The sequence below is a fragment of the Mitsuokella apri genome (assembly GCF_047974105.1).
In the GTDB taxonomy this organism is placed as follows: Bacteria; Bacillota; Negativicutes; order Selenomonadales; family Selenomonadaceae; genus Mitsuokella.
The window spans coordinates 537510-652852 of sequence record NZ_JBHYRS010000001.1; the positions used below are offsets into that span (position 1 = coordinate 537510).

General features: G+C 52.7%; 106 protein-coding genes and 4 tRNA genes (2 of these 110 cut by a window edge). 19 read left to right on the plus strand and 91 right to left on the minus strand.

The window, feature by feature from the left end; translation table 11 throughout:
- The 7 genes from ACE419_RS02505 to yqeB all read right to left on the minus strand — a co-directional run.
- On the minus strand, positions 1–206 hold the 5' portion of the coding sequence (locus ACE419_RS02505; RefSeq protein WP_432646871.1) for an HMA2 domain-containing protein. 454 nt of this gene lie to the left of the window's left edge; 206 of the gene's 660 nt are visible here — the first part of the coding sequence; it begins with the start codon at positions 204–206; the stop codon falls past the left edge of the window.
- 3 nt (positions 207–209) lie between these two features.
- On the minus strand, positions 210–500 hold the full coding sequence (locus ACE419_RS02510) for an HMA2 domain-containing protein (RefSeq protein ID WP_432646872.1): 291 nt from the start codon (positions 498–500) through the stop codon (positions 210–212).
- Positions 501–624: 124 nt separating this feature from the next.
- Positions 625–831: a hypothetical protein gene (locus tag ACE419_RS02515; protein ID WP_320834859.1), complete on the minus strand. Its 207-nt coding sequence runs from the start codon at positions 829–831 to the stop codon at positions 625–627.
- Between the two features lie 179 nt (positions 832–1010).
- On the minus strand, positions 1011–1511 hold the full coding sequence (gene ilvN / locus ACE419_RS02520) for an acetolactate synthase small subunit (protein ID WP_432646873.1): 501 nt from the start codon (positions 1509–1511) through the stop codon (positions 1011–1013).
- Positions 1512–1535: 24 nt separating this feature from the next.
- The gene (gene ilvB / locus ACE419_RS02525; protein ID WP_432646881.1) at positions 1536–3224 is read right to left on the minus strand and encodes a biosynthetic-type acetolactate synthase large subunit; all 1689 of its coding nucleotides are present in this window, start codon (positions 3222–3224) and stop codon (positions 1536–1538) included.
- A gap of 169 nt (positions 3225–3393) precedes the next feature.
- Positions 3394–4050 (minus strand): ComF family protein, encoded by a 657-nt coding sequence (locus ACE419_RS02530; protein ID WP_435720897.1) that lies wholly within the window; start codon positions 4048–4050, stop codon positions 3394–3396.
- Between the two features lie 57 nt (positions 4051–4107).
- Positions 4108–4959 (minus strand): selenium-dependent molybdenum cofactor biosynthesis protein YqeB, encoded by an 852-nt coding sequence (gene yqeB / locus ACE419_RS02535; RefSeq protein WP_435720898.1) that lies wholly within the window; start codon positions 4957–4959, stop codon positions 4108–4110.
- Between the two features lie 319 nt (positions 4960–5278).
- Between yqeB and ACE419_RS02540 the strand changes: the two genes are divergently transcribed.
- A complete protein-coding gene (locus ACE419_RS02540; protein ID WP_432646875.1) occupies positions 5279–5416 on the plus strand; it encodes a hypothetical protein in 138 nt (45 codons plus the stop codon).
- Between the two features lie 337 nt (positions 5417–5753).
- On the opposite strand, the gene ACE419_RS02545 is transcribed toward ACE419_RS02540, so the two are convergent.
- The 15 genes from ACE419_RS02545 to murI all read right to left on the minus strand — a co-directional run bounded on the left by ACE419_RS02545 (position 5754) and on the right by murI (position 17796).
- Positions 5754–6416, minus strand: coding sequence for a TatD family nuclease-associated radical SAM protein (locus tag ACE419_RS02545; protein ID WP_435720978.1), 663 nt, complete (start codon positions 6414–6416; stop codon positions 5754–5756).
- A gap of 45 nt (positions 6417–6461) precedes the next feature.
- The gene (locus ACE419_RS02550) at positions 6462–7286 is read right to left on the minus strand and encodes a pyridoxamine kinase (RefSeq protein WP_435720899.1); all 825 of its coding nucleotides are present in this window, start codon (positions 7284–7286) and stop codon (positions 6462–6464) included.
- 25 nt (positions 7287–7311) lie between these two features.
- Complete coding sequence (gene queF / locus ACE419_RS02555) at positions 7312–7806, minus strand: preQ(1) synthase (RefSeq protein WP_036374105.1); 495 nt, start codon at positions 7804–7806, stop codon at positions 7312–7314.
- Positions 7807–7940: 134 nt separating this feature from the next.
- Positions 7941–8693, minus strand: a complete 753-nt coding sequence (gene sdhB / locus ACE419_RS02560; protein ID WP_295631361.1) for a succinate dehydrogenase iron-sulfur subunit — start codon at positions 8691–8693, stop codon at positions 7941–7943.
- Between the two features lie 18 nt (positions 8694–8711).
- On the minus strand, positions 8712–10619 hold the full coding sequence (sdhA, locus tag ACE419_RS02565) for a succinate dehydrogenase flavoprotein subunit (protein WP_435720900.1): 1908 nt from the start codon (positions 10617–10619) through the stop codon (positions 8712–8714).
- A 35-nt stretch (positions 10620–10654) separates the two neighbouring features.
- Positions 10655–11281, minus strand: coding sequence for a succinate dehydrogenase/fumarate reductase transmembrane subunit (locus tag ACE419_RS02570; RefSeq protein WP_432646190.1), 627 nt, complete (start codon positions 11279–11281; stop codon positions 10655–10657).
- A gap of 81 nt (positions 11282–11362) precedes the next feature.
- Complete coding sequence (locus ACE419_RS02575; protein ID WP_432646189.1) at positions 11363–11929, minus strand: Fe-S-containing hydro-lyase; 567 nt, start codon at positions 11927–11929, stop codon at positions 11363–11365.
- Between the two features lie 53 nt (positions 11930–11982).
- A complete protein-coding gene (locus ACE419_RS02580; protein ID WP_432646188.1) occupies positions 11983–12825 on the minus strand; it encodes a fumarate hydratase in 843 nt (280 codons plus the stop codon).
- A 282-nt stretch (positions 12826–13107) separates the two neighbouring features.
- Entirely contained in the window at positions 13108–13599 is a 492-nt protein-coding gene (locus ACE419_RS02585; RefSeq protein ID WP_432646187.1) for a YfcE family phosphodiesterase, read from the minus strand.
- Entirely contained in the window at positions 13596–14195 is a 600-nt protein-coding gene (gene rdgB, locus ACE419_RS02590; protein WP_435720901.1) for an RdgB/HAM1 family non-canonical purine NTP pyrophosphatase, read from the minus strand. The genes ACE419_RS02585 and rdgB overlap by 4 nt, the downstream gene beginning before the upstream one ends.
- A 14-nt stretch (positions 14196–14209) precedes the next feature.
- Positions 14210–14992, minus strand: coding sequence for a ribonuclease PH (gene rph / locus ACE419_RS02595; protein WP_432646186.1), 783 nt, complete (start codon positions 14990–14992; stop codon positions 14210–14212).
- A 116-nt stretch (positions 14993–15108) separates the two neighbouring features.
- Positions 15109–15774, minus strand: a complete 666-nt coding sequence (locus tag ACE419_RS02600; RefSeq protein WP_432646185.1) for a F420-0:Gamma-glutamyl ligase — start codon at positions 15772–15774, stop codon at positions 15109–15111.
- A 13-nt stretch (positions 15775–15787) separates the two neighbouring features.
- Complete coding sequence (locus ACE419_RS02605) at positions 15788–16339, minus strand: hypothetical protein (RefSeq protein WP_432646184.1); 552 nt, start codon at positions 16337–16339, stop codon at positions 15788–15790.
- Positions 16340–16413: 74 nt separating this feature from the next.
- Positions 16414–16878, minus strand: a complete 465-nt coding sequence (locus tag ACE419_RS02610) for an acyl-CoA thioesterase (protein ID WP_432646183.1) — start codon at positions 16876–16878, stop codon at positions 16414–16416.
- Between the two features lie 135 nt (positions 16879–17013).
- Positions 17014–17796, minus strand: coding sequence for a glutamate racemase (gene murI, locus ACE419_RS02615; protein ID WP_435720902.1), 783 nt, complete (start codon positions 17794–17796; stop codon positions 17014–17016).
- A 144-nt stretch (positions 17797–17940) separates the two neighbouring features.
- Between murI and ACE419_RS02620 the strand changes: the two genes are divergently transcribed.
- A tRNA-Ser gene (locus ACE419_RS02620) sits at positions 17941–18029 on the plus strand.
- Positions 18030–18033: 4 nt separating this feature from the next.
- Positions 18034–18124: transfer RNA gene (locus tag ACE419_RS02625), tRNA-Ser, on the plus strand.
- A gap of 81 nt (positions 18125–18205) precedes the next feature.
- Here the strand turns inward: ACE419_RS02625 and uxaC are convergent.
- The gene (gene uxaC, locus ACE419_RS02630; RefSeq protein WP_432646181.1) at positions 18206–19606 is read right to left on the minus strand and encodes a glucuronate isomerase; all 1401 of its coding nucleotides are present in this window, start codon (positions 19604–19606) and stop codon (positions 18206–18208) included.
- A 245-nt stretch (positions 19607–19851) separates the two neighbouring features.
- Here uxaC and ACE419_RS02635 point away from each other — a divergent pair, with 245 nt between their 5' ends.
- Positions 19852–20643 (plus strand): sulfite exporter TauE/SafE family protein, encoded by a 792-nt coding sequence (locus ACE419_RS02635; RefSeq protein WP_432646180.1) that lies wholly within the window; start codon positions 19852–19854, stop codon positions 20641–20643.
- A 75-nt stretch (positions 20644–20718) separates the two neighbouring features.
- Here the strand turns inward: ACE419_RS02635 and ACE419_RS02640 are convergent, their stop codons facing one another.
- From ACE419_RS02640 to ACE419_RS02670, 7 genes are all read right to left on the minus strand, one after another.
- Positions 20719–21507 carry a gluconate 5-dehydrogenase gene (locus ACE419_RS02640; RefSeq protein ID WP_432646179.1) on the minus strand — a complete coding sequence of 263 codons (789 nt, stop codon included), beginning with the start codon at positions 21505–21507 and terminating at the stop codon, positions 20719–20721.
- A 105-nt stretch (positions 21508–21612) separates the two neighbouring features.
- Positions 21613–22551 (minus strand): hypothetical protein, encoded by a 939-nt coding sequence (locus tag ACE419_RS02645; protein ID WP_435720903.1) that lies wholly within the window; start codon positions 22549–22551, stop codon positions 21613–21615.
- Between the two features lie 14 nt (positions 22552–22565).
- Positions 22566–23864 (minus strand): zinc ribbon domain-containing protein, encoded by a 1299-nt coding sequence (locus ACE419_RS02650; RefSeq protein WP_435720904.1) that lies wholly within the window; start codon positions 23862–23864, stop codon positions 22566–22568.
- 59 nt (positions 23865–23923) lie between these two features.
- The gene (locus ACE419_RS02655; RefSeq protein WP_435720905.1) at positions 23924–24826 is read right to left on the minus strand and encodes a zinc ribbon domain-containing protein; all 903 of its coding nucleotides are present in this window, start codon (positions 24824–24826) and stop codon (positions 23924–23926) included.
- A gap of 144 nt (positions 24827–24970) precedes the next feature.
- Positions 24971–25486, minus strand: coding sequence for a cysteine hydrolase family protein (locus ACE419_RS02660; protein WP_432646175.1), 516 nt, complete (start codon positions 25484–25486; stop codon positions 24971–24973).
- A 116-nt stretch (positions 25487–25602) separates the two neighbouring features.
- Positions 25603–26736, minus strand: a complete 1134-nt coding sequence (locus ACE419_RS02665) for a metallophosphoesterase (RefSeq protein ID WP_432646174.1) — start codon at positions 26734–26736, stop codon at positions 25603–25605.
- 114 nt (positions 26737–26850) lie between these two features.
- Positions 26851–27090 (minus strand): hypothetical protein, encoded by a 240-nt coding sequence (locus ACE419_RS02670; protein ID WP_432646173.1) that lies wholly within the window; start codon positions 27088–27090, stop codon positions 26851–26853.
- Positions 27091–27273: 183 nt separating this feature from the next.
- Here ACE419_RS02670 and ACE419_RS02675 point away from each other — a divergent pair, with 183 nt between their 5' ends.
- From ACE419_RS02675 to ACE419_RS02685, 3 genes are read left to right on the plus strand one after another with little or no spacing between them, the layout of a single operon-like run.
- The gene (locus ACE419_RS02675; RefSeq protein ID WP_432646172.1) at positions 27274–27780 is read left to right on the plus strand and encodes an NADH-quinone oxidoreductase subunit NuoE family protein; all 507 of its coding nucleotides are present in this window, start codon (positions 27274–27276) and stop codon (positions 27778–27780) included.
- Between the two features lie 16 nt (positions 27781–27796).
- Positions 27797–29050 carry a complex I 51 kDa subunit family protein gene (locus ACE419_RS02680; protein ID WP_432646171.1) on the plus strand — a complete coding sequence of 418 codons (1254 nt, stop codon included), beginning with the start codon at positions 27797–27799 and terminating at the stop codon, positions 29048–29050.
- Positions 29047–30804, plus strand: coding sequence for an NADH-dependent [FeFe] hydrogenase, group A6 (locus ACE419_RS02685; protein WP_432646170.1), 1758 nt, complete (start codon positions 29047–29049; stop codon positions 30802–30804). Before ACE419_RS02680 ends, ACE419_RS02685 begins: the two co-directional genes overlap by 4 nt.
- Here ACE419_RS02685 and ACE419_RS02690 read toward each other — a convergent pair whose 3' ends face one another.
- A complete protein-coding gene (locus ACE419_RS02690) occupies positions 30805–31233 on the minus strand; it encodes an EamA family transporter (protein ID WP_432646169.1) in 429 nt (142 codons plus the stop codon).
- A 499-nt stretch (positions 31234–31732) separates the two neighbouring features.
- On the opposite strand from ACE419_RS02690, the gene trpS reads away from it, so the two are divergent.
- On the plus strand, positions 31733–32740 hold the full coding sequence (gene trpS, locus ACE419_RS02695) for a tryptophan--tRNA ligase (protein WP_432646168.1): 1008 nt from the start codon (positions 31733–31735) through the stop codon (positions 32738–32740).
- A gap of 94 nt (positions 32741–32834) precedes the next feature.
- On the opposite strand, the gene ACE419_RS02700 is transcribed toward trpS, so the two are convergent.
- The 6 genes from ACE419_RS02700 to ACE419_RS02725 all read right to left on the minus strand — a co-directional run bounded on the left by ACE419_RS02700 (position 32835) and on the right by ACE419_RS02725 (position 39815).
- On the minus strand, positions 32835–33707 hold the full coding sequence (locus ACE419_RS02700; RefSeq protein ID WP_432646167.1) for a CoB--CoM heterodisulfide reductase iron-sulfur subunit B family protein: 873 nt from the start codon (positions 33705–33707) through the stop codon (positions 32835–32837).
- A gap of 3 nt (positions 33708–33710) precedes the next feature.
- Entirely contained in the window at positions 33711–34658 is a 948-nt protein-coding gene (locus tag ACE419_RS02705) for a succinate dehydrogenase/fumarate reductase iron-sulfur subunit (protein ID WP_432646166.1), read from the minus strand.
- 2 nt (positions 34659–34660) lie between these two features.
- On the minus strand, positions 34661–36511 hold the full coding sequence (locus ACE419_RS02710; protein ID WP_435720906.1) for an FAD-dependent oxidoreductase: 1851 nt from the start codon (positions 36509–36511) through the stop codon (positions 34661–34663).
- A 165-nt stretch (positions 36512–36676) separates the two neighbouring features.
- Positions 36677–37582, minus strand: a complete 906-nt coding sequence (locus tag ACE419_RS02715; protein ID WP_435720907.1) for a LysR family transcriptional regulator — start codon at positions 37580–37582, stop codon at positions 36677–36679.
- A gap of 17 nt (positions 37583–37599) precedes the next feature.
- Entirely contained in the window at positions 37600–38592 is a 993-nt protein-coding gene (locus ACE419_RS02720) for an asparaginase (RefSeq protein WP_435720908.1), read from the minus strand.
- A gap of 257 nt (positions 38593–38849) precedes the next feature.
- Positions 38850–39815: a bile acid:sodium symporter family protein gene (locus ACE419_RS02725; protein WP_432646162.1), complete on the minus strand. Its 966-nt coding sequence runs from the start codon at positions 39813–39815 to the stop codon at positions 38850–38852.
- 199 nt (positions 39816–40014) lie between these two features.
- On the opposite strand from ACE419_RS02725, the gene ACE419_RS02730 reads away from it, so the two are divergent.
- The gene (locus ACE419_RS02730) at positions 40015–40860 is read left to right on the plus strand and encodes a helix-turn-helix domain-containing protein (protein WP_435720909.1); all 846 of its coding nucleotides are present in this window, start codon (positions 40015–40017) and stop codon (positions 40858–40860) included.
- Positions 40861–40866: 6 nt separating this feature from the next.
- Here ACE419_RS02730 and ACE419_RS02735 read toward each other — a convergent pair whose 3' ends face one another.
- The 5 genes from ACE419_RS02735 to brnQ form a co-directional block, all read right to left on the minus strand.
- Positions 40867–41511, minus strand: coding sequence for a YczE/YyaS/YitT family protein (locus tag ACE419_RS02735; protein ID WP_432646160.1), 645 nt, complete (start codon positions 41509–41511; stop codon positions 40867–40869).
- A gap of 176 nt (positions 41512–41687) precedes the next feature.
- A complete protein-coding gene (locus ACE419_RS02740) occupies positions 41688–43937 on the minus strand; it encodes an alpha-galactosidase (protein WP_435720910.1) in 2250 nt (749 codons plus the stop codon).
- A gap of 119 nt (positions 43938–44056) precedes the next feature.
- Positions 44057–44917 carry an HAD hydrolase family protein gene (locus ACE419_RS02745; protein ID WP_435720911.1) on the minus strand — a complete coding sequence of 287 codons (861 nt, stop codon included), beginning with the start codon at positions 44915–44917 and terminating at the stop codon, positions 44057–44059.
- Between the two features lie 48 nt (positions 44918–44965).
- Positions 44966–45322, minus strand: a complete 357-nt coding sequence (locus ACE419_RS02750; protein WP_435720912.1) for a nitrous oxide-stimulated promoter family protein — start codon at positions 45320–45322, stop codon at positions 44966–44968.
- A gap of 241 nt (positions 45323–45563) precedes the next feature.
- A complete protein-coding gene (gene brnQ, locus ACE419_RS02755; protein ID WP_432646156.1) occupies positions 45564–46910 on the minus strand; it encodes a branched-chain amino acid transport system II carrier protein in 1347 nt (448 codons plus the stop codon).
- A gap of 273 nt (positions 46911–47183) precedes the next feature.
- On the opposite strand from brnQ, the gene ACE419_RS02760 reads away from it, so the two are divergent.
- Positions 47184–47633, plus strand: a complete 450-nt coding sequence (locus ACE419_RS02760) for a hypothetical protein (RefSeq protein ID WP_435720913.1) — start codon at positions 47184–47186, stop codon at positions 47631–47633.
- 103 nt (positions 47634–47736) lie between these two features.
- Here ACE419_RS02760 and ACE419_RS02765 read toward each other — a convergent pair whose 3' ends face one another.
- From ACE419_RS02765 to rsmH, 16 genes are all read right to left on the minus strand, one after another.
- Positions 47737–48549 (minus strand): G5 and 3D domain-containing protein, encoded by an 813-nt coding sequence (locus ACE419_RS02765; RefSeq protein ID WP_432646154.1) that lies wholly within the window; start codon positions 48547–48549, stop codon positions 47737–47739.
- A 194-nt stretch (positions 48550–48743) separates the two neighbouring features.
- Positions 48744–49520 carry a TatD family hydrolase gene (locus ACE419_RS02770; protein WP_432646153.1) on the minus strand — a complete coding sequence of 259 codons (777 nt, stop codon included), beginning with the start codon at positions 49518–49520 and terminating at the stop codon, positions 48744–48746.
- Positions 49520–51481, minus strand: coding sequence for a methionine--tRNA ligase (metG, locus tag ACE419_RS02775; protein ID WP_435720914.1), 1962 nt, complete (start codon positions 51479–51481; stop codon positions 49520–49522). Before metG ends, ACE419_RS02770 begins: the two co-directional genes overlap by 1 nt.
- 120 nt (positions 51482–51601) lie before the next feature.
- Entirely contained in the window at positions 51602–52915 is a 1314-nt protein-coding gene (locus ACE419_RS02780) for a tetratricopeptide repeat protein (RefSeq protein ID WP_435720915.1), read from the minus strand.
- Between the two features lie 142 nt (positions 52916–53057).
- Positions 53058–54089, minus strand: a complete 1032-nt coding sequence (locus ACE419_RS02785; RefSeq protein WP_435720916.1) for a LacI family DNA-binding transcriptional regulator — start codon at positions 54087–54089, stop codon at positions 53058–53060.
- A gap of 38 nt (positions 54090–54127) precedes the next feature.
- Positions 54128–55633: a UDP-glucose--hexose-1-phosphate uridylyltransferase gene (gene galT, locus ACE419_RS02790; RefSeq protein ID WP_432646149.1), complete on the minus strand. Its 1506-nt coding sequence runs from the start codon at positions 55631–55633 to the stop codon at positions 54128–54130.
- A gap of 62 nt (positions 55634–55695) precedes the next feature.
- Positions 55696–56685 (minus strand): UDP-glucose 4-epimerase GalE, encoded by a 990-nt coding sequence (galE, locus tag ACE419_RS02795; RefSeq protein WP_435720917.1) that lies wholly within the window; start codon positions 56683–56685, stop codon positions 55696–55698.
- 98 nt (positions 56686–56783) lie between these two features.
- On the minus strand, positions 56784–57959 hold the full coding sequence (locus ACE419_RS02800) for a galactokinase (protein ID WP_435720918.1): 1176 nt from the start codon (positions 57957–57959) through the stop codon (positions 56784–56786).
- Between the two features lie 270 nt (positions 57960–58229).
- Positions 58230–59117 (minus strand): 16S rRNA (cytidine(1402)-2'-O)-methyltransferase, encoded by an 888-nt coding sequence (gene rsmI, locus ACE419_RS02805; RefSeq protein WP_435720919.1) that lies wholly within the window; start codon positions 59115–59117, stop codon positions 58230–58232.
- A gap of 14 nt (positions 59118–59131) precedes the next feature.
- Positions 59132–59899, minus strand: coding sequence for a tRNA1(Val) (adenine(37)-N6)-methyltransferase (locus ACE419_RS02810; RefSeq protein ID WP_435720920.1), 768 nt, complete (start codon positions 59897–59899; stop codon positions 59132–59134).
- The gene (locus ACE419_RS02815; protein WP_435720921.1) at positions 59896–61032 is read right to left on the minus strand and encodes a PSP1 domain-containing protein; all 1137 of its coding nucleotides are present in this window, start codon (positions 61030–61032) and stop codon (positions 59896–59898) included. The genes ACE419_RS02810 and ACE419_RS02815 overlap by 4 nt, the downstream gene beginning before the upstream one ends.
- 21 nt (positions 61033–61053) lie before the next feature.
- On the minus strand, positions 61054–62064 hold the full coding sequence (gene holB, locus ACE419_RS02820; RefSeq protein ID WP_435720922.1) for a DNA polymerase III subunit delta': 1011 nt from the start codon (positions 62062–62064) through the stop codon (positions 61054–61056).
- 131 nt (positions 62065–62195) lie between these two features.
- Entirely contained in the window at positions 62196–63461 is a 1266-nt protein-coding gene (locus ACE419_RS02825) for a PucR family transcriptional regulator (protein ID WP_435720923.1), read from the minus strand.
- A gap of 123 nt (positions 63462–63584) precedes the next feature.
- A complete protein-coding gene (locus ACE419_RS02830; RefSeq protein ID WP_435720924.1) occupies positions 63585–64298 on the minus strand; it encodes a phosphatase PAP2 family protein in 714 nt (237 codons plus the stop codon).
- A 76-nt stretch (positions 64299–64374) separates the two neighbouring features.
- Positions 64375–65274 (minus strand): NAD(P)/FAD-dependent oxidoreductase, encoded by a 900-nt coding sequence (locus tag ACE419_RS02835; protein ID WP_435720925.1) that lies wholly within the window; start codon positions 65272–65274, stop codon positions 64375–64377.
- 109 nt (positions 65275–65383) lie between these two features.
- Positions 65384–66478, minus strand: coding sequence for a 16S rRNA (cytosine(1402)-N(4))-methyltransferase RsmH (rsmH, locus tag ACE419_RS02840; RefSeq protein WP_503128867.1), 1095 nt, complete (start codon positions 66476–66478; stop codon positions 65384–65386).
- A 209-nt stretch (positions 66479–66687) separates the two neighbouring features.
- Between rsmH and ACE419_RS02845 the strand changes: the two genes are divergently transcribed.
- A complete protein-coding gene (locus tag ACE419_RS02845; protein WP_435720926.1) occupies positions 66688–67995 on the plus strand; it encodes a dicarboxylate/amino acid:cation symporter in 1308 nt (435 codons plus the stop codon).
- A 95-nt stretch (positions 67996–68090) separates the two neighbouring features.
- Here the strand turns inward: ACE419_RS02845 and smpB are convergent, their stop codons facing one another.
- From smpB to ACE419_RS02880, 7 genes are all read right to left on the minus strand, one after another.
- Positions 68091–68564: an SsrA-binding protein SmpB gene (gene smpB, locus ACE419_RS02850; RefSeq protein ID WP_432646138.1), complete on the minus strand. Its 474-nt coding sequence runs from the start codon at positions 68562–68564 to the stop codon at positions 68091–68093.
- Positions 68565–68587: 23 nt separating this feature from the next.
- A complete protein-coding gene (rnr, locus tag ACE419_RS02855; protein ID WP_432646137.1) occupies positions 68588–71299 on the minus strand; it encodes a ribonuclease R in 2712 nt (903 codons plus the stop codon).
- 68 nt (positions 71300–71367) lie between these two features.
- On the minus strand, positions 71368–72135 hold the full coding sequence (locus ACE419_RS02860) for an alpha/beta hydrolase (RefSeq protein WP_435720927.1): 768 nt from the start codon (positions 72133–72135) through the stop codon (positions 71368–71370).
- Positions 72136–72194: 59 nt separating this feature from the next.
- On the minus strand, positions 72195–72407 hold the full coding sequence (gene secG, locus ACE419_RS02865) for a preprotein translocase subunit SecG (RefSeq protein WP_295631409.1): 213 nt from the start codon (positions 72405–72407) through the stop codon (positions 72195–72197).
- A 189-nt stretch (positions 72408–72596) separates the two neighbouring features.
- Positions 72597–72809, minus strand: coding sequence for a hypothetical protein (locus ACE419_RS02870; RefSeq protein ID WP_432646135.1), 213 nt, complete (start codon positions 72807–72809; stop codon positions 72597–72599).
- Between the two features lie 220 nt (positions 72810–73029).
- Positions 73030–74457, minus strand: a complete 1428-nt coding sequence (gene pyk / locus ACE419_RS02875) for a pyruvate kinase (RefSeq protein WP_432646134.1) — start codon at positions 74455–74457, stop codon at positions 73030–73032.
- A 318-nt stretch (positions 74458–74775) separates the two neighbouring features.
- On the minus strand, positions 74776–75372 hold the full coding sequence (locus tag ACE419_RS02880; protein ID WP_435720928.1) for a cytidylate kinase-like family protein: 597 nt from the start codon (positions 75370–75372) through the stop codon (positions 74776–74778).
- 265 nt (positions 75373–75637) lie between these two features.
- On the opposite strand from ACE419_RS02880, the gene ACE419_RS02885 reads away from it, so the two are divergent.
- Complete coding sequence (locus tag ACE419_RS02885) at positions 75638–76483, plus strand: AraC family transcriptional regulator (protein ID WP_435720929.1); 846 nt, start codon at positions 75638–75640, stop codon at positions 76481–76483.
- Between the two features lie 92 nt (positions 76484–76575).
- Here ACE419_RS02885 and ACE419_RS02890 read toward each other — a convergent pair whose 3' ends face one another.
- Together ACE419_RS02890 and ACE419_RS02895 are read right to left on the minus strand one after the other, a co-directional pair.
- On the minus strand, positions 76576–77739 hold the full coding sequence (locus tag ACE419_RS02890) for a Gfo/Idh/MocA family protein (RefSeq protein ID WP_432646247.1): 1164 nt from the start codon (positions 77737–77739) through the stop codon (positions 76576–76578).
- Positions 77740–77826: 87 nt separating this feature from the next.
- Positions 77827–78753, minus strand: coding sequence for a TIM barrel protein (locus ACE419_RS02895; protein WP_435720931.1), 927 nt, complete (start codon positions 78751–78753; stop codon positions 77827–77829).
- A gap of 479 nt (positions 78754–79232) precedes the next feature.
- On the opposite strand from ACE419_RS02895, the gene ACE419_RS02900 reads away from it, so the two are divergent.
- On the plus strand, positions 79233–80153 hold the full coding sequence (locus ACE419_RS02900) for a sugar phosphate isomerase/epimerase family protein (RefSeq protein ID WP_295631236.1): 921 nt from the start codon (positions 79233–79235) through the stop codon (positions 80151–80153).
- 133 nt (positions 80154–80286) lie between these two features.
- Here the strand turns inward: ACE419_RS02900 and ACE419_RS02905 are convergent, their stop codons facing one another.
- The 6 genes from ACE419_RS02905 to ACE419_RS02930 all read right to left on the minus strand — a co-directional run bounded on the left by ACE419_RS02905 (position 80287) and on the right by ACE419_RS02930 (position 88928).
- Positions 80287–81639: an amino acid permease gene (locus tag ACE419_RS02905; protein WP_432646249.1), complete on the minus strand. Its 1353-nt coding sequence runs from the start codon at positions 81637–81639 to the stop codon at positions 80287–80289.
- A gap of 135 nt (positions 81640–81774) precedes the next feature.
- Positions 81775–82440, minus strand: coding sequence for a respiratory nitrate reductase subunit gamma (narI, locus tag ACE419_RS02910; protein WP_432646250.1), 666 nt, complete (start codon positions 82438–82440; stop codon positions 81775–81777).
- Positions 82433–82981 (minus strand): nitrate reductase molybdenum cofactor assembly chaperone, encoded by a 549-nt coding sequence (gene narJ, locus ACE419_RS02915; RefSeq protein WP_432646251.1) that lies wholly within the window; start codon positions 82979–82981, stop codon positions 82433–82435. The genes narI and narJ overlap by 8 nt, the downstream gene beginning before the upstream one ends.
- A 1-nt stretch (position 82982) precedes the next feature.
- Positions 82983–84407, minus strand: a complete 1425-nt coding sequence (gene narH / locus ACE419_RS02920; RefSeq protein ID WP_435720932.1) for a nitrate reductase subunit beta — start codon at positions 84405–84407, stop codon at positions 82983–82985.
- Positions 84397–88080 (minus strand): nitrate reductase subunit alpha, encoded by a 3684-nt coding sequence (locus tag ACE419_RS02925; RefSeq protein ID WP_435720933.1) that lies wholly within the window; start codon positions 88078–88080, stop codon positions 84397–84399. The genes narH and ACE419_RS02925 overlap by 11 nt, the downstream gene beginning before the upstream one ends.
- 140 nt (positions 88081–88220) lie before the next feature.
- A complete protein-coding gene (locus ACE419_RS02930; RefSeq protein ID WP_435720934.1) occupies positions 88221–88928 on the minus strand; it encodes a Crp/Fnr family transcriptional regulator in 708 nt (235 codons plus the stop codon).
- 301 nt (positions 88929–89229) lie between these two features.
- On the opposite strand from ACE419_RS02930, the gene ACE419_RS02935 reads away from it, so the two are divergent.
- Both ACE419_RS02935 and moaC read left to right on the plus strand, forming a co-directional pair.
- Positions 89230–90558 carry an MFS transporter gene (locus tag ACE419_RS02935; protein ID WP_432646255.1) on the plus strand — a complete coding sequence of 443 codons (1329 nt, stop codon included), beginning with the start codon at positions 89230–89232 and terminating at the stop codon, positions 90556–90558.
- A gap of 96 nt (positions 90559–90654) precedes the next feature.
- Positions 90655–91158, plus strand: coding sequence for a cyclic pyranopterin monophosphate synthase MoaC (gene moaC / locus ACE419_RS02940; protein ID WP_432646256.1), 504 nt, complete (start codon positions 90655–90657; stop codon positions 91156–91158).
- Positions 91159–91339: 181 nt separating this feature from the next.
- On the opposite strand, the gene ACE419_RS02945 is transcribed toward moaC, so the two are convergent.
- The 14 genes from ACE419_RS02945 to ACE419_RS03010 form a co-directional block, all read right to left on the minus strand.
- Complete coding sequence (locus tag ACE419_RS02945) at positions 91340–92197, minus strand: AraC family transcriptional regulator (RefSeq protein ID WP_435720935.1); 858 nt, start codon at positions 92195–92197, stop codon at positions 91340–91342.
- Between the two features lie 250 nt (positions 92198–92447).
- Positions 92448–93740 carry an ammonia-forming cytochrome c nitrite reductase subunit c552 gene (locus ACE419_RS02950; protein WP_295631217.1) on the minus strand — a complete coding sequence of 431 codons (1293 nt, stop codon included), beginning with the start codon at positions 93738–93740 and terminating at the stop codon, positions 92448–92450.
- The gene (locus ACE419_RS02955; RefSeq protein ID WP_432646259.1) at positions 93733–94221 is read right to left on the minus strand and encodes a cytochrome c3 family protein; all 489 of its coding nucleotides are present in this window, start codon (positions 94219–94221) and stop codon (positions 93733–93735) included. Before ACE419_RS02955 ends, ACE419_RS02950 begins: the two co-directional genes overlap by 8 nt.
- Before the next feature lie 109 nt (positions 94222–94330).
- Positions 94331–96466, minus strand: a complete 2136-nt coding sequence (ccsA, locus tag ACE419_RS02960) for a cytochrome c biogenesis protein CcsA (RefSeq protein WP_432646260.1) — start codon at positions 96464–96466, stop codon at positions 94331–94333.
- Between the two features lie 32 nt (positions 96467–96498).
- Positions 96499–96867 (minus strand): cytochrome c maturation protein CcmE domain-containing protein, encoded by a 369-nt coding sequence (locus ACE419_RS02965; protein WP_432646261.1) that lies wholly within the window; start codon positions 96865–96867, stop codon positions 96499–96501.
- Positions 96857–97510: a cytochrome c biogenesis protein gene (locus ACE419_RS02970; RefSeq protein ID WP_435720936.1), complete on the minus strand. Its 654-nt coding sequence runs from the start codon at positions 97508–97510 to the stop codon at positions 96857–96859. The genes ACE419_RS02965 and ACE419_RS02970 overlap by 11 nt, the downstream gene beginning before the upstream one ends.
- Positions 97511–97573: 63 nt before the next feature.
- Positions 97574–98245 carry a heme exporter protein CcmB gene (locus ACE419_RS02975; RefSeq protein WP_432646263.1) on the minus strand — a complete coding sequence of 224 codons (672 nt, stop codon included), beginning with the start codon at positions 98243–98245 and terminating at the stop codon, positions 97574–97576.
- Positions 98217–98849 (minus strand): ABC transporter ATP-binding protein, encoded by a 633-nt coding sequence (locus ACE419_RS02980; RefSeq protein ID WP_432646264.1) that lies wholly within the window; start codon positions 98847–98849, stop codon positions 98217–98219. Before ACE419_RS02980 ends, ACE419_RS02975 begins: the two co-directional genes overlap by 29 nt.
- Positions 98850–98853: 4 nt before the next feature.
- A complete protein-coding gene (locus ACE419_RS02985; protein ID WP_435720937.1) occupies positions 98854–99534 on the minus strand; it encodes a Crp/Fnr family transcriptional regulator in 681 nt (226 codons plus the stop codon).
- A gap of 234 nt (positions 99535–99768) precedes the next feature.
- The gene (gene hcp / locus ACE419_RS02990; RefSeq protein ID WP_435720938.1) at positions 99769–101409 is read right to left on the minus strand and encodes a hydroxylamine reductase; all 1641 of its coding nucleotides are present in this window, start codon (positions 101407–101409) and stop codon (positions 99769–99771) included.
- A 186-nt stretch (positions 101410–101595) separates the two neighbouring features.
- A tRNA-Arg gene (locus tag ACE419_RS02995) sits at positions 101596–101672 on the minus strand.
- A 61-nt stretch (positions 101673–101733) separates the two neighbouring features.
- The gene (locus ACE419_RS03000) at positions 101734–104658 is read right to left on the minus strand and encodes an EAL domain-containing protein (protein WP_435720939.1); all 2925 of its coding nucleotides are present in this window, start codon (positions 104656–104658) and stop codon (positions 101734–101736) included.
- Between the two features lie 119 nt (positions 104659–104777).
- Positions 104778–105551: an acetolactate decarboxylase gene (gene budA / locus ACE419_RS03005; RefSeq protein WP_435720940.1), complete on the minus strand. Its 774-nt coding sequence runs from the start codon at positions 105549–105551 to the stop codon at positions 104778–104780.
- A 199-nt stretch (positions 105552–105750) separates the two neighbouring features.
- Positions 105751–106635, minus strand: a complete 885-nt coding sequence (locus tag ACE419_RS03010; protein ID WP_435720941.1) for a fructosamine kinase family protein — start codon at positions 106633–106635, stop codon at positions 105751–105753.
- Positions 106636–106780: 145 nt separating this feature from the next.
- Between ACE419_RS03010 and ACE419_RS03015 the strand changes: the two genes are divergently transcribed.
- Together ACE419_RS03015 and ACE419_RS03020 are read left to right on the plus strand one after the other, a co-directional pair.
- On the plus strand, positions 106781–107374 hold the full coding sequence (locus ACE419_RS03015) for a hypothetical protein (protein ID WP_435720942.1): 594 nt from the start codon (positions 106781–106783) through the stop codon (positions 107372–107374).
- 139 nt (positions 107375–107513) lie between these two features.
- Positions 107514–110159: an EAL domain-containing protein gene (locus ACE419_RS03020; RefSeq protein ID WP_435720943.1), complete on the plus strand. Its 2646-nt coding sequence runs from the start codon at positions 107514–107516 to the stop codon at positions 110157–110159.
- A 104-nt stretch (positions 110160–110263) separates the two neighbouring features.
- On the opposite strand, the gene ACE419_RS03025 is transcribed toward ACE419_RS03020, so the two are convergent.
- A complete protein-coding gene (locus ACE419_RS03025) occupies positions 110264–111523 on the minus strand; it encodes a DAK2 domain-containing protein (RefSeq protein ID WP_435720944.1) in 1260 nt (419 codons plus the stop codon).
- A 338-nt stretch (positions 111524–111861) separates the two neighbouring features.
- Here ACE419_RS03025 and rpmF point away from each other — a divergent pair, with 338 nt between their 5' ends.
- Complete coding sequence (gene rpmF, locus ACE419_RS03030) at positions 111862–112041, plus strand: 50S ribosomal protein L32 (protein ID WP_005842638.1); 180 nt, start codon at positions 111862–111864, stop codon at positions 112039–112041.
- Between the two features lie 115 nt (positions 112042–112156).
- Here the strand turns inward: rpmF and ACE419_RS03035 are convergent.
- Positions 112157–112245: transfer RNA gene (locus tag ACE419_RS03035), tRNA-Ser, on the minus strand.
- Positions 112246–112457: 212 nt separating this feature from the next.
- Between ACE419_RS03035 and perR the strand changes: the two genes are divergently transcribed.
- Positions 112458–112898: a transcriptional regulator PerR gene (perR, locus tag ACE419_RS03040; RefSeq protein ID WP_432646272.1), complete on the plus strand. Its 441-nt coding sequence runs from the start codon at positions 112458–112460 to the stop codon at positions 112896–112898.
- A gap of 93 nt (positions 112899–112991) precedes the next feature.
- Here perR and ACE419_RS03045 read toward each other — a convergent pair whose 3' ends face one another.
- Entirely contained in the window at positions 112992–114929 is a 1938-nt protein-coding gene (locus tag ACE419_RS03045; RefSeq protein WP_435720945.1) for a TRAP transporter permease, read from the minus strand.
- A gap of 63 nt (positions 114930–114992) precedes the next feature.
- Positions 114993–115343, minus strand: the 3' portion of a protein-coding gene (locus tag ACE419_RS03050; protein WP_435720946.1) for a DUF1850 domain-containing protein. 135 nt of this gene lie beyond the right edge of the window; only the last 351 of its 486 coding nucleotides appear in the window; its start codon lies off the right edge, out of view; its stop codon occupies positions 114993–114995.

Consider the following 115343-nt stretch of genomic DNA (forward strand, 5'->3'; position numbering starts at 1 on the left):
TAACGGCGGCGTCCCGGCAGCGCAGAAACCAGGGCAAAAGTCGGCAGCGTTTTCTGCCCTTTGGCCGTGCTGACTGCTCTGTTCATTTTTCCTGCAGTGCGCCTTGCTGCCTGCATATTCCGGCCTTGTGCAGGACTGCCGCTAAAGAACTGGCGGATGCCCTTGCCGATTGCGGCGCCCATCATGAATCCCGATACGTATGACATAGGTTATTTCCTCCTTGCATGCGTCATGATATATTCCTCTACTTTGCGCAGATCGTGATTTCTGCGGAGTTTTTCCGGCTCATAATGAATCAGGATCGACCCTGTTACGATACTCGTCTCCACGCGTTCAATCTCCGCAAAGGCATTGAGCTGCTGCTGTACCTGACGTTCCAGCTCCAGATTGCCAAGCAATTTTTTGCTGCGCAGGCGGATACGTCCTGGTAAATACGATGAAATCTCAACGGAGCGGATGAACAGGTCCAATTTATTTGTAGGGATCTGCAAACTTCCCATAAGGTTCAAAATACTTCCTCCTAGTTACACGCGATGAATGCGCAATCCATCCCTATCCCTCAAAACTGCTCTTACAGAAAGAGACTGCCAAACGAACTGGCAGTCTCCCCCTTTCGCAAGAAAATTAGTTTTTCTTGGCTTCCTGAGCCGCAATGAGATCTTCGAGCTCTTCCTTCTGGCGCTGAAGTTCAGCGAGAGGAATTTCACCAGCCGGAGCAGCCGGCTGCAGAGCTGCCATCTGCTGCTCACGCTCCTGCATGAAGCGGTAGCCGAAGATGCCTGCAACAGCACCTACTGCAAGGCCAATCCAAAAATCAGTCTTCTGGAACATCCTAATCCATCCTCCTTCATTTCAAACAAGCGGAGCTTCACTCCTGACTCATCGTAATAGCAAAGGGACCATCCCCTTGACTCCTTTAAATTCTATCACTAATGGTTATCATTGTCAAAATATAAAAATGCCTGTTTCCTAAAAACAAACAAGGAAACAGGCACATATCATTTCATGTCTTACATATTCTTGACCGGCACCGGGCCGCGGGAAAGTGCAATGGCACCCGTCCTTGCGATCTCGATGATTCCGTACTCCGCAAGGATCTGACAGAGACCGTCAATCTTGCTCTGCGAACCCGTCAGTTCGATGACGACATCCTCCGGATTTACATCAACGATATTGGCGCGGAAGATATTGACGACATTGATGATATCGCTGCGCGTTTCACGGGTAGCTTTTACCTTGATGAGCACGAGTTCCCGCTCAATCGAATCTTCCTGTGTCAGATTGACAATCTTGATGACGTCGATGAGTTTGTTGAGCTGCTGAATGACCTGGTCAAGTTCAGCTTCCGACTCAACAGAAACCACAATATTGATGCGCGTGACGTCCGGCTCTTCCGTGTAGCCGGCAGAAATACTCTCAATATTAAAAGCACGGCGGCTGATAAGACCCGATACGTGCGTCAGGACGCCTGGTTTATTATCCACGAGTACAGCAAGCAGATATTTTTTCATCTCGTTTTCCTCCTCATGCCTCTATCAAAGATTGCCCAGCACCATCTGGTCAAGGCGTTTGCCGCCCGGAACCATCGGCAGGACATCCTCTTCTTCCGGAATGACGACATCGATGAGGGCTGCACCTTTTTCCGCCATGATAGCCGGCAGTTTTGTCTCAAGTTCCTCCTTCTTTGTCAGGCGATAGCCTTTCACGCCCATGGCCTCGGCCAGTTTGACAAGATCCGTCTTGCCCTTGAGCTCGGACTGCGAATAATGATGATTGTAGAACAAGCGCTGCCACTGGCCGACCATGCCGAGAATCTCATTGCGGATGACTACGACTTTTACATCAATATCGTTGTCTGCAATGGTTGCAAATTCCTGACAGTTCATCATGATACTGCCATCACCCGTGAACAGGATGACGGGGGAATCCGGGCAGCCGACTTTGGCGCCGAGAGCAGCAGGCAGGCCATAGCCCATCGTACCCTGACCGCCTGAGGTCAGGAAATGGCGCGGCTTATAAACCTTGAAGAACTGCGCCGCCCACATCTGATGCTGTCCGACATCCGTAACGCCAATCGCATCACGGCTCGAGAGCCCACTGATCTTGCTGATGAGCGCACCCGGCTTAATCGCGTCGCCCTCTTCCTGATAGCCAAATGGATGTTTTGCAGCCGTTTCCAGGGCATGTTCCAGCCACGGAGCAAATGCCTTCTGAAAATCATCCGGGCAGGCTGCGAGTTTATCGCGCAGAATGGGAAGGGACCAGCTGAGATCGCCGAGAACGCGGTAATCCGCCTTGACATTCTTATTGACTTCGGCGCGGTCAATCTCAAAATGAACCACCTTAGCGTGCGGGGCAAATTCGGAGACTTTGCCGGTGACGCGGTCGCTGAAGCGCATGCCAATACAGAGCAGCAGGTCGCATTCCTGGATGGCCATATTGGCGCCATAGGAACCATGCATGCCGGCAAAACTCAAAAATCCCTTTTCATCCGCAGGGATTGCGCCGAGACCAAGCAGCGTTGCCGTACTCGGCACACCGAGGCGTCTGACGATATCACAGAGCACAGACGAGGTTTCCGAAATGATGACGCCGCCGCCGGCAAAAATCAGTGGCTTCTTGGCTGCACGAATGGCCTCGACTACTGCGTCAATTTCCTTTTCATCGCCGATATTCTCGCCGCTGTAGCCGCGCAGATGAACCGAATCCGGATAAACGTAGTCAAATTTTGTGTCAAATACATCCTTAGCTACATCTATAACCACAGGCCCCGGACGTCCCGTTCTCGCAATATAGAAAGCTTCCTTGAGGACGCGCGGCAGGTCTTTGACGTTCTTGACGAGATAATTGTGTTTCGTGATTGGCGTCGTGATGCCGCAGACATCAGCTTCCTGGAAAGAATCCTTGCCAATGTACGGATTTGCCACCTGCCCCGTGATACAGACCAAAGGAACAGAATCCGTATAAGCTGTGGAAATGCCCGTGACCAGATTCGTCGCACCAGGACCGGACGTGGCAAAGACGACACCGACTTTGCCTGTAGCCCGCGCATAGCCGTCAGCCGCATGCACAGCTCCCTGCTCATGGCGCGTCAGCACATGCGGGAATTTCATTCTGTAAACAGCATCATACAGCGTAAGCACAGCACCGCCAGGATAGCCAAAAACAACGTCCACACCTTCATTTTTAAGACTGGTAAGCACAGCCTCTGCACCATTCATCATCAAGTGAAAGCCCCCTTATATCGTGGATTAATACCATAATGTACGGAAATGTACGAAATGCATAAAAAAACATGTACAGAAAAGCGGATTCTTATATTATACAACATATGTATACAATGTTACAACTGAAAGGTACAAAAATATACATTAAAGATACACTTTAACTTGTTCAGCGGTGATCACTGGCAAAAACAAGAACGTCAACGCGCGCAGCACCAGCACGTTTCAAAACAGCAGCACAGGCAAAAAGTGTCGCACCTGTCGTCAGGATATCGTCGAGCAGCAGAATATTCCTGCCTGCCACGGCGGCATCATCCGACAGGGCAAAGGCCTGACTCAGGATCTCGCGCCGTTCCTGCGGCGTATGGTCATAAAGCGGCGCTGTTTTTTTCGTTCGTACGAGGGCACGCCTGAGAGGAATGCCCTTGGCGGCCAGCCAGCTGCGGAAAATAACCTCGACCTGATTGAACCCGCGCCATTTTTCTCTCTGCCTGTGAAGCGGCACAGGTACGGCAAAATCATAATCATCCGCAAGGACCAGCCCTGTCTGCTGCAAGAAGGTCTCAATATATGGCAGCGTGCTGCGCTGTTTCTTGTATTTCAGTGCATGAATAAGACTGCGCAGTCCGCCCCGATATACACCAAGCGCCCATGCCGTTCCAATTAAAGAGCGCATGGGCACAGGCAGCAATATCATATGAGGCTTCTGCGCATCCTGCAGACAGGATGCGCACCATTCTCCACTTCGCGGGACATACGCATGGCAGACAGGGCAGTGCGGCGGGAATAGAAAATCAAGCAACGCCTGCCATCCCTCCTGAAACATCGTCTGCCCCTCCTTTTATAAAGCGTGCCTGCATAAGTCACGGATTATGAAACGTCATTAAGAACGGCCAAAAAGACGGTGCTTTGGTCGTTTGCTCTCCCAGGCCATGACAGCTTCGAGAACGGAGCCGCCAATGCAGCGCGCCTTATCGGATATCGTATAGCACTCTTCCTGCCCCATCGTCGGATGGATGTCCGCGATTTTCTGTCCTGCCGACACCTTGATGCCGTCGTAAATCGCGCCGCGCAGAACGCCGTCAATCGTCGCCTTGATTTCAATGGCCCCTTCTTGTTCCTCACCTTTCGTATGGAGATGACCGATCACTTCTCCCTTGCGGACCATCAGGGAAATCGTCCGCAGCATCTCAACGCGCCCATCGGCGGGGGCAAAGACAAGGTGTTCAATATTCGGAGATTCCCCAACTGTGCCATTGCCGTGATCCGCATCCTTTGATGAATATCCCTCATAGATGAGACGGCCCAGATTATGCCCGCGGCCCGTTTCCACGACTACATCGACATCGCGTCCCGCACAAAAACCAGGGCCAAGGGCAATTGTATGTTCCGCCATGTCCTTCTTCATGCCGTGGTTCTCATGTGCTACAATGGCATCAACAACGACATCCGGTTTCAATTCCGCCACACATTGCGCATCTGGATCCGCGATCATCATGACATCACCCTTTTTCAGGCGTTTCTGCGCATCGGAAAGGTTCTTTGCCTTGTGACAGATGACGCGCTCTACTTCTGTCTCACCACGGTACATGGCATCTGAAAAAGAAACTTTGCGCCGTGTTGCTGTCGGCTTTTTCTGCTCTAAAATCAGCACACGGAAGCCTGCACGGTGCAGACAATGCGCAATGCCGCTGCCCAGTTCGCCGCCGCCACGGACAATAATCAGATGTTTCATAAAAGAACCCTCTTTCCTTTTCCGATATCGAATATTCTTCTTTTTATTATACTATAAATTGACACAATGTAGCAGAAATAATTTATTTTTGTCAGTTTTATGTAAAGCATTGCAATTATCTGACAGTCATGTTATAATATAAATGTAAAGAGGAGATGGACATACAAACCACCACCGAGTAGTCCTGGAGGTCGAAAAGTTGCAGGTGTCTGTCCTGCCGAAAAAGGCACTCTTCAAAACCCTACACGAAAGGATGTGGATGGTTATTGAAGATTATGATGAGCAAAACTTCTTTCCATCCTGACTAGCAAGCGCATTGGTGAAGTACAATAATATCCAGCAGGCGGGGAATGCACGTGATGATGGCCAGGGGCCGCCAGTCGTGCTCGATGCCATTGGAAGTCTGGAGCGCAGCGTCAGTAATTGGATTGAAGCGAAGCAGCCCTGGGTTAAGTAAAGTCATCTAGTATCCATCGAGAAGTAGTCGGTATCTCCTATGTTATCGGTAACGTACCAAGATGAACCGGATGTGCACAAAGTGGTTTTGAGATCACAATTGTTTCAGCTGAGCATGAGATATTTGCAAAGTTCCTGGTCGCGAGGGAAATTTGCCTACTGACAACAGAATATTGAAGAAGGATCACATTATTTATGGTTAACTACATATAAAGCGGCTTACATTACGAGAGAATGTAAGCCGCTTTTATTATACCCTTTATGCGGCAAGGCTTTCAGGCCCTGCCTTTTTTTATTTTGCTACACATTTGATAACAGAGTTTCTGCTTGAAGAATCTTTATGAATCTTCATAAGGACGGACGCGCAGTGTAAGTCCCCTGTCCTCGCAGATTTTCCGGCACTTTTCGATTTCCTCAGGGCCTTCGACATGGTCGACGATTGTCAGGACGACATGAGGCACATACGGTTTGCAGTGCTGGGCAAAGGTCAGCATGGCCTCGTACGAACCGATGCCGAATTTTGCACGCGTGAGTTTCAGGTAGCGCTCCGCGTTTGAAGCGTTGAGGCTGATGGAAACCGTGTCGAGAATGCCTTTAAAGTCCTTGGCAAATTCCCTGCCGTTCTCCAGTTCACCGAGGCCGTTCGTATTGAGGCGCGTCGGCATACCCGGATGCTGTTTCTTGACATAGCGAAGCAGCGTCAAAAGGTCATCGAGACGCATGGTCGGCTCACCAAAGCCGCAGAAAACAACTTCCTTAATATAGTCCCAAGGAACTTGGTCAAGGGCGGCTTCGATTTCTGCCACGGTCGGTTCCTTTCCCTTATACCAGAGAGAGGATTGTTCTGCCATGTGTTTCATCGTGCGCAGGCAGAACGTACAGGCGCAGTTGCAGTGATTGGTGAGATTGACATAGAGGTTGCGCTTGCCCTCCGGCTGTACGCGCAGGGACTCATCAAGCGGCAGATATTTGCCGCCGGCATGTGTTGCATAGACAATCATCATGATACCCCCTAAGATATAAAATACAAGTTGACAACGTCATATTCAGCGAAGTTCGGTAAGATACTCCTCAAACGGCAGACCGTAATTCCATGGCAGTTCCAGCTTTTCTGCATAAGCCAGGCACTTGCTGATAAAAGAAGATGCTTTTTTCACGGCATCTTCCAGATGCTCACCGCGTATCAGGCTGGCAGCGACAATAGCCGCAAAGGCATCTCCGCTGCCGCTGCGGTCCCCGCCGATTTTCGGCACGCGCACCAGCGAGACCTTCCCCTTTTCGTAAAGGAAATTTTTGATGGTCTCATTTTCATGAAGTCCCGTAATGACAACCTGCTCCGGGCCGCGCTTTGAGAGTTCCTCAGCCATGTGGCCGAGTTCTTCATCGGCAATGATGCCATCCTCCGGATAAGGAATATCCAAAAGCTGGCAGGCCTCCGTAAGATTTGGCGTCACAATATCGGCCACGGTCAGCAGACTGCGCATTTTATCACACATTTCCTGTGTATAAGATGGATAAAGTTTGCCATAATCCCCCATGACAGGGTCTACCATCACCTTCGTCCCAGGCTTCTTGAAACGATGGATAAAATTCAGTACGATGGCAATCTGCTCAGCCGAGCCTAAAAAGCCCGTGCAGATGCCGTCAAAAATAAGTTCATTCTTTTCCCAGCTCTTGATATACGGCATCATGCGCGATGTGTAGTCATCGAGATAGTGGTCTGGGAAACCCGTATGAACCGAAAGAATCGCCGTCGGCAGCGGACAGGCCTGTATCTTCATCGCGGAGATCAGCGGCAGCTCCACCGTGACCGAGCAGCGCCCAAAGCCCGTGATGTCATTGACCAGGGCAATTCGCTTTTGTCGTTTCATTTCTACTCCTGCTGCTCCCCTCTGCTCAGCGGTTGTCGACTTTGTCCATCGCTACGAGGTCGTGCTCCATGAAACGATGTTCTGCCAGACGCTCATATTTCGTATCCGGACGTCCGTAATTGGCGTACGGGTCAATCGAGATGCCGCCGCGCGGCAGGAATTTGCCCCAGACCTCGATATACTTCGGGTCCATAAGGCGGATGAGGTCCTTCATGATGACATTGACCACATCTTCATGGAAGTCCCCATGATTGCGGAAGCTGACAAGATAAAGCTTCAAAGACTTGCTCTCCACCATGCGGCGGCCTGGGATATAGGAAATGTAGATGGTCGCATAATCCGGCTGTCCCGTAATCGGGCAGAGTGCCGTAAACTCCGGGCAGTTGAACTTAACCCAGTAATCGTTGTCCGGATGACGGTTCTCAAAAGTCTCGAGAATCTCCGGACAATAATCGTAATGATATTTGACATTTTTCTTGCCCAAAAGGGTGATATCTTCCTGGGATTTATCGCGTGACAATAGCGTTCCCTCCATTTATTTATCATCGTATTTATAGATACTGTTTCTATCATAGCGAATCCTGTAAAAATAATCAAGCAGACAAAAATCCCGCATCAATAGATGATGCGGGATTTTATTACCATCAACAGGAATTAGTGGTTGAAGATATTCTTCAGGGCCTGCTTGTTGACATCGCGGTTCAGCTGTGCGAGATACGTCGTCAGCTTGATGTTCTTCGGGCAAGCTTCGACACAGTTCTGGCTGTTGCCGCAGCTCGTGATGCCGCCCTTCTCCATCAGTGCGTTCAGGCGCTTCGGAGCGTCGAACTTTCCGAGCGGATGAAGGTTGAAGAGGTAAGCCTGTACCGTCGGAGCCGGTCCGATGAAGTCGGACTGCGGGCCAACGTTCGGGCAGGCCTCAAGGCAGCAGCCGCAGGTCATGCAGTGCGAAATCTCGTAAGCCGTCTGAGCCGTGTACGGGTTCTGGATTGGAGCATCCTTGACTTCCCACGTACCATCGACTTCAACCCAGCCATGAATGCGTTTGAGGCTTTCGAACATGACGGAGCGGTCGATGAGCAGGTCGCGGATGACCGGGAACGTGCGTGCCGGCTGCAGGTGAATCGGCTGCTTGAGCGTATCAACCAGCGTGCAGCAAGCCTGACGAGCCTTGCCGTTGATGACCATCATGCAGGCACCGCAGACTTTCTCGAGGCAGTTGCATTCCCACGTTACTGGCGGGACTTTCTTGCCGTCAACAGTGACCGGATTCTTCTGGATTTCCATCAGGGCAGCAACGATGTTGAGGCCCGGACGATAGTCAACTTCGAACTCCTGATTATACGGCTTCTCTTTCGGGCCGTCCTGGCGCTCGACGATGATTCTGACTTTTTTCTGTTCTGCCATTTCTATTTGTCCTCCCTCTTACTCTTTCTTAGCTACGGCATAGTTACGCAGACGCGGCTTGATAAGAGAGTGCTCGAATTCACGGTAGGAAACAACCGGCTCTTCGTTCTCCTGGTCGAATTTGACAATGGTCGTGCGCATGAACTGCTTATCGTTGCGCTCGAAGAATACGAGGTCGTCGTTGCCATCATCCGTCGTGCCACGGCCCGTCTTCTCGTCGAAGTGGAATTTGCCGTATTTCTTATGGAGGGCCTCCTGAAGGTCCGGCGTCATCTTGTCATAGTCGGACTTGAGGACGATCTTAGCATGGGCACCGCGGCTCTCGTCACGCTGCAGAGCGGACTGCGTGATGGCCATTGCATAGATGATCATGTTGCGCAGCTGGCGGACGAACATAGCTTCCTGGTTTGCCCAAGTGCCATGGTCCGTAACACCGATGTTGTCCCAACGCTTGAGGATTTCCTTGAGTTCCTTGACGCACTCTTTGAGGCCATCGTTATCACGCTCAATCGAGACGTATTTGTACATGATGTCGCCGAGCTCATGATGGAGCTTATGCGCATTTTCCGTACCATTCATGTTGCGGATCTTGTCGAACTCTGCTACGCACTCCTGACGGGCAGCCTCGAGCTCCTCTGCCGTAAGCGGAGAACCGAGCTTGCCGCTGCGTGCAAGGCGCAGGGACTCTGGGCCCGAAATCGTGCCCGAATACGTTGCAGACAGCAGCGAGTTTGCACCGAGGCGGTTTGCACCATGGTACTGGTAATCGCACTCGCCGGAAGCCAGCAGGCCCGGGATGTTCGTATGATGCTCGCGGTCGACCCAGATGCCGCCCATCGAATAGTGGATCGACGGGAAGATCTCCATCGGGACCTTGCGCGGATCCTGACCCATGAAGTCGCTGTACATCTCGAGGATGCCGCCGAGCTTGCGCTCGAGGTAATCAGCCGGGATGTGCGAGAGGTCGAGGTAAACGCGGTTCGGGTTGTGCATGCCGAGGCCCATGTGGACAACGACTTTATAGATGGCACGCGATGCAACGTCACGCGGAACGAGGTTGCCGTATGCCGGATACATATCTTCGAGGAAGTACCAGCGCTCTTTTTCGCCCGTCTGCGGGTTCTTGCGGTAAACCCAGACGCGGCCGCCTTCACCGCGGCAGGCCTCGGACATCAGGCGGTTCTTATCGGAACCCGGGATAGCCGTCGGATGAATCTGGAGGAATTCCGGATTGCCGAGTTCAGCACCCTGCTGGTAAACAGCGGAAACAGCCGAGCCATTGCAGATCGTCGAAGCCGTGCAGCGGCCGTATACCTGGCCAGGGCCGCCCGTTGCGAGGATGACGACATCAGCCGGGAACGAAACGATTTCGTTCGAGTTCATGTTCTGTGCAACGATACCGCGGCAGATACCCTCTTTGTTCTTGATGATCTTGATGAATTCCCAGAACTCATACTTCTTGACGCCGCCCTTGACTTCCCAACGGCGAACCTGCTCATCGAGAGCATAGAGGAGCTGCTGGCCCGTCGTGGAACCAGCGAAGACCGTGCGCTTGTTTTTCTGACCGCCGAAGTTGCGGAGGTCAAGAACGCCTTCAGCCGTACGCGTGAACGGAACGCCCATGCGGTCGAACATCTTGATGAGTTTCGGTGCAGCTTCAACCATGCCCTTTACAGCGAGCTGGTCAGCGAGGAAATCGCCGCCGTAAACCGTATCATCGAAATGCTCGTAAATCGAATCATGCTCGCCCTTCGTGTCCATGCAGGCATTGATGCCGCCCTGGGCGCAGAGGGAATGCGAACGCTTAACCGGGCAGTAAGAGAAGAGGTCAACCTTGCCGCCGCCTTCGCAGATTTTCAGCGTAGCCATGAGGCCCGAAAGGCCGCCGCCTACGACAATAATCTTATTTTCTGGTTTCTTAGCCATTTATATTCTCCTTTTTCTTACACAGAGTACCGGTCTTACATGACGAAGTAGCTTGCCATGAAAGCAATCGTGACAAGGCAGAGAAGAGCGCAGAGGCACATCGAGAGAACGTTGATGACGCTCTGGACGCGCGGGCCCTTGGCAATACCCCAAGTCATGCAGAAAGTCGTGATACCGTTGCAGAAATGGAAGATTGCAGCAAACATACCAATCGTGTAAAGTACCACTACAATTGGGCTGCTCGTAAAGTAGGAGTGCAGGAGTTCATAGGAAATCGGCGTACCCGAGATTCCCTTCGTGAAAATACGCAGATAGAATACGTGCCAGATGAGGAATACAACGAGGAACCATGCCGTCCAGCGCTGCAGAGCAAACTGCCAGTTGCGGACGTAGCCATAGCGGCCCGGGTTGTTCTTTGCCTGCAGGGCGATGTAGATGCCGTAGATGGCATGGAAGAGAATTGGCAGTGCTACGCCAAAGATCTCAAGGCCGAGGAAAATCGGATGCGGGATGAGCTCCATCATCGCAAGCGCACCATTGAGTGATTCTGCACCACCGAGAGCGCGGGCATTCGTGATGATATGTTCGAAAAGGAAAAGTCCGATTGCGAACAGGCCGACTAAAGAATGCAGACGGCGCAGATAAAAAGTTGTATGGAACATTCTATACCTCCTGTTGATTCTTGGAAAAAGAAGGGAAGCCTTCAAGCGAGCCTCCCAAAAACTTCCCTTCTCCCAACTTTATCAGTAACCCTTGAGGGTACGATACTTCTTCTGGTTGACATCGTAAAGGTTATTGCCTTCGCAGTCGATGACAACGATAGCCGGGAAATCCTCAACGGTCAGACGGGCAAGAGCCTCTGGGCCGAGTTCCGGGTAAGCGAGGACTTCATACTTCTTAACGGATTTTGCAATCAGAGCTGCAGCGCCGCCGACAGCAGCAAAATACGTAACGCCGTTTTTCTTCATGGAATCGACAACTTCCTTCGAGCGGGAGCCTTTGCCGATCATGCCCTTGATGCCCTGGTCGAGCATCGTCGGCGTGTAAGCGTCCATACGGCCGGAAGTCGTCGGGCCGCAGGAACCAATTGGATCACCCGGTTTTGCCGGCGTAGGTCCGAGGTAATAGACCATCTTATTGTGCCAATCAATCGGCAGTTTCTCGCCTTTTGCAAGAGCTTCACACATTTTCTTATGTGCAGCATCGCGGGCAGCATAAATCTCGCCCGTGATGAGAACACTGTCGCCAATCTTGAGTTTACGGGAATCTTCTTCCGTAAATGGTGTATGGATACGAATGGGTTCTGCCATGATTATCTCTCCTCCTGATATATTCTGCTCATATTAGCATTTACCAAATGGAATCAAAGAACGCGTTTTGCATGACGGCATGCATGGCAGCAGATTGTTACTGCAACCGGCAGGCCGGCAATGTGCGTCGGGCCCCATTCAATATTGACGCCGAGGCAGGACGTCGTACCGCCGAGCTGCGGTCCAATACCCGTCTCATTGATGAGTTCGAGGAGTTCGTCTTCGAGTTTTGCGTACTCAGGCATCGGGTTATGCGAGTCAATCGAACGCGTAAGGGCAATCTTGCTCATGACAGCAGCACGGTCCATCGTACCGCCAATGCCGATACCGACAACCATCGGCGGGCACGGGTTCATGCTGGCATGGAGAATGATCTCCATAACGGCTTTCTTGACGCCTTCCACGCCGTCAGCCGGAACGAGCATCTTGATGCCGCCCTTGTTCTCAGAGCCAAAGCCCTTCGGCTCGACCGTGATCTTGAGCTGGTCGCCCGGAACAATCTTCGTATAGATGACGCCCGGCGTATTGTTCTTCGTGTTGACGCGGTTGAAAATCGGCTCTGCTACAACAGATTTTCTCAGATAGCCTTCCGTGTAGCCTTTGGCAATACCATCGTTGACAGCCGTTTCGAGGTCGCCGCCGACGATGTGGAGATCCTGACCTACTTCGAGGAAGACGATCGTCATGCCGGTATCCTGGCAGTACGGACGGTCTTCGTCGCGTGCAATTTCTGCATTCTTGATGATCTGGTCAAGAACTGCCTGACCAACCGGAGATTTCTCCGTCTCGCGGCCTTTTTTCAGGCCTTCATAGACATCCTTCGGCAGGTAATAAGCAGCTTCCTTGCACAACTGTGCAACGGTCTCCGTGATTTGTTTTGCGTCGAGTTCTCGCAAAGTAATCCCTCCCATAAATACAACTTATCACACATCTGTGGTTCATCATAACACATTTTATGACGGCTTTCAAGCTTTTCTGAAAGCCCGCGAAGCCTTGAAAAAAGTGAATTCCATTCGCTTTTTTCACTTCCTCCGCGCAGCCATTTTGTGAGCTTTATCACTCGGTTTTTATATTAGTGATTGACATTTTAAAATCCTTCCTGCCCAGCAAAAAAATTTTTATTTTCATCGATTTTTTCTTATTTCGTTACTATAATGCATGATCGTGATGTATAAAAATCATGCGAGGCGAATGAGCTGACAATGAGGGCGTTTCCCCTGTTCCAACTCCATGATGAGGAAAGAACCCTGCGCCGCATCGCGGGGTCTTGCCACGCTGCCGGGATTCAGGACGGTCAGGCCCCCCGTTGATACTTCCGCGACATGCGTATGGCCGTAAACGGCGATGTCACAGCCTTCCTCTTCCGCAGCATCGCAAAGCATCTTCGTCGTAAAGCGAACACCGTACAGATGGCCATGGGTGAGGAAAATGCGGTGGCCGGCAGCCTCGATCACATCATCCGTTTTTGCAGAGACATCCGGCCAATCACTGTTGCCCGCGACATAACGCACGTCTGCCTCCCCCTTTGTCACCATCTCCAGATACTCTGCGTCCGGCACGACATCGCCGGCATGCAGCCAGAGCGTTACGCCGTTGGATGCCGGATGGGCGAGCATCCTGTCGACAGCAGCAGTCGAGCCGTGGCTGTCACTTACGATTCCAATCTTCATTTTAAATGTTCCTCCAATTTGCAAACCATCTCACGCAGGGCCTTGCCGCGATGGCTGATGCGGTCTTTCTCTGCCAGGCTGATCTCCGCCATCGTCCGGCCGGGATATTCCGCCGGATAAAAATACGGGTCATAGCCAAAGCCGTTTTCTCCGCGCGGCACCATCTGCACCGTTCCATCGCAGCGGCCTTCGCTCGTAAAAATGCTGCCGTCCGTATCCGCAAAAACAAGGGCACAGCGGTAATCTGCTGGCGATTCCTTTACGCCGGCCTTCCTGAGCTCCTGCAAAAGCTTTTCGTTGTTCGTCGCATCGTCGGCATGAAAGCCGGCAAAACGCGCGGAATGAATGCCCGGTGCACCGCCAAGCACCGCAACTTCAATCCCGGAATCATCGGCAATGCAGGCACAGCCTGTCTTTTCCCGATAGAATTCCGCTTTGATGCGTGCGTTCTCAGTAAATGTACTGCCATTTTCCACGGCATCGGGAAACTGGCCAAATTCTTTTAAAGAAAGGACTTCTACCGGTAAATGCGCAAGGGCTGCGCGCATTTCGCGCACCTTGCCCTGATTTTTTGTAGCAATCACGATTTTTTTCATTTTCATAGCCCCCATCAACCTTCCCGGCCGACGAGCCAGACAAGCTCACCGCCTAATACATCTTTCTGATAGGAAATGAGCTCACGGCAGCCTTTTTCGCCGAACTGCAAAAGGGCACCGAGCTCTTCGTGCGTGAACGGGCGTCCCTCGCCCGTTCCCTGCACTTCAACGAAGCGGCCTGCTCCGGTCATCACGACATTCATATCGACAATGGCCTGAGAATCCTCTTCATAGCAGAGGTCCAGAATGGGCTGTCCCTCGTGACTGATGCCCACGCTGATCGCCGACAAAAAATCCTTTACGGGGAAAATATTTCCCTTTTTGTAAAACGAAGCACAGGCCTCGACCAGCGCGACAAATGCCCCTGTAATCGAGGCCGTGCGCGTACCGCCATCTGCCTGAATGACATCGCAGTCAATCAGGATGGTACGTTCGCCAAGGGCCTTCATATCGACGACGGAGCGCAGGCTGCGGCCGATGAGCCTTTCGATCTCCTGTGTTCTGCCCGACTGCTTGCCGCGCACGGCTTCACGCTGCGTCCGCGTTTCCGTGGCACTTGGCAGCAGGGAATATTCCGCGGCAATCCAGCCCTCGCCCGTGCCGCGCAGGAAAAAGGGCACGCGGTCTTCGATGGAGGCCGCACAGATGACCTTCGTATTGCCCATTTCCATGAGCACAGAACCTGCCGGATACTTCTGGAAATGGCGGTGAATCTCATACGGGCGCAGGTCATCCGCCATGCGCCGGTCATGCCTCAGCCCATTTTCCATATCTTCCGTATCTCTTATCGATGACATAACTGAAAACTTCCTTTCTAAAAAAATAGAGGTGCCCTACCCCGAATCTTCGAATCTTCGCGGTATCACACCTCTTCTGCTTCGTCAGGGCTATGCCTGCAGGAAAGCAGTCTGTCTTATTTCTGCGACTCCTGATACTGTCTGTAATTTTTGATGATGCAGATCGGCGTCTTCTGGCTTGCATTGCCGAACGGATTGTCGATAAGCAGTTTTGCGGCCATCTGTCCGTCGACTTTGTCCGTGACACCGACCACGCGGGAACGCTTGAGGTCGTTGACATCCGCGATCATCGCGCCAAAGCAGCCAAGACGCTGCTGGATTTTCTTGACGACCTCATTCGGATTTTTAGGACCGTAGACGATGCATTTATCGAACGGCGGCATCGTGCCCGTGACATCGTCGATGAGGGCCGTCTGCTCGCCGCCCCATTTGTAGAAAAGGCCGCTCTGGCCGACAAGTTTGCCGAGGAAGCCTGCAAACAGGGCAAAGGCCACGCGCCATTTGCCTTCGACATCCATCAGCGACTGCATGCCGTGCGGCGAGGCAAGGCTGCCGTAATCCGGAATGAAACGGCAGCAGAACTGAGCTACGCGGGAAATCTTGAGGTCTTCAGGGCGCACAAAACGGCCCTGCGTGATGGCGACGACACTCTCTGCCGTGCAGAGAAGATCGTCAGGACCAATCTTGCCCTTTGTATAACGTTCAATGCTGTCAACGATATCGTCTTTCTCGGTCAGGATGCGCGTCGGGACCGGAATCAGATCGAGTTTTGCTTCTGCCATGATAATTCCTCCCTTAGTCCTTTACGAGTTCCACACCGGCGAGCTTGGCAATCTCTTCGGCCGTCAGCGTCAAACGGACTTTCGTGTAATGCCAAGGCGTACGGCCCGTCTCCATCCAGATGACATCAAGCGGCAGGTCGACCATATGCGAAAGAGCTTCTTTGAGCGTCATGCCTTTGCGCGGCGTCAATTTGACTTTCGCGAAGATATTGAGTTTATCCTCATGATTCGGATCACCGAGTTTCTGGATGAGTACAGCTTCAAAGTAATCATCCTCGCGCGGTTCTCCTTCGCGCTCTGCCTTGCCGCGTGCTTCGATGCCGTCATACTGCTCATACGGCAGCTGCGGACGCACAAAAGCATCCATAATCGTCGCACACTGCTTGCCCTCATTGACAAACGTCAGTTTCTTCGAGAGCACAATGCCGTCGTCCGTCTGCGATTCTACGACAAAAGGAGCATCCGTCTTGACGACGACCTTCTCCTTGCCGACTGCACAGAGATAAAGTTTTGCTACGATAACCGCAGCTACGATCAGGCCAATGATTACATATAATACCGTCACGTCAATTCCTCCTGACTATTCTCTTATCCTTTTTCCTGATAAATTTATAAACTTGAAATCCCACAGGATGTCCTTTATTTCCTGTGGGGATTATTTGCCTCTTTTTCCTGCAGCTCCTGCCAAACAGCCTCATCGGCCATGGCCTGCTGCAGCTTCGTATAGTACTTTTCCGGCAGGCGCGTGATCCTGCCGCTCTCCATATGCGTGAAGACATTCTGCGTAAAGCCCGTGACCATGAGCTCCCCCGTCTTCTTATTGAACACGCGGTACTGGAAGGCCATTTTGGCCTTCGTCAGGGCTTTCGGACGCGTCTCGATGCAGATAACATCGTCAAAATGCCCCGGCGAGACGTATTTGGCGCGCACCTCCGTAATGGGGAATACGTAGCCATCCTTCATCATATCACCGAGTGTGATACCGTACTTGCGCAGATATTCCACACGGCCTGTCTCAAACCAGCGGATATAATTTGAATGATGCACGACTGCCATAGCATCCGTATCATAAAAATTCACATGATGCTCCGTAATGACTGGCACGGTCATTCCTCCTTTAAAATCCGGTCAGATTTCGTGTTTGCATTTTCCCTGCAGCACATTCTATAGCCTAGAACAAAAGCCATCGAAAGTCAAGGAAAGTCAGGATTTTTGACCTTCTTCCTGCCAACGGAGCACTCAGTGAATATCGTAAACCATGTCAAGGCGTTTGAGGTAGCGGCCGATGCGCGCAAGCTCTGCATCATCTTTTACGCGGCGGCCCGAATAATAGTATTCCACCGTCTGCGGCAGATTCTCAAGGCCATCCCGCGCCTTGAGCTGGCGGATGAGCTCGCGCACTGTGCCTTCATTGCCATCGACAAAATGCATGTTCTCCGGCATGATTTCGCGCATGGTATCCTTAAAATAATTGAAGTGCGTACAGCCAAGTACGAGTGCCGAATATTCCCTCAGGTCGAAGCGGCCGAGTTCCTCCGACAGGTAATCGTGAACAGCCTGTGAATTGAATTCCTCGCGTTCAGCAAATTCAACGAGCCGCGGCAGAGGCAGAAGGTCCACAAGATGGTCTTTGTCAAAGCGTTCGATGAGAATCTGCATCTTCTTGCCCTTGACCGTAATCGGCGTGGCCGCGACTAAAACGCGGTGCTCCCCGTCAAGGTCCAAAGCCTTCTTGGCAGCCGGCTCCATGCCGATAATCGGAATATCATAAAGATGGCGCATTTCGCGTACGGCCACGGAAGTCGCCGTATTGCAGGCCACGACAATCGCCTTGACGCCGCAGGTCACGAGAAAATCAAAAGCCTCTTTGACAAATCCACGGACTTCTTCTTTTGTCTTGACGCCATACGGCACATGGTCCTCATCCGCATAAAAGACAAACTGTTCATGCGGCAGCACGCGCATCGCATGATGCAGCACGGAAAGTCCGCCAATCCCCGAATCAAAAAACGCAATTTTCATTGCCAGCATCTCCCAAGTAAGTCATATTTTTACCTTAGCTTATTATAACAGGTCTTATTTTTTACCGCAACGGGAGCCGCAAAGCAGGGAAAGCGATTTGACAGAAACTGTCTTTTTTTGTTATAATAACTCTGTTCTTTATGCGGAGAGGTGTCCGAGTGGTTTAAGGAGCCGGTCTTGAAAACCGGTGATGCAGCAATGCACCGTGGGTTCGAATCCCACCCTCTCCGCCATAATGGAGTGGTACTCAAGAGGCTGAAGAGGACGGTTTGCTAAATCGTTAGACTGGGTAACCGGTGCGGAGGTTCGAATCCTCTCCACTCCGCCACGAAAAAGTCAGGGACTTTGGTTTTGCCAAAGTCCCTTTTTGCATGTTTATGCCAATTATTTTTATTTTTCAGCAGCAGCCTCAAAGCCGGAAATACTTTTTGATATTTTCATAGCAGACGCCTTTAATCAGCATGCCCAAGGCATCCTTATCCGCTGGGTAAAGACCTTCTTCGACGAGACCTGCCAAAGCATCGCAGAGAATGCGGCGGTAGTATTCATGGCGCGGCCAGAACAGGGCACTGCGCGCATCGGTCGAGAAGCCTACGGCCGTGCCGATGATGCCGAGACTTGCCATATAGCCGACTTGTGCACGGATGCCCAAAGGCGTCTGATTAATCCACCACGAAGGGCCGAGCTGCAGATGACCGGCATCTTCTGTCTGGAAAGCACCGAGAACGGAACCGATGATGACTTGGTCCGTCGGATTCATCGAGCTTACGATGGTTTTAGGCAGGGCTTCTTCGCGCGAAAGCAGGTCGAGAAGTTTGGCAAGATTCTCGCCATCGCTGCTCGCACTGATGCAGTCGCAGCCCGCGCCGCTGCCGAGGCCTGCTTCCATCTTGCTGTTGATGTCCCGCAGGATGCCATAATGAAGCTGCATGGCCCAGCCGCGCTCTGCATATTTCTTGCCAAGGAAGCGAAGAACCGCCGTCTGGTATTTCTCGATTTCCTCCTCGGTCGGCTCGCCCTTGCTGTTAATGACGCGGCCGACGATATCATCGAGCTCATACTCCTCGGCCTCGCGGTAAACAATCCGCGGCAGCGCATGGTCGGCTGTACGGCAGCCCATGCTGTCAAAATAGGCGATGCGTTTCGCAAGAGCCTCGCGCACCTCGCCCATCGTTGAGATATCAACATCAGCGGCCCGGCCGAGGTCGTAGAGCATGTAGTTGCCCCATTCCGGATTGGCAAGGTCTAAAGCAGCGTCCGGATGGAACACCGGCAGGACCTTGATGGGATACCCCTCTTCCTGCAGCTGGCGGTGCCATTTGAGATTGTCCTCGGGATGGTCTGCCGTAAAGACGGCCTCAACATGTCCCTGTTCCAAAAGGGAACGCACTGTCACAGTCTCATCGGCAAATTTCTCTTCGCAATAAGACCAAACATCGTCGGCCGTCTCGCCATTCAGCACATAATGGCAGTCGAAAATGCGTTTGAGCACGAGGTGCACCCACGTATAGATAGGGTTGCCCGCGGCTTTTGCGAGAGCTTCGGCAAAATACTGGAAGCGTTCGCGCGCCGGCGCCTCGCCGCCCGTGATAAATTTTTCCGGCACACCATTCGCCCGCATGAGGCGGCGTGCCACGGGATTATCGACGAGGACCTCCGTCAGATTGCGGTAGACACGGTTTTCCGCAATATCCCGCACGGGAATATGTGTGTGGTAATCGATAATCGGCAGATGTTCTGCATAGTCATGGTACAAATCTTCAGCAAACTCTGAGTGCAACAAAAAATCTTCATCCATAAAGCGTTTCATGACAACCAGCCTCTCTTTCTTATGGATTATATAAGGAAGAATTCGCTCTCCAAAGGAAAAATCCCTGCTGAAAGGCAAAGAAATCGAACAGAGGTGCAGGCAAAAAGAGCTCGTATCGTTTTATAGGCGTTTCCTATGCACGCAATATCTTTTTCGTCCTACGCAGCTGCCCATTCTATGATATAATGAACACGTTCTTATATTATTTGTTATTTGCCAAACAAAGAAAGAAGGTCTTTTCTCACATGGATATCCTGTTCTTCCTGATACTGGGCCTCGGCGTCGGGACATTTGGCACGCTCGTCGGCATCGGCGGCGGCCTCATCTGCGTACCAATCTTCATCCTGTTTCTCTCGGATGGCGGCGTTTACCCGTACTTCCACACAGCCGCACAGATTGCCGGCACCTCGCTCGTCGTCGTCATGGCCAATGCCATGAGCGGCACGCTCGCTTATATCCGCCAGAAACGCGTGCTCTTCAGTGCGGCAATTCCCTTCGCCATCGCGACCCTGCCTGGCGCCGTACTCGGTTCATGGATTGTCAATAAATTCAGCACGACGATGCTCGACCTCTACTTCGGCATTTTCCTGCTGCTGATGTCCATCATCATGTACTGGAATTCCACACACAAGCCTGTTTCGAATATCATGGAACTGCCAAAGGACTTCCATTACAACCGCACGCTCGGTATCGTCGCGAGCCTTGGTGTTGGCTTCATCTCGAGCATCTTCGGCATCGGCGGCGGCGTCATCCATGTGCCGCTGATGATTTACCTGCTCGGCTTCCCTGTCCACGTCGCGACGGCCACAAGCCATTTCGTCCTCGCCTGCTCCTCAGCCTTCGGTGTCATCAGCCATTTCATGCTCAACCACATCATCTGGGTCCCTGCCATCTGCATTTCGATTGGCGCAGCCGTCGGTGCACAGATCGGCGCTAAGATTTCCAAGAAGACAAAGTCCAAAGTCATCCTCATGCTGCTATCGCTTGCGATGTTCGCCCTCGGCATCCGCCTGATTCTGCTCGGCAGCGCTCACTAATCACATAAAGCCACATAAAAAGACGGAAGCACCCCCCACGTGCTTCCGTCTTTTTATGTGCTTTAGCTTTATTTTTCAAGGCTTGCGGCCAAGATATGCCAGGATGCCGCCATCGACATAGAGGATATGGCCATTGACAAAATTTGAGGCATCCGCAGCGAGAAATACGGCCGGCCCCATGAGGTCTTCCGGCGTGCCCCAGCGCTGCATCGGCGTCTTCGCGAGGATAAAATCGTTGAAGGGATTCCCCGGCGTACGCAGAGGTGCGGTCTGCGGCGTCGCGATATACCCAGGCCCAATGCCGTTGCATTGGATATTCATGGCGCCGTATTCCGAGGCGATGTTCTTCGTCAGCATCTTGAGACCGCCTTTCGCTGCCGTATAGGCGGACACCGTCTCCCTGCCGAGCTCGCTGAGCATCGAGCAGACATTGATGATTTTGCCGTGGCCCTTCTTGATCATGCCGGGCAGCACAGCCTTCGCCACGATGAACGGCGCAGTAAGGTCAATATCGATGACCTGACGAAATTCCTCCGCCTTCATCTCAACCATCGGAATGCGCTTAATGATGCCCGCATTATTGACGAGAATATCAATCGTGCCGAGTTTCTCCTCAATGTCCGCGACCATCTTCTGCACATCCTCTTCGTGCGTCACATCGCAGATATAGCCAAGTGCCTCAATGCCGTCCGCCTTGTACATGGCCAGGGCCTTGTCCATATGCGCCTGACTGCGGCAGTTGAACGCGATTTTCGCGCCGGCATCCGCATAGGCCTTGGCAATCGCGTAGCCAATGCCATAAGCCGCGCCCGTGACAAGAGCGACTTTTCCTTCCAATGAAAACTGCTTCTGAACATCGAACATAAAAATCCCTCCTTTTCTCCATCATATCATCAATCGGATTCTGCTGGCTATGGACAAATCTGACAAATCCGATATTTCCTGCCAGAAAATCTTAAAATATCTTCTTCATTGGTCAACTACAGCATGGCGGCTGGAAAGTGCTGTGCCAGAGCTGCGCTGATATACCGAACCATTCAGCAAAAGGGATTCATTGCCGCGGATGACGATGTGAACCACCTGTCCATCTGTATACGTAACATCTGCCGTATACGTATCACTGTTGCTGTCGTACGTCACGTTTTCAATGGAACGGAACGGATACCGTTTATAAGGCTCCTGGTTGGACCCTGGTCCCGGTTCATTTGGTACAACCTCACCTACCGAATCATACGACGTAATGATATCCGTGCGCGGTTTTCCCCATGTTCCCTGCAAGCGCGCCTTGAAATTTGCCACTAACGATTGCTTCTGTGTATCAGCTGACTTAGCTGCGGCTGCTTTGACCGTCCTTGATGACGAACGCTGCTGCTGAACGTATGATGTCAGCATCGTATCGAGGCCATCGAGATTGAACGCAGAAGCAAAATCCGTTTTCTCAATCGCAATGCTGCTGCCGCGGTCTTTAAGCTCCGCCACATTTTCCTTCACACGCGCAATGGCCGCATTCGTATCCTTGTCCAACGGATTCTTAATGATATTTTCAACATCATCGAGGATATTCCCTTCCAAAAGCACCGCTTCCAATAAATCTGCATTAGCCGTACGGTACTTGCTGCCTGGACGCGCCGTTTTGAGGTCTCCCGCTGTCTTTTTCAGGTTTCCCTGTACCGCGTCGATTTTACCAAGCAGGTCCTTTGCCGCTGCACTTTCCGGGCCGCCATGCAAGTCTTTCACGCCAAGCGCAACGTCCCGCGCATCGCTGGCAACTTCTTCCGTATAAACAGCCTGTTTGACATAAACATGCTGCTCATACTGGGTAAAGACAAAGAACCCTGCCAGTGCCAGAACAAGTACGAGGATAATGCCAACGAGAATTTTCATCGTATTGGCCGACTTTTCCATCATATCCTTCCCTTCCGTCACTGCATATGCTCGCCTGTCTTAGTCGACTCCGTATAGGCAATTTTCCAACCGCCATCCTGCTTGACAAGCGTGGCAGTGCCATTGAAATTCTGTACCTTGACTTTGCCGCCGTCTGCACGGTCACGGGCGGTCAGCGTATAGTTCAAGACTACCTTATCGCTTGAGGATGACGCGACCGAAATATTCGAGACTGTGCTGGAAAGCGTCGTGCTGTAGCCATTGCGGAACGAATCGTAACCGCCCATCCGATTCTGCTGTTCCGGCGTCATGAGATTCCAGGCGGCGCTGAGATTTTTCGAGGAGATTGCACTGTGAAAATTCCGCAGCGTCCCCTTGGCACTTTCCGTATCGTTTGACGCATTTGCCTGATTCGGTGCTTTTACACCAGCAGGCTGCTGCGCGCCTTCATATGTGCGCACGCTGATATAATCCACTTTATTGTCCTTCACAGCAAAACGCAATAAGCCGATACGGCCATCCAGCCCCGTGAATTTATATTCATAAAGCGTGCGGCCCTCTCCATCATCCGATTTCGAGAACGTATCCGTGCCATAGGCTTTCTGCACTTCGTCCAAGGTCGAGCCCTGATGAAGTCCGCGTTTGGTTGAAACACTGTCATCCTGCGAGACAAGCGCCGTAATCTTGCCATTTTCCTCAACGATTTCCATGTTATCGTAGTAATGGCGCAGCATCGAACCCTCTTGGTGCGGATCCTTCTTTTCCGCAGATTTCTCCACTTCTGAGATGGCACTGGTATCATCGCCAAGGTCGAGTCCGCCAAGCGAAAGATCCGTCTTCATCTCCCGCGCCGGCGCATCTTCCTTAGCTGCCGACTGTTTGGCCACAGGCTGATAGCCCGTCCCATTGTCCGCAAAGAATTCGCGGTAGCCAAAATAGCCAAGAACTCCGGCCAGAATGAGGATAACGGCAATCAGCAGGGCCTGTTTCTGCTTCATATGCGAAGCAGACGGTGCGCCTGCAGAAGGTGCCGATATATTTTTTGCTATATCCGCCGCACTCATCGGCTGCGAAACAGGAGCAGATGGCCCCTGTGTGCTCTGCACCGGCGGGATTATTTGTGTCTGCTCCACCGCTGTTTGCATGACAGAAGATTTTTTTGGCTGCCCGCATTTGATGCAGAATTTTCCTTTGTTTTGTGCACCGCATTGCGGACAAATCCATACAGACGGCTCATCTGCCTTCATCGACGGATTTTTCATGCCGCATTTCGTACAGAACTTACTTGAATTCACCGTGCCGCAATTTGGGCACGTCCATTGTTTGCTATCGGACAAAATATTTTCCTCCCCGTGTCAGGATTGACAATTCTCGGCCTCTTCCCTCAAGATTCCCCTTAAAGCAGGCTGGAAATGCGGAAGCCAAAGACTTCGATATTCATCGCTATGAAGAGAAGCACACCGACAACGAGAATGGTCAGAATGAACGCCGGAATCCGCTGATTCCCCATGACAGCCGGCTCCAGCATGGCATCTTTCGCTTCCGTGCAGATGAAGCCAATATTGACTGGCAGATTCTTGCGCGAAAGCCGGCAGGCCGCACAGGCAATAATGACAATAAAGGCACCTGCCAACAGAAAATACACGCCAATGCCCAGTCCGACAATTTTATCGGCAAACTCCTGAACAAAATTCGCTCCCAGGCCGAAATCGAGTCCACCCGTCATCTGAGACGCTGCCTGTGCCCCTTTTTTCGTCTTATCAAAGAAATCGACTATGGCAAAATGCAGTTTGCAGTAAATAACAGCAAATGTCACGAGCAGGCCAATATTGATAGAAAGTGGAATATTATACTTCTCCTCGCTGACATAATAACCTGCCAGACAGCAGAATGCCAAAACCGCAAACGTCATAAGCTGACTGATGTTGACCATGCTCGTCAGGCAGGAAATGATGCTGATGCTGATGAGGGGCAGCAGAACCGAAATGGCAATCATGCCGAGTCCGATGTAAGCAATCTTCTCCCACCGCATCATATTCCCGACGCGGGCAAAGAATTTCTGCGACATCTGCTGTGCCGTATCTGCGCCGCTCTGCACAAAAGACTGGGCAGCCTGTGCATAGGCATTGTTCTGCCCTGCATTTGGCTGCCCCTGCGGCATAGTCATATTAGCCCCCTGATTTGTCATAGGAGCTGCCGGCTGTGCCGGATTTTGCATAACAGGCTGTTTCGTACCGCATTCCGGGCAAAATTCTGCTTCATCCGGAATGACTGCTTGACAATGAATGCACTTCTTCATGATGATTCCTCCCCGATGGATCCATAGCAAATGATCAGCCATCATATTAATGACCGGTGTAATGAAATTAATATGATAGGTTAGAGTTCGCTAAATTTTTTAAAAATCCTTCTTCAGAGCAGAACATCATATAATGTCATAGATTCAATGGATGGCAATCTGGCACATCTTCATGGCCTGCAGAGCATTCTCGTGACTCTCGGGCGTCACGCCGGCACAGCAGTCGGCGTCGACAGACACGGGCAGCTCCGGAAAAGCAGCCTTGAGGATCATCGCATTCGAGATGACGCAGATATCCGTGCAGAGTCCGACAAATTCCACCTCGTCCGGATGGAGTCTTGCCACGACATTCGGCAGTTCCATGGAGCCAAACGCCGGCTTTTCGACGATGGCCGCAGCTTCCTTCGCAAAAACCTGCAACGACGGCGCAATCTCCCAGCCCTTTTCCGGCTTGATGCAGTGCGGCACCGGCAGATTCTTCCCTTCCTGCGTCTCCATATAATCCTTGCCATGCGTATCCTGCGTGAACACCAGCACAGCATCCTTCTCTTTTTCAAGCTTCGCCACCAGCCGCGGCAGCATCGCCTGAGCCTCCTTCGTGCCGAGGGCACCATCGATAAAATCATTCTGCATATCAATCACGACAATAACCTTGCGCATTTTTATCTCTCCCATCTAACCCAACCAAGCAATAGTCGATATTTTCTTTAGTATGGCACAAGTCAGCTGTCTTGACAATAAAAAAGCTCTCCGTAAAGAGAGCCGCTGCTGCAGATTTATGCATTTTTCAAGGTGAAATACGCAATCTCCGGCGGACAGCCGAGGCGGAAGGGGAACCAGCTGCCGTTGCCGCTGTGGACGTAGCCGTAGGAATCCCCGATTTTGACCATGCCGCGCGTGTATTTGAAGACGGGAAAAAGAGGCTTTCCGAAGATGCCAATCTGGCTGCCGTGGGTATGGCCGGTGAGGGTCAGGGCAATGCCTTTTTCCGCGCCGTCGTCGATGCATTCGGGATGATGGCCGAGAAGGATGGTCGGCACATTTTGAGGCAGGTTCCCGCAGGCTTCTTCCATATAGGACTTGCGCTCTGCAGCGAAATGTTCGCGGTCCATCGGGTAGTCAACGCCGACAAACCAGAGATTTTTGCCCGGCACTTTGCGGCTTTCGTTGCAGAGCACCTGCACGCGCGTTTTCGCGAGATACTGACGGATCGTGCGGATGCCGCGAAAATGCTCGTGATTGCCAAAACAAAACCAGATGCCGTCGGGGAACGCCCCTGCGTATTTGTCGAGGACTTGGGCTGCTTCTTCATTCTGCGTGACATCGTCAAAAAGGTCACCGGTGACGGCCAGCAAATCGGGCCTTCGGGCTGCAACTTTGGCAAGGAGCTGGTCAAGCTCTGCCACAGAGAAAAAACTGCCGAGATGAATATCACTGAGCTGCGCGAGACGGTAGCCGTCTCCTGCGCCGAGTCCCTTGACCGGAATCGTGAACTCCCGCTCCACAACGGCCTGACGCTCCCAAAGACCGCCATAGAGACTCAGTCCCAAGGCAGCCGCGGGATAAACAGAGGCATGGACGAGCAGGCGGCGCCGGCTCTCATTCACCGGCACAGCCATCATCCTGCGCCAGACAAAGCGCAGAATTACAGCCAACAGCACAAAGACCGTGCAGATAATCTGCGTCATGAAGCCGATGATGATGGTCTCAATGATAAAAGCCGGCCCGGAAATCAGATGATACAGCACGGCCCGTCCGACGAACCAACCCATGCCGAGAACGTCGAAAAGCAGCATGCAAAGGCGCACACGGCAAAGCGTCCTGCCTTCAAAAAGAAAACGCGTCGTAAAGAGCAGGGTAAACAGAGTCGCTGCCACGATGCCAATCATGATGATGGTGAACCAGGTCAAAAAATTTCCCCCTCAAACCGCAAAAACACAAAGAAAAAAAATAGACCGGCTGACCGGTCTTTGCCTGAAATTGGCTTTTAAGATACAGACTCCCCGATGAGGCAGTCGGACTTTTTAAGCCAAGCCGCGAAGATGAGCGGATTCGGCCTGCTGTTCGCGGTAATACCAGCGAATGGATTTGCCGATTGCGCAGCGCACTGCATCGAGTTCACCGCGTTTTGCCAGTTTTTTGAGCTGATTCACGTCAAAACCACTGACAGACAAGTAACTTGCAGAAAGGAAACCTCCTCGTTTCAAAAGTTTGCGATAGCTCGCACTGTCACGACGGTCCATTTCAATGTTCTTGATTGCCATAGTAATCCCCCCACAATGTAGGTCTTATTTACAAGACACCTTCGGGCAACTATATTATACCATAAAATTGTAAGGCATACTAGTATATATCTACTATACCTTTCCATTTATTTTTGTATAAAAGTACGTTATAATATGGATATTACGTGTATTGCCCACTTATCTATCTTAGGAGGTTTCTCTATGCTGACTTCCCTTACGAAGGAATATCCTCTGCCCAGCGAGCTGCAGGAACGCATCGATCTCGTGCTCGAGTCACATGATTACGACCCGACTCAGATTGTCGGCATTCTGCTCGACGTTCAGGGGCTCAACGACCGCCATTATGTGCCGGAGCCCACGGCTTATTACATCGCGGACCGGCTCAAGATGCGCGTGACCAATATCTTTGACTGTTTGAAGTTCTACAGCGAACTCTCCCCTGTGCCGCGTGCCAAATATCCAATCCAGGTCTGCTGCTCGCCGGCCTGCCGTGTCAATGTCGTCGATTCCCATCGCCTGATTTCGACGCTGGAACGCCTCCTCGATATCAAGCTCGGCGAAACGACCTACGACGGCCGCTTCACGCTGGAAAAAGTCACTTGCATCGGGGCCTGCGACCGTGCTCCAGCCGTGCGCATCAACGGTCATGTCTACGACCACCTCGACACGCAGGAAAAAATTGAAGCCCTGCTGCGTTCACTGCCTTGAGACGGAGGATTGATTTATGGAAAGTCCAGTTCATTTTCTGACAAAGAATTTTGGGAAGTACGATACTTCGTCCATTGGTTCCTATATGAACATCGGCGGCTATGAAGCCCTGCGCAAGGCCGTGAATATGGAACCAGACGAAATCACGGATCTTTTGACCTCGGTCAAGATAAAGGGACGCGGCGGGGCCGAATATCCGCTCGGCCGCAAATGGTCGCAGGCGCGCGCCGTCCGCGGGGAACGCAAGGTCGTCATCTGCAACGCCGATGAAGGCGAGACGACGACGTTCAAGGACCGCGAGCTCATCGACCACGACCCGTTTAATCTCATTGAAGCCATGACCATCGCGGCCTATGTCGTCGGCGCGACGGATGGCTATATTTACATGCGCGCAGAATACGCCTGTTTCCGTCCGCTGCTTTTAAATGCTATCCGTCAGGCCAAGAATTACGGTTTTCTCGGCACGAACATCCTCGGACGCGGTTTCGACTTCAATATTCATCTTTACTCCGGTGCCGGTGCCTATGTCTGCGGCGAGGGCACGGCTCTCATACGCTCCATTGAAGGCAAGGCAGGCAGGCCGCGCATGAAACCGCCTTTCATCAAGGTCAGCGGTGTTTTTGCCCGTCCGACCTGCCTCAACAACGTCGAGACGCTTTCGCTCGTACCGCATCTTTTAATGGATCAGGAAGGCCTTTATGCCTCCTGCGGCAAGGGCGAGTCGATTGGCACGAAGCTCATCAGCGTAGCCGGCAATGTCAACAATCCCGGCGTTTTCGAGATCCCGTTCGGCACGACCGTGCGCGACATCATCTACGGTCTCGCCGGCGGCGTCCAGCATGACCGCAGGATTCGGCTTATCCAGTTCGGCGGTGCCTCGGGCAAAATTGCCGATGATTCTATTCTCGACACACCTTATACTTATGAAGATCTGCGCGCGGCCGGTGTCATGGTCGGCTCGGGCGGCATGCTCGTCATCGACGAGCGCACGAGCGTACTCGACTTTTTGCGCATGAACCAGGAATTTTTCTGGGAAGAGAGCTGCGGCCAGTGTACGCCGTGCCGCGAGGGCAATCTCCACATCAAGATTATCCTCGACAAACTGGCGGAAGGCACGGCCACGCGCAAAGACATCGCCATCATGATCAAGATTGCCCGCGTCATGAGCATGTCGTCGCTCTGCGGCCTCGGCGAAACAGCACAGAATTCCCTGCTTTCTGCAATGAAAGTATTCCCGGACATCTTTGACATTGGAGGCGCACGCGCATGACGGAAGCACAGAAAAACGAACAAGAAATGGTCCATCTGACCATCAACAATATCCCCCTCGCCGTGCCGAAGGGAACAAAAATCATGCAGGCTGCGCAGAAGCTCGGCATCGACATCCCGCATCTCTGCTATCATGAGGACCAGCGCATCAAGGCACGCTGCCGTCTCTGCTCCGTCGAAGTCGTCGGCAAGCGCCGTCTGCTCGCGGCCTGCTCGACAGAAGTATGGGAGGGCATGGAAGTCCATACGGACACGCAGATTGTCCGCGATACGCAGGTTGCGATCCTGCAGCTCATGCTTGCCAATCACCACAAGGACTGCCTCTCGTGCCCGCGCAATCAGAACTGTGATTTGCAGAGGCTCTGCAGCCGCTTCAACATTCAGGATTCACCGCTGCCGTCTGTCTGCAGGGAAGAGCCGCGCATTGTGACGAATCCGGCCATCGTGCGCGACCCGTCTAAATGCATCCGCTGCGGCCGCTGCATCCGCGCCTGCAAGGATGTGCAGGGCCTTGCCGCCCTCACCTATGCCGGACGCAGCAGCGATATCGTCGTCACGACGGCTTACAACAAGCCGATGGAAGCCACGGACTGCATTCTCTGTGGCCAGTGCAGCCTCGTCTGTCCGACCGGTGCTCTCGTCGAGAAAGACGATACGGAAAAAGTCCTCGATGCCCTGCAGGACCCGAAAAAACACGTCATCGTGCAGGTTGCACCGTCCGTGCGCGTTTCCTTGGGCGATGCCTTTGACATGGAGCCCGGTGCCATCGTCACGGGGCAGATGGTCACGGCCCTGCATCTTCTGGGCTTCGACAAAGTTTTCGACACGAATTTCGGCGCCGACCTCACCATCATGGAGGAAGGCACAGAATTTTTAAACCGCCTGCAAAACGGCGGCGTCCTGCCGATGATGACCTCGTGCTGTCCGGGCTGGGTCAGCTACGTCGAGAAACATTACAGCGACTGCCTGCCGCATCTTTCCTCGACGAAATCGCCGATGAGCATTTTCGGCGCCATCGCCAAGACGTATTATCCAAAAGCCGCCGGCATTGACGTCAAGGACATCGTGACCGTCTCCGTCATGCCGTGCACGGCGAAAAAATATGAGGCCGCCCGTCCCGAGCTGGGACGTTACGGCCTGCAGGATGTCGACATTGTACTGACGACGCGCGAACTCATCAAACTCATCAAATACGTCGGCCTGTCCTTCGGGAATCTCCCCGAAACCGACTTTGACAGCCCGCTCGGCACGGCTTCCGGCGCCGGCGCGATTTTCGGCACGACGGGCGGCGTCATGGAAGCAGCCCTGCGCACCGTCTGCGACAAACTGACCGGCAAGACCCTTGAGCGCCTCGACTTCAAGGAAGCGCGCGGTTTTAAGGGCATCAAGGAATGCACGCTTGACATTGGCGGCCGTACGCTGCACATCGCGATTGCCCACACCCTGCGCAATGCGGAAATTCTCATGGAACAGGTCAAAAAAGGCGTATCCCCTTACGATTTCATTGAGGTCATGGCCTGCCCCGGCGGCTGCATCGGCGGCGGCGGACAGCCCATCGGCACGACCAACGCCATCAAGAAAAAACGCATGCAGGCCTTGTACGAGATTGACAAAAATCTCCCCGTGCGCAAGTCCCACGAGAACCCTGTACTGCAGGCCCTCTACAAAGATTACCTCGGCACGCCGGGCGAGGGCAAAGCCCACGACCTCCTGCACACGCATTACAAGGCCATCAAGAAAGAATACAATTTCTGATTACCAGATGGCTAAAATCAGGCCGCCTGCCGCAATCATGGCAATGGCAATGCCGTGTACGAGGCTGACTTTCTCGCCGAACAGAATCACGGCGAGGATGACGGCAAAAACCACGCTGAGTTTGTCAATCGGCGCTACCTTTGATACGGGGCCGTATTTTAAAGCGAGGAAATAAAACAGCCACGACGTCGCACCGGCAATACCGCTTAGGGCCACGAAAAGCAGTCCCTTCTTATCATTGAGCATATCCGGCAGATGTGAGAGATTGCCCTGCACGAAAACCACGCCGACGAGAAAAACAGCCATAATGATGGAGCGGACTGCCGTCGCGACATTGCTGTCGATGCCCTGCAGGCCGACCTTGCCAAAAATCGAGACAAAGGCTGCGCTGACTGCTGAAAGCAGTGCATAAAAAAGCCATGGTTCCATAAAAATCATCCTCCCGTTCTTTTCGCTCTCCAGCCTGTCCTGCCTGCAAGACAGGGTACCCTGCCCACAGATGCAGGGTGATATATGTCTATCATAACGCATTTTGTATTTTCCGACAACTATCCTCTGCGCTTTACACCTTGACACAGGGAAATGATAGTGGTATCGTATAGGCAATGTAAAACCGTTGAAGCGAAGATAACGTCTGATATGGGCCGACAGAGAGTCCGGGAAGCTGAGAGCCGGATGGAATCCAGTCTGACAAATGGATCGCTGAGGGCACACTGAACGTCTTTAAAAGATTAGTAGGCTGTGACGCAAGGCACGCGTCAGTTGCCGGGAGCATGTTTGTGCTCCGCAAAGTGCATGGCTTCGCCATGAAACAGGGTGGCACCGCGAAATTTTCGTCCCTGACAGTAATCTGATACTGTCAGGGACTTTTGTTTTCCTGACAGACCGCAAACTTTTGACTCTTGAACTCTTGAAAGGAAGCTTTATCATGGAAAACGAAGCAAAGAAAATCATCCTCTCGGGCATTCAGCCGACCGGCGTCTTCACGCTCGGCAATTACCTCGGCGCTGTCCGCAGCTGGAAAAAAATGCAGGAGGAGTATCAGTGCTATTATTTCATCGCCGACCTGCATTCCCTGACCATCCACATTGACCCAGTCAAGCGCCGTCAGCAGACACGCGAGGCCTTCGCGCTGCTGCTCGCCTGCGGCATTGACCCCGAAAAAAGCCTCGTCTTCGTGCAGAGCCACAATAAATGCCATGCCGAGATGGGCTGGATCATGGACTGCTGCTCCCAGTTCGGCGAGCTCTCGCGCATGACGCAGTTCAAGGATAAGAGTGCGAAACATCCGGACAACATCAATGCCGGCCTCTTCACGTACCCGGCCTTGATGGCCGGCGATATTCTTCTGTATCAGGCCGACTATGTTCCAGTCGGTGCCGACCAGACGCAGCATCTTGAGTTCACGCGCGACGTCGCCACGCGCTTCAATCACACGTATGGCGAAGTCTTCAAGCTGCCGGAAGGCTACTTCCCGAAGGCCGGTGCGCGCGTCATGAGCCTGCAGGACCCGACGAGCAAGATGAGCAAGTCCGACACGAACCCGAAGGCCACGATTTCCATTCTCGACGACGAAAAGACCATCCTCAAGAAATTCAAGAGTGCCGTCACGGACAGCGAAGCCAGCGTCCATTTTGACGCTGAGAACAAACCGGGTGTCAGCAACCTCATGACGATCTACTCCGCCGTCACGGGCAAAACCATGGAGGAAATCGAAGCCGAATTTGCCGGCAAGGGATACGGCGACTTCAAAGCTGCCGTCGGTCAGGCCGTAGCAGATGAGCTCCGCCCAATCCGCGAAGACTTCGCCCGCCTCATGCAGGACCGCGCTTACCTCGAAGAAGAGATGAGAAAAGGCGCCGAACGCGCAACTTATATCGCCAACAAGACGCTGACGAAAGTCAAAAAACGCGTTGGCCTGCTGCTTGAAAAATAAGCAAATCGAAAAGACGAATATCATATATTATAAAGAAGGCAAGTTCCTGAAACCTTTGGAACTTGCCTTCTTTTATATGCTTGTTTCTTTATACTCAGCCGAGTTTCAATTTTTCCTGAGCCGAGACATGGCGGTCAAAGCCGATGTCCTTCTTGCTCATGCCAAGAGCGAGACCGACGAGCTGCTGCAGGTGCAGAACAGGCAGATAGGCCTGCGACTGCACAGCCGTGCGGCCTTCCGGCTCATACATATCAAGCTGCATCTGGCAGAGCGGACACGGCGTGACGATGAGTTCGGCATGGGCGCGGTCCGCACTGTCGACAATCTGCCCCGTGACCGTCAGGACATCGTGCTCCGCGGCCAGCTGTGCGTGGAAACCGCAGCATTTGCGGCTTTTATCGAACCAGACGGGGTTGCCGCCGAGACGGCGCACAAGACGTTCGAGGGATTCCGGATACTTGCCGTCCTCATGACCCATGATGTTCTGCGGGCGCAGAATATGGCAGCCATAGTAGGCCGCAACTCTCGTGCCATCGAGGCCTTTCGACCCTGCCAGTTTATCCATGAAAAGTTCCGGATGGTCATCGAGCACCCAGAGAAAATGCGTGATTTCGCTCGTGCCCTGATATTCATAAGGATGACCGGCTTCCTTGAGAATCGCGTTGACTTTGTCCTTAAGGTCCTTATCGTGGTCGAGGCGGTATTTGGCTGTGCGCAGCTGCAGCGTGCAGGTATTGCAGACCGTGAGGATGGGCAGACCCATGTGCTCGGCAATCGAGATATTGCGCGCATTGACGGCCAGAGCCGCGAGGTCGTTGACGCCCTGTGCATGCGAGGCGCCGCAGCACGTCCAGTTCGGGATTTCCTCGAGCTCGATATCAATGGCCTCGCACACTTTCTGCATAGAGGTATAGGCTTCGGCCGCTGCCCCCTTGAGGACGCAGCCCGGGAAAAATGCAAATTTCATCGCTTACTCCTCCTCTTTCTCAGCAGCTTTGACAATGGCCGCAATCGTCTTGATTTCCGGGTTGACTGGATGTTTTTCGAGCGGATTCATCTTGCCGACGCGCATGAGACGCAGGGCCATCGGCGCGCGCAGGCCGGCGAGGAAGAAGCCCTCCGACTTGATGTTGAGCTTCGACTCATCGAGTGTGCCGGATTCCGAGATATCGTCGTAAATCGCCTTGGCGTGGCGGGCACCGACATTGTCATCGAGATGATATTTAAACGTCGCTGCCTTGAGCTTTTCAATGGCACCGGCCGGGTCGAGTCCCTTCGGGCATTTGGCCGTGCATTCCTGACAGTTGAAGCAGCGCCAGAGGCCGGCATCGAGCACGGCCTTCAGGTGTTCTTCGGGGTCCTTGTCGCGCGAATCCGCCGTGATGCGCTCTGCTTTGACAAAGGCAAACGGGTCTAAGAAATCCTTTTGATTCAAGGTGTTCTTATTGCACTCCGAGACGCACGAGCCGCAGAGGATGCAGCCGGCATATTTCTTGTACTTATCAAAATCAGCCGGCGACTGACGGCAGCCATCTTCCGCACTGAATTCTGCCTTCGGATGAACGACAGGCTTGACTTTCTTGATGCGCGCATATTTCGGGTCCCAATCGACGATGAGGTCGCGGATGACGCGGAAATTGCCCAACGGCTGAATCGTGAGCGTGTCCGTCTGATAACGTGCCAAAAGGTCCGATACAAGCTTCTCGCACGAAAGCTCGGCATTGCCGTTGACGCGCACGGCGCAGGCGCCGCAGATGCTCGACCGGCAGGAGCACGTAAAGGAAAGAGAGGGGTCCTGATGCTCCTTGATGGCAATCAAGGCTTCGAGCACCGTCATGCCCTTCGTGACTTCGATTTTATAATCCTGCACCCATTTGCGCCCTTCTACGAAGCGATGGATTCTGAGTGTTGCAGCCATGATCAATACTTCCTTTCCTTCGGCTCATATTTCGTGACGACCACATCCTGGTATTCAAAGCGGTACTTGCCGTCTTCCTTGAAGACCATCGTATGCTTGAGGAAATTCTTGTCATCGCGTTTTGGATAATCGCGGCGCGTATGGGCTCCGCGGCTCTCCTTGCGGGCAATGGCGCCCTGTACGATGGCCTGTGAAATCTGCAGCAGATTGCCGAGTTCGACGTACTGCTCATAGGCCGTATTGTAGACATGCGAATTGTCGCCGACGTAGCATTCCTGATAATCCTGCTCGAGTTTTGCAAGTTCCTGTGCCGCCGCTTCAAGGTCCGGACCATTGCGGAAAACACCGGCCTTGAACCACATCGTCTGGACCATGTCGTCACGGATTTCCGGCACCGTGCGGTTGCCGAGGTGGGCACGCGAGGTGACTTCGTCAAAGGAATCGAGCCATTTCGTGCAGTCTTTCGTCAGCTGCTCCTGACTGCCTTCGTATTTATGCGCCTTGGCATAAGCCGAAGCACCGTCGCCGGCCGTATGGCCGAAGACGAGAACCTCGGAAAGGGAATTGGCGCCGAGGCGGTTGGCACCATGGACCGAGACACAGCTGCATTCACCGGCCGTGTAGATGCCCGGCACGCGCGTCTCGCCCGTGTGGAAGTCCTTCATCTCGAGGCCGCCCATCGAATAATGGCAGGTCGGACTGATGAGGACCGGCTCCTTCGTGATGTCAACGCCGGCAAAGCGCAGGGAAAGGTCTGCGACCTGACCGAGGCGTTCGTGGATGCGTTCTGCCGGAATTTTGGTGAAATCGAGGTAAATGCCGGCCGTGATGCCTTCGCCGATGCCGCGGCCCTGCTCGATTTCCGTCGCAATGGCACGTGCGACGATATCGCGCGTGGCAAGCTCCATCTTTTCCGGTGCGTATTTCTGCATGAAGCGCTCCCCGTCCTTATTGATGAGCAGGGCACCTTCTGCACGGCTCGATTCCGAAAGCAGCACGCCGTTGACCGACAGCCCCGTAGGATGGAACTGCACCATCTCAGGGTCCTTGAACGGAATGCCGACATTCATGCCGGCTACGATGCCGTCCCCCGTGGAGCTGTAAGGGTTTGACGTGCGGACCCAGTAAGCACGGCCATAACCGCCCGTCGCGATGACGATGGTCTTCGCGGGGATGCCGATGATGTGGCCGCTGCGCATATCCATGGCAATGACGCCGGCGAGCTTATCCTTGTTCTCACCGGCCATCGAAATCTCGAGCATCTGGCATTCGGAAATGAAGTCGATGTCATGGGCGAGGCACTGCTCAAAGAGCGTATGCACCATGGCATGGCCGGCACGGTCCTCAAAATAAGCGGCACGCGCATGGGCATGACCGCCCATCTTGCGCTGATGGAAATGGCCGTCGGCCTGACGGTTGTACGGATACCCCATATAATCCATCTCGTAGATGTTCTTGCCGGCACGTTCGACGAAATACTCGACAGCATCTTGGTCGCAGAGATAGTCACCGCCCTTGATGGTATCAAAGGCATGGGACTCAAAGCTGTCATTCGGGTCCGTGACCCCCGTGACGCCGTTCATGCCGCCCTGTGCCATCGTCGAAGCCGAGCGCGTCGGCACGAGCTTCGTCAGCACAGCGACCTTGAGGTCCTTGTTTTCTGCTGCCGCCAGAGCCGCGCGCATCCCTGCGCCGCCGCTGCCGATAATCAGGACATCGTATGTGACATCACCTGTGCGGACTTTTTCTGGAATATTTTTGCCATTCCACGTGAAATATGAACCTGCTGCCAAAACGACACCAGCCGCTGCCACACCTTTGATAAAAGTACGGCGCGAAATTTCCTTCGACATGGCTTTCCCCTCCTATAATTACCATTTGCTCTCGTTCTTTATAAATGCTTCTTTATATTTATAAGTTCCTTCTATTGTACATGAAATACAGCTATAGGGAAAATATATTCTGCTTATAGCACTTATTCAAGAATCAAATAAGCTGTAATTTGAGGGGCTATCTCATCACTCCATGCGCAGGAATTCGACGAATTTCTGTGCCGCCAAAGAAAGATGCCGACGCTTGCTGTAGACTGCCAGCAGTTCCCGCTCGGCGACTTCTTCTTCCAGCTCAAAAAAGACAGCTTCCTCGCGCCAGCGCCAGCTGCGCACGAGCATATCCGTCACCAAAGTCGCCCCGAGCCCCGAGGCACAAAGTTCCGCGGCCTCAATAATGCTGTTCGCCTCAAAGATGACATGAGGTTCTGCCCCCGTTTCTATGCAAAGTTTATCAAAGACATCGGCCATCTGACGAAAAGGCTGCAGCTTGATAAAAGGTTCGTCGGACAGCTCGGCAAAGGAAATACGCGGCAGCACCGCAGGATTTTCCGACTTTCTTGCGGCCAAAGGATGTGTTTTGGGCACTGCCAGCAAAATACGTTCGCGGCAGAGCGGAATGGATATGAGGTCACGGCGGCCGGAAGTCCCATAGAGCAGGGCAAAGTCAACATCCCCGGAAGCGGCGTATTCTTCCAAGGTACGGACAGGTGCTTCGCGGACAGACAAATGGATGCCCGGATACTGCTGATGAAAAGCCACTAAGGGTTTTATCAAAAAACAGGCCGAACGCGTGCGCGAACTGCCAATAGTCAGGCTGCCTGTCCGCAGTTCCGAAAGGTCTGCGACTTCCTGTACCAACGATTTCTGTATCCTTAAAATCTCTCTGGCCTGACGTACATAGATTTTCCCCGCCGGCGTCAAGGTAAGCGGGGTCTGGCTGCGGTCAAAAAGACGCACCCCGAGTTCCGTCTCGACCTTCTTGATGCATTGGGAAAGAGATGGCTGCGAGATATAGAGATGCTTTGCCGCCGCAGAAAACGTGCCATCCTTCGCCACCTGCAGGATGCTGCGCCATTCGTGTTCATCAATCATAAAGTATGCATGTTCCTTCAATATATAGAATAGAATTTACGGATTTCCTCTTTGTCTGTTGTCTGCAGCAAAGCGAGCTGCAGCAAAATACGTGCTTTCTGAGGATTCAGTGTGTCGCTTCCGATAAAGCCATGTTCTTCGTACGAGGTCTCGGCCTTCGTGACGCGGCCGGCAGCGCTGCGCGTGCTGCGCACGACAATGACGCCCTTCCTGACAGCCTCAGCGAGTTCTTTTTCCACGCGCACAGGGATGCTGCCGTTGCCCATGCCGGCATAGACGATGCCCTTTACGCCGCCCTGTACGGCAGCATCGACGAGGAAGCCATCATCGTCAGCATGAGCATAGAGAATGGCGACACGCGGCAATGATGCAGTTCCCTGTACAGAAAAGGCACTTGCTTTCGTGTGGCGGCGCAAAGGCTGCCGATAAAATATGGGCTCACCGTCCTGCACGGTCCCCAAGGCCCCCATGTCCGGCGACTGGAAAGTGTCGAGCGACGTCGTATGCGTCTTGACGGCCTCACGGGCACTTTCAATTGTGCCGTTCATGACAATGAGCACGCCTTTGCCGCGTGACTCATCAGATACAGCCACCCGTACAGCCTGCAAAAGATTCATCGGACCGTCCGCACTGACAGCCGTCGCGGGACGCATGGCACCGGTCAGCATAATCGGTTTATCGCTGTGCACGGCAAGATGCAGGAAATAGCCTGTCTCCTCCATCGTATCCGTGCCATGCGTGATGACGATGCCATCAATCTCATCATTTGCCAGCAGTTCCTCGCAGCGATTGGCCAAATGCAGCCATACATCCGCCGTCATATCCTTGCTGTCAAGCGCGGCCAGCTGCTCCCCCTGTACCTCTGCAAACTCCTTGAGCTCAGGCACGGCCTGCAGAAGTTCCTCAATGCCGATGGCCCCTGCCTGATAGCCCGTAGTCGCCGTCTCGGAAGCCGCCCAGCCCGCAATGGTCCCGCCTGTCGCGAGGATATAAATACGTTTTTTCGTCATGATATGCCCCTTTTCCATGTCCTGTCAGCCCGTTCGCTTGGCAGCTGACATTTATTTTATCCATTTGCTTCTATTATATAGTATAATCTCATAGTGCATACCGGAACAAGGAAAAAGCCCTCTGATCCGCAAGATACATGACGCACCCTGCACATCAGAAGGCTTTCCTGACTTCGGTGAAATTATAATATCGATATCTTATCGATGATTTTACAAATTATAGGGTAATTTATCAATAGGTGAGATGAAACAATTCATCAGGCCTCAGCGGCCGGCTCCTTTTCCTGTGCCTTTTCCTTCGTCATGCGGCGGGCGAGGTAGTTGGCTGCGAGCGAACCGGAGATGTTATGCCAGACACTGAAGATGGCACCCGGGATAGCAGCTGCGGCGCCGAAATGCATCATGGCAAGGGACGTAGCAAGACCGGAGTTCTGCATGCCGACTTCGATGGAAATTGCCTTGACTTTGGCGATATCCATGCGCAGGGCCTTGGCGATACCAAAACCAAGAGCATAGCCAAGCAAATTATGCAGCATGACAACGAGCATGATGAGAGCACCCGTTTCCATGATGCGCTGCGAGCTGACGGCAACAACGCCGCCGACAATCAGGACAATAGCGACAACCGAGATGAGCGGCAGGAGTTTGACGTATTTCTGTACGAAATTGCCAAACAGCGTATTGACGATGATGCCGCCGACAATCGGCACAATGACGACTTTGACGATGGACATCATCATGGCCGAAAGGGAAATATCAACCCAGGCACCTGCAAGCCACCATGTCAGAAGCGGCGTGACAATCGGTGCAAGAATCGTCGTCGTCATCGTCATGGAAACAGACAGCGCGACATCGCCGCGTGCCAGATACGTCATGACGTTCGAGGAAGTACCGCCCGGGCAGGTACCAACGAGGATGACACCTGCGGCAAGTTCCGGCGGCAGGCCAAAGCCCTTGGCCAAGAGCCATGCCAGAGCCGGCATGATTGTGAACTGGGCCAGAGCACCGACAAGAACATCTTTCGGACGCTGGAACACCAGCCTAAAATCACGCAGACGCAGCGTCGTGCCCATGCCGAACATGACGATGCCGAGCAGAATGGCAATCTGCGGCGCAGCCCATTTAAACGTCCACGGCTGGAACAGGGCAACGACGGCAACAAGAATGACGAACACCGCCATATACTTTGATATGAATCCACTGAGTTTTTCTAAAAACCTCATAAATCCCGTCCCCTTTCAATAATTTCGATTCTCTGTTTCGGTAGATTGTTTACAATGATACAACTCAAAATGGAGAATGTCAATGGATTTTGTGAAATTTTCCTGAATTTTGTCCTTGAGGAACGGATTGTTCGCGTTTGTTATTTTTTCGCGTATAATGATATAATGTATACAATTAAAACAGAAAGGAGCCCCGTCAATGGAAAATATGCAGTCTTTCAATATGCCATTTGATGAAACAGGCGATCTCTGCCTGACCACATTTGGCCATTCCGTGACGCAGCCAGGACATACCTACGGACCAGCTGTTCGTTCTTATTATCTGATTCACTTCATTCTCGCCGGCAAAGGAACTTTTACGGTCAATCAGCATACTTATCATCTGCATGCAGGTCAGGGTTTTCTCATTGAACCGGACTACCAGACCATTTATCAAAGTGACAAAAATGAGCCTTGGACTTATATATGGGCAGCTTTTAACGGCAAGCGTGCCAGTTCTGCGATAGCTTCTTTGGGACTCAGCCAAAACGAGCCTATTTTTTCCTGCACAAAGAAACAAGGGGACAAACTCGCGAACTATGTACGGGAGATGCTGGCAAACAACAGTTTTTCTCTTGCCGGTGTTTATTACCGGCTCGGTCTGCTCCTGCAGTTTCTTTCCGTACTGGCAGAAGCGCAGCGTGAGCTGCTGCCGCCAGCAGACAACAATATCTATATCACGCACATGACAAATTTCATCCGCACGCATATTGAAGATCCCTTCACCATACAGGATTTAGCGGACTATATGAACCTCAACCGCAGCTACGTCACGACGCTTTTTAAGAAATACCTGCATATTTCTCCACACGAATATATCCAGAACTGCCGCATTACCAAAGCCCAGCATCTTCTCGAATCCACCACTCTGCCAGTTGAAGCCATCGCCTTTTCCTGCGGCTACGCGAAAAGCGACTCCTTCTCCCGCGCTTTCCTGCGCAAAGTCGGCATGAGCCCAAAAGAATACCGCCGCCAACAGGGCAGCGGCAGTATCATAAAGAAATAGTACGGCTCAGGCTTCCACCGGCTGATGACGGCGGCGGCGCAGATGCCCCTGTAAGAGAGGCAGGGAAAAATGCTCCGTAAACCACTGTACGACAGGCCCCATGAAGAAGGCCGTGATGACCGTCCCAAGACCAATGTCTGCAGAAAGCAGAAAGCCAACGGCCACGCAGAAAACATCGGTTGCAACACGGCAGACGCGGAAGGAAGCCAGATGATAGCATTCGGACGCCATCAGGGCAACGGCATCATAGGCCGAGACGCCAAGATTGGCTACGTAGTAAAGCGAAGCACCAAAGCTCATGAGCAGGATATTGCCTGCCATGAGCAGGCAGCGCATGCCAAACGTCGGGTCCGGCAGCAGAAAATCAAGAAACGCATGTGCGGCATCCGCTGCAAAGCCCGTCAGAAACAAATTAATGAGCGTGGCAAAGCCGATATAGTGGCGCTTGAGAGCGATGACGCCAATCAGCATGATGCCGGTGAGAATCATATACCAGGTGCTGTATGTCGAAGAAAAAATATTGGCAATGCCCGTGACAAAACAAGTGAACGGGTCTGTCCCCATGGCTATTTTTTGAAAGACGCCGACGCTGGCACCGCAGATCATGACGCCGCTGACGGCCATGCATTTTCTTCTCATTGCTTTTTTCATTGGAAAATACCCCTTTGCTGCAAATATCGTGAATATATCAAAACCTGCAGGACTTGACGAAACGCCAGCTCCTGCAGGTTTTTCTTCTTCAAATCAACTAAGATTGTAGCCGTTTGGGTATGTTTTTTCCATCCATATCTGTTGGGTATTTACGGAAATTTGTTGGCAAAGTACATTTATTTGGCATTGAGGATAAACAGCCGCGACCAGAAGTCCGTGCAGTGTTTTCCCTCTTCATGACTCTGTTCACCTGCGGAGAAATCAGTCGTAACGAGACCCGCACGCATGAGTTCGGCGCCTGTGAACTGCCCCATTTCTTTCTTGTCGTCAATGCGGACATCGTATTCTGCCGCTTCGTCGAGACCGGCCAGTTTCATCAAGGTAAACGGCGTGCACGGATGCGAGAGAATCTTGTAATAGCCGACAATGGCCTGCTTTTTATCGTCCGAAACGACCATCCAGGCCGCGATATTGCCCGTGAACGGGTCCTTGAGACGGTAATACGTGCCCTGCTGAATGAGTCCGCGGTACTTCTTCATGAAATGAATCTGTTCCTTAACTTCCTCAAGTTCCTTGTCGGAGAGTTTATTGAGGTCGAGTTCATAACCGAAGGTGCCAAAGTAAGCGACATCACCGCGCAGTTTAAGACTCGTTTCGCGGAAGACCTGATGATTCGGCGTAATCGAGACATGCGAGCCCATGAACGACACAGGATAGGCATAGCTTGTGCCGTACTGGATGCGCAGGCGCTCACCGCCGTCGGAATCATCACTTGTCCAGCACTGCGGTGCATAGTAGAACATGCCCGGATCAAAGCGGCCGCCGCCCGAAGCGCACGACTCGAACAGGATATTCGGGAATTCGCTCGTCAGGCGTTCATAAAGAGCATAGACGCCCAAGATATAGCGATGGAAAATTTCGCCCTGATGTTCGGGGCCCCAGCCGGCCGAGCCGCATTCCGTGATGCTGCGGTTCATATCCCATTTAATGTAGTCAATATTGGCCGTGCTCAGAACTTTATAAATAGAATCATGGATGTAGTCGACGACTTCCGGACGCGAGAAATCGAGGACATACTGTTTGCGTCCATGCGAGCTGTGGCGTCCTGCCGTGTGCAAAATCCAGTCCGGATGCGCGCGGTAAAGCTCGCTGTCCTTATTGACCATCTCAAGCTCCACCCAGAGGCCAAATTTCATGCCGAGGTCATTGATGCGCTTCGAAAGCCCCGCAATGCCATTGGGCAGACGGTCCGTGTTTGGCCACCAGTCGCCGAGGCCGCTCGTCTCGCCGCAGCGCGTCGAGAACCAGCCGTCATCGAGCACGAAGAGCTCGACGCCGACTTCTTTTGCTTTTTTGGCAATCTTGACGAGCTTTTCTTCATCAAAGTCAAAATACGTTGCTTCCCAGTTGTTGATGAGAATCGGACGGACCTTATCGCGCCAGACACCGCGTGCAAGCCGTGTGCGGTAGAGCTTATGGAAGTTCTGGCTCATGCCGTTAAGGCCCTTGTCCGACCAGACCATGACAGCTTCCGGCGTCTGAAATGATTCGCCTTCTGCGAGATGCCAGCGGAACTCCTGTGGATGGATGCCCATCGTCACGCGCGTGACATCGAACGTATCGACCTCGGCCTGGGCGAGGAAATTGCCGCTGTAGACGAGCGAAAAGCCGATGGCTTCGCCCTGCATTTCGTCCGTCTGCGGACGCTTGAGCGCAATGAACGGATTGTGGACATGGCTTGACTGCCCGCGCAGGCTGCCGACTGACTGGATGCCAGGGCGCAGCTTCGTCACGACTTTCTGGCGTTCGCGGCCCCACCAGCCCGAAAACTGCATAAAATCGTAGTCGGCATCCGGCAGATCAAGCGAAAGGCTCATGGCCCGCGTGAGGTCAACGGCTTCCTGACCATGATTAACAAAATAAGCATTGCGTGCGATGGCATCGAAATCGCGAAAAATCGTATAAGAAAGCACGAGGTCCACGCCGATTTTCTCATCGTGCAGCGTGATTTTCAGCGTCTTCGCTTCTTCATCCGACTCGACATACGTGGCCGGCAGTCCCGGTAGTTTCGGTTTGCCTGCAGATATTTCCTGCGAGACATAACGGAAATCCGTGATATGGCTGCCGTCCTTCTGCGCGATTTCCACAGCGCCCTCACGGAAGTCCGTTGTGCCATAGGACGGATACTCCTGACGCATATGCTCGCGCGAAAAGCCGTATTCATTGTCAAAGACATAGGCCGTTGTCGGACGGTAATGCTCCGTATCGACAAAGTAGCCGTAGTCGCGTGTCTCCGGCAGACGGGCACCGAAGTAAAGCTGACCGAGCTGACCATCCCGCAGTACCTTCATGACATAGCTGATGCGGTCATTATACAGATGAAACTGTTTGCTTTCCGCATCAAAAGAGATTCCCGCATTTCCCATCAAAAAAACCTCCTAAATTCAAAGCATTTGTTATCGTTTCATTATGATATACTTCGATTTTAAGAGGTTTTATCCTTTTTTTCCATCCGCATCTGTTAACAATTAACGGATATTTGTTGTCACTTGCCCGTGATATCCTCAAAATGCTCCAGAAGCCAGACAAGCAGGTCATCTTCAGCAGCGCAGCCAACGAAATCAGCCGCTTCTTTCAATTTTTCATGAGCGTTGCCCGCAGCAATGCCGATATCTGCTTCTTCCAAAAGCTCTTGATCATTGAGATAGTCACCCAGGGCAATGATTTTCAAGCCGCGAAAAGCCGGCAGTCTGCGGATTTCCGACAGCATGGAGCCTTTGGAAACACCCTGCGCAACAAATTCGTGGTAATTGGCCTCCGAATAAAAATGATGTGAAAGAGCAGCTGTCCCCATATCTTCGGCCAGCTGCTCCAGACGGCGCAGATTTTCAGGCGTATCGCAGGCAAAAAACTTGAGCCAGGGCGTCCGCATGAGATTGGCCACCTCGCTGAGCGCACAATGACGGTATTTATAATATTCATGCGGCAGGCGCGGGTCATCGTTCTTCGGGTCGCTGATGATGTTGCAGTTATCCTCCGTGTAGACTTCTAAACAAGCCTCAGGGAAAAGTTCCAGGCATCTCTGTGCAAAGAGCGGCCAAATGGTCGGGTCGGGATGCCCATCTTCATCCCGAATGGCCGTCAGCGGTTTGGTCAGGATGACCTGCTTCTTCTGCCAGTCATACAGCATCGAGCCATTGAAAAAGACGCTCGGTGCCGTAATTGTCACACCTTCAAGATACCCAGCGGCCGCCTCCGGCGTGCGCCCCGTCGCAATGCCAAAATGACCGCCGCCCGCTGTAAAATCTGCTGCAGCCTTTTTATTGGCCTCAGACACCCGGCCGCCGCGCGGGATAATCGTGCCATCCAAATCACTGATAATCAAATAATCTTCATATGGTTTCATGTGATATACAAACCTCCAGCTGCCATGATACAAACAGCTTCTATTATATCACATATCGCAGTTCGTTTTTTCTTCCAGCCTTTTTGTCTGCCAGGTCAAAAACATATGATGAAGTGTCATCAAGGGATGATGCAGCAGCATGCAGGGACCGCCGTAGCGCATGACTTTCTGGATTTCTTCTCTTTTGGCCGGAGCATAGCAGTGGATGGGACAGACGCTGCAAAAGCTCTTGACTTCCATGCGCGGGCATTTCTCGATGCGCTCCACGGCATAAGCGGCCAGTGCCTGACACTCTGGACAGAGTTTTTCTCCGGGTTCCCGCCTATGATGATGTCCATGACAGTATATGCCAATAATGGTTTTGATCGTCTGCTGTTCCTGCCGGCGCTTTTTTTCTACATTCAAGCTGCTCCCTCTCTTCTATCTATTCTGTCGTTCGAATGCTCTTATCCACAGCATAGCAGAAAAAAAGAGACTGTGCGTTAACAATTGTTACGCACAATCTCCAAAGCAATTTGACTTTTCGCTGTTATCTGTGGATAAGTTGGAAAGCTGGTCACAACTTATCCACAGTTTTCACAGGATTTATCCACGAAAACTGTGGATAAATCGAATTCAGTCAAGGACGATTGTCCCTTTTTCCTCTTTATTTTCGCAGAGACCTCTCCGACTCTGCCGGTGCTTTCTGAAAACATGACGCCACGAATCCCAAAAATGCACCGCAGACAGCCGGCAGAACCCACCCCATCGTCAGTTTGTAAAACGGCAGGTACGCAATCAAAAACTGGTTGAGCTGATGAAAATGAATTCCTGCAGCATTAAGTCCGTCAATCAGCGCAAAAACGAGCGTCAGATTCAAAGCATAATGATAAATGGATTTCCGCCAGCCGATAAAGCGGTCAAACAGGGAAATCACCACAAAGACAATGACAAGCGGATAGATTGTCACAAGGAACGGCACGGCCAGGGCAATGATCTGCGTCAGGCCCACATTGGAGACCGCAAAGCTGAACAAGGTGAAAATCAGAAGCAGGCGCTCGTAAGAAATCTTGTTCCGGAAGAGTTTGTTAAAGAACCACGAACCGCCCGAGAGCATGCCGCAGCTCGTCGTCAGGCACGCGAGGATGATGATGGCTGCTAACAGGCCGTTGCCCGCCTTGCCGAAGAAGATGGTAACGGCACTTGCCAAAAGCTGGCCGCCATTAGGCGAATGACCGAGAATCATCGCACTCGTCGCACCGAGGTACGCTAACGAACCATAAACACAGGACATCAGTGCGACCGTGATAAGACCTGCGAGCAGGCAGATGCGCCCAATCTCGCGGTTATCTGTAACCCCGCGCATGCGCACAGCATTGACCACCAGTGTACCAATGGCCACAGAAGCAAGCAGATCCATGGTCTGATAGCCATCCTGAAAGCCCTGCGTAAACGGTGCATCGATGTAATTGCCCGTAGCCGGCAGGATTTCTCCCAAAGGCGAAACAAAAGCTTTGACAAAAAGCACGACCAGCACAACGAGCAGGATTGGCGTCAGCATCTTGCCAATGCGGTCAATGAGTTTATTCGGGTTCAGGGAGAGATAATATGTAGCACCAAAAAACAGCGCCGTATAAACAGCCTGTCCCAAAGTCAGCGAACTCTCTGACAGGAAGGGACGAATGCCAATCTCAAATGAGACAGCACCGGTACGCGGTACGGCAAAGACCGGACCAATGCAGAGGTACAGTACGACAAGCAGGGCCACGGCAAACCAGTGATACGTACGGCGATTGATGAGCTCAATGTATTTGCCGCCCTGCAGGGCAATCGCCGTAATGCCCAAAAGCGGCAGCCCGACGCCCGTAATCAAAAAACCGGCCATGGCGATGAGCGTATGGCTGCCGGCAGCCTGCCCCAGCGCCGGTGGAAAAATCAGATTGCCCGCGCCGAAGAAAATCGAGAACATCATGAACCCGATGGTGAGAATTTCACCCTTCTTGAATCGATGCATGAAAAACATCCTTCTTTCTATCTCCGTAAAATGTCCATGTAAGAAGAACACCTATGCTCAAAAAAAATTGGCCTTTCGGTAAGATACCTGCGAAAGCCACTGTTTTACACGGTTTTTCATTTTACGAACGTTCATTTAATGTGACAATTATATCATAGGATGTACATCAAATCAAGAGCATATGTCTCTTTGTAACATGACCTGTCCCCTTGGCCGGCTGCACAGACAAATATGATATAATAAAAGTATATACAAAGCAAAGGAAGTGTCACCATGGCTGAACCAACCGATATCAAGAAAAAAGCCGAACAAAAAATCAATCCCATCGTCGACCGCCCGCACGGCCAGGAACAGCAGATCAAGATGGATATCCTCAGCATGATCGAACGCGCAGAAAATCCCTTCGATATCATTTACCATTTTGTCAAATGGCTCGAGGTATTTTCCGGAGAGCCGGGCTATGCAAAATACGCCGAAGACCAGATCCGCTCTGTCTACGGTCTGGCCCTGCAGCATGTCAAGCCCATGCAGAACGAGCTCGCCGAAGTTGAAGCCCGCCTCAAACGCATTGAAGCGGCCTATGAAAAGCCCGAATTTACAGAAGAAGAGCGCACGCGCATCGGCTTCGCCATCACGCATCACAAAGAAAATATCGAACGCCTCAAAATTCTCATCAAGCAGGCCAAAGCCAACCACAGCAGCATGAAACTGCAGAAAGACTGAATGGCATAACTTGGGAAGGCGGCAAAACAAAAGGAGACTGTCCATGAGTTAAATTCTCATGAACAGTCTCCTTTTGCTGAAGAAATTCTCCAGTCAGACTGCTTTAGTCAAGGACATAAACCGTTACATAGCGGCGGCCGAATTCCATAGCCTGTCCATAATCATCCATGCAGAGGTCGATGCGGTTGCCGATAATAGCGCCGCCCGTGTCCGCTGCAATCGCCTCACCGTAACCGGGAATATAGAGGCGCGTACCAAGCGGGATAACATCGGTATCGACCGCTGCCACGCCATACTGCGCGAGCATGCCGGAAGCCGTGATGCCGTCTCCGCCGCCATCCCATGGCATATAGGCCGTTGCTTCCATCTCGTAAACGGCACTGTACGGTGCCCTGCCATATGAAGTTTCTACTGTTTCTGCTGCCTGTCCCGCTCCGGCAGTGTCCGGCGTTTCCGCGTTGTTCACTACCGATATTTCCATATTGCTTTGAATTTTCGAATCCATGCCTGGCGATACTGTCAGATCGTCCAGATTGTAGCCCTGCTCTAAGAGGACATCTTTAACCGTCTGATTGCTGGTCAGAACTTCCTTTTTTTGTCCCTGATAGTCAATTGTGACCGGGACCGCTCGATAAACTGTGATGTCGGTGTCGTGTTCGTCAATTTTCTGTAACTGATAAGAATCTTTGGCGCTGAGTTTCACGCCTGCGCGTTCGAGGATTGCCTCCGGATTTCTGTGTATTGTGCTGAGTTCAATGGTGCGTCCATCGACATGAATCTGTACCTGATGCGTATTGTCGGGTGCGCCAGCGCGCGTGAAGCCCGAGGTCATCATGAGCATGATGGCCAAAGTCATGCATAACAGGATTTTCTTTTTTGCTTTATTATGTAAGGAAATGAGCTGTCTAAAACTCATTCAATCCCCCCTTTGTCCATAAATTTATGACGGGAACAGTAAAAGAAATAATTCGTATAGCATGGCAAAACCAGCAGTTATAAACTGCATGATCTTATTGTCCCACAAGAAGCTGAAATCAACCTGAAAAATGGGAATGAAAAAGTGGTGAGCGCTGCTTTTATGCAGTCACTCACCACTTTTATAAATTTTGCTTATAGACCGTATAACTCTATAGCATTTTTTGTCGTTCTGGCAGCCACTTCTTCAAGACTCAGGCCGCGAAGTTCCGCGACTTTTTCTGCCACAAAACGGACATATGCAGGTTCGTTGCGCTTGCCGCGCATCGGTACAGGAGCCATATACGGGGCATCTGTCTCCAAAAGCAGGCGTTCCATTGGCATGGCCTTGACGATTTCCGGCAGCTTTGCCGCGTTCTTGAAAGTCAGGGGGCCATCGACACCAAGATACCACCCCATCTTTAGGAGTTCCTTCGCCATCTCATAGCTGCCTGAAAAGCAGTGCAGGACACCGCGGATGCCCCTGCCCTCTTTTTTGAGGATAGCCAGCGTGTCCCCATGAGCATCGCGGTCATGGATGCAGACAGGCATGTGCAGCTCGCGTGCCAGATGCAATTGGCGGATAAAGATGCGCCGCTGCAGGGCCCGCTTCTCCTCCTCTTTCTCCCAATAATAATCGAGACCAATCTCACCAATGGCCACAACCTTTGGCATATCCGTCCAGGCCGCGAGGATATCGTCCTCGCGTGACGTCATCTCAAATGCTTCTTCCGGATGAATGCCGACACCGGCATAGAGCCCCTCGTATTGTTCCGCCAGATTCACGGCCAATTCCGAGGAGGCCAGCGTGTCGCCCATGTTGATCATGCGCGTGACGCCGGCTTCTTTTGCCCGTGCAATTGTTTCAGGAATGTCCTCGGCAAATTTTGCATCGTTGAGATGCGTATGCGTATCGACGAGTTCCATGCTCATCAGCGCACCTCGGTGCCGGCCGGCATATTGACCTCAAGGACTTTAAGGGCCTCTCCATCGCTGGCCGCGAGAATCATGCCTTCCGAGACGACGCCGCGAAGCTTCGCCGGTTTGAGGTTGGCAACGAGCACAAGGTGTTTGCCGACAAGTTCTTCCGGCTTGTAGAATTTCGCAATACCCGAAACGACCTGACGCTGCGGAACGCCTTCGCCAAGGCTCAGCTGAAGCTTCAGGAGTTTGTCGGCCTTTGGCACAGGCTCAGCCGCAACAACCTCTGCAACGCGGAGCTTGACTTTGCCAAAATCTTCAATGCCGATAACGCCAGGAACTTCTTCCTTGGCCTCTGCCTTCTTATTCTTCTGCGCCTTCTGCTGTTTTGCAGGAGTCTTCTTGGCTTCTTTTTCTTCCTTCTCTACCTCGATGCGCGGGAAAAGCTGCTCCGGCGTGCCGACTTTAAGGCCCGCCGGCGTGCCGCCCCAGTTTTCGATATCCTCAATCTGGACATCCTTGAAAGCCTGCGGCAGATTGAGCTGTTTCCAGATGCGCTCGGCCGTCACCGGCATGAACGGAGAAATCAGGACGCTGATGATGCGCAGGGATTCTGCGAGATTGTACATGACATTGGCAAGTTCCTGTTTCTTCTCTGGATCCTTCGCCAGTGCCCACGGCGCCGTTTCATCGATGTATTTATTGGCACGGCTTATGAAGGCCCAGACTTTCTTGATCGTAGCCGAAAGCTGCATATCCTCCATATTCTTTTCAAAGAACTCAACCGTTTCCTTCGCGTCGGCCTTGAGGGCTTTATCGACTTCGCTTTCACCAACAGGCGCCGTCAGAATGCCCTTCTGGAATTTGATGGTCATGTTGAGCGTGCGGTGCAGCAGGTTGCCGAGGTCATTGGCAAGGTCGCTGTTGATGCGGCTGATGAGGGCATCGCGCGAGAAGTTGCCGTCCTGGCCGAGGTTGATCTCGCGCAGCAGGAAGTAGCGGATGGCATCGGCGCCGAATTCATCGATGAGTCCGTTCGGGTCGACGACATTGCCCTTCGACTTGCTCATCTTATCGCCATCGACAATCAGCCAGCCGTGGCCGTAAACCTTCTTCGGCAGCGGCAGGTCAAGGGCCATGAGGATGCACGGCCAGATGATGGTATGGAAACGCACGATTTCCTTGCCCACAAGATGAAGATCTGCCGGCCAGAATTTCTTGAATTTCTCCGGGTCATCGAGGAAGCCGATCGGCGTCAGGTAGTTCGTCAGGGCATCGAACCAGACGTAGATGACGTGTTTCGGGTCAATCGGCACCGGAATGCCCCAGTCAAACGAGGTACGCGAGATGCAGAGGTCGTCGAGGCCCTGCTTGATGAAGTTGATCATCTCATTGCGGCGCGAAACCGGCTGGATAAAGTCCGGATGGTCTTCAATGTACTTGAGCACGCGGTCCGCGTATTTGCTCATCTTGAAGAAATACGCCTCTTCGGATACCTCCTGTACAGGGCGGTGGCAGTCCGGGCAGCAGCCGTTCTCATCGAGCTGATGCTCCGTCCAATAGCTTTCGCACGGCGTGCAGTACAGGCCCTTGTACTCGCCTTTGTAGATGTCACCCTTGGCATAGATGCGGTTAAAGACTTCCTGTACCACGCGCTCATGGCGTTTCTGCGTCGTACGGATGAAGTCATCGTTGCTGATGTGCAGACGTTTCCAGAGGTTCTGGAAGCCCGCGACAATTTTATCGACGTATTCAATCGGCGTAACGCCGGCTTCTTCCGCTTTCTGCTGGATTTTCTGGCCGTGCTCGTCCGAACCGGTCAGGAAGAAGACATCATCGCCGATGAGGCGGTGAAAGCGGGCAATGGAATCCGCAATAGTCGTGCAGTAAGCATGGCCGATGTGGAGTTTGGCACTCGGATAATAAATCGGTGTCGTGATATAAAATGGTTTCTTTTCTTTCTTTTCCGTCATGAGAAAATTCCTCCCTGTCAGGCGCTAATGGAACGCCCGCGCAAAATTTACAGGATTCGTGCGAATCTATCTACTTATTATAAATCAAATCCTCATAAATGAAAACTGTCCCCTGTCCGCTCATTTCAGGCAGGCTTCAAAGATAAACTGGTTGGCCAGAACATTCATATTGGCCGAATTGATATCAGCGGCCTCGCTGAGCGTCTGCCAGGCCTTTTCGTATTTTTTCTGGCGGACATAAGCCACAGCCTGTGCATTCTTGGCATCGGCTGTCTGCGGCGTCAGGCGCAGGGCCTCCTGGAAGTCCGCGATGGCATCCGCGTATTTCTTCTGATTCATGGCAATAAGCCCGCGGTTATACCAGGCCTGCGTGAATTCCGGATTGAGCTTTAACAGGGCATCGTAGCTCTTTAAGGAATCCTTCGCTCTGCCCTCACGCTGCTGGGTGATGGCAAGGTTGTAGACAGCAGCCGGCGAATCCGCCTTGTACTGCACAGCCTGCTGGAAATCCGCTTCTGCCTTTTTATAATCGAGGCGGTTGAAATAGACAATGCCGCGGTAAATATACGAATTGGCCTCATCCGGCATTTCGCGGACTTTCTTTTCTGCAGCGGCCAGCGACGCATCCGAGCCGTCCGGAGCCTGTGCCTGCTGCCAGAGATAGAGGATTTCCTGTCCGTAGCGCGTACCCGGCACAGCCCAGACACCGTTGAGCCCCGTCCACTTCGTGATGTGGCCGTGAATGTCCGGCCGGTTTTCTACAACGTGGTAGTAACGCGGGTCAATGATCTGGCTGTGCGGCAGCTCCGAACTCGCATAGGCCATGAGATGCTGGATATGCGCGCGCACGCCAAGCTGCGGCGTGGTAAAGCTTGCTCCGGCAACGCGGTTGCCCGTCGCCCCGAGGCCGCAGAAATTATTCTGTTTCGGCGAAACATCGCCGCCATACGCGAAAAAGCCCGTTTCCTTAAGTGCCTGACAAAGTGCCACATCGGGGCGGATGCCCTCGCGGCCTGCCTCTTCGTAATAATAGCGCACGATATCCTCAACTGAGCAATTGAGCTTGGGCTGCGAATTACGCTTTTCAATGTAATGAACCATCTGTTCCTGCGTCGCCTCAGCAGGTCCCATGATGGTGATCGTGTCAGCCGCGGCCTCGGCCTCGAGCATCGGCTCTTCATAAGCGGGTGCCAGACGCCATTTGACGCTGTCCATGGCCCTTTTGTTGACCGTCCCCGTCATTTTAGCAGGGAAAGACGGACGCCCCGGTATCGTGCGCACGGAAACATCCTCAGTGACGCTGGCGGTTTTGCCTGCAGAAACGGCAGCAGATGCAGCCGAGGCCATTGCCGCCTGCGGCTGGCAGAGGGCGGAAAGCGAATAAAAAGAAGCCCCGCAGACGGCCACAGCCAGCAGGGAACGTGATATTCTCATAAAATAAAAACCTCCTGTAAAGGGTTGCCTGCAACATCCCTTCTATTATAACATATCTCACGCAAACGTTCTGCAACACAAAAATGCTCCCCAAAATGGAGAGCATTTTTATTCGAATCTGCTAAAATCTGCCAAGGCAGCATTACGATTTCACAGCACACGGAGCTGTCGACTCCCGGACAATCAGGATATTTTCCAGCGTAATGCGCTTGCTCTGACCGCCGTGAATCATCTCGACCAGTACAGCCGCAGCATTTGTGCCAAGCTGGAACATATTCTGATCCATAGTCGTGATCTGCGGTTCTACGAGCTTGGAAAGCGTGATATTATCGTAGCCAATCACGGAAACATCTTTTGGCACATTGAGCCCCAAACGCTTGCAGGCACGGATTGCGCCGGTCGCCATGAGGTCATTGCAGCAAAGGATAGCCGTGGGATTGAGCCCCGGCAGAACCTTCATGAGTTTGATTCTGGCCGAAGCCATCGTATCGATGTTATTGCCTTCGCCAATGTCAATGATATGATCTTCATCCAAGAGTCCATGCTCTTTCATAAAGACACGGTACGCTTTTTCCTTGACCGTATAAGAATCGGAATTCTCACCACGGACCAGGACAATCTTTCTATGTCCAAGCTTATAAAGATATTCAAGCGCCTGCCGCGTGCCCATGATCTCATCATTGGCCACATAAGAAACATTGGGAATGCGGTGATAGCCATTGATGAACACCAGGGGAACTCTTTTGACAATGCGGCGGTAAAACTCCTCGCGCAGGCCCTGTGTATTCGGGCTGATGACAATGATGCCGGATACATTGCGCGAGACGAGTGTATTGATGCACTCCATCTCGAGCTCCGGGTCATTCTGAGCGCAGTTCAGCAGCAGGGAATAGCCCTGACGGCGCATCGATTTCTCGATGCCGTCAATGACTTCTGCAAAGAACATATTATAAAGGCTGGGCACCACAACGCCAATGGTTGACGAATGGCGTGTATTGAGCTCGCGCGCCTGTACATTTGGCACATACTGCAGCGCATTGATCGCCGCCTGTACTTTTTCACGTGTTTCAGTCTTGACGGGATAATTCCCATTGACGACACGCGATACCGTTGCGACCGAAACGCCAGCTTCTTTTGCCACATCTACAATCGTAGCCTTTTTCTTAATTTCCATTACGTATTCCCTGCTTTCATTGGATTTTGGAGCAGTCCTCAATCCTTAGCAGCAGCTGCGATAAAGCGGTCGAACGCTTCCATGCCCTTGGCATCGCGTTTGTAAACGCCAGCATGCGTGAGAACTATCTCAAATACTTTGCCGATTTCTTCCTTGAGGATATCCTCAACATTCTCTTCGGTAACCGTCTGGTACTTCTGGCGAAGCATCTTGTACCAGTCTGCATGGCTGGCAATCTCCGGCATGCCCGAAATATCTTCCGTACCCTTGACGAGTTCCTGACCGACAAGTGCCATTTCTTTCTTGAGGCGGGCCGGCAGTACAGCGAGGCCCATGACTTCAATCAGGCCGATATTTTCCTTCTTGATGTGATGGACTTCAGCATGCGGATGGAAGAGGCCAAGCGGATGCTCTTTTGTCGTGCGGTTGTTGCGCAGGACGAGGTCGAGTTCGTAGAGATTGCCGCGGCGGCGGGCAATCGGCGTAATCGTGTTGTGCGGCGTGCCATCCGTCTCAGCGAGAATCTCTACACTCGGGTCACTGTATTTGCGCCATTTATCGAGGATTTTCTCCGCGAGATCCGCAAGTTCCTCACGGTCTTCACCCTGCAGGCGAATCGTCGACATCGGCCATTTGACGCGGCCGACTTTGATGTTTTCAAAACCTGGAAACGTATACGTCTTCTCGATGGGAGCCTTGGCCATGGCGAACGTGTAACGGCCGCCCTGATAATGGTCATGAGAAAGAATGGAACCGCCGACAATCGGCAGATCTGCATTGGAACCGAGGAAGTAATGCGGGAATATCGTGACAAAGTCCATGAGGTTCTCGAAGCTCTTGCGCGATACTTTCATCGGCACATGCTTGCGATTCAGGACTATACAATGTTCATTATAATACGTATATGGAGAATACTGCAAGAACCAGCGATGGGCGGACAAGCGCAGCGGAATCAGGCGATGCGTCTCGCGGGCCGGATGCCCCGGATGACCGGCATAACCTTCATTCTCGCGGCAAAGCAGGCATTTCGGATAGCCGGAAGACGGTGCCGATTTGGCCTTGGCGATATCGCGCGGGTCTTTTTCCGGCTTGGACAGATTGATGGTGATATCGAGATCGCCATATTCCGTGGCTGTCTTCCAGATGATATTCTTGTCGATGCGGTCCTTGCGGATGTAATTCGACGCAATGCTCATCTTATAGAACTCGTCCGTCGCGGCTTTCGGACTGCGTGCATAATCATTGCGGAAGCGGCGTACTACTTCCGAAGGACGCGGCATGACACAGTCCATAATGCGCGTATCAAAGAGATCGCGGTTTTCCGTCGTATTCTCGATGATGCCTTTTTCTGCAGCATAATCGAGCATATTCTCAAGGATTGGCATAGCCGTCGGCAGCTCTTCATCGATGAACTCAGGTTCAAAAGCATCCACCTTGAGTACATCAATCAGTCGGTTGGCTGCATAATAATAGTCGTCTTCGTTGATGAGCTGATTCTGCTTAGCAAAGTTCAGTAAACGGTTAACTTCCGTATTGATAGACATATTTTTCCTTCCTTTCGGATTCCGGCTTTCTGCTTCTTTCGCTTCTTGCTGATGCCCGATCCTTATTTCTCGTAGCCGTTTGGATGTTTCTGATGCCAGGTCCAGGCCGTACCGATGACCTGTTCAACGTTTGTGTAACGCGGCTTCCAGCCGAGGACCTTCTTCGCTTTCTCCGAAGAAGCGATGAGCTGTGCCGGATCGCCAGCGCGGCGTGCACCCATTTCGACTTTGATTTCCTTGCCCGTAGCCTTCTTAGCAGCCTCAATCATTTCCTTGACCGAGAAGCCCTTGCCATTGCCGAGGTTAAAGATATTGCTCTCGCCGCCCTTGCGCAGGTATTCAAGTGCCAGCACATGAGCATCAGCAAGGTCGATGACGTGGATGTAGTCGCGCAGGCACGTGCCATCCGGCGTCGGGTAATCATCGCCGAAAATCGTGATATGATCGCGCTTGCCAAGCGGAACCTGCAGAATCAGCGGGATAAGGTGCGTTTCAGGGTTATGATCCTCACCGATGGAACCATCGTCAAGAGCACCTGCTGCATTGAAGTAACGCAGCGATACATAGCGGATGCCATCGGCACGGCTAACCCACTTCATCATTTTTTCCATCGTGCGTTTCGATTCACCGTACGGATTCGTCGGATTCGTCGGGTCATCTTCCATGATTGGTACACGTTTCGGCTCACCATAGACAGCAGCCGTCGACGAGAAAACAATCTTGTCAACATGGTTGCGTACCATGGATTCCAGCAGAACCTGCATGCCATAGACATTGTTGTTGAAATACTTCAAAGGCTTCTGGACGCTCTCACCAACGAGAGAATTGGCTGCAAAGTGGATGACTGCTTCGATGTCATTCTCCGTGAAGATTTTATCGAGGATAGCGGCATCGCGGATATCACCTTCATAGAATTTAGCCTTCGGATTCAGCGCGTCGCGATGACCCGTCTGCAGGTTATCAACAATAACAACATCCTCACCCTTTTCTACGAGCTGATGAACTGCATGAGAACCGATATAACCGGCACCGCCACAAACCAGAATAGACATAAGTAATCTTCTCCTTTTTTTCTTTCATTATACAACAGATACGATTCCACAATATGTTCTATCGTGTTAAGATTTTGTTACCAATGAAGTAATGAAGTTCAGCCATCAATGCGATGCGTGCCATCCGAGATGCTGGCAACGACGAAACTCGGTGCATAGCCGATTTTCTTCGTGTACGCTTCGCCGACATTCTTCTTGAAGGCTTCAATCGCATCATTTTTGACGAGGCTGACCGTCGAACCGCCAAAGCCTGCGCCCGTCATGCGCGAACCGATGACGCCGTCCTGCTGCCAGGCAATCTCTGCCAGCGTATCGAGTTCCTTACCCGTAACTTCGTAATCATCGCGCAGCGAGAAGTGCGACTCGTTCATAAGACGGCCAAATTCCTTGACGTCATTGTTCTCAAGAGCTTTGACGGCATCGAGCGTGCGGTTGTTCTCGTAAACGGCATGGCGTGCACGGTGACGCTCCAGGACTTCTTCAATGTGGCCGGCGAGCTTGTTGAATTCATCGTTGCTGAGCTCACCGAGGGCCTTGAGGTCCGGCTTGACTTCCTTGAGCTCGTTTAAGGCATGCTCGCACTGGGCACGGCGTACGTTGTAAGCCGAAGAAGCAAGGCTGTGCGGTTTGTTCGTATTCGTGATGACAATGCTGGCATCCTCAAGTGCAATCTTGCTGTAGCGATAGGAAAGCGTGTTGCAGTCAAGCAGGATTGCGCAGTCCTTCTTGCCCATGCCAACAGCGAACTGGTCCATGATGCCGCAGTTGACACCGACGAACTGGTTCTCAGCTTTCTGCGAGAGCTTGACCATTTCGATCATGTCAAGACCAAAGTCAAATGCTTCATTGAGGATAACGGACGTCAGGACTTCAAGAGAAGCTGAGGAGGACAGGCCCGCACCAGCTGGCAGCGTGCCGTAAATCAGGATATCAAAGCCATGCGCAGCTTTGTGGCCAGCTTTTTCAAAAACATCAATAACGCCCATCGGGTAGTTGGCCCAATCCTTGGCGGCGTCATAAGCAAGGCCCGTCATCGGGAATTCAATGATGCCCTTGTCAGCGAGATTCATCGAGTACATGCGCGTCGTCATGTCCTTGCGGTCAGCAACAACGGCATAAGTACCAAGCGAGATTGCGCACGGGAAAACATGGCCGCCGTTGTAATCGGTATGCTCACCAATCAGATTGACACGGCCCGGGGAAAAATAGCTGCGCTCTGCGTCAGAGCCGAACTGCTTTTTGAATTCTTCCTTCATCGTTGCTAAGATTTCCATCGAGTAACCCTCCATCGCTTAAAACTTACAATAACTAAACAAGTAAACATTTGCTTCGCGCCTGCCGAGCCTTTATCGGTAAACGTTTTCTTACAGCCCCTAAAAGATGGTGCAAACCCCTTCTGTCTTCTGATTTGCACCTTCTTTTTTCTTGTTGTCTCTAGTTTACCGCTTCTCTCTTGTATTGTCAAGTATTATTGTAAACGTTTTCTGGAATTGTTTCTATGACATTAAAAAAAGTCAGGCAAGACCTGACTTTTTCGCATGATTTTATTTTTCTGCAGTCAGCAGGGCCGCATAGACATCGCGCCGTGAGATGCCCAGCTTTTTCGCGGCCTCCCGCATTGCTTCTTTTTTGCTCAGGCCATCTTCCATAAGCATTTTGCACAGTTCCACAGGATCTGCCGGAAACTCCTGTGACGGCTCCGTCTCGCCCTTGAAGCCCTCCACGATCAGCACATACTCGCCGCGGGGTTCGTTTTCTTCATAAAAGTTCAGCAAATCCTGCAAGGTTCCCCTGCGGAACTCCTCAAACTTTTTCGTGAGTTCCCGCCCAAAGGCAGCACGGCGCGTTCCCCCGAGCATCGCGGCAAGCTGGCGCAGTGTTGCTTTCAAATGATGCGGGGCCTCGTAAAAAATCAAAGTCTCACGGTGATTCTTTACCTCGGACAGGACTTCCTGCTGTTTCTTCGCAGTCTTGGGTAAAAAACCGACAAATGTAAAACGAGTCGTATCAAGGCCCGAACAAATCAGAGCTGAAAGCCCTGCATTGCAGCCGGGCAGAGGTGAGACGCGGATCCCTGCTTTGATGGCCAGCTCAGCGAGGTGGCTTCCGGGATCGCAGATGCCCGGCAGGCCCGCATCGCTTACACAGATGAGGTCCTGACCGGAGAGCAGCCACTCGATGAGTTCAGGGCCCTTCGTGAATTTATTGTGCTCATGGTAGCTCGTGAGCTTTGTATGAATATCAAAATGCGTGAGCAGCTGGCGTGTATGGCGCGTATCTTCCGCTGCAATCAGGGGAACTTCCCCGAGCATGCGCACGGCACGATACGTCATATCTTCGAGATTGCCGATTGGCGTAGCACAGAGATACAAGGTTCCTGCACCCTGCTGCCGAGCCTTCTGTTCCATTTTTTCCTGCTGTTCCTGCTCCATATCATTCCTCTTTATCATTCTTCTGTGTCCTTTGTGCCGGCTCCTGTCATGCCGTAAATGGCAAGGATTTCCCTCGTATAAGAGCCATCCTCATCGTGTACAATAAGCGGCGGCATGACTTTAAGGCCGCCCGGAGCTGCGCCCACGACAGCTTCCACAAGCATCATATTCGGAGCCTTGCCTGCCTTTGGCTGTACCATGCGCAGCCTTTTCGCCTCCATTTGATGCTCGTGCATTGTAACGAGGATTTCGCCGAGACGTTCGGGCAGATGCACCATGGCAAAGTGTCCGCCAAAACGCAGGGCGTAACGGGCGGCCTTCACCACATCCTCTAGTGTGGCCGTGAATTCATGGCGTGCGCGCGCTACACCGCTCATTTTATTGACCTGCCCGTGGGCAACGGGACGATACGGCGGATTGGCCAGTACGACATCAAAGGATTCGGCAGGGTAGAACGCGCGAATCGCGCGGTAGTCCCCCTCGCGAACCGATATCTTCGCTTCGAGTTCATTCATATAGACATTGCGGGAAGCGAGTTCAGCCATGACAGGACTGAGCTCGATGGCTTCGATATGCGCGGCTTCATCGGCAATGAGCAGGGGAATCACCCCCGTCCCCGTACCGAGCTCCAAGACCTTTTGCCTTGGATGCAGGCGGGGAAAATGCGCCAAAAGCACTGCATCCAGAGAAAAACAGAACTCCTGTGTATTCTGGATGATTTTACGGCCGCTTTTCATGAGATCATCAAGCCTTTCATGCTCTTTCAGCTCTACGTCTCTCATGCCTTAGGTTCCTGCTGTGTTGGCTGAGACGGCCGCTGCTGGCCGTTCTCCCTTTTTTCACGCGGAGCCTTCGGACGGCGCGGACCATTATGAGGACGGCTGCTGCGTTCACCGCGGGCATCACGTGGGCGGCGGCTGCGGCGGCCGCGGTTGTTATTTTCACGATTTTCACGCGGACGGCGCGGGCGTTCTGTATGCTCACTGCGCTCACGGCGGGCAGAACGGCGCTCACCGCCCTGATTGGAGCGTCTGCGCGTATCGTCCCTGTTCTCTGTCACACGCTCTTTCGCCTGTGCATTGCCCTCTTCTGTCTCCACTTCTTCTTCGATGACATCTTCCCAGGCAGCCACCACCGTGCGGCTGTTGTCGAGCAGGATTGTCGCGGTACGGCGCTGCTGATTGAGCGATATAACCTTGCCCTCGCCGTCCATCGTAACCACGCGTCCGCCCTGCTGCGGCGGCTGAACCTTTTTCTGCTTCTGCGGACATTCATTGCAGTAACATTCACTCTCATATTTCAGACAGCACATAAGGCGGCCGCAGATACCTGAAATCTTCGTTGGATTCAGCGACAGATTCTGCTCCTTGGCCATGCGGATGGAGACGGGTTCAAAATCACCGAGGAACGTGGCACAGCAAAGCGGACGCCCGCAGCAGCCAATGCCGCCCATGATTTTTGCTTCATCGCGCACACCAATCTGGCGCAGTTCAATGCGCGTGCGAAAGACCGATGCCAAATCTTTGACGAGGTCGCGAAAATCAATGCGGCCGTCTGCCGTAAAATAAAAAATGATTTTATTGAGGTCAAATGTATATTCCACATCAACGAGCTTCATGGGCAGGCCGTGTTCCCGGATTTTTTTCGCGCAGATCGCATACGCTTCTTTTTCATGCTTTTTGTTATCCGCTACACGCGCAAGGTCATGTTCATTGGCAATGCGCTGCACGACCTTCAAGGGCTGGGCATCTGCTGCCGGCTCCCCTTCGCGCGGGCCGATGACCACCAGTCCGCATTCCATGCCGCGGGCCGTTTCCACAATAACGTGCTGCCCTTTTTCAATGTGCAGCTGGCCGGGACTGAAATGATAAATCCTTCCCGCCTTCTTGAAGCGGACTCCGATATATGTCTCCAAAATTTTCCTCCTGAATCTATATCAACTGACACGCATCATGATATCGCGTGTGCGAATAAAAAAACCTTCCATTAAGAGGCGCGGACTCGCGTTTGAAAGCAGCCGTTTCTGTGCCTCGCGGACCTCCTCCAACAGGCAAAAAATCCTGTCTTCCGGATAATCCGGCAGCATGGCCAGCAAATCCTGCCGGATGTCCCGGTGATAGAGCATGGGACTTGCACCATCTTCCATGAGTATGAGCAGGTCACGCAGCATCATATTGAGATACAGGAACCATTCCCGCAGAACCTCGCGGTCCTGTTCGCCCATCCCGGCTGACTTCGTCCAGATTTGTTCCATATTGAGATGAGGCAGGGCCTTGAGAAAAGCCAGCACTTCCTGCCGGAGCTGCAGGCCCTCATGCTCAAACAGCGTGAGAGCCCGCCCGGGGCTGCCGTCTGCGAGCGCAGCCAGCACCCCGGCCTCATCTGCTGGCACATCACGCTGTAAAAGAACTTTTTCAATATCCTCTGCAGCCAGCATGCCAAAATTCACAGGCATACAGCGTGAAAGAATGGTATCGAGCAAAGCGCTGCGGGCGCTCGTGACGAGAATAAACGTGACGGGGCCTTCCGGCTCCTCCAGGGTTTTCAGCAGGCTGTTTTCTGCCGCCTCGTTCATACGGTCTGCATCATCGATGAGCACGACACGCCGTTTTGACAGGACCGGATAACGCGAGACCTGTACCTGCATGGCACGAATGGCCTCGATACGGATCTGTGCTGCGGACTTGCCGTTCTTCTCGGGTACGACCTCAAGATAATCGGGATGCGAACCAAGGCTCATAGCCTGACATGAAGCACAGTTTCCACAGGGGGCCTCTTCTCCTTCACAAAGGACCGCAGCCGCAAGGACATGCGCGAGCATCTTCTTGCCAATGCCATCCGGACCGGCAAAAAGCAGGGCATGCGGCATTCTGCCTTCGCGCAGCATCGTACGCAGAGCTTTTTTCTGCTCCTCATGCCCTGCTATTTCATCCCATTGCAGCTCCATACAGATCTCGTGCTTCCTTTCTCTCTATTTCTTTTTCTTTCACTCCATCCTGCCTGCCCCATCCGTCCGGCAGCAGGAGCTTCCCAACGAAAAAGCCATAGAAATATTATATCGTTGCCCCTGTTTGTGCGTCAATGGCTTACTGCCTCTTCCCCGCCGTGTATTTTCTCATGGACACTGCCTGCGTTGCCGACATAGCCGCTCGGCAGAATATGCATATCGACGAGGATCTCACGCACGCGCACCGCTGCGTAAAGATTAAACCGCACATCCGGGTCATTGAGGTCGCGCGCCAAAAGCTGTTCAATCTTATCGCTGCGGTAACGCACCGTATTGACGTGGACGAACAGTTCTGCCGCCGTCGTCGTATAATTGAAATTCGTTTCCAGCAGGAGCTTCAGCGTGGCCAAAAGGTCTGCATCGTTCTCACCGTCATAATCGAGCAGACGGCCGAGAGCCGTACGGCAGAACTCAAAAGCAGACTCTACTCCGCCGGCGAAAATATTGCTGACGATGCCGCAGTCATGATAATAGCGGAAAAAGCCCTGCTCATGCTTCGTCCTGCCGTAAGAAAGTGCCAAACGCGCCTCCCGGTAGCTCTTCTGCAGGTCAGAGAGTGCATGCATATTCCCGATGCCGCAGGAGAGCAGCAGTTGATGGCGCTTGGAAAAATCGCGCTGCCACTGCTGCAGGATACGGTGCATGCATTGTTCATGTTCATGGACCGGATGCTCTGGAACGGTCTCAATCTCCGGCATGATGACAACGCCACGGCCATGCCATACCAGAGGACAGACCATGGCATCATTGTACTGATGCATGAGCTGCAAAATACTGGCCTTGAAATCCACTTCAATGGATTCAAACGGCTGTTCTTCCGATTCCACCAGCATGACGCGGTAAGACTGCTTCTCATCCAATTCAATGCCGCTCTGCTGCAGAAGATTCTCCAGCCTTGACTTCACGCCAGCAAAGGCGCTGGTCAGGATTTCATCTGTCACGCGGCTGATTTCCTGTCCGACTTCGACCTTGCTGCGCAGAAAATACATCAGGGCCAGACGTGCCGTGAGAGCAGTCTGCAGTAGTCCGTCAATGTCCTTTTCCGCAACACGGCTGACGAACAGGAAAAGGCGCAGCTCACTGTCTTCAAGGCTCACCTGCAGGACAAACAGCCGTCTTTCTTCCATATAGTAGTACTGGTCATCTGTAAAAGACGGCAAATGCTGTAAAATCTTGCGAATGGTCTCGGACACCGGTATTTTTTCCGGATAGTATTCCCTGCCATCCCCCGTAACCAGCAGAAATGGTTTTTTTAGAATTTTCTTTAAATCATTTCCGAGTCCGTCAGCTCCCTGAGCGATACTCGTCTGCAGTAGTTCAAGTGACTTTTGTTCCAAAGTATCTTCACCCTTTTTCAAAACACCTTCTTTTCATTATAACACAGAGCTCCGCAGGCAAAAATATTCCAGAGATAAAAATAAGTGCAACTGGCCGCTTTTTCTGCGCGCTGCACTTATGGTTTATTTTGTTTTTCTATGAGGCAAATGCTGGTCAAAGAAACCGATGACGCGGTCAGAAGCCGGCGTCAGCAGCATCCATGCGAGGACAATGCTGCAGATGGAACCCGCGCCGACCACGACATCCGTCAGCCAATGAGCGCCCGACATGATGCGCGGCAGCGAGAAAATCACGACGACCAGCAGACTTGCTGCAAAGGCCTTTTTCCCGAAATAGCGCAGCATGTAAAACGTGAAGATGAGCAGCATCATGCCATGGTCTCCGGGGAAACTCGTGCTGGACCAATCCTTGGCCGGCCAGCCCGTAAGCTCCGAGACACGCAGCACGGGGATGCCCTGCAGCGTAAAGAATTTCGTGGCACTCGGGCGCTCAAAGCCCAGCAGCATGTCGAACTGCTTGGCAATCACCGCAGTGACCAGCATCGTCAGGCCAATGCAGACCATCCAGCGCCTGCCCTTCGCATCCTGCTGCCGGTAATAATGATAAAATATCCCGAGCATGAAGAGAAAAGCCACGGCATCAAAAGGACGCAGATTCGTGAAAGCTACGAGATAGAGGAATGCCTTGCTCTCGCCGAGCAGATGATTGAAAAAGAAAAATACATTGGCATCAATCGTGAACCAAAAACCATTTTGTCCCGGAATCAGCCAGCTCGCAAAGAGCACTGTGCCGAAAACCGTAAAGCCCAATACACTGAGCCATCGCTTTGTAGTCAAGAGATCATCCTTCTTTCTTATTCCTAAAATTTCTCGAATGAACTCTTATTATACCACACACCGGCTAAAAAGTACGTCAAGACTGCTTCTGCGCCTTTTTCTGCTTTTCCCGCACATAGCGCAGAGCGGAAAGTCCCGCGACAGAGCCTTCATAGACTGCCTTTGACACCTGCAGGAGTCCTCCCGTGCAGTCGCCGGCCGCAAAAAGGCCGGGCACATTTGTCGCCTGTTTGGCATCGGTCTTGATATTCGAACCTTCAAGCAAAGCTCCGATTTTACGGGCGAGCTCCGTGCTGCCAGCCGTGCCAATGGCCAGAAAAACACCGTCCACAGGAAGCTCACTGCCGTCTGCCAGACGTACGCGCTCAACACGGTCTTGGCCTTCAACGGCTGCCAGTTTTTCGGTGTGCAGCTCGATAGTCTCCGGAAGCCGAACAGCCGGCTTTTCCCCATTGGTCAGCAGCAGGACTTTTTTCGCATGAGGCAGCAGGACCTGCGCCTCATGCAGGGCATATTCTCCGGAACCGATGACGGCAACGGTCTTCCCGCGGAAAAAGAACGCATCACAGATGGCACAGTAGCTCACGCCTCTGCCCTCAAATTCACGGATGCCCGGAAGCGGCAAAGTCGCGCGGGCCGCGCCGGCCGCCAGTATGACAGCCGGCGCAGAAAAAGTATGCTCTCTGGCTTCCGCCTTAAACCCATCAAAAGTATCATTAAAGGCAAGTCCCAAAAGCTCATCTTCCACGATATGTACGCCAAGGCGTTTGACACCGGCAGCACCTCTCCGCAGGAGCTCTTTGCCCGCGATTGGCTCGGCAAAGCCATAATAATTCTCGATTTTATCCGTCTTTGCAAGCCCACCGGTCTCAATGCCCTTTGTCACGATGGTCACATCAAGGCCGCCGCGGCGCGCATAAAGAGCAGCCGACACGCCGGCCGGCCCTGCACCGATAATCAGAACATCCGTCTTCATAGGAATCCCTCCAAACATCACGATAACATCATGACTTTTATTATAATGAGGAATTTTGCATGCGTCCGTGAGCTAATCACATAGGCATCCGACCTGCCGTTTCCCGTTTTTATTTCGCCCTGACTGCCCAGCGCAGCTTTGTCGAATGTGCACGGCTGTTCTCATAACACTCTTCACGGCTCGGCCGGATGACGTCACGCGCGATATCTTCATAAATTCCCTGTTTATAAAAGGTCTTGAAGGCCTTCTTGACGATGCGGTCTTCACCGGAATGGAACGTCAGGATGGCTGCACGGCCGCCCGGAGCGAGAGCTGCCGGCAGCTTTTCCATGAATTCATAAAGGACTTCGTATTCATGGTTGATGTCAATGCGCAAAGCCTGGAAGACGCGCGCACTGCTCCTGCGGATGAGGTCGCGCCGCTCCGGCAGTCTGCCCTTTTCGTCGCGCTGCAGCCTGACTTTCTGCAGTGCTTTTTCAATGACTTCATATAATTCCCGTGTCGTCCGGATTGCACGATGGCGCTCCGTGCGGATAATCTGTCTGGCAATTTCTTCAGCATACGGTTCATCGGCATTCTCCTGCAGCATGCCGATGAGCTCATCCAAGCTCACTTGCTGCAGCCTCTCCGCCGCGGAAATGCCCGCCTGCGGGTTCAGGCGCAAATCAAGCGGACCATCCGACTTGTATGTAAAACCACGCTCCGGATTGTCAATCTGCATGGAAGAAACGCCCAGGTCAGCCAGAACAAAATCAAACGGCCCGACTTCTTCCGCGAGCTTATCGATCTCGCAGAAATTCATTTGCCGCCTCTCCCAGATATCCGGGCCGTATCCCTTGGCGCGAATGCGCGCTTCCGTCTTTTTTGACTCAATGGGGTCGACATCGCCGCCATAGAGATGACCTTTGCCCTGCAGCTTCGCAAGCATCGCAAGGGTATGGCCGCCATACCCCAGTGTCGCGTCAAAGCCCCGTTCCCCCGGCTTGATGGCCAGAATATCGAGGATTTCCTTTACCATGATGGGAATATGTGTGCCCGCCGGTGTATTTCCCTTTGCCAGCACATGACGGATTTCATCCTGATATTTTTCCGGATTGAGCTCCTTGTATTTCTCCGCAAAATGGCGCGGATATTTGCCGCTGTAATGAATTCTGCGTTTATGGACAGGCTGCTCCTGACCTGATTTCATTTCTTCTGTCATCATGCGATTCGCCTTTCTTCTATATAAATAGTACAATAAGAAACATATACTGCACGTCGCTTTCCAGTATAGCAACGCTTTTTTATCGCTGTCAAAAAAATAAATGTGATATTTATCTCTTGACAGATACTGAGAAGCATCTTATAATGAATGACATATTAATCATATATGCTTTTCATAATTTATTTCATCATGTAGAAAGAAGGTATATTATGTCTGACCAGAACAATAAATCGGTCGACTCCATCAAAGATGAAGTTCTGCGTAAACGCCAAGGCGGCCAGGCCAAACAGATGATTCTGTGGTTCGGTGCCCTGATTCTCGGTGCCATCCTCGGCTGGCTGCAGATTCCTGCGCTCAACGACCTCTTCAACTTCGTGGCTACGGTATTTACCCGCCTGTTCCAGTTCATCGCCGTACCGACGATCGCGCTGGCCGTCATTACGACGCTCTCCGCACTCGGTGCCAAGAAGGATACGGGCCGCATCTTCGCCCATGCCGTGACGTACACGCTGCTGACGACCATTGCTGCTGCTTCCATCGGGCTGATTCTCTATCTCTGGATTGCTCCTGGCAATCTGCCGGCCGATATCATCGGTGCCGGTGCGTCGGATGTGCCGATGCAGAAACTTGGCTCTCTCTCCTATTACGACCACTTCCTCTCGGTCATCCCGAATAACATTTTGCAGCCGTTCCTCGCCGGCAATGTCCTTTCGGTCATGCTGATTGCAGCTTCCGTTGGCCTTGCCCTCGCCTTCATGCCGAAGACGGAAAACCGCGAAATCCTTTTAAAAGGTCTTTATGGCCTGCAGGAACTCCTGTTCACGCTGATCCGTGCCCTGCTCTGGGCTCTGCCGGCCGGCATCCTCGCCTTTGCCGCACAGCTCTCCTCGCAGATTGAAGCTGGCGTCATCGTCGGCGCACTCGGCAAATACACGCTCGTCGTGCTCGGCGGCAATTTCATCCAGTTCTTCCTTGTCATTCCGCTTTTCCTGCTGGCCCGCGGTCTCAATCCGCTCTACGTTTTCCGCAAAATGGCTCCGGCCATTGCCGTTGCCCTCTTCACGAAGAGCTCGGCCGGCACGCTGCCTGTCACGCTGGCTTCTGCTGAAGCACGCCTCAAGGTCAATCCGCGCGTCTCGCGTTTCGTCCTGCCAATCTGCACGACCATCAACATGAACGGCTGCGCGGCCTTCATTCTCGTCACCTCTTTGTTTGTCATGCAGAATGCCGGTTTTGACCTTTCTCTCGGCACCATGATCACTTGGCTCTTCGTCGCCGTGCTCGCTGCCATCGGCAATGCCGGCGTCCCGATGGGCTGCTACTTCCTGACGCTTTCCCTCATGAGCTCTCTGGGCGCACCGCTTGGCCTCATGGGTGTCATCCTGCCGATCTACACGATCATTGATATGATTGAAACAGCAGAAAACGTCTGGTCCGACTCCGCCGTCTGCGCTATGACGGATCACGACCTGAAGGGCAAGATTGAAGATTCCCGTCAGGAACCAGTCGAAGCCTGATACAGCGCACCGATACAAACAGCATATCAAAAAAACCAGCCATACGGCTGGTTTTTTTATGCCTGAAACAAGCATTCACATTTTCATAACGCTGATCAGTAACGCTGACGGTCCTTGAGAGCCCGTTCAATTTCGCGTTTGGCGGCCTTCTCATGAAGGTCCTGACGCTTGTCGTAATTGTGCTTGCCCGATGCAAGCGCAATTTCCATTTTCGCGCGGCCATGCTTGAAGTAAATCTTGAGCGGCACGAGCGTAAATCCCTTTTCGCGCGTCTTGGCAAAAAGCTTGATGATCTCTGCTTTGTGCATCAGGAGTTTTCTGCGGCGCAAAGGATCATGATTGAAGATATTGCCCTGATCATACGGACTGATATGCATATTTTCTACAAAAATCTCGTTGTTCTGGATGCTCGCATAGCTGTCCTTGAGATTCGCACGGCCAGCCCGCAGGGATTTGACTTCCGTTCCCTGCAGGGCAATGCCGGCCTCGTACGTTTCATGTATGAAATAATCATGACGGGCCTTGCGATTTTCACAGACCGTCTTGATACCTGCATTCTTTCTTCCCATTTATCTCACCTGAGTGACACTTTTTATTTATTTGCAGCCGTACCGCCCTCTGTCTTGCGATGCGGACGCGGGCGATGCTTCGGCGCATTTTTTGCTTTTTCGGCTTTCGTCTCTTCACGCAGTTTCTGTTCGTGATAGCCCGGCGGATCCGGCCAGACGGCATTGTTGAGCCCCGTGACAGTCACGCGGTGATAATCGCGGTCACGGCCATTTTCACGGTCGCGCCGCTCCTGACGATTCAGGGCACGGCTGCCGTGTTCATCACGTTTTTGACGGCCATTGCGGTCATCCTTATGCCTGTGTTCTGACTGACTGCAGTGCTGGCTTTCATGCAAAGAGAGCTTTTCGCCGGAAGCACCGCGGTTCTTTTTGCCATGACCGCGTTTTTTCTTCGACTTTTTCTCATCGGAACCATCCGAGGGCAGTTCTGCAATGATGTCGTCGACAGGACGGCGCGGCGGACGTTTTTTGCCCGTCTGCGGCCCATTTGCTCTTCCCACCGTCTTTGTTCCAGACTGCTTTTTATCATCGCGCGCAGGCTTCGCACCCTTGCTGCGTCCGCCGCGCACGGCATTTTTCATGGCCAGCGGGTCATAAGCGCCATTATCCTTGAGCACGAAGTCAAGATTGCGCTCTTCGACATTGGCGCGGACCAGCAGGACTTCGACTTCATCGCCAAGGCGATACGTCTTGTTCGTGCGCTCACCGACCATCGCAAACTGCTCCTCGCGGTATTCGTAATAATCGTTGACCATCGTCGAGACATGTACGAGCCCCTCGACGCCATTATCGAGCTCAACAAAGATGCCGAAGGCCGTAACACCGCTGATGATGCCGGAGAATTCCTCGCCGACAAACTGAGCCATGTACTCGATTTTCTTCATATCCGTCGTCTCACGCTCGGCTTCAATGGCCACGCGCTCACGCTCTGAGGCATGATCGGCGATTTCCGGCAGCATCGTGCGGAGCTTGGCCTGACGTTCAGCCGGAATTGTCCCCGTCGCAAACGTCTCACGCAGCAAACGGTGCACGATGAGGTCCGGATAACGGCGGATTGGCGAGGTGAAATGCGTATAATAGCGTGCAGCCAGGCCAAAATGACCGAGACTCATGTCGCTGTAACGGGCCTGCTGCATCGAACGCAGGGCTACCGTGCTGATGATGCGTTCCTCCGGTCTGCCCTTGACTTTCTCGAGCACCTGCTGGACGTCCATGGGCTTAATGTCACCCGTTTCCGACGGATGGATGAACAGGCCAAAAGCTCCCAACAGGTTATTGAGGCGTTCAATTTTCTCATCCGAGGGCTGCTCATGCACGCGGTACATGAAGGGCTGGTGTTTCGTATCCATATGACGCGCTACTGTCTCATTGGCAATCAGCATGCATTCCTCGATGATGGATTCAGCAAGAGACCCCTCACGCTTGATGAGCGCGACCGGATGACCCTGCTCATCGAGCTTGACTTTGACTTCCGGGACGTCGAAATCAATCGAGCCGCGGCGATGGCGCTTGGCCTTCAAGACATTGCGCAGATCCTCGAGCGTCATGAGCATTTCCCGGATATCCTGATTATCCGAATAGAACGGCTCTTCCTTCGTGACGAGCACTTTGTTGACAATATTGTACGTCAGACGGCGATAGACATGGATGACAGTCGGGATGATTTCATAGCTCGTGACCTCGCCCTCCGGTGAAATCTGCATCTCACAGGCCATTGACAGGCGGTCAACGCCGGCATTGAGACTGCAGATGCCGTTGCTGAGCTCCTTGGGCAGCATCGGAATGACGCGGTCGACGAGGTAAACACTCGTGCCGCGCTCACGTGCCTCGCGGTCAAGCGGCTGATTTTCGCGCACATACCAGCTGACATCCGCGATGTACACACCGAGAAAGAAGGAACCATCCGGGTTGCGGCGTGCAAAGACACCATCATCGAGGTCCTTTGAGTCCTCACCGTCGACCGTGACAATGGGCAGGTCGCGGCGGTCGCGGCGGCCGCGGTATTCCTCAGGCGATGGCTCCTGCTCCATATGGTCGGCAGCTTCCTGAACATCCTCCGGGAATGTCTCCGAGAGGTCATACTGACGCATGACGGACAGAACATCGACACCCGGATCACCGACTTTGCCGAGCACCTCGATGACCTTGCCCTCCGCATTGCGGCGGCGGTCCGGCCACTTCGTGATCTCGACGACGACCTTGCTGCCCGTCTTCGCACCGTGAAAGGCCTTCTTCGGCACAAAGATATCCTGACTGAGCTTCGTATTGTCCGGTGTCACAAAGCCAAAGGTCTTGCTGCTCTCAAATGTGCCGACAATTTTTTCATTGGCACGTTCAAGGATGCGGATGATCTCGCCCTCACGCGAACGCCCTTCTTCTGCAGCCGGCGTCACGCGGGCCACAACGCGGTCGCCATGCATAGCCGTATTGAGGTCTGTACCGGGAACAAAGACGTCTGTCTCCTCTTCCGAATCGCGCACATCCGGAATGATAAAGCCGAAGCCCTTGGCCGTCATCGACAAGCGGCCTACGACGAGGTGCATGCGGCTCGGGATGCCATAAAGGTCACTGCGGTTCTTGATGACAGCTCCTTCTTTTTCCAGTTCCTCCAAAGCCCGGTCAAACTCCACGAGCTCTTCTGTCGTCAGGTGCATGCCTTCAGCCAGATCCTCTGCCAAAAGCGGACGATATGCCTCCTCATGCATATACGCTAAAATACGTTCTTTTAAATCCATATTTTTTCTCCAATATATTCGTTATAATCCGTTTCTCTTTTTCATCCTGATTATTTTTACGACAAAATTCATCTCTGATGAAAATTGCCGGAAGCTGTCACCCGCTCGATAAAGCCTGCTGACTCCCGGAAAACAATGTCCCGTTCTTCCCCAACCGGAATCAGATGGCCCGATATTTTAAGCCAGACAAGCGATTTTTCACTGCTGCCCAGATTTTCGCGGATATACAGTGCGCTTTCCGCATCGGCCGTCCTGTCATTGAGACTGTGCAGGATAAGGGCCGGCACTTTAATCGATGGCAAAAGTTTTTTGGCGCGTTCAATGAGGTCGAGCATCTCATAGACCCCCATGAGCGGCATACAGCGATAGGTCTGATTCACAGCTGGCGGCACATCGCGGAGTCTGCGCCTTGCCTTGGGGACAAACCGGTTCAAGCAGGCTTCACGCGGCGGCAGCATGGAGATGCCGCGCTCTTCCGCGATATAGATAGGAGCTGACATCGAGATGACCCCAGCCGTTTCTTTTTCAGCCGCCAGCAGCAGCGCCAAAATACCGCCCATCGAATGACCTGCTGCGATGATGTGGTCACAGCAGCCGCGCAGAAGCGCATAGCCGTCACGCGCAGAATCCAGCCAGTCCTCGCCTGTCATATGGCTCATATCCTTGACCGTTGTACCGTGGCCGGCCAGCCTTACACCAAGTACACTGAATCCTTTTGCCTGCAGGTATCTGCCCATCAGCAAAAGTTCAGCCGGAACACCGGTAAAGCCATGAATGAGCAGAACGCCCGTCCTGCCTCCGGGCAGGAAAAAAGGCTCTGCTCCCTCCGTGATCATCTCTTACACCCCCTCTGCAAGAAAATTTCCCCTGCTCAAAAGCAGGGGATTTTCCTCAATCAATTCGTCATACGTGCAATCACAATCGTGATGACAGCAAACAGGATGGCAAAGATTACGGTCACGCGTGCTAAAAGTGCGTCCATACCGCGAGCCTTGCTCGAGAATACGGTATCGGCACCGCCGCCCATGCCGCCCATACCAGCGGATTTTGCCTCCTGACCGAGAATCGACGCAATCAGGATGATGCAGACGATGGCATCCAATATCATCAAAATGGTAAGCAAAAGATTGGCCCCCTTAAAATTACATACAAATTACTCTTCTAATCATACCATACAACCCATTCTTTCCGCAATAAAAATGGCTGAAACCTTTTCCTTGAAAGGTTCCAGCCATTCCATGCAAATCGTTGTACGTCGTGTGCTGCATTGTCTGCTTTGTTCATCTTTCGGTTGCCATCAATTCTCCCGCATTGCTGCTGAATCATTTTCAGTCTTCTGTCTCGAAAGAGGAATGCCATTATAGCATTTACTAGAATATTTTGCGGAAAAATAAACGGTATTGTTCTCTGCCTTAGCTACGGTATATGAGCCATGCACCATGTACATATAATCATCACTGCTGTGACGGCTGCGGTCCGGCTTCGGCGTCATCGTATCCAGCCAACCCATAGATACTCCTCCTTTTATTTATTCCAACTCTATTTACATCATATCACATCGTAACATATTTCTCAATAATTTTTAGAAAAAAATTTCGATTTATATATTTATAACATTTATATATGTTCAAAAAATACATTTGTCCATTTATAAAAGAAAAGCCACCGGAGAAAATCTCCGATGGCTTTGCCAAAAGTCAAGACAAACGTTCTGCCAAGACAGAATCCTGTCAGATCTTGTAAACGCGAATCATGTTCGTGTTATTGCCGACACTCGTCTTGCTCTGGAGCTTGATGCCGGACGTGATGATCGTCGTATCGCCGCGTTTAACGAAACCGTCTTTGACGGCTGCGGAAACAGCATTCGTGATCATCTCATCGACATCATGCCACTGCGTGCCGAGAATCGGATATACGCCCCAGCGCAGGTTGAGCTGACGGACGACCTTCTCATGCGGCGTATAAGCAACGATAGCTGCTTTCGGACGGTAGCGGGAAACGATTTTCGTCGTGTAGCCGCTGTCGGTCGGCGTGATGATAGCCGGAACTTCCAGTTCATAAGCCATCTGTACCGTAGCATGAGCAACGGCACGCGTACGGCTCTGGCTGTGCTCGAAGCCGCGCTCAACAAAGAGGTTCTTGTATTCCAGGGATTCTTCCATGCGCAGAGCGATGCGGTTCATCGTCGAAACAGCCTCAATCGGATAGTCACCGGAAGCCGTCTCACCGGAAAGCATGATAGCATCCGTACCATCGAGGATGGCATTGCCGACATCAGAAACTTCTGCACGCGTCGGACGCGGGTTGCGCTCCATGGAATCGAGCATCTGCGTAGCGACGATAACCGGCTTGCCGGCCTTGTTGCACTTGCGGATGATGGATTTCTGAATCAGAGGAACGTCCTCTGCCGGAACCTCTACGCCAAGGTCGCCGCGAGCAACCATGATGCCGTCCGAAACCTCGAGGATGGCATCGAAGTTCTTAACGCCTTCGAGGTTCTCGATCTTCGGCAGAATCTCCATGTGGCCGCCGTGCTCTTCGATAAGTTTGCGGATAGCGAGAACGTCCTCAGGACGCTGGATGAAGGAAGCAGCGACAAAGTCCATGTCCTGCTCGCAGCCAAAGACGATATCCTTCGCATCCTGCTCGGAGATTGGCGGCAGGCCGAGGGAGACGCCCGGAGCAGCAACGCGTTTCTTCGTGCTCATCTTGCCGCTGTTCTGAATCGTCGTGATGATGTCCTTGCCACGGATCTCGTCAACCTTCAGTGCGACGAGGCCGTCGGAGAGGAGCAGCGTATCGCCCGGCTTTACTTCCGTGTAAAGGCCCTTATGGTTGACCGATACATGCGTCTCATCGCCCGGGATATCCTCATACGTCAGCGTGAACTTGTTGCCCTTTTCGAGCATAACCTTGCCATCTTTGAACTCGCCAAGACGCATCTCTGGTCCCTTCGTGTCGAGGATCAGGGAAATGACTTTGCCAGCTTTCTTAGCCGCTTCACGTACCATGTTGATGCGGTTCAGATGCTCTGCATGGTCACCATGGGAGAAGTTGAAACGTGCACAGTTCATACCATTTGCGATCAAGGCATCAACTACGCCCGGTCTCTCCGTAGCAGGACCCTGCGTGCAGATAATTTTCGTCTTCTTTAACATGTGTTAATCCCCACCTATTCTTTTTACATTACCCTACTATATTTAGACGGATACAGCCGCGCACCGATTCGCAGCGGCATCCTGTCCCGGCCTGAACAAAACGAGGAAAATTCCTCTGTACAGTTTTATTCTACACTGTTTAGGCGGATAAGTAAAACCATTTCCACCAAATTCTCCTAAAATAAATTTATTCTGAAAAGTCATCGTCATAATCACAATTTATTAATCAGAGTTGGCTCTTTCCTGTCTGTCATCTGTACGAATTCGAAAGAAAAAAGAACTGCCGCAAAGCAGCAGTTCTTCTCAGCAAGCGGCCTCTCAGCCTCTTGGATTCTTCTTAATATAGTCGATGATGAGATCCGCAGCATCTTCGAGGGACAGATGCGACGTATTGATCATGAGATCATAGTGCTGCGGAGCACCCCAGGTCTGGCCCGTGTAGAACTCATAATACTGTTTGCGGCGTTTCTCTTCCTTGTTGAGGTCTTCAAGCGATGCGCCGTTGTAATCCGTCTTAGCACGCTCTTTGCGGAATTCATCGTCTGCATAGATGAAGAACGAATAGCAGTCCGGATTGTCTCTGAGGATATAGTCTGCGCAGCGGCCGAGGAAAACGGCGCTTTCTTTTTTGGCAACACCGAGGATGACCTTTGCCTGCTCGATGTACATGCGGTTGTGGCGCGAAACACGCTCGTAGCCGTAATCACCGAGATTGCCCATGCAGTTGGACGGCGTGTTGTAAGAAAGCTCTACGGCTTCCTCTGGGTCCATGCCGCCATCGATGTTGTCAGCAGCCATCTCGACAACCTTCTTGTCATAACGGCGTACACCGAGTTTCTCTGCGACGATTTTGGAGACCTCACGGCCGCCGCTGCCGAACTGACGCGAAATTGCAATCAACGTATGTTTTTCCATATAGCGTTCCTCCATATACACAATGAATATACTATCAAAATTTCCCTGATTTCCTTATTTCATACTTACAATATACTACACTGTTTCCAAAAATTCCACTGCCTTCTAGCCCAAAATCAGCAGATTTGTTAAAATAGAAGTAAGAAATTCACAACACGCAGAAAATCCGCCCATTGCGGCAATATGCTGACAAATTCAGCAGGCCTGGCCTGCAGGCGGGGTCTGCCGCCAATGAACCACCGATAATTAGAAAGGAAGGGGTTTCATGGCCTTCATTCCAGAAAAATATACTTCTGTATTCACAAAAGAAAACATGCCGCGGCTTGTGACATTTTACCATGCCAAAACACCGTATACTTCCATGCCGCGCACCATGCACCGCCATCAGGATGTAGCCGAATTCATCCTGATTACGGAAGGCAGCGGCATTCACATCATCGATGGACAGCGCTACTTCACAGAAAAAGGCGACCTGCTGCTGATTGGCGAAAATGTCATGCACGATGAATCTTCACCGGCCAACCGCAATCTTTCGATTTATTCCGGTGCTGTCCGCGGCCTGCAGCTCCCGCCCCTGCCTGCAGGACAGTTCCTAAAAAAAGGCATGCTGCCTGTACAAAAAACAGATTGCCTCTTTCCTTATTTCTGCCAGCTGCTCGAGCTCATGCAGCGCTGTGCTTTGGGAAAAGGTTTTCATCCGGAAGAAAGCATCAATCACCTGCTCTGTTCGTTCCTGCTGCTTATTATGGAGCTCACGAAGCAAAGCGTTGTACTGCCGCCCGAGGAACATAATCTCATGGACGCTGTGCGCAGTCATCTCGATGCACATTACGATGAAAACATCTCACTCGACGAGCTCGCCCGCAAGTTTCACATCAGCACCTATCATCTTGCCCATGCCTTCAAGGCATCCAGCGGCTACGCGCCGCTGCAGTACATCACGCGCCGACGCATCGGCGAAGCCCAGACTCTCCTCATCGATACCTCGCTGCCAATTACGGAAATCGCCATCCGCACGGGCTATAACAGCTCCAGTTATTTCAACAAAGCCTTCCATAAAATCACGAACATGTCACCGCGCGATTACCGCAAGGCCTATCGCAAAATCTGATTTTCAGTCAACTAATCAAAAAAATGCCGTTCTAAAAAGAGCGGCATTTTCTGTACAGCAGTCAGGATATTTTTGGGTTTGCAGGGTATAACTTAGTACTTGACCCAGACGGAGCCTTTCTTTGCGGATTCTACGCACTTTTCAACCCACTTGACGCCTTCGGCACCGGCATGGACATCCGGATACCAGAAGTCGACTTTCTCTCCCTTATTGGCCTTTTCCATGGCGATGGCAAAGCGGCGGTAGAGATTCGACCATGCATCGAACAGACCTTCCGTGTGGCCGCCGCTGATGCGGTCTTCTGCTCGTGCCGACGGATAGAGGTAAGCACCGCCGCGCTCGAGAATGCGGACAGGCTCGCCCTCAATCTCATACGTCAGCTGATTCGGGCGTTCATCGTACCATTCGACAGAAGCCTTCGAGCCGACGATGCGGACTTTCTGGCCGTGCAGCGCGCCGCAGTTGATGGCAGAAGCCCAGCAGGTGGCCTGTGCGCCGCCCTTGAGGTTCATGATAACAAAGGCATTGTCCTCGAGTTTGCGCGTCGGGATAAAGGATTTCGTCGTGCACATGAGGTTCTCGATTTCAAAATCCGGTACCATCGTCTCAGCAAGGAACAGCGGATGCGTGCCAACGTCACCGAGGACAAAGGATGGGCCGGCCTTAGCAGGGTCCATGCGCCAGCGGGCTGCGGAGTTCGTCTCCTCGACCGGCGTGTTGTAAGCGCCAAACGGGAACTGCATCTTGATGAGGCGGATTTCACCGAGGTCGCCGTGAATGACCATCTGGCGGGCCTGCTCGATAAGCTGATGGCCGGAATAGCCATACGTTACGCCGACAACGAGGCCTTTGCTGTCAGCGAGGTGAACGAGCTCTTCAGCCTGCTCCGTCGTGAAGCACAGCGGTTTTTCACAAACAGCATGGAAGCCGGCTTCGAGTACAGCCTTGCAGACTTCATAATGCAGGCCGTTCGGTACGGCAATCGTCACAGCTTCAATGCGGTCATCGGCGCTGCGTTTTGCTTCTTCTGCCAGCATCGTCTTGTAATCCGGATAGCAGCGTTCCGGAGCCACACCAAGCTGAATGCCGAAATCTTTGCCGCGTTCCGGATTGATATCGAAAGCACCGGCAACGAGCTCAAACGAACGGTCACGCAGGGCGGCACTTCTGTGGATATAGCCGATCTGGCTGCCGCGGCCGCCGCCAACCATAGCCCAACGAATCGGATGATCGAGTACTTTTTCACCGTTAATCATGATAAACGCTCCTTTTTCTTTTATCTTTGTCTTTTCTAAAACCCATCCCAAATGATTTGTATATTTTATGGATATTTCTGAACTTCTTTATTCAAAGCCGAGACTGTGCAGGTAGTCGCAGCTGGCCTTGACATCACGCAGGCTCGTCGCCACGTTGCGCGGGTCGCGCTCCTGCTCGACCGTGATATAACCGTTGTAATGAATCTCTTCGGTCAGTACCTTGTAAATGGCCGGATAATCGAGTATGCCCGTGCCGATTGGACACATCGAACCTTTGCCGCAGCCCTCGAAGAAACGGATGTGCTCGGAGAGGACCTCTTTATAAACCTTCTCGTTGATATCCTTGAAATGAACGTAATCGAGACGGTCTGCGTACTTGCGCAGCCATTCTACAGGGTCCATGCCCGAATAGCGCAGATGGCCTGTGTCAAGGCAAAGCCCCGCCGTTTCCTTCGGGATATCGCGCATTAATTTGTCGATCTCGTCGGCAAATTCAATGTAGCCGCCGGCATGCGGATGAACGACAGCGCGGACGCCCCACGAAGCGGCCTTTTCGGCAATGCCCTTGATGTGGTTCATCATGCGCGCCCAGTCTTCATCGCTGAGGCGCGGTGCCCTGTCGCTGTGACCGGCATTGTAGTCGCGCTCATCGTGGCCCCAGTCCATGACAGTGAGATACGGTGCCGGATAACGCTGGCCGGGTTCCGTTGGCAGCTTTGGCAGCTTCGTGATGATGCCGCAGATATCATCGACCTGATGCAGGACATTCTCATAATTGTTTTCGTCCAGCAGATTATCGAAGATCGTGCCAGCCACAATGCCGATGTGATTCTTCTCGAGCTCTTTGCTCACGACATCGATATCGAGCGGCAGATAGCCATACGGCCCAAGCTCAATGGCCTTATAGCCGGCCTGTCCTGCTTCGTAGAGGACCTTCTGCCAGGGCGGCAGATAAGGATTCTTGACGTCATCGACGCCCCAGCAGCACGGAGCACCTGTAATATGGATTGCCATGAAAAATTCCTCCCCTGATCTTTTTATTTGCTTCCCAAGTTTTGCTTGACCTTGTTTGTTCGTCTTGCTTGACCTTACGCTGTCATTATACGTCGAAATATGCCTGATTAATTCCACCATGTTGTCTTTCTTTCTGGCAAAACAGGCCTGTCCACATGAAGAAATGGTACAATCTTGTCCAGCTTCCTTATTATTCTTTTTTATTATTTCTCGTCAAAAAAATTTTTAAAAATTTTTTTCAGAGCAAACTTGCACAATCCTGCTGTTTCCGCTTCTTTTGTCAGCCACTGCTGAAAAATACTTGTACAATCCTGCTAAAACCGCGCCATTTCTAGGGTCACAGCATAGTCTGAACATTCTTGACAACGCCTTTTTATCATGGTATTTTATAAGCACAGCAAGAAAACAGCGCTGAACAAAAAATAATCACGCTGTCCGTACATATTGTTTCTTATCGTTTACAATCTGGAGGGTTTATCATGAAAATTGCATTTGATGTCGACGTACTGTCCAAACAGATGAGCATCAACGATCTCGTTCATCAGGTTGCCGACTGGGGCTATAAATACATCGAGCAGTCCCCGCATCCGCGCATCAATCCGTTCTATAAACACCCGCTGTTCTCCAAGGAATGCGAGGAAGAATACCGCAAGGCCCTCAAGGAGACGGGCGTCGAGATTTCCTCGTTCATCTGCGTTTACCGCTGGTCCGGTCCGACCGAAGAGCAGCGCAAGATGGCCGTTGCCAACTGGAAAAAGATGATTGAGATTGCCGTCAACATGGGCGTGCCGGTCATCAACACGGAGCTCTCGGGCGACCCGAATCAGCAGGAAATCTGCAACGGCATGTGGTTCCGCTCCATGGAAGAGCTGCTGCCAATCATCGAGCGCGAAGGCCTGCGCGTCGAGATTCAGTCGCATCCATATGACTTCTGCGAGCTCAACGACGAGACCTGCGACATGGTCAAGTCCTTCCGCTCCAAGAACCTCGGCTACGTTTACTCCTCCCCGCACGGCTTCTTCTACGACCAGGGCAAAGGCGATGTCCGCCACATGCTCAAATACGCCGGCGACGAACTCACGCACGTACTCTTTGCCGATACGTACAACCAGACGCTCGACTGCCGCTACATCCTGAACCCGCCGTCCCTGAACCAGCGCGGCCGCGAGGATGTTTCCGTCCATCAGCATCTGAACCTCGGCATGGGCGATGTCGACTTTGACGGCATCTTCGAGACCCTGCGCGAGATGGATTTTGCCAACAAGCAGCTCAAACCGGACGCTCCGAAAGTCGGCGGCGACAACATCGCCTGCGTCTCCATCTTCGGTTTCCCGGAGAAGATGAATGAATGGGCACCGCAGGCCCGCGAGCGCATCGAAAACGAACTGCTCAAAAAATAAAACCTTACCTTTATTCCTATATTCCTATCACTTCACTGTTCCAGCGAATCCCCATATGTGCAAAAAAATTCCAGCCTGAAAAGGCTGGAATTTTTTGCTTATATCCCACTTATATTTTATTTTAGAAGGAAACTTACATTCTGTGTCTGCGGTACTGGCAATAGCCGAACCAAAGCACCAACAGCCAGATGGGCAGGAACAGCACGGCGAGCTGCATGTCAGGAATCTGCGTCATAAAGAAGATGACGCCGGCCAGGAACACGAGAGACAGATAATTCGCCCATGGATAGAGGATGGCCTTGAACTTCGTATCTTTGTGATGCAGGCGGCAGTAAGCGCGGAACTTCAAATGCGTCACGCAGATGACGACCCAGCTGATGACAGCGGCACACGTCGCAATCATCATGAGGTACATGAAGACATGGCCCTGCAGGAAATAATTGAGCGCGACGACGATGAGCGTGATGCCCGAGGAAACGAGGATGCCGCGCACCGGCACGCCGTGTTTCGAGAGCTTGCGGAAAAAGGCCGGGGCCTCGCCCGTGCCCGCAAGGCCGTAGAGCATGCGGCTGTTGCTGTAAATCGCGGAATTGTAGACCGATACGGCTGCCGTCAGCACGACAAAATTGAGGATATGCGCAGCCGCCGGAATGCCGACATTATTGAAGATCTGCACGAAGGGGCTGGCCTCCATGCCGACCTTGTTCCACGGCCAGAGGGCCATGAGCACGACCATCGTGCCGACGTAGAAAATCAGGATGCGCCAAATGACCTGATTGATAGCGCGCGGAATCGTGCGGTCAGGGTCCTCTGCCTCACCAGCCGTGATGCCGATGAGCTCAATGCCGCCAAACGAGAACATGACGACGGCAATCGAAAGCGCGAGGCCCCAGAGGCCATTCGGCATAAAGCCGCCATTTGACCAGATGTTGCTGAAATTCTCCGGAAACGGCTGCCCGTTCGTGAAGAGCAGGCCGAGGCCTAAGAGAATCATGCTGACAATCGCGGCAATCTTGATGAGAGCCATCCAAAATTCCGCTTCGCCGTACGCCTTGACGTTGACGAGATTGAGCGCCGTGATGGCCACGAGGCAGACGAGCGACGAAATCCACTGCGGCAGGTCAGGAAACCAGAAATTCATATAAATGCCGACGGCCGTAAGCTCTGCCATAGAGACGAGCACGTAATTGAACCAATAATTCCAGCCCGAGAGAAATCCCGGGAAACGCCCCCAGTACTTTGTCGCATAATGACTGAACGAGCCCGATACCGGCTCATCGACGGCCATCTCTCCGAGCATGCGCATAATGAGAAAAATCACGATGCCGCCAATCAGATACGCGAGCATGACGGCAGGACCCGCGAGAGCAATCGTCGAAGCCGAGCCGTAAAAGAGCCCCGTACCGATGGCGCCGCCCAAGGCAATCATCTGCAGATGACGGTTCTTGAGGCCGCGCTTCATCTTTGTATTTTCCATTTTTATCATCTCCCAGAAAAACAAATATGTTCTCATTATACCATCATCTGTACTGGATTGACAGGTTTACAAAAAATAAGCGAAGCCCTGTGTAGACTTCGCTTATTTGCATTACGTATATGAACTTATGTCGTTACGATGTTCTCATTTGCGGCGATAGACGATATTGCTGCGCATGAGGTATTCAAACGGCAGGCTCAAACAGTGAACAAGACGCGAGAACGGGAAGACAATGGCCACCATCATCCACGTGAACATGTGGAACTGGAAGATAGCCGGCACGTCCTTCATCAGGCTCACATCAGGAGACAGCATGAGCACGGAGCGGAACCACGGCGAGATACTCTCGCGGTAGTCAAAGCCCGCTGAAATGTTCATGACCGTAGCCGTCGTGCCCGAAACGATGGCAAGCAGCAGCAAAAGATAAAGCAGCTTGTCTGTCGCGCTCGTATTGACCTGCATACGGGCACTGCCAAAGAAGCGGCGCTTCATGAGCCAGAGGAAGCCGCCGAGGAACAGAATGGCCGCAGGAATACCGCCGGCCAGTGAAATCATGTGATACGTCGCTTCGTCCGTACCAGCTGCTTCCGTGACAAATTTCGGTACGAGAATACCGATGAAATGGCCGCCAAACGCCATCAAGAGGCCCAGATGAAAAATCGGGTTCGCCCACTTCAGGCTCTTTTTATCGAGAAATTCACTTGATTTTGTCGTCCAATTGCGCTCCGATACCGTATAGCGGACAATCGTGCCGCCAATCAGTATCGTCAGGGCGATATACGGCAGGACGCCGTAGAAAAATTCATGCATGATATGCCTCCAATCCTGCCGTTTCCGTCAACACGAGGTCCAGAAGAAACGCATGCGGCAGCTTTGCCTCGATGAAACGCGAGCGCAGAAGCTCGACGCGCGGCTTGATTTTTTCAAGCACGTGGGAAGCCTTTTCTGCCGGCAGTGAAGCTGCGAGCTCCAAAAGGGCCGGCAGATAATCCGGCAGCTGCTTTTCGACATCGAGACCGTTCATCAGGAACAATTCTTTATAATGATGCATTTCTTCCGACTGCTTGCCAAAGTCCGTGCGTTCCTGCGTCGTCAGATAGAGATTCGTATTCTGCGAGAAATCAAAGGAACGCACATAAAGGTCTTCGTATTCCTTGGCTCCGTCCTTTTCCACGAAGTCGAGGAAGTCCGAAAATACGGAAACGGGCTGTTTGGCTTCAATTTCCTGCAAAGCCTTATGGCAGTCAGGGAGTTCCTGCCACCACGCAGCATCGGGATACTCAAAGAGATGGGATGTGAGCATCAGGACTTTCTGATAGTCTTCCATCTTTTTTTCCTTTGCATCGGCCATATCAGCACCCCCCGCCCGGGCAGGTGTAGCAGCCGCCGCCCTGATCTTTGCGCATTTCGCCATGGCTCTTGCCCTGAATGCCTGCAGGGATGTTGAAGCGGTCCTTGTACTTGGCAATACCGAGCAGGCGGAACATCTTTTCGTAGACCTCCGGGGTGAACTCGAGATGTGACGGCAGATCGTCATCCGTCGTCTTGGCACGCATGACATAACGCATATCGAGCAGGCGCTGCAGCGTGCGCGTCATGACAGCCGTATTGCCGGCTGCGAAAATCTCGGCGAGATAGGCAATCGGAATGCGCATCTCATCGGCCTCCGGCAGGTAGCAGTCTGCCTCGACGCGCCGCGTAATCGGCGAAAGGGGCGGTACGTACCAGACCATCGGCAGCGTGCGGAATTCCGGATGCAGAGGCAGGCCAAGCTGCCATTCTTTGACAATCTTATAAACCGGCGAATTCTGCGCAGCCTGCAGCCACTGCTCCGAAATGCCCTCTTTGCGGGCCGAGGCAATGACATCGGGGTCATTCGGGTCCGCGATGACATCGAGCACCTGATGATAAATCTCGCCCTTGTCGCGCGTCGAAGCCGCAGCCACGACCTTATCCATATCGTAGAGCAGCACGCCCATGTAGCGCATACGGCCGACACAGGTATCCGAGCAAATCGTCGGCAGGCCGTTCTCAAGGCGCGGGAAGCAGAAAATGCATTTCTCGGCCTTATTCGTCTTCCAATTGAAATAAACCTTCTTGTACGGGCAGGCCGGTACACAGTGACGCCAGCCGCGGCAGCCGTCCTGCGAGACGAGCACGACACCGTCTTCTTCGCGCTTGTAGATGGCGCCGGATGGGCAGGCAGCGACGCAGGCCGGATTCAGGCAGTGGTTGCAGAGACGCGGCAGATATTTCATGAAGAGGTCGTGGAACTCCAGCATGACATCGCCGGCCATATTCTTGAGGTTGACGTCCTTGCGGGCCGATTCGCCATTGGCAAGGTCGTCTTCCCAGTTCGGGCCCCATTTGATTTCCATGCGCTTGTTCGTAATCAGCGAACGCGGGCGCGCAATCGGCTGATGGTTGCGGCGCTTCGAATGAATCAGCGTCTCGTAATCATACGTCCAGGGCTCATAGTAATCGTCCATCTCCGGCTGATCCGGATGATAGAAGAGCTTCAGGAGACGTTCCGGCTTCGAGCCCGTGCGCAGCGAAAGCTTGCCGTCCTTGCCGAGTTTCCAGCCGCCCTTCCATTTTTCCTGGTCTTCCCAGTTTTTCGGATAGCCGATGCCCGGCTTCGTCTCTACATTATTGAAATACATGTATTCCGCGCCTTCGCGGTTGGTCCAGACATTCTTGCAAGTGATGGAGCACGTATGGCAGCCAAGACACTTATCAAGATTTAAGACCATGGAAACTTGTGCTTTAATCTTCAAGCCAGTCAACCTCCCCCTGCATCTTGCGCACGACAACGTACATATCGCGCTGGTTGCCCGTTGGTCCGTAATAATTGAAGCCATAGCTGAGCTGGCCATAGCCGCCGATCATATGTGTCGGTTTCATGTGGATGCGCGTCGGCGTATTGTGCGTGCCGCTGCGCGTGCCCGTGATCTTCGAGGCCGGCACATTGATGTGGCGGTCCTGGGCATGGTGCATGAAGACCGTGCCCTGCGGGATGCGCGGCGAAACAGCGACACGCGACGTGACAACGCCGTTATGGTTGTAAAGTTCAATCCAGTCATTGTCGCGCACGCCGATTTCCTGTGCATCCTTCTCGCTCATCCAGACCGTCTGGCCGCCGCGGAACAGCGTCAAAAGCTGCTGGCTGTCAAAGTACATGGAATGCGTCGACCATTTGTTATGCGGCGTCAAATACTTCAGCGTGATTTCCTTCGCGCCGCCCAAAAGATTCTTAATCGGACGGTAGTCGAGGATCGGCTTAAACGTCGCCATGGTCTCGCCGTATTCGCGAATCATCTGATGGTCGAGATAGAAGGACTGACGGCCCGTGACCGTGCGGAACGGTACGAGTTCTTCGATATTCGTCGTAAACGGCGTATAGCGGCGGCCCTGATTGCTGCCCGTGAACGTCGGCGACGTGATTGTCTCCTTCGGCTGTGCGGCAATCTCGTCGAACGTAAAACGCTCGCTCTCGCGGTCCTTGGCAAGATGCTCGAGATTGGTAAGGCCTGTTTTTTCATCAAGACTCTTGAAAGCCTTGACTGCGACCTTGCCGTTCGTTGTCGTCGAAAGACCCATAACGGCCTCAACGGCCTGACGTGCGTCGTAAATCGACGGCATGCCGTAGGAAATGTAGTCCTTGTTCTCGATGACACCGTTGCGGCGGCGAATTTCCTCGTATTCAGCCGAAGAATCCCAGGTCATCGCAAGCGAGCCCATCTTCTTCGAGACATTCGGTCCGAGGGCAATCCACTTCTCATACGTCTTCGTGTAGTCGCGCGTTACGGGTACGAGGCCCGGCATCGTCTTGCCCGGAATTGGCTCACATTCGCCCTTGCTCCAGTCGCGAATGATGCCCTCAGGCTGTGCCGTCTCGCCCTCGCTGTCGTGGCCGATTGGCACGGCGACGATATCTTCATACGGCTTGAGATTGGCCTCTTTTGCTACTTTTGAGACAGCTCCCGCGAGCGTGCGGAACACATCCCAGTCGCTCTTGGCTTCCCAGAGCGGATTGACTGCCGCTTGGAACGGATGCACAAACGGATGCATATCCGTCGAGGAGATATCATCTTTCTCGTACCATGTAGCCGTTGGCAGCACAACGTCGGAGTAAAGAGCCGTGCCTGCCATGCGGAAGTCGATGTCGATGAGCAGGTCAAGCTTGCCCTCGGCAGCGCCGCCCGGCTTTTTGAGTTCTTCCTGTTCACGCCATTTGATTTCCGTCGGACGCGTCGGGCCTTCCTCTTCGGCAAACACCGTATGCTCTGTACCGAGCAGATATTTATTGAAGAAATCGTTGCCCTTCGCGGAAGAGCCTAAGAGATTGGCCGTCCAAACAAAGAGATTGCGCGGGAAATTCTCCGGTGCATCCGGGTCCTCCGCCGCAAAGTGCAGGCTCTTGTCCTTGAGGGACTGTACGACGTACTTCTTAACGTCCATCCCCTGTTTCTTTGCCTCATCCGTCAGCTGCTGGCCGCCCTTATGGAAGGTCGGGTACGATGGCAGCCAGCCGAGGCGGGCAGCCATGACGTTGTAGTCAGCCGCATGGCGGTAGCGCGGTTTTTCCATCGGCGAAACGAGATCCTGCATATCGATCTCGTCGCTGCGCCACTGGTCCGTCGCAAAATAATAGAAGGAAGTCGAATTCTGCAGACGCGGCGAAGCCTGCCAGTCCGTAGCCGTCATGACGCGGGCCCAGCCCTCTGCCGGACGCAGTTTTTCCTGGCCGACATAATGAGCCCAGCCGCCGCCGTTGCGGCCCTCAGAACCCGTAAAGAGCAGCAGGTTCAAAATGGTGCGGTAGACGATATCGGCATGGAACCAGTGGTTAATGCCGCCGCCCATGATGACCATCGTTTTGCCCTTTGTCTTGATAGCATTGTCGGCAAATTCACGGGCCGTATGGATGCAGGTCTCAGCCGGCACACCCGTGTATTTTTCCTGCCATTTCGGCGTATACGGCACATCGTCTTCATAAGAGGATGCGCATTCGCCGCCGAGGCCGCGGTCAATGGCGTAATTGGCAAGCGTCAGATCGTAAACCGTCGTGACGAGGACTTCGCCATCCTTCGTCTTGATGCGTTTTGCCGGCACACTGCGGTGGATGATGCGCTCCTCGCGCTCATTGCCGAAATACGGGAACTCGACTTCGACGATTTCATCGAATTTGCCGAATACCGAAAGCTGCGGCACGATTTTCTCGCCCGTATCGCGGTCTTCCTCGCGCAGATTCCATTTCTTGTTGTTGTCCCAGCGGTCGCCCATCGTGCCGTTCGGAACGACGAGTTTGCCCGTGAGCTCATCGATGACATAGTGCTTGAATTCCGCGTGTTTGTCATCGCGGCCCATGTCTTTGCCGTTAAGGAAACGGCCCGACTCATAGCTGCCGTCCTTGCGCGCGTCAAGGCGTACGAGGAACGGGAAATCCGTGTAATGGCGCGTGTATTCCGTGAAGAACTCGGCAGGCTCGCCCCAATAATACTCGTTGAGGATGACATGGCCCATAGCCATGGCAAACGCTGCATCGCTGCCGACTTTCAAAGAAATCCACGTATCCGCCACGGTCGTCGATTCGGCATAGTCCGGTGCAATCGAGACGACCTTCGTGCCCTTATAGCGTGCTTCCGTAAGGAAATGGGCGTCCGGCGTACGCGTCAGCGGCACGTTCGAACCCCACGTGATGATGTAGCCGGCATTGAACCAGTCCGAGGATTCCGGCACATCCGTCTGGTCGCCCCAAATCTGCGGGCTTGCCGGCGGCAGGTCGGCATACCAGTCGTAGAAAGACAGAGCTGCGCCGCCCATGAGCTGCATGAAGCGCGCACCGGCCGCATACGACATCATCGACTTGGCCGGAATGACGGCAAACGCAAAGTTGCGGTCCGGGCCGTATTTCGTAGCCGTGTGCAGCAGCGAAGAAGCGACGAGTTCCGATACTTCATCCCAGCTCGAGCGCACAAAGCCGCCCTTGCCGCGTGCTTCCTTATACTGCTTCGTCTTGGCGGGGTCATTGGCGATGCTCTGCCAGGCTTCAAGAGCCGTCTTGTGCTCCTTGCGGGCCTTGCGCCAGAGATTTGCCAGCTCGCCGCGCAGATACGGATACTTGATGCGGTGCGGGCTGTAGAGATACCACGAGAACGTCGAACCGCGGGGGCAGCCGCGCGGCTCAAAGTCCGGCATGTCAGGACCCGTCTCCGGGTAATTGTGTTCCTGATTTTCCCAAGCTACGAGACCGTTCTTGACATAAATATTCCAGCAGCACGAACCCGTGCAGTTGACGCCATGCGTCGAATGCACGCATTTGTCAAAAGACCAGCGGTTGCGGTAGGTATCTTCCCATTCGCGGCCGCCTTCAAAAAATTCCTGATGTCCCGTCGCCGATTTTTCCACCGGGATGAGATGCTTCCATTTTTTAAAGATATTGCTCACGTCATCACCCTCCTGTTGTATCTCATTTTATCTTATTCTTTCTCCCACTCATGTGATAAACATCACTGTATCTACTTTTCAGCAAAAAAATATCTGCTGAGGTGATTTTCAGCAGATATTTCTTCGTGTTTCAGTTTATTTTACTCGATGTTGCAGATTTCCCTGCCGCAATTCTCACACTGAATGGCCTGTTTGAGATAATCGATGTCCTTGATGAAGATCAGATGACCGCGGTATTCAATGATATCGGCTCGCCGCAGCTCGCTGAGCATGCGGTTGAGGCTTTCGCGGGCCGTGGCGGAGTAATTGGCAAGTTCCTGATTCGTCAGCGGCACGGAAATGAGGATGCCGCCGTCCGTCTCCTTGCCATAGCTGTTTGCCAGGCGGATGAGCGTGGAGTAGAGAGCTCCTTTCTTGCCGTAGAGCAGCAGGTCACGGAATTTCGAATGCTGCTTGCGCATATGCGCCCCCATGACCTTCAGAAGATTGATCGCCAAAGCCGGTTTCTTCTCGAGATAGCTCTGCAGCACAGGGAATTCAATGGCATAGACCTCGGCGGCACTCTGCGCCACGGCATTGAAGATGTACACCGGCTTTTTCTCGTAAAGCGGCAGTTCGCCAATGAGACTGCCGCGCGACGCAAGGCGCAGCGACAGCACGCGGCCCGACATCGCGTATTTCGTGATGAAAATCTGTCCTGACCGCACAATATAGAAATAACACGCCGTATCGCCCTCATGAAAGAGGTACTCGCCATCGTGCAGCATGATGACCTTGCCCGGAATCTCATAAAAATGGCGCACCAATGACTCCATCTTTTCCTGATTTTTTGTCTTGCTTTCTTCCATACCAACGACAGCCCCTTTTCTTCAAATGATATAAATCAACGCTACAATCTGCACTTTCTGATGCTGTAATCCATCTGTTGTATATCTTTCATACAACACTAGTTATATATATTCTTGTTAAAATACAACGTTCCTGCTTAGCATACGGTAAAGTTTTAATCCATGCCGTGATATTTGTTACAAACGGCGTGATTTTTTTTACAGATTATTTGAGGTATCTCCTCTATAATGTGACAAAGAGCTTATCGTTTTTTATTGCTTATTTGTGATGTTTATGATTCGATACTAAAGGAGAGTTAACATGGCAGAAACATCCGTACTCAAGAAACTGGGTCCCAATCCCACGCGCAAAGAAATTCTGGCGAACTGGCAGCCGGAGGACACGGCCTTCTGGGAAAAGTTTGGCAAGAAGATTGCCAAGGAAAACCTCTATACCTCGACCTGGGCACTCGTCCTTTCCTTCGTAGTCTGGACGCTCTGGGCCACGATTGCCGCGAAGCTCAACGCCGTCGGCTTCAATTTCTCGGCTGACCAGCTCTTCACGCTTGCAGCCCTGCCGGGCCTTGTCGGTGCAACGGGCCGCCTTTTCTACACGTATCTGCCGGGCCTCATCGGCGGCCGCAACTCGGCTTTCATCACGACGGCCCTGCTGCTCTTCCCGCTCTTCGGTCTCGGCCGTGCCCTGCAGGACCCGACGACGTCCTATGATACGTTCGTCATCCTCGTCTCGTTCATCGGCATCGCCGGCGCCAACTTCTCCGCTTCGATGGCCAACATCGGCTTTTTCTTCCCGATGCGTGAAAAAGGCCTGGCCCTCGGCATCAATGCCGGCGTCGGCAACCTCGGTGTTTCGCTGATTTACCTCACGGCTCCGCTGCTGCTCGGCTGGAACCTTTCCGGTCTCTTCGGCCCCGGCGTCAACGGCCTTTACGTGCAGAACGTCTGCTACTTCTGGATCATCCCAACGGCTTTGACGCTCGTACTCATCTGGAAATTCATGGATAACCTGCCGATGCCAAAGCCGAACCCGAAAGCCATGTTCTCGATTTTCGGCAATAAGCACACGTGGCTCATGTGCTGGATTTACACCTGCGGCTTCGGTTCCTTCATCGGCTTCTCGGCAGCCCTTGGCCTGCTCGTTTCCAAAGAATTCCCGGAAGTCTCGTTCTCGATGGCTGCCTTCCTCGGACCGTTCATCGGCGCCGGCATCCGTCCGGTCGGCGGCTGGCTCTCCGATAAAATCAACTGCGGCTCCCGCGTCACGCTTATTTCCCTCGTTATCATGGTCATCGCGGCTGTCGTCAGCCTGCTCGGCCTGCAGGCCCACAATTTCGTCATGTTCTTTGCTTCGTTCCTGCTGCTGTTCCTGACGACGGGCTTTGTCAACGGCGCCTCGTTCCGCATGATTCCGTACATCTTCAAGGATGGCGGCAAGTCTTCGCTCGTCACGGGCTTCACGGCTGCCATTGCCGCTTACGGCGCTTTCCTGATTCCGAAACTCTTCGGCTGGTCGTATGCTGCTTACGGCAATGTTTACATGGCGTTCTACATCCTGATTGCCTTCATGGTCAGCACGATTGTCATCACGTGGTACTTCTACGACCGCAAAGGCTCGGGCATCAAGTGCTGATTGCCACATATTTATCCCCTAAAATATGATAAAATAAAGTCAGGCCGCTTGGCCTGACTTTTTCATAATGATGATACAAACGAAAAGGATGATTTTATGACATATACAAACGGACTCACGCATTTTGACCAGCACGGACAGGCCATCATGGTCGATGTCAGCGAAAAGAAAGAGACAAGCCGCACGGCTGTCGCTTCTGGGCGCATCCGCGTCAATGAAGCCGTTTATAAGGCCATCGAAGAAGGCACGGCCAAGAAGGGCGATGTACTCGGCACGGCACGCATCGCCGGCATCATGGCCGCTAAAAATACAAGCTCGGTCATTCCGCTCTGCCACCCCCTGCCGATTGCAAAATGCAGCGTCGATTTCACCATGCTGCCGGAAGAATCCGCCGTTGAAGCACGTGCGACGGTCAAAGTCACGGGGCAGACAGGTGTTGAGATGGAAGCGCTCCATGCCGTCAGCGTAGCTTTGCTGACCGTTTACGACATGTGCAAAGCCCTTGACAAAGGCATGGAAATCGAGTACATCCATCTCGAAAAGAAATCCGGCGGCAAAAGCGGCACCTACATTCGCCCGGAAGAAGCAGCGAAAAAATAAAAGAACAACCCAACAAATGGAGTGATTCTTCCAACAAGATTGGATTGCCCTTTCGTTCAAAACGCTATATGATTAAAGACAGATGGATTGATTGAGTTGACACGTCAACTCCCCCCTCATCCATCTCCCCTTATATTTTTCCCTCATTCGAGTCGGCATGCGATGTGCAGGCTCTCTTTTTTTACCCATTTTTCGGCTGCTGACGTTTCTGGCGCTGGCTCTCAAGGAAATGCTTGCGGTAATCGGCAGGGCCCATGCCATATGCCTTGCGAAAAATGCGGTTCAGCGAGTCGCTTTTTTCGTAGCCGCACGAAGCCGCGATGCTTGCAATCGAAAGTTTTGTGCTCTCAAGCAGGTATTTGGCCCGCGTCATGCGGCAGGTCTGGATATAATTCTGCAGCGTCATGCCCGTCTTGCTGCGGAACAGGCTGCTTAAATAACTGCGGTTTAGGTTCATCGTTGCGGCGATATCAGCCGTATTCATATGCTCATGCAGATGATGACGCACATATTCCATGACGTGGACAACATACGAATTGCCGCTTACAGGCAGCTGATGGGCCTGCCCTTCCTCACTCAATATGGCAATAAAGCGGTAAAGGCTGCTCAAACGGTAATAATGATCCGACGAGGTCTGCTGGCGGTGATTCAGCATTTCGTGAACACAGTCCACGAGCAGCTCCGGCCGGCTGCATTCAAAAATCGGATTCTTCTGCGAAAGCCCGAGTTCGCTGAGAAGATACTCCATCTCCTCTCCGGCTGCGCCGACCCAGATATAGCTCCAGGGCTCCTCTTCATCACTGCAGTAAGTTGTCTCATAGTCCGGTGCAATCAAAAAGCCCTGCCCTGCATGCAGCTCGTACGTCATGCCATTGACCTGAAATGTTCCCCTGCCTTTGAGGATGTAATGCAAAAGATAATACGACCGCACGCCGGGTCCATAAGTTTGTCCAGGCTCCGTTTCCAATTCGCCAATAGTCGTCAGATAAAGCCGGCTGGCCTCTTCATCCGGCACATCCATAAATTTGACTTTTTCCATACACTTCATCTCTAAAAACATAATTCATAACGATTCTATATATAGATTTAATTCTACCATAACAGAAAACCTCCTGCAAAACGCCATAGTATATATACACCGCAACAGAACATAAATATGCAAAGAAAACCCTCAACAGGAACTACCTTTGTTGAGAGCTTTGCATATCTATGAACTAAAAAGTCAGCTCACATAAATGAGCTGACTTTTTATGGTATCTATGGGTTGACTTAATTGGGAAAACCAGATTTTAGAGACTGCCTTTCATGACGGCGTTCGTCTTCTCGATGCACTGATGTGCTTTGTCAATCGAGAGTCCGAGCGTGCGCATGATCTTATCTGGGTTATGGAAGCCCATGCTGTTCTCGGCAGCGACCCAATCCCAGTACCACTGGGCTTCGCGGACGAGCTGGCGGGATTCTGTGAGCTGTTCATCCGTAGCGCCGGCATCCATAGCAGCCTTGATGGTCTTATGGGCCTGAGCGACGGTCTGTCCGGCAATGCGCTGGAGCTTGAACGTGTTGTCGCCAATCGTCTGAACGCGGGCCTTGAGGGTCTCAGCGCTCTCGTCATGGCATTTGAGGCAGGACTCTTCCGGAGTCTTGAGCGGGTTCGTCATCCAGTGCGACGTGTATTTCTGGCCGTTCTCTCTCATGTACGGCATATGGCAGTCAACGCAGGTGACACCGGCATCGGCATGGACACTCGTTGCCCACGCCTCAAAGTCCGGATGCTGTGCTTTGAGCATCGGTGCCTTGGAGTCGGCATGAATCCAGTCCTGCGTGAAGCCGCCGGCCTGACCGGACTGATAGAACTGATACTCGGATTCGGCATCGAGGCCATTGTCGAACGGATGGTTGACGCGGCCGTCTTCCTTCGTGAAGTAGTACTCATTGTGGCACTGTGCGCAGACATAAGCGCGCTTGTCATTGTGCGAAGCGTTGTTCACATCAATGCCGCGGCGGGCCATCGAGTCGATGAAGCCCTGCTGATAGACGCGCAGTTCCATGGTCTCAGGGTCATGGCAGGTCGAGCAGCCGAACCACTGGTCATCTTCAATCGGAGCCATGACTTCTTCGACAGGCTTCGAAGCGTAATCCCAGCCGCTCTGTTTGTAGTAGACATCATACATGTACGAGCTCTTGCAGGTGATGCAGTTGCCCTTCTGGCCCGGCAGGCGTTTCGTGTTCTTGAAATCCTCGCCGGCATACGTATGGCCGCGGTCATCATCGTACTGCAGGGCGAATTTGTAGCCCTTGAAGTTCTCAAGCATCTCCGGCTGCTCGGTCAGGTGAGAATTGCCTTCCTGTGCACCGCCGTATCCGGTCGGCGACGGCGAGGTATCATTGTTCTTCATGAACGAATTGTACTCAAGCGGATAGGCATCCTTGTACGCTTCCTTGCCGAGCTGTTTTTCCTGGGGAATCTTAGCGAGCTTGACACTGTTGTCGTTCGGCGCCGCGACGATGCGGACGACGACAAAGCCAAAGAATACAACGCAGACAGCTATGATTCCCGTCAATATCTTCTGTAGCTTACTCAACTTTTATCCCCCCTTCGAGATGATTCGAACCATGTGCGATACTGCTGTGGCACTTGAGACAGTCACCGCCCGTGTCGAGATTTACCCCGACATCGGCATGGACATTGCCCATCGTCGTCGAATGGCAGCGCAGGCAGTTGTCATTGACGGTCTGTCTGCCCTGAGCCGAAATCTTGATGTGGGCAGGATAGTCACGCAGCACTTCATGATACGTATCGATCATGCCCGTGCGCCCCTTCTCAAACATGTAATGTACGGCGTTGTCGTGCGGCAGGTGGCAGTCCGTGCATTCCAGTGAACGGTGCGAAGACATCGCAAAGGTCGCCTGCTCGCTCTTCATCGCGTGGCATGCACCGCAGAAAGCCGGCGAGCCCGAAAATGCCATGGCAGCTGAGCCTATGCCGCAGACGGCGACGCCAATGACGAAACCGCCGGCCAGGCAGGCCAAGGTATGTTTCTGAAATAATTCCTTGAACTCCACTCTGGTCCCCCTCCTCTCTCTTACTACGCCTTATTTGCTATTATTATATCATCATTAAAACAAAGAAGGCGTTGCCTCAGCAACGCCTTTGTAAATATTATTTATCGTTTCATAAATTTCTGTGAATATTGGCAGATGGTATCGCCGCAAAGCAGCCAAGCGCTGCCGCTACAGCGCCAATCCAGAGCAGATAGATGAACGGCTTCGTGCTGACCGCTGCCGTCACGGCAGTCTGGGATTCTTCCTCAACAGACGGCAGGATCTCGAGACGTGCCTGCGAGTCGTTGCCCGATATGCCCGTCAGGCGGATGCGCTTTTTCCCGTCAAAAATCGGAATCGGCTCAGAAGTGCCGCCATCCGCCGTGGCCAGAATAGTCGGCTGGACATGCTCGACTTTTTCGCCATCCGTGACGGCAATCGACGCCGTCACCAAAAGTTTGCCATCGGGCTGATTCTCCATCGTGACATCGTCATAGCGATAAGCGAAGATATCGCCCATTTCCATGCGCCCTTTCTTGAGAATGAGCTCCATGCGCCCCGTATTTTTAGGCGGCGTCGGCGCGATGTAAATATCGCCCGTGATGGTATGGGCAATGGCCGGCTCGCGCGCGGCGTCCTCGCCGTTTTTATGAAGTTTCGTCAGGGCCTGCACTTCGCTGCCATCGACGAGGTAGCGGTAATACTTGGCCGTGCCGTCATCCGCAAAGGACTGTCCTTCATACTGCACGGTGTAGCCGGCGATGTTTACAGAATCACCAGGCTTGAATTCCTGCGAAAGCGACTGACTGGCGCCGCCCGAGAGCACCATGGCAAAAAGAGCCAGTCCGACGCCTGCATGCGCGATCAGAGCGCCGCCGCGCAGCATCCCTCTCTTCCAGCTGGCAAACGAGGCCCCGAACAGGAACGCCGCAAAGGCAGAGAGGAGCAGCAGGCCGATGCTGCGCACGCCGGCGAGAAACGCCGCAGCCAGGCCGAGTACCAGCAAAATGAGGGCCGGAATCGATTTGGCGCAGGTTTCCTGCCCTCCGTAGCGCCAAAGCCCCGCCACGCCCATAACAAGGCACATGACAATTGCGAGCGGCAGCGTCGTGCGCACGTAAAAATTCGTATCGACCGCTGCCGGACTGCCGACAAGCTGCGTTAAGAGCGGCATCGACATGCCGATAAAGATGATTGCGGCGATAAACGTCAAAATGAGGGCGCCTAAGAGCAGCAGAAATTCGCGGCTCTTATAACTCGTATACATCTGTCCCTGCGGCAGGCTGCCGACTTTCAGGACGAGCAGCAAGAGACCGCCAATGAGCACGATGGCATTGACCACGGCTAAGGTCATGCCGATGCTCGCACCGCTGAAGGAATGCACGGAAAAATCTCCAAGGATGCCGCTGCGCGTCAAAAATGTACCGTAGATGACCAGCGAGAACGTGAAAATCACAGAGAGATGCAGGACGGAAAGCGCTGCCGGACGCTTCTTTGCGACATGCAGCACATGGACAAAGACACCGGCGAGCAGCCACGGCACAAGCGAAGAATTCTCAACAGGGTCCCAGCCCCAATAGCCGCCCCAGCCGAGCACCTTATACGCCCAGTAGCCGCCGACAAAGACACCGGCACCGAGAAAGCCCCAGGCAAGAAGCGCCCATCTGCGGGCCGACTCGAGCCAGACATGCAGGCCGGACTTTTCTAAAAGCGATCCCATGCAGTAAGCAAAAGGCACAGCCAAAAGCGCATAGCCGATAAAGATGATCGGCGGATGTACGGCCATCCACGGGTCCTGCAGCAGAGGATTGAGTCCCACGCCATCCTGCGCCAGTGTTGCCGCGTGTACAAAGGGGCTCTTGGCCAAAACGAGGATGGCCAAAAGAGACTCCAAAATGGCATAAACCATGAGTCCTGCTTTCTGCATCCGGCCCCGGAAACAGAGATAAAGGGAAGCCATGGCATGAATCAGCAGCCACAAGAGCAGGGAACCCTGCTGCCCGGCCCAGAACGCCGAAATCTTATACATCAGCGGCAGTTCCTTGGAAGAGTAGCTCGCGACATAGGAAAACTCAAAGTGATCGCCGAGAATCAGCACCCAGAGAAAGATGGAGGCAATGGCCGCAGCCAGAAAAGACAGGGAAAAACAGATGCGGCCATAACGTACCGCTGTCTTATCTTCCGTGTCCTTCATGGCATAGCCATAGGCCAGCGCCGCCAATAGGGAAAAGAATAACGATGTTGCCAGTGAAATTGTTCCAATCATAGTCTTGACCTCATATACATCCCATATTGTTCCTATTTCTGCTGTTCATACTTCGATGGACATTTGATGAGCAGTTTATCCGACGTGAAAATACCGTCCTGCATTTTGCCGATGGCCACAATGTGATAAGCTTCGTCAAACTGGTCCGGCTTCGTGCCGTGATAACGAACAGGCAAAGTCTCCCCCGTCTCCTCATCCTGCAGGGTAAAGACAAAATCATTGCCCTCCATATGCGGTGCCGGGGCATTTTTGTCGAGCAGCCCCTTGACCTGCACATTCGATGAAGTCGCGGCCTTAGCTTCTTTAATGCCGACGTACGGCGTGACCGAATCGGCAAAGCTCCAGCCGGCGTAGCCGACAAAGGCCAGCAGCAGTACGATGAGAAAAATTTTACGTTTCATGATGCACCTCTTTGGCTTTCACGCATTGACGCAGCGCAGCGATGTAGATAAGCGTCATATCGAGAAGGGAAACCACCAGGACTTTGAACATGATGGGATCCATATCAAGAGAACCGCTGCCATTGATGACAGGCGATGGATGCAGGGAAAAATAAAATCTGGGAATGATGAATACGAGAAAAGGCACGGTCAAAAAGGAAAACAGAGCATAAATTGCCGAAACGCGCGCCCGCCTTTTTTCTTCGGGAACAGCTGCGCGCAGCGTCAGATACGCTGCGTAGATGAGCAGCAGCACGAAAATCGTCGTCTGCCTCGGATCCCAGTTCCAATATGCCCCCCAAGTCAGTTTCGAGAAAAAGGCGCCGCTGACCGTTGCCAGTATGACAAAGATGAGTCCGAGTTTTGCCGATGCCGCACTGACGAGATCGCGGTGCGGGCTTGGCTGCCTCAAATACCCGATTGCGTAGACCGCACTGACGAAAAAGGCCAGCACCGAAATCCAGGCCACCGGAATGTGGAAAAAGGCGATGCGTACGAGTTTGCCAAGCCCCATGGCCGGCGGTACGACGAAAAATACGGCATAGACTGTTCCCGCTGTCAGCAGCAAAATAAACAGCCAGAGCCCCTTCTCATATCCCTTCATCCTCTCAACTCCCTTCCTATATATACCCTATTCATTCCATCTCGATGGATTCAGTCTTTGGATTCAGTCTTCATACCAGAGGAAATCAAACAGCAGCGATGCAGCCACCGTCAAGATGGCATCGTACAGAAGCATGCCCCAAAGATATGAAAGACTTGTCAAACTCCCTGAAAAACATCCTGACGTCAGCACGATGGCCGGCAGAAGAACCGGCAGCATAATGGGCAGCATCAGGATGGATAAAAGGCCATTCTGCACCTTAGCTCCGGTCATCAGGGCCGAGAGCAGCGTACCGGCTATGGCCATACCGTAAGTACCGGCCAGCAGTGTCAGGATGAGAAGAAACGGCGAATAGACATCGCAGTCCATGAGGATGAGGTAAGCAGGCAGAATGAGCAGTCCCAAAACGAACAGCAAAAGTGCCATGAATATGCCCTTGCCAAAGAGCACGGCCTGTGAACTGCCGTAAATCTGCAGGGCCAAAAGCGTCCCCGACTGCTCTTCATCGGCAAAGCCGCGGCCGGCACCGGCGAGCAGCGAAAAGAACAGGATGACCCAGAGCAGCGCAGCCAGAAGACGCGGCGAAAGCCTGTCGCCCTGCAGAAGCAGACTGACACAGGCCAGCGTCGTCAAAGCAAACATCATGACGACAAGCCATGATGACCTCGAACGCAGGCAGAGACGGAATTCCTTCCGAAAAACCGTTTTAATTTCCTGATAAAGCGATGCATGCATCGGCCTGTGCCTCCTCTTCCGGATCATTTGTTGCCCAGAGCACCAGTTTGCCTGCGTCAGCCGCCAGGCGCGCTTCCCTGCGCACCATTGTCCTTCCCTCAGCGTCGAGATTGGCCCCCGGTTCATCGAGCAGCCAGATATCGGCCCCTGAGCCAAGCAGGATAGCCAGATGAAGCCTTTTTTTCATGCCGGTGGAGAAATGCTCCGCGTATTTTCCCGCAATGACGGTCCCAGACAGACCCACTCTTGCCAGCAGGCTGCGGTATTCCTCATCCGACAGCGGCTTTTTGCGCCGAAGCCCCAGAAAAAAGTCAAGATTTTCTCGGGCCGTGAGCTTGGGATAAACGTGAAAATCCGGCGTGACCAGGGCAAGGCGGCGGCGGTAGACCTCTTTGCAAAGTTCCTGTTCCCCATCCTTGGCAATGACTTTGCCGGCATCGGGCAAAAGAAGTTTGGCCGCCATTTTGAGAAGCGTCGATTTGCCGCTGCCATTTGTGCCTGTGACAGCGGTAATACAGCCGCCCTGCACCTCAGCATCCAATTGCGCGATGACTTTTTTGCCGGCAAACTGCTTTGTCACATGTGAGAAGACCAGTTTCAGCATAAGCTCACCTCGCTTCCCGAAGTTTTTCTTCATCAAGCCGCATCCAGTCGGGACCGCAGCTCAAAAGGCCCTCATCTTTCATCAGGCCGATTTCGCGCGTCAGGGCGCTGCGGTTGCACTCGAGTTCCTTGGCAAGCTGCACGCGGCCCGGCACTTTTACGCAGTCCGACTGCTGGCAGCCGCGTTTCTGCAGCAGATAAAGAATCAAGCGCTCCCGCAGGGTTTTCTGCGAGAGCAGTTCGAGCTTCTGCATCATCAGGACATTTTTGCGACAGAAGGCAATGAGCAGGTTGCGCATGACAATGCCATGAATGCGGCCGAGCTTTGGTCCTGCGACAATCAGATTCATATAGGGGACCCAGAGCACGAGGACATCCGTGACCGTATCGACGGCTGTCGGATTGCTGTATCCGGGCAGGATGGCCGTCGTGCTGCCAAAAATGGCGCCGCGCTCCAAACGGTGTCCGACGCTCTCATTGCCCAAACGGTCTTCCGCGATGACCAGCGCCGTGCCTTCTGCAATGATGCCGATTTTATCATTTTTTTCATACGTCTTGAGGATCCGTGTCTCCCTGCCATAACGCTTGACTTTAGCGTCTGTGGCCTGGATGAACTGGTCGACCTCTTCCGCCTTGAGCCCGTCAAAAAGCGGCAATTCCTGTAAATCCAGATCGTAGATTCCCATAATCTTCCTCCGAATTGTAGAAATCATTTCATTTATCTGTATTATAGCAATAAAGGAGCTGCTATGACGTTGCAGAAGCAACATTATGATGTATTTTATCATTCATGAAAATTATCCCCGGTTCTGTGAAACAGGCAACAGAAAAAGCCGCTGCGATAAACGCAGCAGCTTTTTGCAGGTGTATGGTGTTATGAGATATGTATGGATTTGAGAGAAGTAAGGAACAAACGTCAATCAGCCGATCATCGTCTTGATGTCGCTTTCCACCGTCGTGATGCCGCCGATGCCGAAATTCTCGACGAGAACTTTCGCGACATTCGGGGAAAGGAAAGCCGGCAGCGTCGGTCCAAGATGGATGTTCTTGACACCGAGGTGCAGCAGAGCCAGGAGGACGATGACAGCCTTCTGCTCGTACCAGGCAATGTTGTAGACAATCGGCAGTTTGTTGACATCGTCAAGGCCGAAGGCATCCTTGAGTGCGAGGGCAATCAGGGCAAGGCTGTAGGAGTCGTTGCACTGGCCGGCATCGAGGACGCGCGGAATGCCGCCGATATCGCCGAGTTCCTGCTGGAGTTTGATGTATTTGTATTTTGCGCAGCCAGCCGTCAGGATGATCGTGTCCTTCGGCAGAGCCTTGGCAAATTCCGTGTAGTATTCACGGCTCTTCATGCGGCCGTCGCAGCCTGCCATGACGACAAACTTCTTGATGGCACCGGCCTTGACAGCCTCAATGACCTTATCGGCTACAGCCATGACCTGTGCATGAGCGAAACCACCGACAATCTGGCCTTTTTCGAGTTCCGTCGGAGCAGCGCATTGCTTAGCCATCTCGATGACAGCACTGAAATCCTTCGTGCCGTCTGCCTTTGCTTCGATATGCGGGCAGCCCGGGAAACCAACGGCACCCGTCGTGAAGACGCGGCTCTTATAAGAATCTTTCGGCGGTACGAGGCAGTTCGTCGTCAGGATGACCGGACCGTTGAAAGCCTCGAACTCTTCCTTCTGCTTCCACCATGCATTGCCGTAGTTGCCAGCGAAGTTCTTGTAATGCTTGAACTTCGGATAGTAATGAGCTGGCAGCATCTCGCCGTGCGTGTAAACATCGACGCCCGTGCCTTCCGTCTGCTCGAGAAGCATCTCGAGGTCGCGGAGGTCATGACCGGAAATCAGGATGCCCGGGTTCTTGCGGACACCGAGGTCAACCGTCGTGACTTCCGGATTGCCATAGGCCGTCGTGTTGGCCTTGTCGAGCAGAGCCATGCCGTCAACGCCGAACTTGCCCGTCTCCAGAGCAAGGGCCGTGAGCTGCTCGCCCGTCTGGCTGTCATCGAGCAGGCGTGCAAGCGCCGACTGCAGGAACGCATCGATGGCTTCGTTTTCCTGCTTCAGGACATTGGCGTGCTTGACATAAGCAGCGAGGCCCTTGAGGCCGTACGTGATGAGCTCGCGCAGGCTGCGGATGTCTTCATTCTCCGTAGCGAGGACGCCGACTTTCTTGGCCTTCTCGTCAAAACCATCGCGGCCGTCGTTGTAGAGAGCTGCTTCCGGCAGATTTTCGCGGCTCGTGAGACCTGCGAGCATTTCCGACTTGACCTGCAGCGTCTTCTCGATGGCTTCGATGATGGCCTCGCGGTCAAAGTTCGCATTCGTAATCGTGATGAAGAGGTTCTTCGTTACGAGATGGTTGACATCTGCCGATACTTTCTTGCCCTCAGCGCGCAGGCGCGTCGTGACAGCGGCAAGACCTTTCGTCACATAGATCAGAAGGTCCTGCATGGCAGCGACTTCCGGCTTCTTGCCGCAGACACCGACCTGCGTGCAGCCCTTGCAGCCTGCTGTTTCCTGGCACTGGAAGCAAAACATCTTATTTTCCATCGTAAGCTCTCCTTTTATATAACATAGAACACATAAGTTTTTCTTGATTCATTGTCTATATCATAGCAGGATATAGGCCGTCATTCTGTAACGATTGTTACAAACCGACTGTTACAGCAGAATTTCCAAACAAAAAAGCTTTGCCAAAAACTACGAAGTCTGACAAAGCCTTTCAATTCCTAAGAATGGTGCGATTGGTGAGAGTCGAACTCACGACCTGCCGCTTAGGAGGCGGACGCTCTATCCAACTGAGCTACAACCGCACAACAAGTTTATTGTAGCAGACAGGCGCGGAATGTGCAAGTCATGTGTGTACGCAGAAGCTCAATTCCTCCGGCGGCGCTTTTGACGGCGTTCCGTCTTTTGCTGCTGATGCAGGCGGTCCTGTGCAATATGATAGATGTTTTCGGTCGAGACACCCTTTTCCCTTGAATGCGCAATCGCATACCGGAAGACCAGTGTCACTGGATTGCCGGCAATCTCATGAATGGCATTGAGTGCCCGCAGAACATCAGAAGCACGTTTTCTCGCTTCATCTTCATCCTTATCGTAGGCCAGCAGGGCAAATGTTGCCTGGCCCGTGCGCGCAATTGTCGCCCTGCGGCCAGCCACCTTCCGGATTTCATCGGCTTCGCGCTGCAGGAGCTGCCGCGCGATATCCATGCCATAGGCACTGACCACCGAATCATAGGAGGCATTTTCAATGAGCAGCACGCTGTACTGGCGTTTCTGCAGGGTCCGCTGCTCATCATAGCTGAACATCGCATCGGCCCAGCCGCGCGCATTCATAAGGCCCGTCACGGGGTCGTCATAAGACGTTTCCGAAATATCCCGAATGCGTTTTCTCATCTTATCGGCATCGAAGAACACGCCCATGAGCCCGACAATCCTGCCCTGATTGTAAAGCGGCCATTTATAGCAGGTAATGTGATGCAGGACACCTCGAATGATGCACTGCCCCGGCTGATTTTGAATCACTCTGCCCTTCTGCAGGACCTCGAGCTCGGCATCGCGGTAAGGCCCATCGTCAACGTGCCAGCCCATATCTTCATCCGTCCTGCCGAGTACGTCCTGCGCAGAATCAAAGCCATAATACCGCAGGAACGAATGCGAGACGCCGAGGAAACGGCGCTTTGTATCCTTCCAGAAATAACAGAACTCCGAATTTCGCTGCTGACTGTCCCAAAGCATGGCCTTATAGGCATCGTTTAACTGTCCCGGTGCGAGAGACAGATGCGTCCCCTTCTGCGCTGCATCGCTTTTAACCATGGACTGTACCATAAAGGCGATATTATCTGCCCGGTCATCAAACGAGCGCGCAGTATAGGCCACCTTCCTGCTCCCCGCCTCCGGAATCAGCAGAATCGAACACCCCATCCAATTGTAGCTGCCGTGCCGGTCTTTCAGGCGCAGGCAGCAGTTCAGGATGCCATCGGGGCTGTCATGCAGGCGCTGAAGAATGGTTTCCGGCGCGACATAACGCTGGTATGCCTCAAGGTCATCTTCATAAACGAGGGCCCTGCCGTATGCTTCTGTCATCTTCCGAATACCATTTTCGCATCCCTGTTCCAGCAGATTAAATGCAGACTTCTCGCGAATCTGATTCACCGTATCCGCGTCAAAGTCGACGATGTAAATGCTGTCAAACATCATATAAAGATAACGCAGATTGTCATCGAACTTCTGATTTTCCATATGACTGCTGTCCTGCGTGATATTCCAGGAACTCATACAGAACAGAGTATGGCCGTCCGTATGTGCAACAACATGCATGACAGTGCGGATATAATTGTTGGCAATCGTACAGAAGTACGTCTCGCGCCTGCCGCTTTCTTCTGTGGCATGAACGAGACTGCGGATATCCCGGTACAGCGGAGCATTTACATTGTCATTGAAGCTTGCTTCGATATCCCGAACAGTATAATGGATGCTTTTTACCTGTTCCCGGTAACCTGCATTCGTGTAAAGGAAATGGAACTTGCCTCCTGCAAATTCCAGCAGAGTCAGTGGCTCATCCGTCTCGTGAATCGCGCTGGCCGCCATATCGTAATAATGATGCCAGAGTCTTGTCTCGATCCCTGCTCCAGCCGCTTTCATATGAGAAAAAGCTCCCTCAAGCGGCTGCGGCTTGCCAAAGAAATAGCCCTGCAGTCTGCCGCAGCCAATCGAGGCCAGAAAATCGGCCTGCTCGGAGGTCTCCACACCTTCCATGAGCGTCTTAATGCCGAGTTTCTTCGCCATGCTGATGGTCGAAGCGATGATTTGGCGCGATTTTTCGGTAAACGTGCGCAAAAAGCCCATATCGAGCTTGATGAGGTCGCAGTTGACATCCTTCAGGAGATTCAGCGAAGAATACCCGCTGCCAAAATCATCAATCCAGACTTCATAGCCCTCATCGCGCAGACGGTCCATCGTCGCACGGATATGGCCGGGATCCTCTGCCACGACGCTTTCCGTAACTTCGATATGTAAGAGATCGCGCGGCAGGCGGAATTCCGTCATCGTGCTCTCAATCATGTCAAAGACATCGAGCAGCATGAAGTCAACGCGCGAAAGATTGAACGAGACCGGCACCGTAGGCAGTCCTTTATCCATACGCGACCGTATCGTCCGGCAGGTTTCCTTCAATATATAAGTATCGAGCTTGTGAATCTGACGTGTCTGTTCCAGTGCCGGAATAAACATGCCGGGTGACAGAAAGCCGATTTTCGGGTCGATCCAGCGTGACAGCACCTCAAAGCCGCAAAGGTCCCCCGTCAGTGTGCGGACGACCGGTTGATAGTAAAGATGAATCCAGCCGCGGCTTAAAGCCGTATCGATATTTTCAATAACGTACTCGCGGATATCCTTATCGATCTGATAGTCCGACGCCCTGTTGCCCGTTTCGAGCATCAGGCAGTAGAGAAGGTCCCCTTCCTCAAGGGAATGAACCACGCAGCCGGAAATATCCACATAGCGGGGCCTGCCCGTATGCGTGACAATGCGGGCACAGATATGCTCAAAACGTGTGCCCTTCGCAGAGAGCTGCCGCTCGATCTGACTATGAACCTGTTTGATGTCTTCCGGCATCAGCATGTTTTCCACATTATTCTGGATGTGGACAGTCAGTTCACCAAAATCATGGCAGTCAAAAAGACGCAGGACTTCTGCATTGGCAAAAAGAAGCCTGCGCGGCCTGCTGAGCGTGCAGACGTAGAAGCCCCCCGGAAATTCATTTGGCAAATTAACCGGCTGATAATTTTTTTGCATGCAATTGTTTCCTCATAAGACGTTTTTCGTCTAGAACATTTCGCTTTATTTCATATCTTTATTTTATCACACTCATGCTCAAAAAACATATACAGGCAAAATTAATTTTCCATACGAAATTAATCTGCTCCCCCCTGCTCGACCTGACGAATCTCTTCTTTGGAAGCATTCTCAAGGTCCGCGTGCTGAAAAGCCTGATTGCTCGGCAAATCGAGGATAAAGCGGTCCGTCTTATTGAGCGTAGCCGTGCCGTGTACCATATCGACGTCAAAGACATGGCCGCCAAATGTGCGCGCATCGTTGATAAAATGGAAATGCCAGCCCGGCGTATTGACACCATCCATGAATTTTGGGAAATAGAAACAAACGAGCGAACCATCGACATTTTCAAAGGCAAAGCGCCGTTCATCCGTCTCAAGCACCTTGGCAAACGGCTTGTACGGTTCATGCTGATAAAGTTCTGTGCGCGCTGCCACGCGGTTGAAACGCCCATCAATGCGCACAACGTACATACTGTTCGGTCCTAAAAGGTCAATGCTGTCATCAAGTGCTGCGCGCAAATCCGCAATTGACGCCATCTCGCCAAATTTTATCGTATGGCCCTCCTCAAGATACGCAATGCTGGCAAACGACGTCGTGTCAAGGGGCTGTGCCTCAATGACCGAACCGTCTGCCAGAATGCGGTAGCAGTGGCCGTCAATGACGATGAGCTCACCGGCTACGGCATGAAAGGTCCCGATGCCCGTATCCCCGTGTTTCAAGAAGTCTTCGATGTAAAGGCAGCCATAATAATTGCCGAGAATCAGGGACTGCAGGGTTGAAATCTGGTAAACAGGGTCGCGTTTTTCTTTGATGCCGCTGATGTCGCGCGGACGCAGGACAGGATTTGTCATATAGTCTCCTTATATCATATATAAATATTTATAATATTTTTCTTTATTACAGGTAAAATGAATACAATTTCGTTATGACCATTATATCATAGCCGCGCGCAGACTTTCTATGATATGCGTCCGCCTGCAAAAGATTCCCGAAAAAAATCTGCCGCCAAAAGCGGCAGACTGCCCGTCAAACACTTTTCAAAACTCAGGGTCATCCCGCATAATGACGGATGATGCGCGTAACGGCACCGAGATAGGCGCGGCCGAAAAGATGAAGATGATTTAGGAGATGATACAGATTGTAAAGGTCCAGGCGCTCACCAAAGCCGGCTTCAAGAGGTGCCGCTTCGTTGTAGGCATCGTAGAATTCCGGCTCGAAGCCGCCAAAAAGCCGCGTGAGCGCGATGTCGAACTCACGGTTGCCGACGCAGACGGCGGGGTCGATGAGCACAGCCTCGCCGTCGCTGCCCAGCATGACATTGCCGCACCAAAGGTCGCCATGAAGAAGAGACGGGTACTCCGGCTCCACAAAATAATCCTCAAGATGGTCGAGAAGGTGTCTTGCCCGCCGGCGGTCGTCAGGCGTAAAGTAGGATTTTGTCAGCTGCAGCCGCGGCAAAAGGCGCTGCGTGCGGAAAAAATCCACCCAGCTGTCATTGACCTGATTCTTCTGGCGGATGGAACCGCTGTAATTGTTCTCGTAAAAGCCAAAGCGCCTGCCCTTTGTCAAAGACGTCGTATCGGCCTGATGCATGGCCGCGAGCATATGGCCGAGATTTTCCCAGTAATCACGCCGTGGGCGCGACGGACGCACATAGGTCAGCAGCAAAAAGGATTTGCCGTCGGGATTTTTGCCATAGGCGAGGACCTCCGGCGTCCTTGCCCCGGCTTCTTTCATCGCTTTGAGACCATCTGCTTCCACGGCAAAAAAATCATCGGCCACATTTTTATGGCATTTCATGAAAAGGTCCTGTCCGCTACGTAATACCAGATGATAGGCTTCATTAATATCTCCGCCCGAGACCGGCTCTTCTGCCACGATATCTGCCTCGCTGCCAAATAAACGCGTCAGGCAGCTCATCAAATCTTCCTGCATAAAAACATCCCTTTTCCAGAACACAAAAATCTGCCTTTGCTTTTATCATACTTCAAACAGCATCCGGCAACAAGGAAAAGATTGGCATATCGCCCCTGCCTGCTGTAAAATAAAGGAAAATGAAAACCTTACGAGGAGAATCATCATGAAAAAAATCTTACTCTCTTTAACGGCAGCTCTTTGCCTGAGCCTTACAGGCATCACTCCTGCACCATCTGTCAGTGCCGCTGCAGCAGAAGGCAGCATCACGGGAGCAGTCTACACGCATGGCTCCGAGCGCGGCATGAAGATTGCCTCAAATCCCGATGCCTCTGCCGGCGGCATCAGCTGGGACCTCGCCGCCCCCAAGCGGAAATTTCACGATAAAGAGGCCGACGTCTGGCTGATTGGCAGGGATTTCACCTATGATAAACTGAGTGAACAGGAAATAAAAGACTGGTACCGCCATAATACGGTACCAAAGGATGCCCCCGTGTACCATACGGAGACAGACAAAAAAACGGGGGAATATGCTTTTCAGAATATCCCCGAAGGCACGTATTTCCTCGTCATCCTCGACAGTTACGGCCGCGATTCCGCCCAAAACCTCACGGAGCTCGACGACAAGCAGCAGCTCATGAAAAAACTCCCCGACTGGGATTCCTTCGAGCTCTTCAACGTCGGGCCGCGCAGCTGCCTTGTGCAGATGGTCACGGTCAAAGCCGGTGAAACCATCCATATCAAGCCCGGCGTCCTTTAAAATTCATTTATGCATTTTATGCTTATATTCATGCATGCCTGCATTGTCTTTTGAAAAGCCCCTATGCTATAATATCAGTATGTTTTAGCACAAGCGATAATCTGACAAATTATTTCGTCAGAAAGGGGTCAAAAATATTTTGGGGAAGTTATACGGGCGGCTCATCCTGCTGCTCTTTCTAGTCTGCAGCCTGCTTCTTTGCTCACAGGCAGCAGCCAGGCCGCTGCTGCGCGTCGGCGTCCACGAACTCGGCACGGACATCACCGAAGATGAGTACGGGAATTTCTACGGCATGGACACGGACTTCATGCAGGCACTGGGCAGCTATGCCGGCCGTCAGGTCATTTTTATTCCCGGCAGCTGGCAGGAAAATCAGGCACGGCTGGCTTCCGGTGAAATTGATGTTGTGGCCGGCATCATCAAGACGCCGGAACGTCAGCAGACAATGCTGTTTTCCCATCTGATGATGGGGCGCATCAAACAGGAACAGGATTCCCGTATCAGTTCTTCTCCTTTTTGGGTCGAACCGCTCTATTTCGCTGTACGCAGGGATAACACCGCGCTGATGAATGAACTGGAACTGGCCAATGAACAGCTCATTGGCAACCGGCCGTATTTTGTCAGTTACCTTTACCGCCTGTATTACGGCCAGCAAAGTTCCCACAAACTGCAGCTTGCACCGCAGGAAGCCTCCTTTTTAAAAATGCATCCCGTCATTTCGGCAGCAGTCATTGCGGACGAACGGCCTTTTGCCTATGTCGATGAACACGGAGAGCTGCAGGGCACGATGCGCAGGCTCACAGACCGTATCGAACAGGACCTCGGCATCAAGCTCAGCCTTATCATCGAGACCAATTACGAAAAGGCTTACGAAGACTTAAACTCCGGCAAAGCCCAAATTCTTCTGAATACAGACGGTGATATCAGCTGGGCCGCAGCGCATGGCCTGGATCTCACCACATCGTATCTGACTTCTTACTATACAGCCGTAACCCGCCGCGAGGGCATTCCTGATAATCCCCGCATCGCCTGCTTTTGCCCGCATATCGCGGAACGTTTTCTGCGCCAGCGCTACAGTGAAAAACAACTGCGCCTGCATGACAGCGTGGAGAGCTGCCTTCAGGCCGTGCAGACAAAACAGGCTGATATGACGTTTCTGCGTCTGGAAACGGCTCAGTACAACATCTGGCAGGGGAATTTCCCTGACTTGAAAACAGACGGCAGCATCGCTTTTTCCCGCGACATCGCCATTGGCGTTTCCAATCAGATGGAGCCGGAGCTCCTGCCGATCCTCGATAAGGAGATTGGCTTCATCGGCCGCGATGCCCTGCTGGACCAGTCTTCCTTTTACAATCCCAAAACCGAAGCCCAGCGCAGCTTTAAGTCGCTTTTCTTCGCCTATCCGCAGTATTTCGTCACGGGACTTTCGCTGCTGCTGCTCATTCTTCTGCTGCTCTTCTGGCGTCAGATGAAAATGCGCCGCCAGCATACAGACGAGCTGCAGAAGATGCTCGATACGGACCATTATACAGGGCTTCATAACCGCGGCTGGTTTGAACGTAAGGCAGGCCGGTATCTCGCCGCGCAGCCGGAGAATCGGGACTTTGCCATCATCAAATTCGGCATCAGCCGGCCGGATATTCTCGTCAACACCTATGGAGCCGAAGTGATCTTTCATCTGCTGCAGCGCTTTACGGACAATCTGCAGCAGGCTGCCTGGGCAAAATTCCCCGCTGTCCATACCAGTGTCGGCAAGTTATTCTTTCTCGCTGACCTTCGGCATTTCCAAAATCAGGAAGAACTGGAACAGGCGCTGCGTTATCTTCTGCATCAGAATGAATATATCAATGTTGGCCATATGGTCGTCCACGTCGACTTCAAGATTGGCATCTGCAGTCTTTCTTCCCACAACGTTTCCATGGCTAAAGCGATGAATCAGGCAGACTTTGCCTTACATGAGGCACAGCCCATCTGCTTCTACAATGCCGAAATCCAGCAGAAAACCGAACTACTGAACCGCATTGAAGGCCTGCAGCAGAAGGCCATGGCCAATAAAGAATTTAAGGTCTGGTATCAGCCCAAATACGACCTCAAAACGCGCCGCTGTGTCGGTGCCGAAGCTCTCGTGCGCTGGCAGAGCCGGGAACTCGGCTTTCTGCCGCCCGGACAGTTCATCCCGCTCTTCGAGCGAAACGGCTTCATCACACAGCTCGATTTTTTCATGCTCGGTCAGGTCATGACCTGGCAGAAAAAACGCCGACTGGCAGGTCTGCCCGTCGTGCCGGTCTCCGTCAATCAGTCGCGCCTCCATTTGCAGGAAAAGAATTATCTCACTTATATGCAGCGCCTCGTCACCTATTATTCTGCTAAAGATATCGAATTGGAACTCACCGAAACGGCGTTTTCTCTTCAGGAACCAAAAATGCAGCAGCAGGCACTGAATGTCGGCCGGCGTTTGCAGGAAATGGGCTTCTGTCTTGATATCGATGATTTTGGCAGTGGCTACTCGAATCTCACCCTGCTCAATGCCATGCCTTTCCGCGTCATCAAGATCGACCGCTCGCTGCTGCTCGCAGCCGAAGACGCCCCGCGCATGCAGACGGTTCTTGCCCATACCTGCAAACTGGGCCACGACCTCGGCATGACCATCATCTGCGAAGGCATCGAAACACCGGAGCAGGAAGAAATCCTGCTCCGCTGCGGCTGCGACCAGGGACAGGGCTATCTCTACGGCAAACCGATGAAAGAAGCGGACTTTGAAGCCTTTCTTGCCGCCCATATCTGACGGCAGTGAGGATGGCAGCATAAAAAAACTCTGGCACATCTATTTTGTGTCAGAGTTTTTTCTATATCTCAGCCAAAATTTACGCCCGCGTGCAGGCGAGCTGCTCAGCCATTGAGCAGACCGGCAGCCTGCTGCATGGCCTCGCTGTTCTCGGCAGCATCTTTCTCCGGGTCAAACGCCTTGATGGCCTTGGCCTGCTGCATCTTGTCCTGACAGAGGACGAGCTCTACGCGGCTGCCGAGCAGGCGTTTTGCCTGACGGAAGGCCAGGCGGAAATCGCGGCTCCACGAAATCATAACGTATGACGAAGCGAGGTCACTGTGGGCTGCATTGACGAGCTCACCGACAGAAGGACAATTATCTTCCCCGCCATTGACAATGATATGTACGCCGGCATCCTGCAGCTCACGTGCCTGCACCTTGTTCTCGGCCACGGCCAGCAGGGCCACGCGCATCAGGGCGCCATGCGCATTCAGGACATGGCTCTCGCTCATATTCGTGATGTGCAGATTCTTGATGGGCCCCCAGCCGATGGCCTGCTCTATGACCTTGCCGACATGGTCGGTATGCAGATGGACCTCAACACCCTTTTCATGGCGCTCGACGAGTGCAAAACTCGAGTATTCGCGCAGGTGGCGCTCGAACTCCGGCACGTCGACACGCGTGTTGAGAATCGTAAAGCGCACACAGTATGGGCGCACGAGGTCTTCTCGCGGATCCGGCATGCCCGGCTGGCCTGCCTCCAGTCCCAGTGAGAGGCTGACGCTCGGCGAAACAAAGTTGCCGTCAAGGCCCTTGAGGCAGCCAGAAAGGAACGTGAACATGATGCGCGCGCCCGCATCTTCATGGTCCATCTTTGCCAGTGCCTGTTTGCCCGCTTCAATGGCTGCCTGCAGGATTTCCGAAATCGGCAGGTTGGCACGCACAGCGTGATAAGCGCCCTTTGCCACGGCCTTGGCCACCATGATGATTGGCTGCTCCGGCTCCTCCGGCACAGCGCGCTGCGCATAGAGAATGCCATACTGGAAGGCCTTGCCAAACTCCGACGAAGTGGCATTGTACTTGCCCGAAAGCCCTTTACCAAGGCCGCGGAACATCTGCGCGAGCACGATGCCGGCGCTGCCGCGCGCCCCGAAGACAGCTGCCGTCGCCACGCGGCGTGCGAGCCCGCCTATGCTGTCATCCTTTGTCTCCGACAGCGGCATGACAGCAGCCCCCATCGTACGCAGGATATGCGTGCCGGGCATATGCCCGGCCCCTTTCAGTGCATTGATTTGTTCATATTCAAGCAGAAATTCGCTGTACGCGCCGGATACCATGCGCTTGAAATCACTGCCAGTAATTACTTCTCTATTTCCTGTCATATTCCATCACACCCGTTTCTTTTTACCGCCCTGCGCTCATACCGAACTTTTTAAAACAGGAAGGTTACTTTCTATTATAATTCGCGACGAAAAAGAAAACACCTCTATTTTGCAAAAATTCTTCAAGATATTTCTAAAAACAGCTGGAATATCCCCTCGTCCTGAAAAAAATTGCCATAACTTGCCCGAAAAGAAAAATTTCCCTTGCAACTGACCGCAAAAACAGCTATCATAGATATATGTGTCAAATCACATACTCACGTGAAATGAATCCATCCAGCATCAACCCATTGCATGGATTTCACTGAAGGAACACGTACCTCGGAGGTGAAAATCAAATGGCAGTACCAAAGCGCAAAACTTCTAAGGCACGCCGCGACCAGCGCCGTGCTAACTGGAAGCTCGAAGCTCCCGGCTTCGTTGCCTGCCCGCAGTGCCACGAACCGAAAATGCCGCATCACGTTTGCCCGGAATGCGGTTACTATGACGGCAAAGAAGTCGTCAAAGCAGCAGAATAATGCTTGCAAAGGGTCAGGTCTTTCCCTTAGGGAAAGGCCTGATTTTTTATTTCCTATTATATAGGATACAGACAATAAAAAAGTCCCTGCAGCGCTGCAGGGACTGATTTGCAAATGGCAGAGAGGGTGGGATTCGAACCCACGGTGGCTATTAACCACACTTGATTTCGAGTCAAGCACCTTCGACCACTCGGACACCTCTCCGTGTTCGTTGAAGAACATATAATATATTAGCATATCTTCTCGCCAATGTAAAGCCCTTTTTTCGCTCTGTTTTTCTCTTTTAAAGTCAAACCATAAAAAGAATGGTTACTAGTTGACAATTTGGCAAATAACACGTAGAATAACCTTATAAAATATTTATTCTCCGTTAGTGTACCCTTGAGACAATCTAAGGAAAAATATGAGGTGATATCATGCTGACTCCGACCGAACTGACCAGCCGCCTGCGCGAAGCGGGCTTCAAAGTAACGCCGCAGCGTCTCGCAGTTTACAACATGCTTTCCCATACGAAAGCACATCCAAATGCCGATATGATTTACCGTGAGCTCCAGCCGCTCTATCCGACGATGAGCCTGGCTACGGTCTACAAGGCTCTGGCCATCCTCTGTGACCTCGGTCTTGCCCAGGAACTCAACGTCGGCGAAGAGGCGTTCCGCTATGACGCAGATACGAGCCATCATCCGCATATCCGCTGCACCTGCTGCGGCCGCGTCGATGATGTGCCGGTGCTCAACACGAATGGCGTTTACGAGCAGGTTAAGGATGAGACAGGCTATGAGCTCTCCGACCATCAGCTTTATTTCTTCGGCGTCTGCCCGGAATGCCAGAAAAAGCAGAAGAAAAATCTTCACTAAGCTAAAAACACTCTCTTTACCAAAAATGCTGACACGATTGTGTCAGCATTTTTGGTTTATAGAATTGTTTGAGGAGAGACAAAAAGGAATCAATCAGGCAGCTGCCATCTTCTTGCGGCGTTTGAGCTGCAGGAAGAGAATGACGGCAAACAGGATGAAACCTGCAATATCTGTCATGAAGCCCGGCTTGATCATCATGAGGCCGCCGGCGATGAGCACGAGACGCTCAAAGGCATTGCAGTCATCGGCAAGATAGCCGATGAGGGCCGAAGAAAGGGCCACCATGCCGATAAGGGCCGTGAGCGTCGTCAGGAACAGGTCAAAGGCTGTACCCTCCAGCATCAAAAGGACCGGTGACAGCACGAACATATACGGAATAATGAACGCCGCAATGGCCAGTTTCGAGGCATTTATCCCTGTCCTTAAAGGATTGCCTCCGGAGATGCCGGACCCCGCAAAGGCTGCGAGCGCGACCGGCGGCGTGACATCGGCGATAATGCCGAAGTAGAACACGAACATATGCGCACAGAGAACAGGTACACCCATCTGCACGAGAGCCGGTGCAGCAATCGTCGACGTGATGACGTAGTTTGCCGTCGTCGGCACGCCCATGCCGAGTACGATGGCCGTAATCATCGTGAAGAACATCGTCGGCAGCAGCAGTCCGCCCGAAAGGTCCAAAAGGCCCGAAGCGAGCTTGAGGCCGACGCCCGTCTTCGTGACGACGCCGATGATGATGCCGGCAGAAGCACAGGCCACGAGGACGGACAGCACGTTGCGTGCGCCGCGGTCAAGACCGCGGACAATCTCAATCGGCTTCATACGCGTCGCTTTGCGCAGGGCCGAACAAAGGATAGAAAGCACAATGGCGACCAGAGCGGCGCGCATCGGCGTGTAGCCGGCGACGAGCAGATAAACGATGACAATGAGCGGCAGAGCGAGGTGGCCGCGCTCCCGCAGGATATTGCCGATTTTCGGCAGCTGGCTCCGCGGGATGCCCTTGAGATTGCCGCGCTTCGCTTCGAAATGAACGCCGAGCCAGATACCGGCAAAATAGAGGAAGGCCGGCACAATAGCAGCTTTGACAATGTCGATGTACGGCACGCCGACAAATTCAGCCATGAGGAACGCCGCAGCGCCCATGACCGGCGGCATGAGCTGACCGCCCGTCGAAGCTGCCGCCTCAACGGCGCCGGCAAAATCCTTATGATAGCCGAGTTTCTTCATCATCGGAATCGTAAGAGAGCCCGTGCCGACGACGTTGGCTACCGAACTGCCCGAAACCGTACCCATGAGGCCCGAAGACAGGACGGCGACTTTTGCCGGACCGCCGCTGGCCCAGCCGGCAATGGCATTGGCGAGGTCGATGAAAAATTTGCCAAGGCCCGTGGACTCCAAGTAAGCGCCGAACAGAATGAACAGGAAAATGAACGTCGAAGAAACGCCCAGCGGAATGCCGAAGATACCTTCTGTCGTGAAGTACAGATGGCCGACGAGCTGCTCAATGGTCAGCCCGCGGTGGGCAAGCACACCCGGCATATAAGGACCGGCAAAGGCATAAGCGAGGAACGCCAGCACGACACAGACCATCGGCAGACCGACGATGCGGCGCGTGGCCTCAATGACGAGCAGGATGCCGACAAGGCCCACGGCAAGGTCGACGCCCGAGACCGTACCCGAACGCAGCACAAGGTGCTGATACTCGATGACGATGTACGCCGGTGTTGCCGCGCCGAGGATGGCCAACAGCACATCAAAGGGATGCACCTTATAGCGCGACCACGACTTGCGCGTCGGATACAGGAGATACACGAGCGCGAGGCCAAAGCCAAGATGGACGGCACGCTGCAGCTGGGCATCGAGCACGCCGAATGTCGCCGTGTAGAGCTGGAAGATGGAGAATGTGATGGCAATGGCCGAGACAATCTTGGCCATGATGCCCTTGTACACCATCGTATCGGATTCTTTATCGTATTTTTTTAGAATATCATCTGCGGATTTTGGATCCAGCTTTTCAGTCATAAAAAACATCCTCTCTGCTTCTCATCCCCGTAGATCCATATACCATATAATAATGGATGGGAAGTAAAAGTATCATTTACCAAGGAGTCCCCGGTAAAGCGGCATAATCGCTAAATCGATGCGCGTGCCAGGCGCATAGCGTTCATAGAGCCGGTATGTACGGCCATTCAGCGTCAGGGTAAGCTTGGTGCCCACACCCGTGCGCAGGGATAAATCCCTGAAATGCCGGTCCATATGGTCAAACACATAATAATTGCCCTCTTCGCGAAAATCGCCTTCTTCCTCCAGGAAGGGCAGTCCCACGCCAAACGACTGGTATTTTGTCGAAAGCAGCGTAAAACCATCGCGGGCATCATTGACTTCAAGATTCTCAAGAACCGGCGTCTTCTGCACCGAATGAATAAAATGAATGGAAAATGGCAG

What these genes read in the sequence shown, in the direction of transcription:
- pyk (WP_432646134.1), bottom strand. Translation starts at nt 74,457, where the DNA reads ATGTTAAAGAAGACGAAAATTATCTGCACGCAGGGTCCTGCTACGGAG.
- ACE419_RS02800 (WP_435720918.1), bottom strand. Translation starts at nt 57,959, where the DNA reads ATGGAAATCTTAGCAACGATGAAGGAAGAATTCAAAAAGCAGTTCGGC.
- ACE419_RS02600 (WP_432646185.1), bottom strand. Translation starts at nt 15,774, where the DNA reads ATGGCAGAAGCAAAACTCGATCTGATTCCGGTCCCGACGCGCATCCTG.
- ACE419_RS02975 (WP_432646263.1), bottom strand. Translation starts at nt 98,245, where the DNA reads ATGCATGCATCGCTTTATCAGGAAATTAAAACGGTTTTTCGGAAGGAA.
- ACE419_RS02585 (WP_432646187.1), bottom strand. Translation starts at nt 13,599, where the DNA reads ATGAAGATTGGAATCGTAAGTGACAGCCACGGCTCGACTGCTGCTGTC.
- budA (WP_435720940.1), bottom strand. Translation starts at nt 105,551, where the DNA reads ATGACAAATCCTGTCCTGCGTCCGCGCGACATCAGCGGCATCAAAGAA.
- narJ (WP_432646251.1), bottom strand. Translation starts at nt 82,981, where the DNA reads ATGGCCGATGCAAAGGAAAAAAAGATGGAAGACTATCAGAAAGTCCTG.
- ACE419_RS02675 (WP_432646172.1), top strand. Translation starts at nt 27,274, where the DNA reads ATGCTGACTTCCCTTACGAAGGAATATCCTCTGCCCAGCGAGCTGCAG.
- ACE419_RS02885 (WP_435720929.1), top strand. Translation starts at nt 75,638, where the DNA reads ATGGCCTTCATTCCAGAAAAATATACTTCTGTATTCACAAAAGAAAAC.
- ACE419_RS02945 (WP_435720935.1), bottom strand. Translation starts at nt 92,197, where the DNA reads ATGGAAAAAGTCAAATTTATGGATGTGCCGGATGAAGAGGCCAGCCGG.
- trpS (WP_432646168.1), top strand. Translation starts at nt 31,733, where the DNA reads ATGGAAAACGAAGCAAAGAAAATCATCCTCTCGGGCATTCAGCCGACC.
- ACE419_RS02900 (WP_295631236.1), top strand. Translation starts at nt 79,233, where the DNA reads ATGAAAATTGCATTTGATGTCGACGTACTGTCCAAACAGATGAGCATC.
- ACE419_RS02640 (WP_432646179.1), bottom strand. Translation starts at nt 21,507, where the DNA reads ATGTTCGATGTTCAGAAGCAGTTTTCATTGGAAGGAAAAGTCGCTCTT.
- secG (WP_295631409.1), bottom strand. Translation starts at nt 72,407, where the DNA reads ATGATATTGGATGCCATCGTCTGCATCATCCTGATTGCGTCGATTCTC.
- narI (WP_432646250.1), bottom strand. Translation starts at nt 82,440, where the DNA reads ATGCATGAATTTTTCTACGGCGTCCTGCCGTATATCGCCCTGACGATA.
- ACE419_RS03045 (WP_435720945.1), bottom strand. Translation starts at nt 114,929, where the DNA reads ATGTTTTTTATGACTGAAAAGCTGGATCCAAAATCCGCAGATGATATT.
- ACE419_RS02860 (WP_435720927.1), bottom strand. Translation starts at nt 72,135, where the DNA reads ATGATCACGGAGGGAGCAGAGCCTTTTTTCCTGCCCGGAGGCAGGACG.
- ACE419_RS02780 (WP_435720915.1), bottom strand. Translation starts at nt 52,915, where the DNA reads ATGAGAATATCACGTTCCCTGCTGGCTGTGGCCGTCTGCGGGGCTTCT.
- rnr (WP_432646137.1), bottom strand. Translation starts at nt 71,299, where the DNA reads ATGGATTTAAAAGAACGTATTTTAGCGTATATGCATGAGGAGGCATAT.
- ACE419_RS03025 (WP_435720944.1), bottom strand. Translation starts at nt 111,523, where the DNA reads ATGACAGGAAATAGAGAAGTAATTACTGGCAGTGATTTCAAGCGCATG.
- ilvN (WP_432646873.1), bottom strand. Translation starts at nt 1,511, where the DNA reads ATGAAAAAATATCTGCTTGCTGTACTCGTGGATAATAAACCAGGCGTC.
- ACE419_RS02835 (WP_435720925.1), bottom strand. Translation starts at nt 65,274, where the DNA reads ATGAAGACGGATGTTCTGATTATCGGTGCAGGGCCGGCCGGCGTGTCG.
- hcp (WP_435720938.1), bottom strand. Translation starts at nt 101,409, where the DNA reads ATGGAAAATAAGATGTTTTGCTTCCAGTGCCAGGAAACAGCAGGCTGC.
- perR (WP_432646272.1), top strand. Translation starts at nt 112,458, where the DNA reads ATGCTGACTCCGACCGAACTGACCAGCCGCCTGCGCGAAGCGGGCTTC.
- ccsA (WP_432646260.1), bottom strand. Translation starts at nt 96,466, where the DNA reads ATGATTGGAACAATTTCACTGGCAACATCGTTATTCTTTTCCCTATTG.
- ACE419_RS02905 (WP_432646249.1), bottom strand. Translation starts at nt 81,639, where the DNA reads ATGATAAAAATGGAAAATACAAAGATGAAGCGCGGCCTCAAGAACCGT.
- ACE419_RS03015 (WP_435720942.1), top strand. Translation starts at nt 106,781, where the DNA reads ATGAAAAAAATCTTACTCTCTTTAACGGCAGCTCTTTGCCTGAGCCTT.
- ACE419_RS02575 (WP_432646189.1), bottom strand. Translation starts at nt 11,929, where the DNA reads ATGGCAGAACCCATTCGTATCCATACACCATTTACGGAAGAAGATTCC.
- ACE419_RS02515 (WP_320834859.1), bottom strand. Translation starts at nt 831, where the DNA reads ATGTTCCAGAAGACTGATTTTTGGATTGGCCTTGCAGTAGGTGCTGTT.
- ACE419_RS02660 (WP_432646175.1), bottom strand. Translation starts at nt 25,486, where the DNA reads ATGCGCAAGGTTATTGTCGTGATTGATATGCAGAATGATTTTATCGAT.
- rdgB (WP_435720901.1), bottom strand. Translation starts at nt 14,195, where the DNA reads ATGAAAAAAATCGTGATTGCTACAAAAAATCAGGGCAAGGTGCGCGAA.
- ACE419_RS02550 (WP_435720899.1), bottom strand. Translation starts at nt 7,286, where the DNA reads ATGAAACGACAAAAGCGAATTGCCCTGGTCAATGACATCACGGGCTTT.
- ACE419_RS02760 (WP_435720913.1), top strand. Translation starts at nt 47,184, where the DNA reads ATGGCTGAACCAACCGATATCAAGAAAAAAGCCGAACAAAAAATCAAT.
- ACE419_RS02635 (WP_432646180.1), top strand. Translation starts at nt 19,852, where the DNA reads ATGGATATCCTGTTCTTCCTGATACTGGGCCTCGGCGTCGGGACATTT.
- ACE419_RS02645 (WP_435720903.1), bottom strand. Translation starts at nt 22,551, where the DNA reads ATGATGGAAAAGTCGGCCAATACGATGAAAATTCTCGTTGGCATTATC.
- ACE419_RS02930 (WP_435720934.1), bottom strand. Translation starts at nt 88,928, where the DNA reads ATGGAAGAAAGCAAGACAAAAAATCAGGAAAAGATGGAGTCATTGGTG.
- ACE419_RS02810 (WP_435720920.1), bottom strand. Translation starts at nt 59,899, where the DNA reads ATGAGAGACGTAGAGCTGAAAGAGCATGAAAGGCTTGATGATCTCATG.
- moaC (WP_432646256.1), top strand. Translation starts at nt 90,655, where the DNA reads ATGACATATACAAACGGACTCACGCATTTTGACCAGCACGGACAGGCC.
- ACE419_RS02735 (WP_432646160.1), bottom strand. Translation starts at nt 41,511, where the DNA reads ATGAAAAAAGCAATGAGAAGAAAATGCATGGCCGTCAGCGGCGTCATG.
- ACE419_RS02545 (WP_435720978.1), bottom strand. Translation starts at nt 6,416, where the DNA reads ATGATTGTCTATGCAACACATGCCGGCGGCAAATATCTGCCGCTTGAT.
- ACE419_RS02980 (WP_432646264.1), bottom strand. Translation starts at nt 98,849, where the DNA reads ATGCTGAAACTGGTCTTCTCACATGTGACAAAGCAGTTTGCCGGCAAA.
- ACE419_RS02655 (WP_435720905.1), bottom strand. Translation starts at nt 24,826, where the DNA reads ATGAAGAAGTGCATTCATTGTCAAGCAGTCATTCCGGATGAAGCAGAA.
- ACE419_RS02725 (WP_432646162.1), bottom strand. Translation starts at nt 39,815, where the DNA reads ATGAGGTTTTTAGAAAAACTCAGTGGATTCATATCAAAGTATATGGCG.
- ACE419_RS02705 (WP_432646166.1), bottom strand. Translation starts at nt 34,658, where the DNA reads ATGGCTGCAACACTCAGAATCCATCGCTTCGTAGAAGGGCGCAAATGG.
- ACE419_RS02685 (WP_432646170.1), top strand. Translation starts at nt 29,047, where the DNA reads ATGACGGAAGCACAGAAAAACGAACAAGAAATGGTCCATCTGACCATC.
- ACE419_RS03000 (WP_435720939.1), bottom strand. Translation starts at nt 104,658, where the DNA reads ATGCAAAAAAATTATCAGCCGGTTAATTTGCCAAATGAATTTCCGGGG.
- brnQ (WP_432646156.1), bottom strand. Translation starts at nt 46,910, where the DNA reads ATGCATCGATTCAAGAAGGGTGAAATTCTCACCATCGGGTTCATGATG.
- ACE419_RS02870 (WP_432646135.1), bottom strand. Translation starts at nt 72,809, where the DNA reads ATGGGTTGGCTGGATACGATGACGCCGAAGCCGGACCGCAGCCGTCAC.
- uxaC (WP_432646181.1), bottom strand. Translation starts at nt 19,606, where the DNA reads ATGAAACGCTTTATGGATGAAGATTTTTTGTTGCACTCAGAGTTTGCT.
- galT (WP_432646149.1), bottom strand. Translation starts at nt 55,633, where the DNA reads ATGTCTATCAATACGGAAGTTAACCGTTTACTGAACTTTGCTAAGCAG.
- ACE419_RS02845 (WP_435720926.1), top strand. Translation starts at nt 66,688, where the DNA reads ATGTCTGACCAGAACAATAAATCGGTCGACTCCATCAAAGATGAAGTT.
- ACE419_RS02530 (WP_435720897.1), bottom strand. Translation starts at nt 4,050, where the DNA reads ATGTTTCAGGAGGGATGGCAGGCGTTGCTTGATTTTCTATTCCCGCCG.
- rsmH (WP_503128867.1), bottom strand. Translation starts at nt 66,478, where the DNA reads ATGATGACAGAAGAAATGAAATCAGGTCAGGAGCAGCCTGTCCATAAA.
- ACE419_RS02510 (WP_432646872.1), bottom strand. Translation starts at nt 500, where the DNA reads ATGGGAAGTTTGCAGATCCCTACAAATAAATTGGACCTGTTCATCCGC.
- rpmF (WP_005842638.1), top strand. Translation starts at nt 111,862, where the DNA reads ATGGCAGTACCAAAGCGCAAAACTTCTAAGGCACGCCGCGACCAGCGC.
- ACE419_RS02710 (WP_435720906.1), bottom strand. Translation starts at nt 36,511, where the DNA reads ATGTCGAAGGAAATTTCGCGCCGTACTTTTATCAAAGGTGTGGCAGCG.
- ACE419_RS02720 (WP_435720908.1), bottom strand. Translation starts at nt 38,592, where the DNA reads ATGACGAAAAAACGTATTTATATCCTCGCGACAGGCGGGACCATTGCG.
- ACE419_RS02880 (WP_435720928.1), bottom strand. Translation starts at nt 75,372, where the DNA reads ATGGAAAAACATACGTTGATTGCAATTTCGCGTCAGTTCGGCAGCGGC.
- yqeB (WP_435720898.1), bottom strand. Translation starts at nt 4,959, where the DNA reads ATGAAACATCTGATTATTGTCCGTGGCGGCGGCGAACTGGGCAGCGGC.
- ACE419_RS02970 (WP_435720936.1), bottom strand. Translation starts at nt 97,510, where the DNA reads ATGAAGGGATATGAGAAGGGGCTCTGGCTGTTTATTTTGCTGCTGACA.
- ACE419_RS03010 (WP_435720941.1), bottom strand. Translation starts at nt 106,635, where the DNA reads ATGCAGGAAGATTTGATGAGCTGCCTGACGCGTTTATTTGGCAGCGAG.
- ACE419_RS02745 (WP_435720911.1), bottom strand. Translation starts at nt 44,917, where the DNA reads ATGAAACCATATGAAGATTATTTGATTATCAGTGATTTGGATGGCACG.
- ACE419_RS02895 (WP_435720931.1), bottom strand. Translation starts at nt 78,753, where the DNA reads ATGGCAATCCATATTACAGGTGCTCCGTGCTGCTGGGGCGTCGATGAC.
- ACE419_RS02985 (WP_435720937.1), bottom strand. Translation starts at nt 99,534, where the DNA reads ATGGGAATCTACGATCTGGATTTACAGGAATTGCCGCTTTTTGACGGG.
- ACE419_RS02770 (WP_432646153.1), bottom strand. Translation starts at nt 49,520, where the DNA reads ATGAGCATGGAACTCGTCGATACGCATACGCATCTCAACGATGCAAAA.
- ACE419_RS02690 (WP_432646169.1), bottom strand. Translation starts at nt 31,233, where the DNA reads ATGGAACCATGGCTTTTTTATGCACTGCTTTCAGCAGTCAGCGCAGCC.
- galE (WP_435720917.1), bottom strand. Translation starts at nt 56,685, where the DNA reads ATGTCTATTCTGGTTTGTGGCGGTGCCGGTTATATCGGTTCTCATGCA.
- ACE419_RS02670 (WP_432646173.1), bottom strand. Translation starts at nt 27,090, where the DNA reads ATGGCAATCAAGAACATTGAAATGGACCGTCGTGACAGTGCGAGCTAT.
- ACE419_RS02890 (WP_432646247.1), bottom strand. Translation starts at nt 77,739, where the DNA reads ATGATTAACGGTGAAAAAGTACTCGATCATCCGATTCGTTGGGCTATG.
- ACE419_RS02700 (WP_432646167.1), bottom strand. Translation starts at nt 33,707, where the DNA reads ATGAAATTTGCATTTTTCCCGGGCTGCGTCCTCAAGGGGGCAGCGGCC.
- ilvB (WP_432646881.1), bottom strand. Translation starts at nt 3,224, where the DNA reads ATGATGAATGGTGCAGAGGCTGTGCTTACCAGTCTTAAAAATGAAGGT.
- smpB (WP_432646138.1), bottom strand. Translation starts at nt 68,564, where the DNA reads ATGGGAAGAAAGAATGCAGGTATCAAGACGGTCTGTGAAAATCGCAAG.
- rsmI (WP_435720919.1), bottom strand. Translation starts at nt 59,117, where the DNA reads ATGGAGCAGGAACAGCAGGAAAAAATGGAACAGAAGGCTCGGCAGCAG.
- ACE419_RS02740 (WP_435720910.1), bottom strand. Translation starts at nt 43,937, where the DNA reads ATGGGAAATGCGGGAATCTCTTTTGATGCGGAAAGCAAACAGTTTCAT.
- rph (WP_432646186.1), bottom strand. Translation starts at nt 14,992, where the DNA reads ATGTCATCGATAAGAGATACGGAAGATATGGAAAATGGGCTGAGGCAT.
- sdhB (WP_295631361.1), bottom strand. Translation starts at nt 8,693, where the DNA reads ATGGCAGAACAGAAAAAAGTCAGAATCATCGTCGAGCGCCAGGACGGC.
- metG (WP_435720914.1), bottom strand. Translation starts at nt 51,481, where the DNA reads ATGACGGAAAAGAAAGAAAAGAAACCATTTTATATCACGACACCGATT.
- ACE419_RS02680 (WP_432646171.1), top strand. Translation starts at nt 27,797, where the DNA reads ATGGAAAGTCCAGTTCATTTTCTGACAAAGAATTTTGGGAAGTACGAT.
- ACE419_RS02935 (WP_432646255.1), top strand. Translation starts at nt 89,230, where the DNA reads ATGGCAGAAACATCCGTACTCAAGAAACTGGGTCCCAATCCCACGCGC.
- murI (WP_435720902.1), bottom strand. Translation starts at nt 17,796, where the DNA reads ATGAAAATTGCGTTTTTTGATTCGGGGATTGGCGGACTTTCCGTGCTG.
- ACE419_RS02965 (WP_432646261.1), bottom strand. Translation starts at nt 96,867, where the DNA reads ATGAAACGTAAAATTTTTCTCATCGTACTGCTGCTGGCCTTTGTCGGC.
- holB (WP_435720922.1), bottom strand. Translation starts at nt 62,064, where the DNA reads ATGGAGCTGCAATGGGATGAAATAGCAGGGCATGAGGAGCAGAAAAAA.
- ACE419_RS02570 (WP_432646190.1), bottom strand. Translation starts at nt 11,281, where the DNA reads ATGTTCCATACAACTTTTTATCTGCGCCGTCTGCATTCTTTAGTCGGC.
- ACE419_RS02715 (WP_435720907.1), bottom strand. Translation starts at nt 37,582, where the DNA reads ATGATTGATGAACACGAATGGCGCAGCATCCTGCAGGTGGCGAAGGAT.
- sdhA (WP_435720900.1), bottom strand. Translation starts at nt 10,619, where the DNA reads ATGGCTAAGAAACCAGAAAATAAGATTATTGTCGTAGGCGGCGGCCTT.
- ACE419_RS02730 (WP_435720909.1), top strand. Translation starts at nt 40,015, where the DNA reads ATGGAAAATATGCAGTCTTTCAATATGCCATTTGATGAAACAGGCGAT.
- ACE419_RS02765 (WP_432646154.1), bottom strand. Translation starts at nt 48,549, where the DNA reads ATGAGTTTTAGACAGCTCATTTCCTTACATAATAAAGCAAAAAAGAAA.
- ACE419_RS02785 (WP_435720916.1), bottom strand. Translation starts at nt 54,089, where the DNA reads ATGGAAATTAAGAAAAAGGCTACGATTGTAGATGTGGCAAAAGAAGCT.